Origin of the sequence: Clostridium porci, assembly GCF_009696375.1 — a bacterium.
GTDB classification, from domain to species: domain Bacteria; phylum Bacillota; class Clostridia; order Lachnospirales; family Lachnospiraceae; genus Enterocloster; species Enterocloster porci.
This window is the reverse complement of the sequence record NZ_VUMD01000003.1, coordinates 115,344-230,686: the sequence shown is the minus strand read 5'-3', so window position 1 is coordinate 230,686 and position 115,343 is coordinate 115,344. Positions and strand designations below refer to the sequence as shown.

Below are 115,343 nucleotides of genomic sequence, written 5' to 3'. Positions count from 1 at the left end.
CTGGATGGGAGCTTGTCTTACCAGACCAGGGCGGTAGATGTGTCAGCCTGGGCCAGAAGAACCGGGACGGATAATGAGGAGCTGCTGGATTTTGAGGACTGGTCCTACCGGTTTATACAGGAACTGATCAGTAACCAGATTCGGGGAATTGTAAAAAACCTTGGAGAAGATGTGGAGAAGTCTATGGCAGCTGTCTATGCCGCAGTATATATGGATTATTACGCAGGCCGGGAGATTGACGCCAAGGGGGTTAAGAGCTCGAAGGGATACCGGTTCTGGGAGCGGAACATGCCGGACAGCTACCTGTTGAGGGAGCTGGACGCCATGATAGCGGATTCAGACAGGGATCACAATTATTTTCTCCTGCCTGAGCTTACTCCATAGTAGAAAAGGAGGCTAAGAAGTGATATACTTTAGGAAGCAATCGCTTTTTAGATAAAGGAGGAAGCGGCCATGAGGATGAGAGGCTTGAAAATGACTGTAAAGCGTTTGGGAGCTCTGACGGGAGCCTTCGTGCTGGCAATATCCGTGACCTCCTACAGCGCTCCCCAGAGGTGGAGTTCAGGGATGTACTTCGCCCTGCAGGGAACGGTTTTGCCTCAAGGAGATAGACGAGCTTTCGTACCCTATTCCCAGCGTGTTCATGAACAATATGACCCGGCTGTGCTGGAGCAGGCTATGGCAGAGTTTGAGACGGCATGCCAGACAGAGGGCCAGGAGGAGGCAGTAAGCCGTCTCTATGATACTCTGATAAGTGAATACGACTGCTTATCTACAAGGGTTTATATGGCTCAAATCGCGTATGACAGGGATATATCAGAGCCGGCTGCGGCTAAGGAGCAGGCCTATACCGCGGATCTCTATATGGAAATGTCGGAAAAGGTAGTAATGTCCATTCAAAAAGGACTGGCCTCCTCCTATCATCCCCTTCTCAGCCAGAAGATGGGGGAGGAGCGGGTGACAATGGTGGAATCATATAAGCCTTATACTGAGGCGGAGCTGGAGCTTTTAAAAGAAGAGGATCAGCTTATACGCAAGTATGAACAACTGGCTGCGTCAGAAACCAGCGTGAATATAGACGGTGAGCTTTGGACCTATGACAGGCTGGAGGATGACGATTTTCTCACCTCACAAGCCTATGGGGAAATACAGGAGGCTCTGAGTAAGGAACGGAATCGGATTCTTGGAGCCTGCCTTTTGGAGCTGGCGGATGTGCGCAGAAAACAGGCGGCTTTCTATGGCTTTGACAGCTACAGCGATTATATGTACCAGCTTAGGTATGGGCGTGATTATACATTGCAGGATGTGTCACAGCTGTGTGAGATTGTAAAGAGGGAGATTGTCCCCCTTTATAATGCGCTGTGTTATGCAGATATGGATTACAGCTCATATGAAGAGCTGGATAAGCTGGAAAACCGCTCTACAAAAGAGCTGCTGGAGACAACCGGTACAGCTGTCGGCAGCCTGAGCGGAGAGCTGGGAGATATTTTCCGGTATATGCGGGAAAATGAGCTCTATGATATACAGTCAGATGAACCGGGAAAGGATCGGGTGGAGGTGGATTATACAGTGAGGCTTCCAGCTGATGGAGATGGATATATCTTTCTCAACCGGGAGAATACCTTTCGGGATTATCAGGCCCTTATCCATGAGTTCGGTCATTTTAGCGCCTATTACTATGATAAGACCCCGGAGCTTTACAGCGGCTTCGTCGTGGATGTGATGGAGATCCAGTCTATGGGGCTGGAGCTTCTGGCCACCAACTATGCCGGAGAGCTGGCTGGGGAGGGAGGCCCGGCTTATGCCTGTGAGACGGTAAATGATATGTTCTACAATATAATCAGCGCTTGTATGTTCAATGAATTAGAGGAGCTGCTATATGAGAATCCCAATGTGGAGCTGGAGGACTTAAACCGTAGATTCAAGGAAATACAGGATTCCTATGAAGGCTGGTATTATCAGGCATATGATGATGTTTGCTATGACTGGGTAGAGGTGCCTCATATCTTTTATGACCCTATGTACTATATTGGCTATGGAACCGCTTCTCTGACGGTTCTGGATTTGTGGGCCTTGTCCCAAAAGAATATGGAGGGCGCGGTGGATACCTATATGGGGATTTTAAAGGGAGGAATGGAGGTTCCTTACCGGGAAACTGCCCAACGGTGGGGGCTGCGTGATATATTTGACGAGGAGCAGGTTGCTGAGCTGGCAAATGAGATAAGGGACTATTATGGCCTTGAGACTCCGAAGAAGGTTGAGAATGAGAAGCCTTATGAGGATGAGAGAGCAGGAGCGGATGAGACGGATCTTAAGGAGCAGAATCATGTATTGATAACCCTTGGGATTATGCTTCTTGGTGGAATTGGCGCAGTGATTGTGCTGCAGCTGGCATTGGTGGGAATGGGGGGCTTCATCATCTGGTTATTGATGAAGAATAAAAACAGCAGAAACTGATGGAACAGAGGAGGGGGCCGGGCTGAGAAAAAGCAGAGGAGAGAAATGGACGGTAAAGCTTAAAGCTGATCCTTATAATAGGCCAGCATTAAATCCACCATTCGTCCATAGCTGCGAACTCCGTCTTTCTGGCGGTTGGCTCTCAGGTATTTATCGTTTAGCCGGGCGGAGGCCTCAGCCACCCGGCCTTCAAAGCCGTTCCAGAACTGGCGGTTTAAGGCCAAGTCTTGTATTGCTTCTGGTTCCAGCCGGGAGTGAAGCTCATAGTAGGCTTCCAGATCCACGCCCGCCAGAGCATTTCCTGCATAGACCCATCCTGTAAGGTAGCCGCTGTAACGGAAGTACGGCGACTGGGAACCGATGCATGCCAAATAGCCGATAAAGTTAGCCTCATCCTCTCTCATAAATCCCTTTAGGTGGGACAGCTCATGACAGATGGTGTGAGGGATGTTGTAGTAAGGCATTTCTCTGTTGTAGTTGGCTTCGATGGTAAAGGGGGAGTAGATTCCGCATAGCTGCTGCACTGATAGAAGCCTGGGGAGTATCAGAGGTTTGGGGTAGGGATAGTAGCCCTTTAGCTGAGGGAAATCCTCCCCCAATCCATTCATAGCCTTCTGGCCTGCAATTCCCATGGCCTTTAAAGCGGGTGCAGAGGGGAGAGGCATGTCCTCTGTTTGGCCCGGATAAAAAAGCTCCAGCCCGTTCTCTATGTCCTCCTCCCACTGGAGGGAGAGATTTACCTGATCTACAAGATAGCTGCATAGCTGGTACAGATCGTCTGGGGAAGATTTTTCTATATTTATTCCCGCTTCGTAAGAAAAAGGATTCCGCTCGTAGTTGATTCCGCAGTTAACAGTGTACATCAAAAGCAGGAAGGAAACGATCAAAAAGCCTCTGGAAAGAATCAGGACAGGTTTTTTAATATGGCGGCAGATGTAGAAGAGGGAAAATAGGAGCAGGCTATATACCCCTGCCTCCGAAAGAGAGAAGGGGAACAAACTGCAGAACCGCCCCAGTGTGCTTTCCAGCTTAGGATAGACCGTGAGAGCATAGGACTGAGCAAAGCCGGGGATGGTTCTGGCGCAAAAAACCAGTATCCCTGATAGGGCAGAGAATATGATTCCCAAAGTCCAGAAGAGGGAAGTATTCTTACCGGCAGAAGCCAGGGGAGGACCTGAGGCCCCAGGCTTTTGCAGGGGGGTGCTGGATAAAAGGGGGATGCAAATAGGAAGCTTCATTTGTAGTACCTGCCTTTACGTAGGAGTAAGAATACTTTTTAACAGCCGGTATTAGTTCTTTTATATATTCATATTATAGCAGACCCTTGTTGCCAGTCAAGAAATAGTTCCCAGGAAATGGAGGCTTAAGTTTGAAACAGAACGCCTTTAGAAAAAAAGACGCAGCATGGAATAAAGAACTGCCAAAAGAAGAAGCCAGCTTGTCAGGGGGCAGGCGGCGATGCAGTCTATAAAGGGATTGTGCTTTAAACACCCGGCTCCTGTGTGAAGAGTACATTCTCTGGCAAGCTTTCCGGGGGAAAAGTCCAGACATTGGTAATAAAATTCCTTTTGTTTTGCCGGCTGGAGACTGTAGTGGATCGCCGCCTTTACATCGTCTAGCTGTTCCCTGCTGTGGGCGCTGTAGGGCACCACAGGAATCTGCAGCACATCCTGAAGCAGAGTCATGTCAATGCAGATGCCTTTGCTTTCAGCCTCTTCCCAGGAGCTGACGCACAGAATCAGAGGGATACCCTGCTCCCGTACCTGTTCCAGGCTGAGCAGCTCCTTAAGCTGGTGAAGCCCCTGCTCCAGACAGAAGGCGTCACATACCAGAACAATAACCTCAGGCTGCTGATGATCTGAGAAGCGTCTGGCCTCCAGCGTTGTGAGAAGACAGTTCAAACCGCTGTATTGATAGCTTCTTTTTAATCCAATCCAAGCGATAGGAAGGGGATTGGCAAGTCTTGATAAAAGGGTACGTATTCCTGAACTGGAATTACCTGTAAGGGCGATGATATGAAGGTTGTTTTGCATTAAACCACTCCAAACAAGATATTGGCCTAAAGCCTTTATGATCAGATATGCTTAGGCTTCCGTCAGGTGCATGGCATGAACGCCAAATTACGTATATTGATCCCCTGCTTTTGATAAGTCAAGGATAGCTTGACGGCTGCGGCATAATCTACTATACTAGACCGTGGTTGGAACATGCTTTCTTCCGGCTGTGCGGCAGGCTCTGGAGAATGAATGTTTAATTATAGGTTGGCGTGAGTACGAGAAGCAGACTGGGCTGCAGAGGCTTCCTTGAGAGCCAGAAACGTAAAGATGGGATAGGAGAGTAAAAATATGGGATTTCAGGATGATTATGTAATGCGGACGATCAGCGATCTGGTACGTGCCATTGCAAGGCTGGCGCTTGGAAAAAATGATATAGACTATGAGCTGCCGGCTGACGAGGCGGCTGATACGGAACTGGATCGGGTTTACCGGAGACTGAAAAATATGGTGGATGAAGGCGATATCAATGGTGCGGAGAATTACCTTTCTGATGAGCTGGACACAGAAAATAAGGGATATTTGGAGATGGCTCTCACCTTCTATATGTATCTGAATCAGCTTTCAGACGCTGAGCTTTATGAGGCTGATTATTCCCGTGAGGAGATCGTGGAGGGGATTAACAGCATTTGTGCGGAATATGGTATTAGCGGTTTTGAACATTTTGTAGATACAACGATGGTTTAGAATACAACAGCCAGATGGTCATGGTGACATGGCCTTCTGGCTGTTTTTTGCCCTGAATCGGAAAAAAGCTTTTGCTCCGGGGTAAAAAACAAAGAAAGAGGATTTTAATGGAGATAAATAAAGAGTGCGCCCAATATTTGGGAGACTATTATAAGGGGCTGTTCTTTGGAAATGTAAATAGGAGATACCGGGCTACCACAAAGGCTGAGGCAAATAAACGCCTGGGACGTTTGACACAAGAGCGTTTAGGGAAAATTGTAAGGGCCAATGAACTTAGTGACATACATGCCATGACATCAAAGGTCTGCTCCTATTTAATGCGCCGGGAAAACTATTTAAAGCCCGGAGCCATGACAGAGGAATGGGACAGGGACTATAAGCATATGCAGGCATTCTGCTGCGCGTTAGCCAGGAAGGATTTGGAATATGTTTCCTCCCTGACGCTGGAGGAACTGAAGCAGGTAATGAAAATGCAGGGAGTCCGCCGCTATCTACTGACGAATTCCCTGGAGCGGGCCTATCAGCTTTTCTATATCCCCAAAACCATCAAGAGGGGGATTCGGGAGGCCATCCAGAAGAAGCCTGAGGACGAATATCCAGGCGCTAGGGAGATGAAGCGCAAATTTATTCTTCATGTAGGCCCAACTAACAGCGGTAAGACTCATGATGCCCTGGAGCGGTTAAAGGAATGCAGTCACGGGGCTTACTTCGGCCCCTTAAGGCTTTTGGCCCTGGAGGTTTATGACCGTTTGAACACAGAGGGATTATCCTGCTCTATGATAACCGGAGAGGAAATGCTGGAGATACCAGGAGCCTTGTGCCAGGCATGTACAGTCGAAATGCTCAATGACCATGAGTATTTTGATATTGCGGTGGTAGATGAGTGTCAGATGATAGCGGAACCCCATCGGGGGCATAATTGGACCAGAGCTGTCCTGGGGCTGAGGGCAGAGGAAATACATCTTTGCATGGCGCCTGAAGCAGAGGACATCATAACAGAAATGATTAAACGCTGCGGCGACCAGTATCGTGTGGTACGGCATAAGCGGAATACGAGGCTCACCCTTGAAAAGAAAGCCTTTGGCCTAAAGACAGATTTGAGAAAGGGAGACGCCCTTATTGTATTTTCCAAGAAATCAGTTCTGGCTTTGGCAGCTCATCTGGAGAATGAGGGAATCCGATGCAGCGTTATCTACGGAAGTCTTCCTCCTGCCACCCGGAGGGAGCAGGTGCGCCGCTTCCTGGAAGGGGAGACGGAGATAGTGGTCAGCACCGATGCCATTGGGATGGGGCTGAACCTTCCCATTCGAAGAATTGTTTTTGTGGAAACTCGGAAATTTGACGGCGTGAACAGGCGAGATCTGACGCCTGAGGAGATCAAGCAGATCGCCGGACGGGCCGGCAGATACGGACTTTACGATGAAGGCTTCGTTACTGCGGTGGATGGACTTAAGGTGATTGAGGACGGCCTGCTTCGAATGCCTATGCCCATTATGAAAGCTTATGTGGGCTTTCCAGAGCAGCTTTTGAGTCTGCCTTCAGAAATAGACAATCTGATTAAAATATGGGCGGGAATGGACGCTCCCTCCATCTACGAAAAGATGGAGGTAGACGAGCTTTTGGCGTTGTATATGAGCTTTGAGCATGTTCACAGGAAGGATTTGGGGGAATATACCAAGCAGGAGATTTACAAGCTGATTACCTGCTCTATCGATATTGGTAACAAACTTGTTATGGAGCTGTGGAAAGATTACTGCAGCCAGTACCGGGAGGTGGAGGAGCTGGAATTTCCCTACAGTCCTGGGGATGATCTGTATGCTCTGGAAAGCTATTATAAGATGCTGGATTTGTATTTTCAGTTTTCAAGAAAGGTGGGCCTGCCGGTTCAGAAGGAGAATCTGGAGGAGGAGCGGCGGCGTACGGAGGAAGTGATCAGCTGCATTTTAAAAACGGAATGTGCCAGCTACTCGCGTAAATGTGCCAGCTGCAAAAGGGAGCTTACATGGGATTATCCCTTCTCCGTCTGTCAGCGGTGCTTTAAGAGGGGAAAGGTAAACCGGGCTCACAGATATAGCCAGGGCAGGCTAAGAAACGGAACAAGCATACAACAAGAGGAGAATTAAGGAGGTAAAAGAGATGGAAAGTCAACGTATCATTCAGGTGGAGGAGAAGGTACCCTTAAAGCTTTTAGTACCGTTAAGCATTCAGCACATGTTCGCTATGTTCGGCGCATCGATTCTGGTGCCCTTTATCTTCGGGATTAATCCGGCGGTGGTGCTGTTTATGAACGGTATTGGCACCCTGCTGTTTATTCTTATTACGAAGGGAAAGGCTCCTGCCTATTTGGGCTCCAGCTTTGCGTTTCTGGCTCCGGCTGGTGTTGTCATCAGCAATTTCGGATACGCATACGCGCTGGGAGGCTTTGTGGCAGTGGGGTTTTGCGGCTGTATTCTGGCGTTGGTTGTCTACCGGTTTGGAACAGGCTGGATCGATATTGTACTGCCTCCTGCTGCCATGGGGCCCGTTGTAGCCTTAATTGGGCTGGAGCTTTCAGGGACTGCTGCAAGCAACGCGGGTCTTCTGGAAGAGGTGATTGACCCTAAGAAGCTCATTGTGTTTATGGTAACCTTGGGTACGGCTGTGTTTGGCTCTATTTTATTCAGAAAGTTTTTTTCTGTCATACCGATTCTTATAGCAGTTATGGCAGGTTATGGGGCGGCTCTCATATGCGGGATTGTGGACTTTACAGAGGTAGAGGCGGCTCCGCTGTTGGCTCTCCCTAACTTTTCTGCCCCTAAGTTCAGCCTGGAGGCCATACTGATGATTCTTCCGGTGCTTCTGGTTATAACTTCAGAGCACATTGGCCATCAGGTAGTAACCAGCAAGATTGTAGGCCGTGATCTGCTAAAGGATCCGGGGCTTCACCGCTCCCTGTTCGGAGATAATTTTTCTACCATGCTATCCGGCCTTATCGGCTCTGTACCTACAACTACCTACGGAGAGAATATAGGGGTTATGGCGATCACACGTGTATACAGTGTCCGTGTGATCGGAGGGGCAGCCATTTTGTCTATTATTTGCTCCCTTATCGGCAAGCTATCCGCCCTGATAAGCACCATTCCAGGTCCTGTCATCGGCGGAATCTCCTTCCTCCTTTACGGGATGATAGGAACCTCAGGGCTGCGCATCCTGGTAGATTCCAAGGTAGACTACGGCAGCTCCAGAAATCTGGCGCTCACCTCTGTTATTTTCGTGACAGGTCTTTCAGGAATTTCTGTAAAGATTGGGAATATTCAACTGACAGGTATGGTTCTGGCCTGCGTGGCAGGAATGATTCTAAGCCTGCTCTTTTATTTGCTGGAGCGTTTTCACCTTACCAATGATCAGACTTAATGACTCAGCCGCTGCCTGCTGTAGTGATAAACATTAAGAAGGAATGAAAGTAACCGGAAGGCAGCGGAGCAAAGGTCAGGGCTCCGCTGCCCGTACCAGAACCTCCTTTGCATTTGCGGCTCGAAGGCCGATAAGCCTGCCTCGGATCAAGTAAGCGGATATGGAATCTGTCCTTCCTTTCAGGATGCAGGTAATCGGCTCCTTGGATATAAAGCCAAGATGTTTTAAGTGCTCTGCCATGTAGGGTTCACAGATAATCCATACAACTTCAGCCGTTTCTCCAGACTTTAATTCGTTTAAGGGATATACCATAAAAACATTTCCAGGGAAGCTTTACAATAATATATGCGGCAGTTCCTTAAACGGGTGAATACCATCCAAAAGAAGTCTGCGTTTCTAATCTAACAGCACAGGTACAGGCTTGTGAAAGCTTAAGGAGCTGGGTGTTACAGAACAGTCCCAGGCAAGCACATGAACTCCGGCTCTGGCAGCAGCCCTCAGTGTCTGGCCGAAGGCCGGGTGAGTGGCATCATTGGGTTTAAAGCCGTGAATCCCCTTCATCTGGATTACAAAGAGCACATATGCCTCACATCCCTCCTGATGTGCCTTTATAAGGCTGTTGAGGTGCTTAAGGCCCCGCTCAGTGGGAGCGTCAGGAAACATTGTCATGCCCTCGTCTTCCAGGGTAACGCCCTTTACCTCCATGAACGCCTGGGTACCGGGATGATTGTCTGGTGTTCGGGACAAAGAGGCAATGCTTCCAGAAGAGGGGGATGCATTCCTGCCTTTGTTCCGGAAGAGGGTAAAGGCCAGATCAAATCTAGAATCTTCATAGTTTACCTCTCTGCGTATGGATTCTATTTTATCATAAGCTCCCAGCAGGGCCTGGGGGCTGGTCTTAAGCCATTCCCATGCAGCCTTATTAGGAGCCTGAGAATCCATGTTGATCAGCAGTCTATCCTTATATACCGCAATGATGTCGTACTGGGTCTTGCGGCCGGTAAGAGCAGCGTCCGGGTGGTATTCCAAAACGACTGTAACCCCAGGGATCAGAAGCTCCCTGCATCGTCCTGTGTTTTTTACATGGCAAACTACATGTCGTTCTTCTATTTTTACATGGGCGATAAAACGGTTAGGGCGGCTTAAAAAGGTTCCTGTTATAATATGTTCGTATTTCATAATCGAACTTCTCCTTTAAATTTTAGGCAAAGGGGCTTAAAATCCCTGCCGGGAAGCAGCTGTCCTGGCAGGGGTCATGCTCTGCCTCCTTATCCTGTACAATAGTATAGCAGAAGAAGCCCTTAGGTGAAAGCGGGGTTTATTTTTTTAGTCATTTTCCCACAGAAGTGTTTTGAGCTTTGAACCTGCACTGGAGAAAGGAACATATTTCTTTTTGTGTTTTGGTTGCGATTGTACCGGAAATATGTTAGGATTTCTATATATGTACAGATAGAAAGAAAATGTTATTGACAAAGTGAGGATCAGAATATGAGATTGACCTATCAGAGTACAAGGGGCGGTGAGTCGGGGGTTACGGCTTCTATGGCCATCTTACAGGGGCTTGCAAAGGACGGCGGTTTGTTTATGCCTGTTGAGATTCCAAAGCTGGACGTGTCCTTTGAGACGCTGTCAGGCTTGACGTATCAGGAAACTGCCTATGAAGTGATGAAGCTGTTTTTTGCCGATTTTACGGAGGAGGAGCTTAAAAGCTGTATAAGCAAAGCCTATGACAGCAAATTTGATACAGGGGAGATTGCGCCTTTGGCAAAGGTGGACGGAGCTTACTATCTGGAGCTGTATCATGGAAGCACCATTGCCTTTAAGGATATGGCTCTTTCTATTCTGCCTCATCTTATGACAGTCTCCGCTAAGAAGAATAAGGCGGACAAGGAGATTGTAATTCTCACCGCAACCTCCGGGGATACAGGAAAGGCGGCGATGGCCGGGTTTGCGGATGTACCCGGAACCAGAATCATTGTATTTTACCCAAAGGACGGAGTAAGCAGGATTCAGGAGCTGCAAATGCGCACACAGAAGGGGGACAATACCAGCGTGGTTGCGATCCGCGGCAACTTTGACGATGCCCAGACAGGTGTTAAGCGCCTCTTCGGCAATCAGGCTTTGAAGGAGGAGCTGGTCTCTAAGGGCTTTCAGCTTTCATCCGCCAACTCCATCAATATTGGAAGGCTGGTGCCCCAGGTGGTGTACTATGTATATGCCTATGCCAGGCTGCTGGCCAATCAGGAGCTTGAACAGGGAGAGGAGATTAACGTGGTGGTACCCACGGGGAATTTCGGCAATATTCTAGCTGCCTATTTTGCGAAAAAAATGGGACTTCCCATTAAGACGCTGGTGTGCGCTTCCAATGAAAATAAGGTATTGTACGATTTCTTTACCACAGGCACTTATGATAAAAGGCGGGAGTTCATCCTTACGAGCTCCCCTTCTATGGACATCCTCATCTCCAGCAACCTGGAGCGTTTAATATACCTAAGCACAGGCTGCGACGGAGCGGCCAACGCGGCATTTATGCAAGAGCTGGCGGAAAAGGGCAGCTACACCATAACCCCTGCCATGCGTGAATTTATGTCAGATTTTACCGGCGGCTTTGCCACGCAGAAGGAAAATGCGGCTGCTATCAAGAATATATTTGACAGAGCCGGCTATCTGATTGATACGCATACCGGCGTTGCGGCGGCTGTTTACAAGCATTACAGGGCATCCACCGGCGATACGGCCAAGACGGTGATTGTTTCCACTGCCAGCCCCTATAAATTCTCCGGCAGCGTGATGGAAGCCATTGCAGGCAGCGAGGAGCTTGTGGGTAGGGACGAATTCCAGATCGTGGATGATTTAAGCCGGTTTACCGGTACAGCGATTCCGGCTGCCGTGGAGGAGATTCGCAGCGCTCCTGTTCTCCACAATTTGGAATGTGATGTGGAAAAGATGGAGGAAACAGTTAAGAATCTTCTGGGGATTTAAGGCGGATTTTGAAACTTGTATAAAACGATCTTTCTTTTTAATCGTAACTGCGATATAATAAGCAAGATAGTTAAAAGCATAACAAGGTTTTAAGGAGGGTATCACATGTTAGTTTCAGCAAAAAGGATGCTTGATAAAGCAAGAGAAGGCAAGTATGCAGTAGGACAGTTTAATATCAATAATCTCGAATGGACCAAATCCATCTTACTGACAGCGCAGGAGCTTCAGTCTCCCGTGATTCTGGGTGTTTCTGAGGGAGCAGGAAAATATATGGCGGGTTACAGAACGGTATCCGCCATGGTGAAGGCTATGCTGGAGGAGCTGAATATTACGGTTCCCGTAGCTCTGCATCTGGATCACGGCTCCTATGAGGGCTGCTACCAATGCATCAAGGCAGGCTTTTCCTCCATTATGTTCGACGGTTCCCATTATTCGATTGAGGAGAATATTGAGAAAACCAGGGAGCTGGTAAAAGTTGCCCATGCTATGGGGCTGTCACTGGAGGCAGAGGTTGGCTCTATCGGCGGTGAGGAAGATGGAGTAGTTGGTCTTGGAGAATGTGCTGATCCGCAAGAATGCAAGGCCATCGCGGATTTAGGGATTGACTTTTTGGCAGCAGGTATCGGCAATATCCATGGAAAATATCCTGAGAATTGGCCAGGACTTCGTTTTGACGTGTTAGAGAGCATTAAGAAGGCGGTAGGTGATATGCCGCTGGTGCTTCACGGTGGAACAGGTATTCCTGAGGATATGATTAAGAAGGCTGTCAGCCTGGGAGTGGCTAAGATTAACGTTAACACCGAGTGTCAGCTGACCTTCGCGGCAGCTACCAGAGCGTACGTGGAGGCAGGTAAGGATCTGGAAGGCAAGGGCTTTGACCCAAGAAAGCTGCTGGCTCCAGGGGCAGAAGCTATAAAGGGAACGGTGAAAGAGAAAATGGAACTGTTCGGCAGCGTAGGAAAGGCCTGATTCTTAACATTAAGACAGCTTAATAATCATTATTAGAATAAAAATATGGTTTTCGTAAAAAAATGCTTGCATTTTGAGGGAAAATGGTTTATTTTAATAAAGAACAAGGGTGTTCTCTCTGAATGGGGGAACGCCTTTTTTATTATACCCCCGTCTGAGGTGCGGCAAAAGAATGCTAAAGCTGCGCCTTCGTTTGCGAGATGTATGCTTGAAGCTATCCTCAGTCTATGGTCTGGTTATGTAGCGCAGCACGCTGGTATGAACAAAGGGGATTTATGAATAAAGAAAAAGAGAGGATGGAAAAAGGGATGAGCGAGGTATTAAAGGTAGTTGAAATGTTCGGCAGGAATGTATTCAACGATGGGGTTATGAGGGATCGCCTGCCAAAGAACGTATATAGGAAGCTGAAAAAGACCATCGAAGACGGCGCTGAGTTGGACCCCGGCATTGCCGACGTCGTGGCTCATGCCATGAAGGATTGGGCCATTGAGAGAGGGGCTACCCACTACACCCATTGGTTTCAGCCTCTGACAGGAGTAACGGCTGAAAAGCATGATTCTTTTATTTCTGCTCCCAGTGACGGAAAGGTGATTATGGAATTTTCCGGAAAGGAACTGATTAAGGGAGAGCCGGATGCTTCTTCTTTTCCATCTGGAGGCTTAAGGGCGACCTTTGAAGCTAGAGGCTATACCGTTTGGGATTGTACCTCCCCTGCGTTTCTGAGAGAGGATGCCGTCGGCGTAACCCTTTGTATTCCTACTTCCTTCTGCTCCTACAACGGCGAGGCTCTGGATAAGAAAACCCCATTGCTGCGTTCTATGCAGGCGGTCAACGAGCAGGCATTGAGGATTCTCCGGCTCTTTGGCAACACAACTGCCAAAAGAGTGTCTCCCTCTGTAGGGGCTGAGCAGGAATATTTTCTGGTTGACCGTGAGAAATATTTGCAGCGCAAGGATCTGATTTATACAGGACGCACTCTGTTTGGAGCAATGCCTCCGAAGGGGCAGGAGCTGGAGGATCATTACTTCGGCGCTATCCGTGAACGGATCGGTTCCTACATGAATGACGTCAATAAAGAGCTGTGGAAATTAGGAGTGCCTGCCAAAACACAGCACAATGAGGTCGCTCCTGCGCAGCATGAGCTGGCGCCTATATACGAGGGAGGCAATCAGGCGGCAGACCATAACCAGATTGTAATGGAGACGCTCAAGAAGGTAGCAGGCCGTCATGGAATGGCCTGTCTTCTTCATGAAAAGCCCTTTGCGGGAGTAAATGGATCGGGTAAGCACAATAACTGGTCTCTGACCGCAGATGACGGTACTAACATGATGAATCCGGGAGATACGCCTCATGAGAATGTTCAGTTCCTTTTGGTGCTGGCCTGCATTATGAAGGCTGTGGATATTCATGCGGATCTGTTAAGGGAGTCTGCCGCTGATGTGGGAAATGATCACCGGCTGGGAGCGAATGAGGCTCCGCCTGCAATTATCTCTGTATTTCTGGGGGAGCAGCTGGAGGATGTGATCGATCAGCTTTGCAGCAGAGGCGAGGCGACCCATTCTAAGTCGGGGGGAACCCTAAAGACTGGCGTTGACATTTTGCCGGATTTGGATAAGGACGCGACAGATCGCAACAGAACCTCACCCTTTGCTTTCACTGGTAATAAGTTTGAGTTCCGTATGGTGGGTTCCTCTGATTCAATCGCTTCTTCTAATACAGTTTTGAATACCATTGTAGCGGAAGCATTTAAGGAGGCGGCGGATAAGCTTGAGAAGGCAGAAGACTTCGATATGGCGGTTCATGATTACATTAAGGAGACGCTCTCAGCTCATAGAAGAATTATCTTTAATGGTAATGGATATTCTGGCGAGTGGGTAGAGGAGGCAGAGAAGAGAGGGCTTCCTAATATCAGGTCTATGGTGGACGCGATTCCTGCCCTGACTACAGAAAAGGCAGTAAGGCTGTTTGAGGAGTTCGGGGTATTTACAAGAGCGGAGCTGGAGTCCAGGGCAGAGGTGGAATATGAGAACTACAGCAAGGCCATTAATATTGAGGCCAGAACCATGTATGATATGGCAAGCAAGTCGATTATTCCTGCTGTTATCCGGTATATTACCAAGCTGGCTGAATCTGTTTCGGCTGTAAAGACTGCCTGCCCGGAGGCAGATGTAAGTGTACAGACGGAGCTTTTGATAGAGACCTCTGATCTGCTGTCTGAGACAAAGGTTGCTTTGGCGGCTCTGGCTGATAAAACGGAGAGAGCATTTGGGTTAGAGACAGGAAAGGATCAGGCATTGTTTTTCCACAAGGAGGTATTTCCTGCAATGGCAGCTCTGAGGGCGCCTGTTGACAAGCTGGAGATGATCGTGGATAAGGATTTGTGGCCAATGCCCAGCTATGGTGATTTGATTTTTGAGGTATAGCTACAGGCAGAGGAGTTGGTTTCGGACGTACATCTTCAAAGAACAGAGGGGAGAGGGCGCCCGCTGTATCATGAGGAATAGGTATTTTGCAAGGATAGAGCAGGGTCTGCCGGATTCAGGCAGGCCCTGCCGTGTTTTTGGGCATATCCTGCCTGGAGCTGTACACCTAAAGCCTATAGCTGTGTTGAGCAGCTATGCATAACGAGTGAGTTAGGGCTTGCATTTTTTTTTTGTTATGCTATAATGTTCATATATTGCTAAAAATATAATATTTTGAACGAAACGGAAAATGAGGGAACATGACATGGATAGACTGGGGCTTGTGTGCAGAGCAATTTTGGAGCGGCCTGACATTACACAGAGGGAATTGGCAGCTTTGCTGGACGTGTCTCTGGGTACGGCTAATGGGCTGATTAAGGAGTGTATTGAAAGAGACTATATTGAAGAGAATCGCAGCCTAGATGGAAGGGATAAATGGAAACTGCGCCAGGCGGGAGAGGCGCTTTTGGAGCCGTACAGGGTGGATGGGGCCCTGATTATTGCGGCGGGCTTTGGCTCTCGGTTTGTGCCGCTGACTTTTGAGACTCCCAAGGGGCTTTTAGAGGTGTTTGGGGAGCGGATGATAGAGAGGCAGATAAAGCAGCTTCATGAGGCAGGTATAAGAAATATTACCATTGCGGTAGGGTATTTGAAGGAAAAGTTTGAGTATCTGATAGATAAGTATGATGTAGATCTTCTTTATAATCCGGAATATTCCAGTAAGAATACATTAGCTACCATTTACAGAGCAGGCAAGGCGCTGGAAGGCCGGAATATGTATATTCTGTCCTCGGATAACTGGATGAGGAAGAATATGTATCATAGCTATGAATGTGGTGCCTGGTACAGCAGTGTTCTTCAGAAGGGGGAGACCAAGGAATGGTGTCTGAGCTTTAATAAAAAGGGACGGATAACCCAGGTAAAGATTGGAGGAAGGGATCAGTGGGTGATGTACGGCCCGGCGTACTTTTCCAGGGAGTTTTCTAAACAGTTTCTGCCAGTGCTGGAGGCTTACTACAAAACTCCGGGAACAGAGCAGTTTTACTGGGAGCAGGTCTATGCGGATATGCTGGAGGGGGCAGCAAAGGATCGGCTGTGGGAGGACAAGGAGCTTCTTAAGAAGGCGGAGAAGGCTTCCGGCCTTCCGGCTTCCCGGTGGGGCGAGATAGAGATGGATGTGAACCGGCAGCCGGAGGATCAGGTATATGAGTTTGAGAATCTGGAGGAGCTTAGGCTGTTTGATACGAAGTATCAGAAAGGATCGGATAATGAAGCAATGGGGCTGGTTTCCAGGCTATTTAAGGTGCCGGAGTCGGAAATCTATGATATCCGCTGCATGAAAGCGGGGATGACCAATAAATCCTTTCTCTTCAAGGTAGGAGAGCGCCACTGCATTTGCCGGGTGCCCGGTTCTGGAACAGAGCTTCTCATTAACAGGAAGGAGGAGGCCAGGGTATATGAGGCGATAAGGCCTTTGGAGATTGCGGAGCATTTGCTCTATATAAATCCAGACACCGGATATAAGATTGCGGATTATTATGAAGGTGCGCGAAATGCTTCTGCCGCAAACTGGGAGGACATGGAACGGTGCATGGGAGTGGTAAGGCAGCTTCACCAGTCTGGGCTCAGAGTGGAGCACAGCTTTGATATCAGGGAGCGGATTGATTTTTACGAAGAGCTGTGCAGGAGACACGGAGGAATCCTTTTTGAGGACTACGTGGAGGTCAGAGGATGGATGAACTGGCTGATGGATACCCTGGATACCATGAACCGTCCCTCCTGTCTGTGCCATATTGACCCGAATGTGGACAACTTTCTTGTTTTGGAGAGCGGGGAAATAAAGCTTCTGGATTGGGAGTATGCAGGCATGTGTGATCCCATTGTGGATATTTCCATGTGCGCCATCTACTCTTATTATGGCGAGGAGGAGATGGAGAAGCTACTTTGTTTGTACCTTCAGCGGGAACCAGAAAAGGATGAGCTGTTCGCCCTCTATGCCAATGCTGCTCTTGGGGGCTTTCTGTGGAGCCTGTGGGCTGTATATAAGAGCGTTTTAGGGGACGAGTTTGGAGAGTACACCATTATCATGTACCGCTATGCAAAGAAATATTACAGGAAATTACGGAAATTATACATTCAATAAGCAAATGATTGAATACTCTCAAAGCTATCCCTTACCTAGTATGCTCAATTCCTTATAGGTCGATGCATGGTTTTTAAGATGCAGTACCCATTGCTTCATTACATTGATATATTAAAATACGCAGCGGATAAGGCATGAAAATCATGGGCTGACATTGACGGGAGTTGACGGCCTTAAGGCGCAAGAAGGGGAAGGGGATGGAGAAATTATAAAGAGAACAAGCATACAGAAGGGCTGCCGCATCGGTTATTGTACCGGTGGGGCAGCCCTGTTAAGATCTAATGTAAATTAAAAGGGCATATGGTCCGGATCTGGCGCACTGCGTTCTCCGGTTTCCAATGATGCTATGATCCTCATGTCTTCTTCATCCAGTGTGAAATCAAAGATCTGAAGGTTTTCTTCCATGCGTGAAGGAGTGACTGATTTGGGAATTGTAATAATCCCTCTCTGAATTTGCCACCGCAGTACAATCTGGGCCACGGATTTCTTGTGCCTTGCGGCAATCTCTGCCAGAGCCGGAACATGGAACATGCGTCCCTCCATAAAGGGAGAGTGAGCTGTAATCCGAATGCCCAGCTGTTGGCAGAATTGCTGGGTTTCATCCTGGGGCAGGAAGGGATGGTATTCGATTTGGTTGACAGCCGGGACAACGGGTTCTCCTTCAATCATTTCCCTGATATGGTGGGGCTTAAAGTTGCTGATACCAATAGCCCGTACTTTCTTTTGAGCATAAAGCTCCTCCAATGCCTGGTAGCATCCTCTGGAGTTAGGCTTGGGCCAGTGAATGATGTAAAGATCCAGATAATCGGTATCAAGCTGGTGAATGGTTTTTTCGAATGCGTTTAATGTTTCGTGATAACCCATATCTGTGACCCAGACTTTGCTGGTGATAAAGATATCTGAGCGGCTGACGCCGCTTTTTTTAATTCCTTTTCCGACTCCTGTTTGATTATCGTAGGCGGATGCGCAGTCCAGATGACGATATCCCAGAGAAAGGGCAGCCGCAACCGCGTGCTCCACAGCAGAGCCGTCGGGAATCTGATAGGTTCCAAAACCTATGACAGGAATTGTCGCGCCATTGTTAAGAGCAATCGTAGGTATCATAAACACTCCTCCTTAATAATTTAAAAATTAAATTTTATTAAACTATAATTTAATGATATAAAAGATTGAACAAAAAGTAAATTGTTAAAATTAAACATAAAATAATCGGTAATATTGTAAAAAATAACCTTTATAAATAAATTGACATTGGCAAACTTACGTTATATAATTTAAATAGATTTAAAAAATTCAATAAAATTTAAAAAGGAGGAAGGTAAATGAAACGTTGGTTAGCAGTATTCATGGCTGTAGGTTTGGTTTTAGCATCAATGGGGTGTGGAAGAAAGGAGGCGCAGACAGCCGATTCGGGGGAGGCCAAAACAGCAACAGAGGGAAAGACGCCGGAGGGCAGTGAAGCAGCAGGATCTACAGAGGCTGTGGCAGGGGAGGCAGCAGACAATCAGGAGGGGAAAAGAGTCATTGGTTTTTGCCCTCCTACTATGAATAATCCATTTTTTTATTGGATTGAGCAGAATGTAAGAAAAGCAGTAGAGGCTCGGGGGGACACCCTGATTACTATGGATCCTCAGCTGGATCAGCAGAAGCAGATTGAGCAGGTAGAAGACCTTTTAACGCAGGGAATTGATGCATTGCTTCTGTGCCCCTATGATTCCAACAGTATTAAGAGCGCATTGGTTTCCGCGTCGGAGAAAGGCGTTCCGATTATTATCTTCGATACACCGGTAGTTGACAGTGAATATGTAGAGACGACGGTTGCCTCGGATAACTACAAAGCAGGAGTGGTAGTGGCGGAAGATTTGAAGTCCCGCCTGCCTAAGGGCTCCAAGATTGCCTGTCTGGTTTCTCTGGCTGGCGAGACAGATCGTAAAAGATTGCAGGGCTTTACAGACACGCTGGGAGACGACTATGAGATTGTGGCTCAGCTGGATGGTAAGGGAGATACCGGTGTATCCTTACCGCTGGCAGAGGATATTCTTCAGGCTCACCCGGATTTAGGTGCATTTTTCTGTGGAAATGATCCTTCAGCGATTGGAGCGGCACAGGCAATCGGGGCAGCACAAAAGACCGGAGAAATCCTGGTGTATGGCGTGGATGGATCACCAGAGGCTAAGGCTGCGATTAAGGCAAAAGAGATGACTGGAACGGGCGCGCAGTCGCCAACTAATATTGCCAACTATGCGGTTGAGGCAGCATATGCCTGTCTCAATGGGGAGAGCTTAGAGGAAAACACGGTAGTTCCCACCTTTATTATTAACCAGGACAACATTGATACATATGGTACGGAAGGATGGCAGTAACTAAGGCTGACACACGCTCTGGGTGTGTTGTACCGGATGCAATGTAAAATCAGGAGGTCTGGATAAGCTTCAGACCTCCTGGAAAACGGGGAGAACCAGGTTATGGAGACAGAGAATTTATTAAAGATGACAGAGATTGACAAGAGGTTTCCAGGGGTTCATGCGCTGAAAAAGGTGTCATTTCAGCTAAAGACAGGAGAAGTTCATGCGCTTTTGGGTGAGAATGGGGCGGGCAAATCCACGTTGATGAATATTTTGGGCGGCGTATTTCCGGCAGATTCCGGAAGAATTGAAATAAAAGGGAAGCCTGTGAGTATTGAGAAGGTATCAGACGCTCAGAAGCATGGAGTGGCGGTAATCCACCAGGAGCTGGTGCTGGTTCCTCATATGACCATTGCGGAAAATGTGTTTATGGGGAGAGAGCCAAAGACAAGATGGGGGACGGTTGATACAGCCTTTATGGAACGAGAAGCAGAGAGAATGATTCGCCGGGTAGGGCTGGAGCTGCCCGCCTGTACCATTGTGGGAAGCCTTAGCGTTGCGCAGCAGCAGATGGTGGAAATTGCAAAGGCGCTTTCTCTAAAGGCAAACATTTTGGTAATGGATGAGCCTACCTCTTCATTAACAGAAAAAGAGGTGCAGGTATTGTTTCAAATTGTGAACAGGCTGAAGAAGGAAGGCGTAGGTATTATCTACATTTCTCATCGAATGTCAGAGCTGTTTGAAATTACAGACCGGATCACGGTGATGCGGGACGGAATGTATATAGAAACAAAGCTTACGAAAGAGACCGATACGGATGAACTGGTAGCTTTGATGGTGGGCAGGAAGCTGGAAAATTATTATACCAGAAATTATAGAAAACCAGGCAAGGTGACTCTGGAGGTTCGGAATCTTGGAGACAGGTATAAGCTGAAGAATATCAGTTTTCTTGCCAGAGAAGGAGAAATATTAGGATTTTCCGGGCTCATCGGAGCAGGAAGGTCAGAACTGATGCAGGCAATCGTGGGATTGGAGCCCTATACGGAAGGGACTGTGCTTATCAGTGGGAAGGAGCAGAAAGGTCATTCATATCAGGACACATTAAAACAGGGACTGGCCTTTGTGCCGGAGGATCGGAAAAAGCAGGGCCTGATTTTGATCAATTCAGTGGCCTTTAACCTGACCATAACTGTGTTAAAGGAATTTATTCATGGAGTGGCAGTGAGCCAAAAGAAGGAAGAGGGGATTGCGGAGAGAAGCATTGAGAATCTAAGAATCAAGGTTTCCGGGCATAATCAGATCGCAGGAAACCTTTCCGGTGGAAATCAGCAGAAGATACTGATTGGGAAATGGCTGGCGACAAATCCGAAGATATTGATTGTAGATGAGCCTACCAGAGGTGTGGATGTGGGGGCGAAGGCCGATATATACGCGATCATAGATGGATTAGCCGCAAAAGGGATTACCATCATCATGGTATCCTCTGATTTAAATGAAATTATGAATATGTGTGATCGGGTAATTGTAATGAAGAATGGGCGGATCACCGGTGAAGTCAGCCGGGAGGAGCTGAGCCAGGAAAGGATCATGCAGTATGCGACAGATGAGGGAGGGAAGACAGACCATGTTTGATGCAGTAAAAAAATTTACAGACAAGCATCAGAAAAACGGTGCAGTGAAGTATGTAAAAACAAATTTGGGAATCCTATCTGCATTTTTCATCATGTTCTTATTTTTGAGCTTAGCAACACAGAGGTTTTTGACAGCAGATAACTGGATCAACATTTTTCGGCAGGTGACAACCAATACAACGATTTCCATTGGTTTGATGATGGCGATTATTATATCTGGTATCGACCTGACGGTAGGCTCTATTATCGCGCTGTCTGGCTGCGTAACTGTAAAGGCTATCGTAGCTTTGGGAATCCCGGTTTTTTGGGCGGTAATTTTGGGCTGTTTTGTGGGAGCGCTGTCCGGGTTGATTACAGGGTGCATTATCGCGTATACAGATATGCCGCCATTTGTGGTGACGCTGGCAATGATGAACGTAGGGCGCGGAGCTGCTTATCTGGTGGCAAACGGATCGCCAATCCGGTTATCGACAGAGGAATTTGAACAAATCGGCTCCGGCTATCTTGGATTCATTCCTCTGCCGGTAGTTTATACTGGCTGCCTGCTTCTTTTAACATGGTTTATTCTGAACAGAACCAGACTGGGGCGCCACATTTATGCAGTAGGAGGAAACAGGGAAGCCGCCAGATTTTCAGGAATCAATATTAAGAGAGTACAGATTTTTGTATATACATACAGTGGATGCCTGGCGGCATTTGCAGGAATCGTGCTGGCTTCCCGTATGGCATCTGGACAGCCGGCTGTAGGAGTCGGGTATGAGACGGACGCGGTTGCCGCTTCTGTTTTGGGTGGAGCCAGTATGACCGGCGGCGTGGGTACCATAGGCGGACTGGTTATCGGCGCGCTGGTAATCGGAATCCTAAGCAACGGACTGAATCTTCTGGGAGTAAATTCGTTTTGGCAGTACATTGCAAAGGGAGTTGTCATTCTGATAGCGGTATACATTGATATGTTCCGAAAGCGCAAGCAGCGGTTCTGATGTATTCGGAACCTTGCTATAAAAGAAAAAGGAGGTTTTATTATGTTAGTGCCATTAAAAGAATTATTGGAGGATGCAGATAAGCACAGATATGCGGTGGGGTCGTTTAACACCCCGAATCTGGAGACGCTGCGGGCTGTAGTGGCGGCTGCGGAGGAGACTGGCCGCCCAGTAACCTTAAATCATGCCCAGCCCCATGAGGCGGTGATTCCCGTAGAGGAGATAGCTCCTTTGATGCTGAAATACGCCAGAGAGTCTAAGGTGCCTATGAGTGTCCACATTGATCATGGTCAGACAGAGCTTTTTGTCAATAAGGCAGTTCGTCTGGGCTTTACCTCCATTATGTACGATTGCTCTGGGCTTCCCTTTGAGGAAAATGTTAGAAGAGTAAAGGCATTTGTGGATATGGTACATCCCTTGGGGATTACAGTTGAGGCTGAGCTGGGGCAGATGCTGCTGAATACAGCAGACGGAGGCAGCGAGGATGGAAATACCAAGGCGGATTTTTATACAGATCCACAGCAGGCAGCAACGTTTTGCGAGCTCACAGGAGTAGATGCGTTGGCAATTACCTTTGGAACGGTACACGGAGTATATGATACACCTCCGACTCTGGATATCGAACGTTTGAAGGAAATCAGGGAAAAGGTAGACGGCCGTGCGGCTTTAGTTATGCACGGAGGCTCCGGGACGCCGGCAGATCAGGTAAAAGAAGCAGTGCTCAATGGAATCCGTAAGATTAATTATTTTTCGGCTATGGATGTAGCGCCTGCCCCTGAGCTGTTAAAAACGATCCAAAAGGCAGAGGGCAAGCCGGTTCATTATGCAGATCTGTCTTTTATGGTTACTCAGATTATAAGGGAAAAATGTATTGAGGCAATTAAAATGTTCGAGAGCGTCAGGCTTTAAGACATTAGAAAATTACTGATTGTTTCCTTGCCAGTGGAAAAAGAGTATGGTATATTGACCATAAGAAAGGTGGAATGGAGCATGAAAAACAAAGATATTGCAGAAATGCTGCAGATTTCTCCAGCGACCGTATCACTGGCATTGAACAATCGGGAAGGAGTTAGCGAAGAGACCCGCAGAAAGGTTTTGGAGTTGAAAAACAGCTCGGTAAGGAAGGAGCTGGCAGCGGGAGCAGGGCGCAGCGCCAAAGGCGACATTGGCCTGCTGATTTATAAGAAACATGGAAACATTATTTCAGAAACTCCGTTTTTTGTAACGTTAACAGAGAGGCTGGACCAGCAGGCAGGAAAACACCTGTACGGGGTCTACATTTCCTATTATAATTCATCGAAAGACATTCATAGTTATCTGAGAAGTCTGGAAAATTCCAATATTTTAGGGGTGATGGTCCTGGCGACCGAGATGAACCAGGAAGATGTAACACTGCTAAAGCGTGAGCTGGATATGCCCTTTGTTCTGATTGACGCTTATTTCCCGGGAGAGAAGACGGATTCCATTCTGATGGATAATTACAGCGGAATGATGCAGATTTTGAAGTATGCCGCAGAAAAAGGCCATGAAAGGATTGGCTTTGTGGGAAGTACGATTCCAACGAATAATTTTACGGAGCGGTTTGATTACTTTCGGATTGGGCTGGAAAAATACCATCTGTCCTACCATGAGGAATTTGTTTTCTGGGTTCCCCCTACTATTGACGGAGCCTGCAAAGCGATGGCAGAGCAGCTTAGAATGGGGAAAAAATTGCCAACGCTGTTAGTTGCAGCCAACGATATATTGGTATTTGGCGTGTTGAATGCGCTAAAACAGAGTCAGGTAAGGGTGCCGGAGGATGTATCGCTTATCGGCTTTGACGATATGCCTACATCCCAGTATTTAGATCCGGCCCTGACGACGGTTAAGCTGAATAATGAGATGATAGGAACGCTGGCTGTGAACCGGCTTGTGGAGATGATTGAGAAGCCGTATACCAGAAAATACACGGTACATAGCATGGTAGAGGTGGATTTGGTGGAACGGGAGAGTGTGAAAAGGATGAGATAGGAGTGACGTTGCAGACGCGGATGCCAAAAGGAGGAAGGGCCTGTGGCAGATATTGTTTGTATCGGATGCGCGCTGGCAGATATTATGGTAGAAGGACTGAAGGTTGAGAAGGAGAAGATCCGTACCGAATTTCAGAACCGGTTTCATTTTACGGACAGAATTAGGATGACACTGGGGGGAGATGCCTTAAATGAAGCGCTTGTATTGGGAAAATTAAAGAAAAAGGTTGCTTTGATCTGTGGCCTGGGGGAGGATCTCATCGGATGGATGATTGCGGATCAGGCCCAAAAAGCTGGAGTGGATATTTCGAATGTTGTCTGGGATTCAGATTCGGATAGTCAGATTAACATTCTACTGATTCAGGAGGATAAGGAAAAGTATTTTATAGAAGAGCCGGCGCCGAAGGTGATGTATTTTATTCCCTCGGAGGAGGCGCTTAAGGGGGCGAGGATCGTGACTCTGGCCAGTCTCTTTTCGCCGCCCTTTGACCGGAAGGATGTGATTTACCAGACCATTTTAAACGCGAAAAAAAATGAAGCCATTCTATGCGCAGACGTGATTCTGACGCCCTTTACCCATATTGGTCTGGAAGAACTTCAGGACTCTCTGGCGTTGATTGATTACTTTTTCCCCAATGAAGAGGAAGCCAGGATTCTGACAGGGAAACAGACGGTAGAAGAGATGGGAGAGGTTTTTTGTAATTATGGAATAAAAAATGTGATTATCAAACGGGGTGACAAGGGATGTTATGTAAGAAATAGTCAGGGAGAATGGCACATGCCTGCGTATCGCGGCAGATTGGTTGATGCTACCGGAGCGGGAGACTGCTTTTTGGCAGGTTTTACGGCGGCGTTGCTGGAAAATCAAAGTTTGGAAGAGTGCGTCCGGTTTGCCAGCGCAGCAGCGCTGCTGGCAGTGGGAAGCATAGGGGCAACCACCGGGATTTCTGGCAGAGAAAACATTGAAGAAATTCTAAACCAGCAGCAGAGCTTGCAGGGAGGTGGCAGGTAATGCGGTTTGCAACACGTATCAATTCCTTCTTGCGAGATGGACAGAGCTTGAAAGCTGCATTAAACGAAATTGGCTCTGTGACAGGATTAGATTTTGTTGATTTAAATTATCCAGAGCACATGCGAGGAATAACAGCAAGCGAGATGAAGGAAATGCTGGATGTTAGTGGGCTGAAGCTGAACGCAGTAAATCTGCGCTTTCGAGATGAATATCTGCATGGGATTTTTTCCAGTAGCAGAGCGGATGTCCGGGAGAAGGCGGTTAACCTATGTCAGGAAGCGGCAGAATGGTGCACCCTTTTGGGTGGAACCCAGATTATCGTGTGGCTGGGATTTGATGGATATGACTATTCCTTTCAATGTAATTATGAGGCTGCATGGGAGCGGCTGGCTGATTGCTTTGCAAGGGTCTGCCATAGGGCGGACTGCCGGGTCAGCATCGAATATAAGCCCTATGAAGAACGGGCATTTGCTCTTTTGGAGAGTTGGGGTTCTGCCTGGCAGATGGTTCAAGCGGTGGGCTGTTCCAATCTGGGAATTACGCTGGATTTTTGCCATATGCTGATGAAAAAGGAAAATCCTGCCTTTGCGGCGGCGCTTTTGCTGGAAAAGGGAAAGCTGTATGGGATTCACCTAAACGATGGGGAAGGATCTTGTGATGATGGACTCATGGTTGGCTCGGTGAATTTCTGGAAGCTTCTGGAGTTGTATTATTATTTGATGAAATACCGCTATGAGGGAGTAATATACTTTGATACATTTCCCAAAAGAGAGAACGCAGTCAGGGAGTGCAGAATGAATATCCAGATCTGTGCAAAGATAGAAGCTCTGATCGGGACAATCGGGCTTTCCAACATACAGAATACCATTGAGCAGAACGATGGGATAGCGGTTATGGAGATGCTGTATGGCCTGGCGTGACAGCATCAGGCAGCAGATTTCGGAATAGGAGAGCGGAATATGGACAGAAATCATATTACAGTAATAGGCAGTCTGAATTATGATATCGTGTTTATGCAGGAGCGCCTTCCTGATAAAGGAGAGACATTCACCGCAGAACAGGCAGAAGTCTGCAGCGGGGGAAAAGGGGCCAATCAGGCAGTACAGTGCGCCAAACTTGGCGTAAGCACGTATATGGCTGGAAAGGTAGGCAGAGATAGTCTCGGAATATATTTAAAGCAGGAGCTGGAGTCCTACGGAGTGAATACAGAATATATTAAAGAGAGCTGCAGCAGTACGGGCATTGCCAGCGTCCATGCGCTGAAGGAAGGCAGCGTATATTCTACCATATCAAAAGGCGCGAATTATGATGTTACAAAAGAAGATATTAAGCAGATGGAAGCGCTCATAAAAAGCAGCTCTATCCTGATTTTGCAGCTGGAAATCCCGGTGGAAGCAGTGGAGTGTGCATTGGAGATAGCGAAGCGTTATGGGGTTTATACAATTTTAAATGCAGCTCCGGCCAAACCGGTTTCTGACAGCATGCTGAAAATGGTTGACTGTTTGGTGGTAAACGAATCCGAGGCTGGATTTTATTGTGGACAGAAGATTCAGGATCTGCAAAGCGCAGAGAAAGAGGGTAAACGGTTTATTAAGAAAATTCGAGGCAGTATGGTGATTACGCTTGGTGAACAAGGCAGTATTCTGATTTCTGGAAATAACAGTATATGGATTCCGGCAGAGGTTCAGGGCCGGGTGTCAGAAACGACAGGTGCAGGCGACAGTTATGTAGGTGGATTTGCTTTCAAGAAGTTTATGGGCGGCTCCGACGAGGAGGCATGCCGGTTTGCAAGTAAGGTGGCAGGATATACGGTTACTCGGATAGGTGCGCAGCAGGCCATGCCTACCTGGAAGCAGGTGGCAGGAAGCTAAAAAGGAATGTAACGGCAAATGATGGGGCTGGGACTGCTGAAAAATAGAAATGCGATAGCAGACGGAACAAGAGCGGACTCTCTGAAACAGAGAAACACGGCTTCAAGTGCTTTTAAAGCGAGTGGAGCCGTGTTTCAATCCTAATTTTTATGTGGAACCATTTATTAGCCCTTCAATTAGGTTATTTGACTGACAAATATTTTTCAATAATAAGCTTGTAAGCCTCTATAAAGTCCAGATACTGTTCAAGCGGAAGACGTTCGTTGATTTTATGATTTAGCATTGGCATACCAGGTCCATATACTGCTAATTCCAAATCTTTATTTGCCCGTATAAACTGTGCCGCATCGGTTGTTCCTGATGTGGATATGGGAGCAAGCGGCTGCTTTTCTCCTGTAGGCAACCCAATATAATTCAGATCTTCTCCTATTACATCTCCCATAGATTTTAACAGATGCTTTACACTGAGAGATTCCATACTATTTGTTACTTCGATAATGGTTTGCACTAGGGTGGAGTTTGGGGCCGTTTCTACAGGATATTGATCTGCTGTTACCACAACATCCAAATCAAAATGCTCCTTCTGATTCAGTTCATTTACCACGGCTTTGACTTCCTTTATAACTGCTGAGTTATCAAATTCAGGTATGGTTCTTGCGTTTGCTTCAAATTCTGCATAATCAGGAATGGAATTGACCTGTATTCCCCCTGTTATTAAAGTTATGTTATTATAAGTTTTTCCTAATACGGGATTTTCATATGTTTCAGCCTTAGCGGCAATTCGTTCAGAAATCATTGTCATAGCTGCCGTCAAATGTTCGATTGCATTCGAACCAAATTCCGGCGTAGATGAATGGGCCGCTACACCTTTAGAAATAACCTTGTAGTTTAAGGAGCCTTTATGGGCGTATACAATCCCTACGTTGCAGGGCTCTCCGATTAACATGGCGTCTATACCGTCTGCGTAGCCTAAATCTGTAAGCTGTTTGGCACCTAGCTCTCCAATTTCCTCACCTACTGTAGCCAGTAATTTAATCCTGCCTTTAAAGCGCCTGCTTTCATTTAATTCTATGAAAGCAATCACTAAAGCCGCAAGTCCGGACTTCATATCGGAAGTCCCTCTTCCCCAGATCACATCCTCTTCAATATGAGCAGAAAAGGGTGGATGCGTCCATTTGCTTGTGTCACCAGCGTTAACCACATCCATATGCCCGGATAGAGCTAGTGTTTTTCCCGTTCCATTGGAAATTTCAGCCACTAAATTCGATCTTCCTGGCGAAAATTCGATAAGTTTTGATTCTATCCCATGGTTGTTTAATAACCCCTGGAAATATTTCGCAACAGATTCTTCATTACCATTTTCAGTATTGATTTTAACAATATGCTGCAATATAGCTATACGTTCTTTTTTATCCATAGCCGATACCTCCTAATTACATATTCTATCATAAAAAATAAGTTTTATCACGAATTAGAAATTAAAATTATTACGAAAATTGTAAAAAAATTGTTACCAAATACATACGTGTTTGTGCTATAATCGAAAATATGTAAGAAGCTGGGTGTTTTTGCGGTCAAAAGCAGGAATACGCTGCAGGCAGAATAGAGAGGCCATTGGATTAGGGGGCGAAGCTGCCCGTCTGGTTCAGGTGGCATGTATCATACGCAAGAGACCAAAAGAAGGCCTCTAAATACTCATAAAGGGGAGGATGACACATGGGACGCAGAAAATACTGGGCGGCGGTGGCTGCCGCTGGTATCATTGGAGCCTTGTCATGGGGGTCTGTATTTACAAGCTATGCAGAGGACGGCTGGAGTAAATCAGGGGAAAATTGGATCTATATTGATAAGGGAAAGGTACATACAGGCTGGCTGGAGACAAGTGAAGGCTGGTATTACATGGATCTTTCAAATGGGACGATGACAAAGGGCTTTAAGCAGATTGACGGCAAATGGTACTTTTTCCGGCCCAATGGACTGATGGCAACAGGCTGGATTAATCCAGAGGACGGCAAGTGGTATTACATGCTGGACGGCGTTATGGTAACTGGCTGGCTTAAGATAGGGAACGACTACTATTTCATGCGGGGGAACGGCTCCATGGCCACTGGCTGGCGTGAGATGGAGGGGGCATGGTATTATTTCCAGAGCAATGGTAAGTGTGTTGTAAATTCCTGGGCTCAGATTAAGGACAACTGGTATCTTTTTGGCAGAGACGGTAAGATGATGACAGGCTGGGCCAAGGTGGATAAGGACTACTTCTATCTGAATACCGACGGGCGGATGCTTACCGGTTGGCTTAGTGACAGCGAGGGCAACAAATACTATATGGATACCTCCAACGGAAAAATGTCCACAGGCTGGAAACAGATTGATAATTACTGGCATTATTTCAACAGCAACGGTCATATGATGACAGGCTGGATTCAGCTTGACGGTAAATATTACTATCTGAATCCGGCTAACGAAGGAAGGATGATTGCAGGAACCACATCTACCATCAACGGAACACAGTATAGTTTTGATGCCAGCGGTGTGTGTCAGAATTCCGGGGGTATATCGGCTCAGACTCCCGGAACTGTGACCAATAGTCCTTCTGGTAACAGCGGCGGCAGTATGGGCCCTGGAGCGGCCGGCTCTGCGGGCATCAGCAGTGGTGCTCCTGGCAGCAGCTCCGCCGGCAACAGCCCATCTGGAATTTACAGTCCGTCCGGCAGCAGCAGTTCTCCTGGAACCAACAGCCCAGCCGGCAGTAATAGTTCATCCGGCGGATTGGAGCCGGGACGGACCGATGGGCCGGGCTGACGGCTGTTATGTTAATGAATGGGGGTGTCACGACGTTTAAGACTGACACCTTTATTTTATAAATTTAATATTAAAAGCAAAGCGCTGTAAACACAGATGATTAAAATTATTAAGGAGCAATTATGGAGAACAAGATGTATTCTATCAGACGCTGGCGGGCTATGGCTCTGGCAGGCCTTATAGGAGCAGGAGCTGTGCTGCCGGCCGGTACGGCCCTGGCGGCAGGTCCGGGAGAGGGGCCAGGTATTACGGTATCACCGGGAGGGCCGGGAGCGGCAGCCGGTACAGCCCCAGCCGCTGCTGTGAATACCACACAGGATACAGCCCCAGCAAACCCTAATGCATGGAAAAAGGTAAACGGTACATATCAGATGCCGGACGGTACACCCATTGAGAATGTAATTGCCAGAGGCATTGACGTCTCCAGATGGCAGGGAGAGATTAACTGGAGCCAGGTGGCAGCTGATGATGTGTCCTTTGTTATGCTGGGAACCCGTTCCAAGGGGGCAGTAGATCCTTTCTTTCATAGAAATATTCAGCAGGCCAGTGCAGCGGGAATCCAGGTAGGCGTCTACATTTACTCCCTGGCAACTTCACCTGAGATGGCTGTGGAGGAGGCTGATTTTGTCCTGAATCTGATTCACGATTATCCTGTGTCTTTTCCGGTTGCCTTTGACATGGAGGACGATGTGCAGGCAGCCCTTTCCAAGGAGCAGCTGGCAGAAATTGCCAATGCTTTTGGGGAAAGGATTAAAGCAGCTGGCTATTATCCTATGATTTATGCTAATGATTATTGGCTGGCCAACCGGCTGGATATTAGCCTGATGAATTATCCTGTATGGGCAGCCAGATATTCTGCCAGACCTGTATACCAGAATCCGGTCATGTGGCAAGCTTCCAGTACAGGAAGGGTAAATGGAATCAGCGGCAATGTGGATATTAATTTCCAGTATACAGATTTCAGCCCTGTCATTCCTGCCAATACATGGAGAACCATCAACGGACAGACCTATTACTATCAAAATTATGTAAAACAAAAGAATAACTGGATTAATGATAGCGGCAGCTGGTATTATATGAACGGGGATGGACTTGCCTCCAAAGGCTGGCTGAATCACTCAGGAAAGGATTACTATCTGGATGACAGCACAGGAAAGATGGTAACTGGCTGGAAGATGGACAAGGGTCAATGGTATTACTTCGGCAGCTCAGGCGAACTCTCCAAGGGCTGGATCAATGACAAGGGAATATGGTATTATTCCAATGGTCAGGGTGTGATGCAGACAGGCTGGCTGGAGGAAAATGGCAGGCGGTATTTTCTGGAGAACTCCGGCGCTATGGCCAAGGGCTGGATCAACCAGAATGATCAGTGGTACTATCTGGATTCCAGCGGTGTTCTTTCCAAGGGCTGGATCAATGATAACGGAAGCTGGTACTACTCCAATGATCAGGGCGTGATGCAGACGGGCTGGCTGGAGGAAGGCAAAAGCCGCTATTTTCTGAAGGGTTCCGGCGTTATGGCTACCGGCTGGCGTGAGATGGACGGCGCATGGTATTATTTTGACAGCTCCGGCCGCATGTCTGTTGGTATGACTGACGTGAACGGCCTTCACTACTACATGGAGCCATCCACAGGACGTATGGCTGTAAACACGACGGTGGATATTGGAGGTATCAGTTATCAGGCAGACGGAAGCGGCGTTTTGAGTCAGATTCAGGAGGAAGGAGCCGGAGAACAGACAGTAACAGGCACACCAGACGCTTCCCAGGGTGGCTCTCCGGGGGCGTCTGGAGGGCCGGGCGCTGTGGTTATACCGGTAGGGCCTGGAGTGTAATAGCCTGATCCGTATTTGGAAGCGTTTTATAAATTGACACAGGGTTACAGATGCCTGCAGAACGTTGCGGGTTATCCGGTTTCCCTGGCAGCATCCGGCAGGATATGCCCCATATCCATCAGGATCGCTGCCTTTAGGATTAAAGCCACCGCCAGGCAGCAGCTCCCCTTTGCCGCTGCTTGGCAGTGGCTTTTCTTACCGTCATTTTACCAGGGCTTCCTGCATATACTTATCAGATAAAGTGTATGTAGGAAAGAGGGAAATGGGGCTTGAAGTTCAAAATGAGGTTAAAGCTTTTGGCGCTGGTATGTGGAATTGATGTGTGTTTGGGGATGGTGCTTGTATATATGGTCAGAGAAAGGGAAGCGGCTCATGTGGCAGCGAACTCAGGCGCCTTGCCCTGGGAGGAAGGCGGCATTTTGGACAGGGCAAAGGGATTGGAGGGAAAATGTGTGGCGCTCACCTTTGATGACGGCCCTCACAAGGATTGTACCCCAAGACTGTTAGACGGGCTGAAACAGAGGGGAGTCCACGCCACCTTTTTTCTTATGGGACAGAGCATTGAGGGCAATGAGGAGATCGTGAAACGGATGAAGGAGGAGGGCCACCTAATAGGGAATCACAGCTACAGCCATGTACAGCTAACGAAGGCAGGGGCAGGAGCCGCCTGTGATGGCGTGGACAAAACCAGCAGTCTGATTGAAAACATCACGGAAGAACGGCCTCAATACATGCGCCCTCCTTTCGGAGACTGGAATGAGGAACTGGAATGTGAGGTGGGTATGACTACTGTGCTGTGGTCGGTGGATTCCCTGGATTGGAAGCTGAGAAATAAAAACAGGATTGTAAAGAGAGTCTTGAAAGATGTTGAGGATGGGGATATTATATTAATGCACGACATCTTTCCTTCATCGGTGGAGGCAGCCCTGGAGCTTGTGGATGCCTTAACCAAAGAGGGGTATACCTTTGTAACAGTTGATGAATTGCTGATAGACTGAGGCGATAGTCCGGCAGTGCAAAACTGATAAGAATGATTGGGGTGTAAAATGGATTTATTTGATTATATGAGAGAGAATACTATGGATAAGGAAGCTCCCCTTGCTTCCAGGCTACGTCCGCGCACGCTGGACGAGGTGGTGGGACAGCGGCATATTGTGGGAAAGGATAAGCTGCTGTACAGAGCGATTCAGGCAGATAAGCTGGGCTCCATTATTTTCTATGGTCCTCCCGGAACAGGAAAGACTACGCTGGCTAGGGTCATTGCCAATACCACCAGTGCGGATTTTAAGCAGATTAACGCCACCGTAGCCGGGAAAAAGGATATGGAGGAAGTAGTCAATGAGGCAAAGGACAATATGGGGATGTATGGAAGGAGAACCATATTGTTTGTGGATGAGATTCATCGTTTTAACAAGGGACAGCAGGATTATCTCCTCCCCTTTGTGGAGGACGGCACACTGATTCTCATAGGAGCTACCACAGAAAATCCATATTTTGAGGTGAATGGGGCTTTGCTATCCAGATCCAGGATATTTGAGCTTAAGGCATTGGAGAAGGAGGATATCAAGGAGCTGATACGACGGGCTGTCTATGATAAGGAGAGGGGAATGGGCGCTTACGAGGCTGTTATTGATGAGGAAGCGGCTGATTTTTTGGCTGATATGGCTAACGGAGACGCCAGGGCGGCGCTTAATGCGATAGAGCTGGGGGTTTTGACTACAGAGCGGGGGACGGACGGAACGATACATATTGACCTGCCGGTGGCACAGGAATGTATTCAGAAGCGGGCCGTAGGCTACGATAAAAGCGGAGATAACCACTATGACACCATCTCAGCCTTTATAAAGAGCATGCGGGGCTCTGATCCGGACGCGGCCGTATATTATCTGGCGCGGATGCTCTATGCAGGGGAGGATATTAAGTTTATAGCCAGAAGAATTATCATATGCGCGTCGGAGGATGTGGGAAATGCAGATCCTCAGGCTCTGAATGTAGCTGTCAGCGCAGCTTTGGCAGCAGAGCGGGTGGGGCTTCCTGAAGCGCGGATCATATTGTCTCAGGCAGTCCTCTATGTAGCTTCTGCTCCAAAAAGCAATTCTGCCTGTATGGCGATTGACAAGGCAGAGGAAGCTGTGAGAACACAGAGGACTATGCCTGTGCCTGTTCATCTTCAGGACAAGCATTACAGGGGGGCTAAGAAGTTGGGGCGAGGGACAGGATACCAGTACGCCCACGATTTTCCGAAGCATTATGTGGAGCAGCAGTATCTGCCTGACGGCATGGAGGGAAGCATTTTTTATGAGCCCTCCGATAACGGATATGAAAGAAGAATCAAGGAGCACATGAAATGGCTGAAGGACAAAACGTAAATTGAGACAGGAAGGTGGAAAGAATTTTTTTCAATAAAAAAATAATTAAAATATACTTTACATTTTCGGATATTCATGTATATAATAAACCTATACATGGATTGTCTGGCTGCTGTCTGAATGTTGCCGGCTATCTGTTAGTTCCAAGCAATTCCGAATTCTGGAATGAACAACCCCGAAATTGAATGAACAAAATTAAAAGGGAGTAAGTACGTCCAATACCTGTCAGGTTATCAATGCCGGTATGGGTATTGAGATAGGATAAGGAGAAAAGATATGCGGGAGAAATTGCAGACACTGCCTTTGGCAGAATTGAAAGAAATGGCCAAGAACCAGGGGATTAAAGGTATCAGCGCCATGCGTAAGGCAGAAATTATTGCGCTTCTTTGCAAAGAGGCAGAGAACAATCCCCAGGTCAAGCCTGTGGAAATTAAAAACGAGGAAAAGACAGAAGGCGGAGTTCATCAGGAAACGTCTCGTTCCAGAGAGCATGAGAGCGCGGATAACCATAAGATGGACAACCGCCATGGCAATACCAGAGCCTATGACAATAAATTCAGCCAATCCAGGCCTCAGCAGTCCAGGACATATGCAAACAGCGGAGGACAGGCGGCGTCCTCAGACAGCGGGGAGCAGCGTCCGGCCAGAATAGAGCCGAAGAACGACGCTCTGGGCCTGAGCCCCCAGGACATTGCGGAGTTGGACAGCGGAATTGAGGCCAATGGAATTCTAGAGGTTATGCCTGACGGCTTTGGATTTATCCGCTGTGAAAATTTCCTCCCCGGAGATAACGATGTCTATGTAGCGCCCTCACAGATTCGCCGTTTTAATTTAAAGACAGGAGACATTATCATCGGAAACCGCAGAATTAAAACAGTAACCGAGAAGTTTGCAGCTCTTTTGTATATTAAGACAGTAAATGGCTACCCTGTGAGCGCTACGGAGAAACGGCCGAATTTTGAGGATTTGACACCGATCTTTCCAAACCAGCGTCTGCATATGGAGAATCCCCATGAGAGAACCTCAGTGGCGATGCGCGTTATGGATCTGCTTTCCCCTATCGGAAAGGGACAGCGCGGAATGATAGTATCGCCTCCGAAAGCAGGTAAAACTACACTGCTAAAGCAGGTGGCAAAGGCTATCACGACCAATCATCCGGAGATGCATTTGATGATACTTCTGATTGATGAGCGCCCTGAGGAGGTTACAGATATAAAGGAAGCCATTGTAGGGCCGAATGTGGAGGTTATATACTCTACCTTTGACGAGCTGCCTGATCGTCACAAGAGAGTTTCCGAGATGGTAATTGAGCGGGCGAAGCGTCTGGTGGAGCATGGCCGTGACGTAATTATCCTTCTGGACAGCATCACGCGCCTGGCAAGGGCGTATAACCTGACGGTAGCGCCCAGCGGGCGCACTCTGTCCGGGGGTTTGGACCCGGCAGCCCTCCATATGCCGAAGCGGTTTTTCGGGGCGGCCCGGAATATGCGTGAGCAGGGCAGCCTGACCATTCTTGCCACAGCCCTGGTGGATACGGGCAGCCGTATGGATGATGTGGTATATGAGGAATTTAAAGGAACCGGCAATATGGAGCTGGTGCTGGACAGAAAGCTGTCAGAAAAGCGTATTTTCCCTGCGATTGATATATTAAAGTCAGGAACGAGAAGGGATGACCTTCTGTTAAACCGGGAGGAGCAGGAGGCTGTGGATATTGTACGAAAGGCAACGAACTCCCTGAAGCCTGAGGACGCAGTGGAAAAGATACTGGATCTGTTCGCGCGAACCAGAAACAACCGGGAGTTTGTGGAAAATGCCAAGAAGATAAGATTCTTTTAAAAAGCCTTTAGAGCTGGCCCTGACGATCCCTTAACAGATCTCTGATTTCAGCCAGCAGCTCCTCCTGGGTAGGGCCGGCTGGTGCGGCAGCTTCCTTTGCGGTAGCTTCCTGGCTCCTGAATCGGGAATTGATCACAGCTATGGCCTTAACCATAAAAAACATACAGGCGCCAATAATCATAAAATCAAGGACATTTTGGAGAAAGCTGCCGTATAATATAGCGGCTTCCTCCGTCGTTTCGGTGGCAGGGTTAATAACGAGCTTAAGGGTGTTGAAGCTGGCTCCTCCCATTAAAGCTCCCAGTGCAGGCATCAGGATATCGTTTACCAGGGAGGTTACTATTTTACTGAAGGCGCCGCCGATGATAACGCCCACTGCCATATCGATAATGTTGCCCTTGAGTATAAATGACTTGAATTCCTTCAGCACGTTGTTTAAGTTGCTCATAGTAAGAACCTCCTAATCGTTTGTATTACGTATAGTTTACACCATGAGGGGGAATTTAGCCAGCTTAAATTTGTAATAATTTGATCGATTTTAGGGTTAATTTTATTTATCCAAAAAACTTGCATTTTCTTGCATTTCATGCTACAATGTCTAGGCTGTCTGAATTGACGGCAGTTTTACCGTCTGCGTGAGTCGGAACCTTACGGAAAGGACGGGTTTAACTTGAACAGTGCTGATATTTGTGCGTTCTGGTGACGGTGAGGATGCACCGGCTGCCAGTAATGTACAGAGGCAGATTGGCATAGAGGCCGCGGTCGGAAACCGCAAAAAATTATATTTAAGAGGTGAAAAGCATGAGAGAAGGAATCCATCCAAATTATTATCAGGCAAAGGTAGTTTGCAACTGCGGGAATGAGTTCGTAACGGGCTCTACGAAAGAAGATATTCATGTGGAGGTTTGCTCCAAATGTCATTCTTTCTATACAGGACAGCAGAAGGCTGCCGCAGCTCGTGGACGTATTGATAAGTTCAATCGTAAATATGGTGTGAAGGCTGATTAATGAATCGGATAAGATGAGGGTTGGGCTTGTATCAGGCTCAGCCCTTTCTGAGTTTTCGGGAGGGCTCCGGGATCGGCCGGGCGGACTTTTTGCTGTAATCAGACATTGAACCGTGACAGATAGAAAGGTAAAATATAGAATGAAATATTCAGGAATCGGAGGTCAGGCTGTTATTGAGGGAATTATGATGCAGAACGGCAATGACTATGCTATTGCTGTCCGCAAGCCGGACGGAGAAATCGAGGTGAAAAAGGATACCTATGAGAGCGTTACCAAAAAGGTGAAATGCCTGGGAATGCCCTTTATCAGAGGCATCTTTAGCTTTGTGGATTCAATGGTAGTCGGAATCAGAGCTTTGACCTGGTCCTGCAGCTTTTTCGAAGATGACGAGGAAGCAGAAGCGGGTAAAATTGAGAAGTGGATGGAGCGGTTGTTCGGAGAGAAGCTGGAGGGGATACTGACAACGTTTGTTATGATAGTTTCCTTCGTGATGGCTGTGGGAATTTTTATGCTGCTTCCGCTGCTGATTGCCGGCGTATGCCGCCGTTTTATCCACTCCGGCACAGGGATGGCTGTGTTGGAGGGCGTCATAAGAATTATTATTTTTATTGCTTATATCAAGCTGGTATCCAGAATGAAGGATATTAAACGAACCTTTATGTACCATGGCTCTGAGCACAAGTGCATCAACTGCATTGAACACGGCCTGGAGCTGACTGTGGAGAATGTAAGGGCTAGCTCTAAGGAGCATAAGCGGTGCGGAACCAGCTTTATTATGTTTGTAATGATCATAAGTATTTTGTTTTTTATGGTGATTCGTACGGATGTAATCTGGCTGCGTATGCTGAGCCGTATTATACTGATTCCGGTGATTGCCGGCGTATCCTATGAGCTTCTTCGGTTTGCCGGACGTCATGATTCCAGGGCAGTGAATATTTTAAGCCGTCCGGGTATGTGGATGCAGGGGCTGACTACCACAGAGCCGGATGATTCTATGATTGAGGTAGCCATTGCGGCAGTTGAGGCTGTCTTTGACTGGAGAGCCTACTTAAATGAAAACTTTCCAGGGTGGCAGGAGAATAAGGCATTAGAGGAAGAAAGAGGAACCGTAAGCCATGACCATGGAGCAGCTGTACCGGCAGGAGAGTGAACGATTAGCCCAGGCAGGGGTGAGGGATGCCCTTATAGACGGGAGGTATCTGCTGTTGGAAGCCTTCGGGCTAAATATGGCCGGCTTTCTGGCTGTGAGGCATCAGGAGCTCTGCGAGGATGAGGATACCAGGGAAAAGCGCCGAAGGTATGAAGCCCTCATAAGAAAGAGAGAGACGCGGATACCGCTTCAGCAGATTACAGGCGTCCAGGGCTTCATGGGACAGGAATTTTATGTAAATGAGCATGTGCTGATACCCAGGCAGGACACGGAGACCCTTGTGGAGCTGGTGCTCAAGGAGCAGCCCTTCCGGCAATCCTCTCTTCTGGACATCTGCACCGGATCTGGATGCATTGCCATCAGTCTCGCGCATTTGGGCGGATACAAGCAGATTACGGCACTGGACATATCCGGGGAGGCATTAAAGGTGGCAAGGAGGAATGGGGAGGCTCTTTTAGGTGATTATGAAGGCTGCCTCCAGTTTGTGGAAAGCGATATGTTTGAAAAGTTGACTCAGAGGCCGGCATTTGACATTATCACCTCCAATCCGCCCTATATCAGAAGTCAGGTGATAGAAGACCTGGAGCCGGAGGTGCGCAGGTATGAGCCGAGACTGGCTCTGGACGGAGCTGAGGACGGGCTTAAGTTTTACCGGATTTTGGCAGACAAATGCAGAAGCTACCTGAATCCGGGAGGCTGCGTCTATATGGAAATTGGCTGTGACCAGGGGCCGGAGGTGGAAGAGCTGTTCCGAGATCGGGGTTATGAAGAGATTCGAACGGTGCAGGACATGGCAGGTCTGGATCGCGTGGTAAGAGCCCGGTGGAATGAGCCGCAGCAGGAAGTATATCATGTATAGAAGCAGGAGACAGTTATGTTTGATAAGTTGGACGATATATTAATTCATTACGAAGAACTGATGCTGATGTTGGGGGACCCTGAGGTGACCCAGGACACCAAGCGTTTCACCAGACTTATGAAGGAGCAGGCGGAGCTGGCTCCTATCGTGGAGGCATATAAAAGGTACAAGCAGGCTAGGCAGGACATGGAAGACAGCCTGGGAATGCTGGAGGATGAGAGCGATGAAGAGCTTCGGGAGCTGGCAAAGGAGGAGCTGTCCGACGCTAAGAAGCGCATTGAGGAGCTGGAACATGAGCTGAAAATTCTTTTGCTTCCCAAAGACCCTAATGATGATAAGAACATCATTCTGGAGATTCGTGCAGGCGCAGGCGGTGATGAAGCGGCTCTTTTTGCCTCGGAGCTATACCGCATGTATCTGGGCTATGCAGACAGCCAGCGGTGGAAGGTGGAGATCATAAGCCTGAATGAGAACGGAATCGGCGGTTTCAAGGAAGTGGTGGCTATGGTGACAGGTAAGGGGGCTTACTCCAAGCTGAAATACGAAAGCGGCGTTCACCGGGTGCAGAGAGTGCCTGAGACAGAATCCGGCGGACGTATCCACACCTCCACGGCCACAGTGGCTGTTATGCCTGAGGCGGAGGAGGTGGATGTGCAGATTGACATGAATGACTGCCGTATTGATGTAATGCGCGCGTCCGGAAACGGTGGTCAGTGTGTGAATACGACAGATTCCGCGGTACGTTTGACCCATATGCCGACAGGGATCGTCATCTACAGCCAAACAGAAAAATCACAGCTTCAGAATAAAGAGAAGGCCTTTCGCCTGCTGCGCTCCAAGCTCTACGATATGGAGCTGGAAAAGAAGCAGAATTCCGAAGCGGAGGAGAGAAGGAGTCAGATTGGTACAGGAGACCGCTCTGAAAAGATCCGCACCTATAATTTCCCCCAAGGCCGTGTGACGGACCACAGGATCAAGCTGACCCTTTATAAGATCGATTCTATTATGAATGGGGATATACAGGAGCTTCTGGATAATCTGATTGCAGCGGACCAGGCGGCGAAGCTGGCGAAGATGAACGAGAACTAGGGAGATAGTGGTTCTACGAGGCTGAGTTCGGGAATTTGAATAGCTGAGTTGTATAGATTAGATGCTCTATATTGGCTGTTGGTGGCTGATATAGGGCATTTTTGTGCGTAGTTAAGAACATGAAATTGGGGTGGAGAGGCTATAAAGGTAGCAGAAATATCGTTGTGGAAATAATGAGGGTTCATTATAATGTATTATATAAAATTGGCGAGGTGTTTTAAATGCATATTAGCATGTTAACATGGAATGTTGATTGGCTAAGAAATGGTAGCAGAACAGGAAAAGAATGGGAATATTTTGAGTGCGATTGTTCTGATGAGGTATACTCGCAAATTGCGAAAATTGTTAAAAATTATTTTGATGTGAATTCATACGCAGTTGTTTTTCTTAATGAGTTTCCTTACAAAGTCAAGGTGGATAGAAAATGGAACGAAAATTTATATTTTCAGAAGTTGAAGGCTGATTTTCCGTTGAAAGAATATGATATATATTTTAATGATAGAGACGCACTAAGAGTAACCTTGGCTATTGCTAGAAAAGGTATCTTTAGAGAAAATAAAATATTACAGTTAATGGATAATCGGATAATTAGTATAAAAAAAGATAACTTAATATTAATTGGTGTACATATGCCTACACATTTTTCTAGAAATGATACTAATGACAATTTATGGATAAATCTAAAGAATTATATCTATGAGTGCAGTAATTCGATAGTCGTATTAGGAGATTTCAATGCTTTTGTTGGTTGTAAAGAAAAGTTAACAGAAAGTAGATATAAGGATATATTGGCCATGGCAGAAGATAAGGTTCCTGAAACAGAAAAAACATATATAGGAAATACATTAATTGATCATATTCTTGTTAAAAATGTTGCAACAAGCCCCAAAGCAAATGTTGAGAAAGAATTTGAATTTAGTGACCACAAATATATGACATATTCTTTAAAAATTTAAGTTTGATACAAATGAAAAATCATAATTTAGAAAAAATGAATAGAGGATTAATATGTCAAAAGGAGGTATGGTATATGGCAAAAGTGGAACTAGCATATAGTTTGGAAATAAATGATATAGTAGATGCTATGGAAGCGAATGAATTATGGTTAGAAGGTATTTTAAGTGATAAGAGGGCATTTGAATGCGTATATGAAAAAAAACGGGTTTGGACTGTTGCCTAGCTCGTCTTTTCTTTTCTGGGTGGGTTTGGATGCACTGTCACCCCCTATTTGAGTGGCTTGGATGTATGTATAGCCCCCTGCTGAAAAAGTATGTAAGGTTATGCTGAAATCCCAAAATCCTATAAAATTTGAATAAAAATATTGAAAATGGATATAATTATGGTATAATTAATCCATAATTAGGAGGTGTTACTTATGCCACAAATTATTCCAATTAAAGATTTAAAAAATACATCTGAGATTTCTGATATGTGTCACAAAGCAAAAGAACCTATCTACATTACGAAAAATGGTTATGGGGATATGGTTATTATGAGTATGGAAATTTATGAGTCTACCATGAGACAACTTACCATGTATAGAGATATTGAAATTTCTGAAAAGCAGATTGAAGCAGGTCAGGTAAAGGATGCCAGAACAGCACTCAGAGAAATGAAGGCAAAGTATGGGTTATAAGTTAATTATTTCAGAGTATGCGGATGAATTGCTTAATAATCTGATATATTACTTGATTTATCGTTTAAAAAATGGGCAGTCTGCAAAACATTTGTTAGATGGTATTGATAGTATCTATGATAGGTTGGAAAACAATCCTTTTCAATTTCCATTTAGTAGAGATGCTTATTTAGCAAATAAGGGATATCATGAAGCAGTTGTTCCACAGATGGATTATGTTGTTATTTTTGATGTGAGAGCAGAAGTTGTAAATGTGATTGGTGTTTTTCATCAATTGGAAAATTATCAAAGTAAGTTATAATGGGACAAATGTAATTGAAAATATCAAGCTACTTTTTGTAAGATGAAGTTCTGTTGGGTAAATTGTTTATAAATTTTACTAAGAGTTGATGGTATATGAAAAACAAAAGACAGGATTTTATAGACTACAACGGGTTATATGATGAGTTGATGGAAAAAAGTTTTTTGTATAATATTTTGGTTACGAAGAAAAATAAGTTTTCAGAAACATAGTATTTTTGTAGAGTTGCTTATGTCCACTTATCTTTCAGATAGGTGGTCTTTTTATTCATCAAGGCCCGATGAACCAGCTGGGTTTATGAAAAGGAGAAAACGAAATATGATTATTGATGATGTATGGTTTGAGTTAAAAGACGGCCGCAAAGCATTACTGCGTAGTCCAAAAGAGGAAGATGTAGAGAGCACATTGGAATATTTAATTGTTTCTGCTGGAGAAACGGATTATATTTTGCGTTATCCTGAGGAGTGTGGGGAATATACAGCAGAAGGTGAAAAGATGCTGTTTGAGAAGAAGAATGCTTCTTCAAATGAAGCTATGATTATGTGTATAGTGGATGGAAAAGTTGTCGGGAATTGTGAGATAAACTTCTTCCAAGGAATGAAAACGAGGCATAGAGCCAATATAGGAATTGCGCTGATTAGCAACTTTTGGAATCAGGGTATTGGGACAAAAATGATTCAAGAGATGATTCGTTTGGCTGAAGCTATGGAGGGGGTTATGCAAATTGAATTGGAGTTTGTGGAAGGGAACGTCAGAGCAAGACAGTTGTATGAGAAGATGGGATTTCGGATTACAGGTGTTCGTCCAAATGCTATTCGTTTAAAAGATGGTACACTTTTAAATGAGTATACAATGATTAAGGAAATTATGCGATAACTTCCAATTTGCAAGACTAAAAATTTCATGTTAACATACCACACACTTTAAGACAAAGGAGATGTGGTAAGGCATGTAATCTAGTAAGTCAGGTAAGCCATTGATTTCAAATAAGGTAATGGTCAGAATGTTTCAGAAAAAGCTGTATGAGGAACGGATGCTTAGTAATGATGAATATGCTATTGCAATAAAGCTGACAAACGAAACACATTCGACTAAAAGAAATAGGTAGTAGTAATGATGCGTATCTGTACAGCGTGTGTTGGTAGAAATACATGAGGTATTATATAATGAAATTTGAATTTTTAGGTGAGAAAATGAAAAACATTAGACAAGCAACGGCAGATGATTTATCGAGAATTGCCGAGATTGTGATATTTAATTACAGACTTAATTTTTATTCAATATTTCAGAATGATGATTTTTATTTTAATGAAATGCAAGTTTCTAATCTTGTAGATACATATAAAGAATTTGTTGATAGTATGTGGGTTTATGATGATGGTGCCGTCAAAGGTTTTATTCAAGTAGAAAACGGTGAGATTAAGAAACTGTTTGTAGAACCTGTACTTCAAGGTAAATCTATAGGCGCTTTCCTTTTGAACTATGCTATTAGCGAACACGATGCAAACAACTTGTGGGCATTAGAAAAGAATGTTCGTGCCATTCGTTTTTATGAGCGGCACGGTTTTCAAATGACGGCAGATAAGAAACTTGAAGAAGATACAACGGAATATCTGGTTCATTTAAAACGATAAATTCCACTTCCAATTTATTTGTTCCGTGCTTGTTTATGGCACAGAGGCATTTGCTCCGAGCCTATAAGTTTGGAGGTCTTTGTTCTGCACAAGGAACCAGGCTGCGAAGTTGGCGCAGATGAATGAGAACTAAGAAATGGCCTTGATGTACTGGGTTTTTCACGAAATTATTATATTTTTAAAAAGAGAATAATTATATGGCAAAAGGGAGTGTCGCAAAATCATCAAACTAGGTGATTAAGCGGCACTTCCTGCTTTTTAAGAAAAAAAATCGAGACCGTTTCAAGTTTTGTGTAAACTCAAAAAAACGATATAAGATATGTTGATAGTTATGAAAGGGGGTGTTGCAAAATGGATGAGTAATCACCTATGGAGCAACGGCTCCTTTTTATTTGATTTGCTAGAAGCTTATTTATATGAGGAAAAATTCGCCATTATGTAAGGCGTGGCTTAGGGAAACAATGAGGATATGAAAGAGGTCAAAGCGTCTGCCAGCTCTTGGTGCCCCTCTTTGGTTAAATGCATAAAATCAATGTGGTTTTGCTCTGTTACTACGGTGTTGGCATCCAGATAATGGCATCCCATAAGAGAAGCAATCTCCTGAAATTCCTTTGCCAGCCCTTCTGATTTTTCGGCACATCCAGCGCCCATGGTATGAGCCACCTCGGTCTGCTCATACCGTTTATCAATATTCTTGGGGGTAACTACAAGAATATTGGGCTGATGGCCACGCCAGGCGTCGGTGGTTGAGGCTGCCTTGGCAATCAGGCGCTTTAGGCCCAGACTGATACAGGCGGGAGAGGAACCAAAGCGCTCCTTGGTATCATTGGTTCCCAGCATAATCACCAGCAAATCTACCGGCTCATGGCTCATCAGGCAGGGATAGATATAGTCCAGCCCTGATAAACCTTCATGAATCGGATCTGGAAAACTGGTGGTTCGCCCGGACAATCCTTCTTCTATAACCAAAAAGCCATCACCCAGCTGCTTTTGCAGCAGGCAGGTCCAGCGCTCCTCCTCGCTGTAGCGGCCGTTATCCGTAGCGCGGTAGCCGTGGGTGTTGGAATCGCCGAAGCATACGATATGTTTCTTTTCCATGCTGATCCTCCTGAAAGAATATGTGTTTGAAGCTGCTACAGCCTGTCTGACGCACTGCGGCTGTCACACTTTGCCATAGTCGTTTACCGCTGTTTATAAAATATTTCGGCATAGTTGCATAATAGCATTAGAAAGATAAAAAATCAATAAAATAAAAAACATTTTTTCTTTGGTTTTATTGTTGAATTTTTTTTTTACTAATGATATAGTTGGAAAAGATAAAAACGAGAATCAATGGGAGGAGCATTGGGGATCAGAGTCAATACGGCCGCCGTAATAAGGGAGAGCCATATCCAGACCGATGGAGATAACAAAAAGGTTTATGGCCACTATTCTATTCAGTAACTATTAAGGATAGACTCCATACATGCAGGACATGGGCGAAGAGACATAGAAGCGTTTCTTTGCCCTTTTACTTCGCTGCGTAGGAGCCTACAAGGAAAGCAAGGATCATTTGGTTCATAGGACAGGAGATATTATGCAGGGAGACATCTTGGCAAATATAAGAGCAGCATATAATCAGTTTACAAAAGCGGAAAAGAAAGTGGCAGATTACATTCTGCGACGTTCGAAGGACGTAGTATTTATGTCAATTACAGATCTGGCAGAGGCATGCGAGGTGGGAGACACCAGCGTGTTCCGCTTCTGCAAAACTATGAACATGAAGGGATATCAGGAATTTAAAATGATGCTGTCTTTAAGTCTGAATGATGGTGAAGGCAGCGATATGGGAAGGCTTGGGGGAAATGTTAATCTGGAGGATTCCTTTGCTGAGCTTTCACGTAAGGTATTAAATATCAACGTAAACGCCCTTACGGAGACGTACTCTTTGTTGGATGAGAAGACGTTCTTAAAGGCGATCGAATATCTCCGTCAGGCAGAGAGGATTTGCTTTTTTGGAGTGGGAGCCAGTCTTTTGACGGCGTTAAAGGCTACCAATAAATTTTTGCGGGTAGAACCTAAGGTATACTGCATGCAGGATTCCCATATGCAGGCAATGGTAGCTTCCATGATGAAGAAGGAGGACGTGGCAGTTCTCTTTTCCTATTCCGGCGCTACGAAGGATACCATCCATGTGGCGGAGCTGGCGAAAAAGGCAGGGGCGAAGATTATTTGCATAACCAGATTTGTAAAGTCACCCTTGACCTCTTATTCTGATTTAGTGCTTTTGTGCGGGGCCAATGAAGGGCCGCTGCAGGGCGGCTCTACTTCGGCGGAAATCAGCCAGCTGTTTTTAATCGATTTAATGTATTCCGAGTATTACAGACGCTGCTATGAGGTTTGTAGTGAAAATAACGAAAAGACAGCAGCTTCCGTTTTGGAAAAATTGTACTAGCAAAGAAAAAATGCTTAAGACAAAAAGAAAAAAATATTTTTTTTTGCTAATTATTGACAAGATTATTTTTTCTATATATAATGAGGCTATCAAATACTATTAAGGAGGAGAACTTATGAAAAGAATATTATCTCTTGGTTTAGCAGCGGCATTAGCAGCTGGGGCTCTTACTGGCTGCGGCGGCAATCAGCAGGCCTCGTCTGCTGCGGATACTACCGCAGCTTCTTCGGCTGGCGATACCACAGCTGCAGCTGACAGCTCTGTAGCCGCAGGAGGGGTAACAGAGATTACCTGGTGGGCGTTTCCTACCTTCGGTGTGGATACCGGTTATGAGCAGGAGGTTGTGGACGCGTTTAACGCCGCACATCCCGATATTAAGGTTAAGGTTGAATACATAGACTTTACCTCTGGACCTGACAAGCTGACAGCAGCTATCACCTCCGGCACAGCGCCTGACATTCTGTTTGATGCTCCAGGCCGTATCATTGAGTTTGGCGAGGCTGGTTATCTGGTTCCACTGGATGATATGCTGGATGAGCTTAAGAGCGATCTTACCAGCCAGTCTCTGGTGGAGACCTGTGTAGGAGCAGACGGTACAGCCTGGATGTATCCGATTTCCTCTGCCCCGTTTTATATGGGTCTGAACAAGGAAGCTCTGGAGGCGGCAAACGCTCTTCAGTATGTAAACTTGGAAGGCGATCGCACCTGGACTACGGAGAATTTTGTTAAAATGTGCGAGGCTCTTAGGGATGCGGCTCCCACTCAGGTTCCCGGCATTGTATACTGCGGCGGCCAGGGTGGTGATCAGGGTACACGCGCTCTTGTGAATAACCTGTACAGCTCATCTATCGTAGGTGAGGATGGAAAGTGGAATATCGACGCTAACGGTGTAAAGGCCCTGAAGCTCTTAAAGGAAATGTATGACAACAAGTCTCTTGACGCTGGCTTTGATATGGCGGCTGCTGATGAGCTTCAGAAATTCCAGCAGGAGACTTGCGCTATGACATTCTGCTACGGTACATCTGCGGAGCTTACCTATGCGTCTGAGGATTATACACAGATTGCGGTGCCCTTCCCCTCAGAGGACGGAACCCCTTCTCTGGAATATTTGGTTAACGGCTTCTGCGTGTTCGATAATAAATCGGAGGAGCGTGCCAATGCAGCAAAGGAATTTGTAAAGTTTATCTGCGATGATCCTGAATGGGGACCAAAGAGCGTAGTTAAGACTAATGCATTCCCGGTTCGTACCTCATTTGGCGATCTGTATCCTGGAGATGAGCACAAGGCAATGCTGGCTTCCTGGAGTCAGTATTATGGTCCTTACTACAACACACGCGCCGGCTTTGCTGCTATGCGTCCTCTGTGGTTTAACATGCTGCAGCAGGTATTTAACGGTACTGACCCACAGGCAGCCGCTGACGAGTTCAATGCTTCAGCTAACAGCAATTAAGAGAAGAAATACGAGAGAAATACAATGATTGCTCCCTTCCTCTGCTGGGTGCGGGGGAAGGGAGTTTGTGTTCAGAGTGGGTTTTTCTGAACGAATCTACAGAGAGGAAGTAAAATACATGGAAAACACAACCCTTTCTAAGCAAAAGATCAGTATGCCTGGAAAAAAGAAAGCGCCGGCACGCAGCACGGTGCTTCAGCGCAGGGAGACAATGGTTGCTTATTTGTTCCTGCTTCCAGCCTTATTTTTCTTTGTGGGATTTGTAATTACACCGATGGCGATGGGCATTATAACCAGCTTTACCGATGCCAGCTTTAAAAATCCCAAGGGGAATTTTATTGGGGTAGCCAATTATGTCCGCCTGTTTAAGGATAAGATTTTCTTGAAATCAGCTATTAATACTGTGATTATTGTGGTAGTGGCAGTGCCTGCTGTTACTGCCTTTTCTCTGTGGGTGGGCTCTTCTATCTACAAAATGCGTTCAGGCATCCGTTCCTTCTTCCGGTGCGTCTTTTATTTGCCGGTTGTTACAGGTTCAGTGGCCGTTGTTGTGGTATGGAAATGGATGTTTGACAAGTATGACGGTCTGTTCAACTACATAATCAAAAGCCTGGGAGGTCAGCCTCTTCCCTGGACTTCCGGCGAGTCTATGGCTCTCTGGTGTATTATTCTTATTCTGTTCACTACCTCCATCGGACAGCCTATTGTTCTTTACGTAGCTGCCTTGGGCAATGTGGACGCTTCCCTAGAGGAGGCCGCTAAAGTGGACGGAGCAAATGATTTCCAGGTTTTCTGGCGTATCAAATGGCCTTCCATTATGCCTACAACCCTGTATGTAGCTGTTATCACTACAATTAACAGCTTCCAGTGCTTTGCTCTTATCCAGCTGCTGACTTCCGGCGGACCGAATTACAGCACCAGCACAGTGATGTATTTGTTGTATGATACTGCCTTCAAGACAACCAAGGAGTTTGGCTATGCTGATGCCATGGGCGTCGTTCTGGCTATTGTGATTGCGCTGTTCAGCGCCTTGCAGTTTAAGGTAATGAACGGCGGAACGACAGAATAGGAGGGTAGAATATATGTCAGATAAAAAGAAAGCAAGATCTCCTTATTATGTAATTACCTTTATTATTCTCGCGTTGCTGGCCCTTTTTTTCCTTTTTCCACTCTACTGGATCGTAACAGGTTCTGTGAAGGAAAAGAGTGATATTATCATAAAATCAGGCGAGATGGTTAAATGGATTCCCACGACTATTTCCTGGGATAACTTTATCAGGCTGTTCAAGAGCAAGACGGAGCTTTTTGGTCTCGCTATGCCCATGGCCATACGGTGGCTTTTTAACAGCGTATTTATCTCCATAGTGGCGATGATACTTACCTGTATAACCTCGTCTCTGGCAGGTTATGCTCTGGCAAAGAAGCGCTTTTGGGGTAAGGGAGTAATTTTCAGCCTTTTCGTATGTGCCATGGCTCTTCCCAAGCAGGTTATCCTGATCCCTTTGATGTCAGAGATGTCTACCCTGGGCCTGATTAATTCTGTGTGGGGTTCCATGTTTGCCGTGATTTTTCCGGTGGTAGGCTGGCCTTTTGGAGTATTTATGATGAAGCAGTTCTCAGAAAATATTCCGGTTTCTCTTTTGGAGGCTGCCCGCATAGACGGCGCGGGAGAGCTGACAACCTTTATAAACGTGGCGTTTCCGATTATCAGACCGGGATTTGGTGCGCTGGCTATCTTTACCTTTATCAATTCCTGGAATGAATATCCGCTGCAGCTGGTTATGCTGACTCAGAACGAGTCAAAAACCATTGCTTTGGGTATTGCCAGTAAGCTAAACGAAATGTCCAACGACTACGGTCTGATTATGGCGGGTGCGGCTTTAGCCGCTGTCCCTATCATTATTGTATTCCTCTGCTTTCAGAGGTATTTTACCCAGGGAATTACCATGGGAGCAGTCAAAGGCTGATCAAAGCCAGAGAGGCGGGAGCCTATATGGCTGCGGCAGCCGGAAAGGCAGGCATCTGACATTTGCAGGAGCCTGCCTTTCTTTGGCGGAAGGATTCATCAGTAAATACAGAGTATGTATATTCTGCCATCTGGAAACGAATTCTGAAGCTGAAATGCCAGGACAGAAAAATTGACTTAAAGTTTATCGAAGATCTCTGAAACGGATATTACGGGAGATGAGAAGTGCAGGGAGCCTTACATTTAAGAATTAGAATATAGAAGTGCATGGGAGGGCCGCAGAATGTGATTTCACACTGCGGCTCTTCCTTTTCTTTTAGAGGGGAAAGGTTAGCCGTATGTCATTTGGCTGAAAAAGGGGATAGTTCCTGACTGGCTTAAAAAACAGAGCACAGGCGGACGGAATATGGAGAACCATGAGGGAGTTAATTATACGCAGTGTGCCAGAAGGCAAGCTCCCTGAAAACCAGCAATTATATTAAAAGTTCTTGAATAATAACGAAATATTTTCCTGTTTATTTGAAAAACTAGGGATAGTATGGTATATTGGACAAAGATAATAAGGCCTTTTGATGCAAGGAGGAAAAAATGAAAGGGATTATACTTGCCGGAGGAAGCGGGACGCGCCTGTATCCTCTGACTAAGGTAACATCGAAGCAGCTGCTTCCAATTTATGATAAGCCAATGATATACTATCCTCTGTCAGTTCTGATGAATGCGGGAATCCGAGATATTCTGATTATCTCTACACCAGATGACACGCCAAGATTTGAAGCTCTTTTGGGGGATGGACACCAGTTCGGAATTAATTTGCGCTATGCGGTACAGCCAAGCCCTGACGGGCTTGCTCAAGCCTTCATCATCGGCGGGAACTTTATCGGTGATGATGCTGTGGCTATGGTTCTTGGGGATAATATTTTCCATGGCCAGGGGCTTACCAAGCGTCTGAAGGCTGCTGCTTCCAAGGAGAAGGGGGCGACTGTCTTCGGATACTATGTGGAGGACCCGGAGAGGTTCGGTATTGTGGAATTTGATAAGGAGGGAAAAGCCGTTTCCATTGAGGAGAAGCCTCAGAAGCCGAAGTCCAATTACTGCGTGACTGGCCTGTATTTTTACGATAACCGTGTGGTAGAGTATGCTAAAAAGCTGAAGCCTTCTGCCAGAGGGGAGCTGGAGATTACAGATTTGAACCGGATCTATCTGGAGAATGGCGAGCTGGACGTAATTCTTTTGGGACAGGGCTTTACCTGGCTGGATACTGGAACCCATGAGTCTCTGGTAGAGGCCACTAACTTTGTAAAGACAGTGGAGACCCACCAGCATCGTAAGATTGCCTGCCTGGAGGAAATTGGATATCTGAGAGGCTGGATTACCAGAGAGCAGGTGATTGAAACCTATGAGATTCTGAAAAAGAATCAGTACGGAAAGTATTTAAAGGACGTTCTGGACGGAAAATACGTTGACAAGCTTTATAATTAAAACAGCGGGAGAAAGGAATTGCACAATGAAGATGATCATCACCGGCGGGGCCGGCTTTATTGGAAGTAATTTTGTACAGCATATGGTAAATAAGTACCCGGATTACCAGGTTATCAACCTGGATTTATTGACCTATGCCGGAAATCTTGAAAATTTAAAGCCAGTGGAGGAAAAGCCGAACTACAAGTTTATAAAGGGCGATATTGCAGACAGAGGCTTTATATTTAATTTGTTTGAGAAGGAAAAGCCGGACATGGTTGTAAACTTTGCAGCGGAAAGCCATGTGGATCGTTCCATCGCAGATCCGGAATGCTTTGTGAGAACCAATGTAATGGGAACCACTACCCTTTTGGACGCATGCCGCAGCTATGGCATCAAACGCTACCATCAGGTATCTACGGATGAGGTATACGGCGATCTGCCTCTTGACCGTCCAGATCTCTTCTTTACAGAGGAGACGCCCCTTCACACATCCAGCCCCTATTCATCCTCCAAAGCCAGCGCGGACCTGTTTGTACTGGCATATCACAGAACCTATGGGCTGCCTGTTACTGTATCACGCTGCTCTAATAACTACGGGCCCTATCATTTCCCGGAAAAGCTGATCCCTCTGATTATCAGCCGTGCCCTGGCAGATGAAGAGCTTCCTGTATACGGCAAGGGTGAAAATGTGCGGGACTGGCTTCATGTAGCAGATCACTGTCAGGCCATTGACCTGATTATTCACAATGGACGTGAGGGTGAGGTTTATAATATCGGCGGACATAATGAGCGCACCAATTTGGAGGTGGTTAAGACCATACTGAAAGCTCTGGATAAGCCTGAAAGCCTAATCCGCTTTGTAACAGATCGTCCGGGACATGACATGCGCTATGCCATTGACCCTACCAAGATAGAGACAGAGCTGGGATGGAAGCCCCGGTATCATTTTGACACGGGAATAGCCCAGACCATCCAGTGGTATCTGGATCATCAGGACTGGTGGAAAAATATATTAAGCGGCGAATACAGCAATTACTTTGATAAGATGTACGCAAGCCGTCTGTAACCTGACAGGTGTGTGCTTTGCCGGAGGGCGTCTTAACAGATCGTCCTGCCGTAGGTGTGCCTCAGGTTTGAGGGAGAGTTGGCCCCGATAAAGGAGGCGCGGCAGGCTGCGCTGACTGAATTGGGGCCAATTCTCAATAAAGAGGGGCCTGGCTGGAAAAATATTGATTTAGCCGGGGCCGGCGATTGTTAAGAAAGGAAGGTTGATGAATGAAAGTATTAGTAACCGGCGCCAAAGGGCAGCTGGGACAGGATGTGATGAATGAGCTTAAAAACCGGGGGCTAAAGGGAATTGGGGTGGACATAGATGAGATGGATATTACCGACAGTAAGGCCTGTAAAGAGGTAATTACGGAGGCAGATCCAGACGCAGTTATCCATTGTGCGGCATATACTGCAGTAGATGCCGCTGAAGATAATGTGGAGCTGTGCCGGAAAGTTAATGCTGAGGGAACCCGGAATATCGTTAAGGTTTGCAGAGAGATGGACATAAAAATGATGTACATTAGTACGGACTATGTATTTAACGGCGGCGGTGAACGGCCATGGGAGCCGGATGATCCCAGAGAGCCCATTAATGTTTACGGTCTGACAAAGTATGAGGGTGAAATCAGTGTAGAGCAGAATCTGCAGAAGTATTTTATCGTCCGTATTGCCTGGGTGTTTGGCCTGGGGGGCGGGAATTTTATCAAGACCATGCTGCGTATTGGCAGAGAGAAGGAAGAACTTTCTGTAGTAAACGATCAGGTAGGCTCTCCTACCTATACCTATGATCTGGCCCGGCTTCTGGTGGATATGATTCAGACGGAGAAATACGGCCGTTATCATGCCACCAACGAGGGAGAATGCAGCTGGTATGAATTTGCAAAGGAGATATTCCGGCAGGCAGGCATGAGCAATGTAAAGGTAAGTCCCGTAAGCTCTGAGAAATTTGGATCAAGGGCAAAGCGCCCAGGCAACAGCAGAATGAGCAAGGATAAGCTGGCTGAAAATGGCTTTAGGAAGCTGCGCCCATGGCAAGAGGCTTTAGGCAGCTATCTGGCCGTATTGAGGGAAACGGGCGCTTTATAAACAACAGTGCAGGGAGGAAACAGGAAATGGGAAAATATTTTGGAACAGACGGCTTCCGCGGGGAGGCCAATGTGGATTTAACAGTGGAGCACGCCTACAGGGTAGGCCGGTTTTTGGGCTGGTATTATGGGCAGAAGACGCCGGATGAGCGATGCAGAATCGTAATCGGAAAGGATACCAGAAGAAGCAGTTACATGTTTGAGTATTCACTGGTGGCAGGTCTTACGGCGTCGGGCTCGGATGTTTATCTGCTCCACGTAACAACAACTCCCAGCGTATCCTACGTGGTGCGCACTGAGGGCTTTAGCTGCGGTATTATGATATCTGCCAGCCATAACCCATATTATGATAACGGTATTAAGGTTATTAATGAGAAGGGGGAGAAGCTGGAGGAGTCCGTTATTATGGAGATTGAGCGGTATCTGGATGGTGAGCTGGGCCAGCTTCCTTTGGCAAGGAAGGATAAAATCGGCCGTACGGTGGATTTTGCGGCGGGCAGAAACCGCTACATTGGCTATCTGATTTCCATTGCGACCCGTTCCTTTAAAAATATGAAGGTGGCCCTGGATTGTTCCAACGGCAGCGCCTCGGCCATTGCTAAGAATGTATTTGACGCTCTGGGAGCGGAAACGCATGTGATGAACAACGATCCCAACGGACTGAACATCAACACAGACTGCGGCTCCACTCATATTGAGCACCTTCAGAAATTTGTTCTGGATAGGAAATGCGATCTGGGATTTGCCTATGACGGCGATGCCGACAGGTGCATTGCAGTGGATGGAAACGGTCAGGTAGTGGACGGAGATCGGATTATGTATATCTGCGGCAAATATATGAAGGAGCAGGGAACCCTGTTTAACAACACGGTAGTCACCACCATTATGTCCAATATCGGCCTTTATAAGGCGTTTGACAGGGACGGGATTGCCTATGAAAAGACGGCGGTTGGAGATAAGTATGTGTATGAAAATATGGCGTCAACAGGCAACTGCCTGGGCGGCGAGCAGTCCGGTCATATTATTTTCAGCAAGCATGCTACCACAGGAGACGGAATCCTTACCTCCTTAAAGGTAATGGAGGTAGTGCTGGAGAAGAAGGAAACCCTGGCGAAGCTGGCCTCGGAGGTGGAAATCTATCCTCAGGTTCTAAAAAATGTCCGTGTAAAGGATAAAAAGGAGGCTCAGAACGATCCGGCAGTCCAGGCAGAGGCGGCGAAGGTGGCTGATAGTCTTGGAAGCGACGGAAGAATCCTTCTGCGCCAGTCCGGTACAGAGCCGGTAATCCGTGTTATGGTGGAAGCACCTGATATGGACGCCTGTGAGAAATATGTGGCCCAGGTAATAGAGGTGATGAAAAGACAGGGGCACTGCGTCTAGTCTGATCTGAGATTTTCGCTTTTTTCGGAGGGAGAATTACCTGTACTTAAGCCATCTGGGCATCCGTCAGGAAGAGGGAGTGGTTTTTTGGAAAAGGCGGTAACTGGTTTTGAGACATTTATAAAACTTAGGAATGGAGCCTATAACCATTCGGAATAATGAATACAATCTGTTCTCTTGTAAGAAAGGACCCTGTGTGCTATAATTAATTAACGTTGAGGCAAGCAAACACCTTAGTCCCGGCGGTTTTCCTCCGGGGCTGGGGTGTTTATTCTATAAGCGGATATGGCGTTGGCAGGCGCACAGCCTGGCTGCCTGCTTTGCAGCCTGTGCAGAATACTCTGCCTGGCAGTCAACGAAATTCAGAGTAAAGGAATGGTGTAAATGGGGCTGAATCAGTAAGTGTCATACGCTTCATTGTTCGCCGCTATGGCGTCATAGAGCGACTGCCCGTAAGGGCTTGAGAGACGCAGATGAAGAAAAGTCAAGCTTATGACAGCCAGATATGGCGGATTCAGGAAGGGATGCTTTGTGAAGCAGTCCGGGCCTGGACAATATGAACGAAATGGAGGAAAGTATCATGTTAAACTATCAAAGATATAAAAGAGTCCCTGTAGTAAATTTTCCGGAGCGCACATGGCCGGACAAGGAAATCATAAAGGCGCCGGTATGGTGCAGCGTAGACCTGAGAGACGGCAACCAGGCGCTTGTAGAGCCTATGGTAGTTGAGGAAAAGGTGGAGATGTTCAATCTTCTTGTTAAGCTGGGCTTTAAGGAGATTGAGGTGGGCTTTCCCGCCGCTTCCCAAATTGAGTATGATTTCCTTCGTACATTAGTGGAGCGGAAGCTGATACCAGATGACGTAGAGGTTCAGGTGCTGGTGCAGTGCCGTGAGCATTTGATTAAGAGGACCTTCGAGGCATTAGCCGGAATCAAGAAGGCTATTGTACATATTTATAATTCCACCTCCACTCTGCAGCGGGATGTGGTATTCCACAAGGATAGGGAGGAGATTAAGGATATTGCCATTATCGGGACCAAGCTGGTGCAGCGTTATAGCGCTGAGTGCGATACCCGGATTCGTCTGGAGTACTCACCGGAGAGCTTTACAGGAACAGAGCTGGAATTTGCCCTTGATATTTGCAGCGCGGTTCAGGAAACCTGGGGCGCAACTAAGGAGAACCCCATCATTATTAACCTCCCGTCTACAGTTGAGATGACCACGCCCAACGTATATGCGGATCAGATTGAGTGGATGCACAGCCATTTCAAGAACAGAGAGAGCATAATCTTAAGCGTTCATCCTCATAATGACAGAGGTGAAGGTATTGCTTCTACAGAGTTGGCGCTTCTTGCGGGGGCTGATCGGGTGGAGGGTACGCTGTTTGGCAATGGGGAGCGTACCGGTAATGTAGATATTCTGACTGTAGCCTATAATATGTTTTCTCAAGGGATCAATCCTGAGCTTAATATTGAGAATGTCCGTGAAATTGCGGAGGTTTATGAGCGGTGCACCAAGATGCATATTCCGCCCAGACATCCTTACGCGGGAAAGCTGGTATTTACCGCGTTTTCCGGTTCCCATCAGGATGCTATCAACAAGGGTATGCAGGCTCTTCGGGAGAGAAAGGGGCCATACTGGGAGGTGCCCTATCTTCCTATTGATCCCAGCGACATCGGCAGGGAGTACGAGCCGGTTGTCCGTATCAACAGCCAGTCCGGCAAGGGCGGAGTGGCCTTTGTGATGGATACCTTCTATGGCTTTAAACTCCCGAAGGGCATGCACAAGGAATTTGCGGATGTGATTCAGAGGATTTCCGAGCAGCAGGGTGAGGTGGCGCCTGAGCAGATTATGGAGGAGTTCAAGAAGAACTATCTGGATCGCAAGGAGCCGATGCACTTTTGCAAGTGCCGTATCACTGATACGGAGACAGGAGACGGGGAGTTTGCGACACTGGTTAAGCTTGTTTATACGGATCACGGTGTTGAGAAATACGTGGAGGGCGTTGGTAACGGGCCGATTGACGCAGTGCAAAGAGGTATGGAGGAGGCTCTGGGTATCCAGATTAAGGTTTTGGATTACACGGAGCATGCTTTGTCATCTGGTTCTGGAGCCCAGGCTGCCTCCTATATCCATTTGGTAGATCAGACGACTGGAAAGGCTACCTATGGAGTGGGAATCAGCTCGAATATTACCAGAGCTTCGATCAGAGGCATCTTCAGTGCGGTGAACAGGCTGTTTTATTAGCTGGGGGTTCAAGGGGCTGAAGGAGGGGAGGAGGTTGCGTAAATGGACAACAGCAAGGAAGTGTCAGAGGGAGGCTCCTTGTTGGAGCGAATAAAGAGGGTTATACTAAAAAAATCAGCAGGGGAGGAACCACCCTCTGAGGACTCCTCTTCTGTTCCGGAGGAGCCTTCTGTTGCGGAGAGAAAGCCGGTCAATGTTCCTGCTAACAGTCTGCTTTTTTCATTGTGGTATGAAAGCACCCACGCTGTCCGTAAGGATAATGGCATGAAGGGAGAGGGAGATGGGCTGATACCGGAATTTGAGCTGATTCTGGAGGAGACAGACCAGCTTGCGCTCCCTCTCACGCCTGAAGAGGCAGAGGCCGAAAAATACCGTGCTATCGTACATCTGATGATGAAAGCCAGAAGCCGATGGCATACGACTCGTCCTGACGTGTCGGGAAAGGAGCCGTCTGTGGATGCCGATGTGTGCATATATGTGGCGAAAAACAGACTGGTGGCCTGGGCCTTTGCGTTTCCGCCTGCCGGGGAGGGAAAGAAGCTGGAGCGTTTCCAGCTGGAAGAGGCATTGAAAGGAGCTTCTGTCTGTGAAGGGATTCAGGAGGGACAGTTGGATTATATTGTCAGGGAACAGCCCTTTTTCAGACTGGTGCCGGTTGCCTGCGGAACGCCGATGGTTCCTGGTGAGGATGGACGCCTGGAGGAAAAATATGAGCGGGAGCCAGAGCGGATGTTCGGAACCGATCAGTATGGAAACCTGGATTATCACATACAGAACAATATACAGAACATCCATGCCGGAGATGTAATCTGCAAGGTGTGTTTACCTACAAAGGGAAAGGATGGGAGGGATGTTCTGGGCAATGTGATTCCGGAAAGGGCCGGAAAGACGGTCAGAATACCCATGGGTCAGAATACCTCCCTGAATGAGGACGGAACGGAATTGAAGGCCGATGTGGACGGAAGGCTCAGATACGAAGGAGGCAAATTTTGCATCAGACCGGTCATCAGAGTATCGGGTGATGTGGACTTCCACGTGGGAAACATAGATTTTCTTGGAGACGTATATATTACAGGAAGCATATGCGAGGGCTTTTCGGTTAAGGCAGAGGGGACGATTTCGGTTGGAGGGGTTGTTGAACGTGCTTTTGTGGAGGCAGGCCGGGACGTGGTTGTATCCAGAGGCATACTGGGGAATGATAGTACGGTCGTCAAGGCTGGAGGCAGTGTGTTTGCTAAGTATTTTGAAAACTGTGTGGTGTATGCAGGTGAGGATATCCATGCCGGCGCCGTTCTTTCTTCTTATTTGTACAGCGATCGCTCTATTTTTGTACGTTCAAACCGGGGGACAGTGATTGGCGGAAAGCTGGTGGCTGCAGTTTCCATTGAGGCAGAGGTAATCGGCTGCCAGGCGGAGCGAATTACAACCCTGATTGTGGGAGAGAGACCCTATGTGCAGCAGCAAAAGGATTCTATCCTGTTGACGCTAAAGGAGCTGGAGGGAGAGCGGGAAAGGGTTGAGAAAAATCTCTGTTTTCTGGATCGCATGGATGAGGTAAGTTCGGAAAAGCTTCATAAAATTGCAAGCGGCAGGCTCCGGCATTCCAATCTTGAATCAGAGGAATCCCGTCTTAAGAAACAGCTGGAGGAATTGGGGGAAACGGCTTTGGATGTGTCTAAGTGCAGAATCAGGGCCGGAACTATCTATCCAACGGTGCGTGTCAGTATGGGAGAGTTCAGCCGCACAATCAGCGAAAGGATTTCTATGTGCGATATTCATGTAAGCGAAGATGAACTTCTGCTGAGGTAATAGAAAAGAGGGAAAGGAGCGCAAGGGGGTGTAAACGGCCTGCTTGGTTTGTATGTAAAAAAGGGGTGACAGGCATTTTTGAGTAGCAGCAGAAAATGGAAGGCTTGTTATGAAGTGGAGGCAAGAAGGAAGTTAGGTATAATGAATGGGACAGGGCAATTATTTCATGAGGCAGCAGAAAGGGCCTTATGCCGTGCCATCGGCTTTTGCCCGGAGCGGATACAAGGGGCAGGGGACTGCGGCAGGGAATGGCACACAGCATACGCTGAGTTGACAGGGAAGTATGATGCCTGGCTGGCATTTTGCATGGAGCGTAAGCTAATGGGGAGATTGGCGGATGAGATGCTGGGAGAACCTGTGGCGGATGAGGATGATATTCGGGAGTGCATGAGAGAGTGCGTGAATATTATCCTGGGAGATGTTGTATCCTCTATGTTTCGCATGACGGGTGCGTCAGCCCGTTTTCCACCTCCCCTCATTGCAGAGGGCAGGCGGCTTCCTGCTGTCTATGGAGAGAATGAAATCAATGTAACCCGATATATTGTAAATTGCCCTGACCCTCTTTATTGCTGCTTGACGACTGCTTACAGAGCGCCTATGAATGACGGGAGGAAAAAGATTGAAGAAACGGATAATGATAGTAGATGATTCTCGGGTTGTCTACCTCCAGATAAAAAAATTACTTCAGGATACGGAGTTTGAAATCGTGGAATATTGCCAGGATGGCGAAAGCGTACTTCAGGCTTATGAGAACTGCAGACCGGATTTGGTTACTATGGATATTGTAATGCCGGGGATGGATGGCCTGGATGCGGCCAGGCTTTTGATCGAGAAATGGCCTGCTGCCAGAATCCTCATGGTTTCTTCATTATTCTATGACAGTACCATTGACGAAGCGCGAAAAATCGGTGTAAAAGGATTTATTTACAAGCCTTTGGAGAAGGACTCCCTGCTTAAAGCTCTGGGGCAGGTTTCGGAATGCCCGTAGAAAAAGGAAGGCATGCCCTGTCTTGAATGAAATAAAAGGTGTTGATCGGGAATCTGCCTGAGACGGAGCAGATTCCTTTTGCTTTGGAAGGATACTGACAGAGGCAGGCTGCGGAGGCTGTCTGGAAAGATGGGAGAAACCTCTTTTCATATAAGGCATTTGCTGGTACAATAAGGGGGATATGGAAGAACTGTAAGGAGGGGAAGGTTTGCCGTGGATCAAGGAAGAAACCGCAGATATAAGGGGCTGGATGGAACTGCGTTAAAGCTTATTGCCCTGGCGTCTATGTTCATTGATCACATTGGAGCTGTGATTCTCCTATATGTAGGCGATTACTGGGGGGAAATCAGGTTCCTTGGTCCTCTGGAGGGCTATGGGTGGAGTGTGGGCCTTTACAGGCTGTACCTTGGATGCAGGATAGTGGGAAGGCTGGCCTTTCCCATCTTTTGTTTCCTGCTGACCGAAGGATTTATCCACACCCATGACAGGAGAAAATACTGTCTGAGGATGGTGGTTTTTGCCCTGATCTCGGAGCTTCCCTTTGACTTGGCTGTCAGCAATCAAGTATCATGGAGTTCTCAGAATGTCTTTTTTGAAATGGTTGCCGGGCTTTTTACCCTTCAGGGGCTTAAGAAGGCAGAGGCCTATTCTGACTCACGCAGAAGCGTGTATATAGGGCTGTCCGTAGGTGGCGGTTGTATTCTGGCTTGGTTTCTAAAGGCGGACTACAGCTATTATGGAATTATGCTTATGTCAGTTTACTATCTTCTGAAGAAGAAAAGACTGCCCAGGCTTTTAGGAGGCAGCGCTATGGCTTTCATAGAGTCTCTGTACATTACCTGGGGGGCTGCCGGGCTGTCTTTCATTCCTCTATATTTTTACAACGGCAGTCGTGGACGGCGGAGCATGAAGTATCTGTTTTACTGGTTTTATCCAGTACATCTTCTGCTGCTTTTTGGTTTGAGATGGTTGGTTTTGGGGATTCCGGTAAAGTGGTAGTTTGGTTCTGCTTGTGATATTGTATCATGGGAGGGATAGAAGCAGGACGTTTGTGAAACGAAACCTATTCAGGAGGGAGATGTCTGATTATGAGAAAATATGATTATATATTAGTAGGGAGCGGGCTTTATGCAGGAGTTTTTGCATGGTATGCAGGAAGGAGCGGGAAAACCTGCCTGGTAGTGGAAAAGAGAGAGCACCTGGGAGGAAATGTATATTGTGAGGATATAAAAGGAATTAAGGTACACAAATACGGGGCTCATATTTTTCATACCAGCAACAAGAAGGTGTGGGACTTTGTAAATTCTTTGGCTGAATTTAACCGCTATACCAACAGTCCGGTGGCAAATTATAAAGGAGAAATGTACAACCTGCCTTTTAATATGAACACCTTCAGCAAACTTTGGGGGATTTCCACCCCGGCTGAGGCCAGGGCTGTGATTGACAGTCAGAGGGCGGAGGTAACAGGGGAGCCCAGGAATTTGGAGGAGCAGGCCATAAGCCTGGTTGGAAGGGAACTGTATGAGAAGCTGATCAAGGGATATACAGAGAAGCAGTGGGGAAGAGACTGCAAGGAGCTCCCAGCCTTTATTATTAAACGGATTCCGGTTCGCTACCTTTATGATAATAATTATTTTAATGATCCATACCAGGGAATCCCTGTGGACGGATATAATGTAATGATTGAAAAGCTGTTTGGGGGCTGTGAGGTAGAGCTGGGAGTGGATTACCTGGAGCATAAGGCCCATTATGACAGTATGGGGGGGACGGTTGTTTACACGGGAACTATTGACGCCTATTTTGGATACCGGTTTGGAAAACTGGAGTACCGGAGTCTGCGGTTTGAGTCGGATATCTATGAGGAAGAGAATCACCAGGGAGTGGCAGTTGTGAACTATACAGACAGGGAGACCCCTTATACCAGGACGATTGAGCATAAGCACTTCGCTTTTGGAAATCAGCCGGTTACGGTGGTTACGAGGGAGTATCCGGTGACCTGGCAGGAGGGTATGGAGCCTTATTATCCGGTCAATGATGAGAAGAATCAGGCATTGTACCAGAAGTATGCCGGGCTGGCCAGGAAGGAGGCCAATGTAATATTCGGCGGCAGATTGGGAGAATATAAGTACTATGATATGGACAAGGTGATTGAGGCTGCCATGGAGATGGCTCAGGAGGCGCTTGGCCGGTAGAGGCGGCCGATTAGCAGAGCCTTAAGGTTCCTGTGGCCTGGCGGAAGCGTTTCTTGATTGCATATAAATTTTGACAGATGGAAGGAAGCAGGCTAAATGGAAGGAAGGGGAGGCAGGGAAGCATATCTGGATGCGGCCAAGGGAATGGGGATACTGGGCGTGGTAGCCAGTCATTGCCTGGCACAGACCAATCTGGGAGCGATTTCAGACTGGTACGTTTTTTTTATGCTGGCTGTTTTTTATGTGTATACAGGCTGGAGATACCAGCTTAAATATGAGGGGAAACCTACTGGCATATCAGCAAAAGAAATGTGCAGGAGGCGTCTTGCAAGTCTGGGGGTTCCCTATGTGTGTTACAGTATTCTGCTTATTTTGTGCAGAACCATACTGGTGTGGCCTGAGAAGTATACGGCGCTGGTGCTGCTTTCGGATATCTATTATACAGGGACATTGGTAGGTCTGGAGACGTTGTGGTTTTTGCCCAGCATTTTTATAACAGAATTGCTGCTAAATCAGGTCTATGGGCGTAGAAAGGCGATGCTTGCCGGGGCGGGAGCCGCCGGTATCATAAGTGTGCTGCTTATCCTATATATCAATGCACGCAGAGAGAATACGACACTTTGGAGGGTGGTTCATCTGCCGGTTATGGTTTATATAAAGGCAATGGCAGGTTTCCTTCTGGCAGCCGGCGGCGTGGCTGCGTGCCGGGGCTGGAAACGCTTCGTCAATTATTCGGGACAGAGGGTGAGCTTTGGGGTGGCTCTGGCTCTGACGGCGGCTGGAATTTTGGCTGCCTGGATCGTTCCGGGCTGTGATTTTAATTATCTTACCATGGCTAATCCTGTCCAGTGGATTCTTACCGCTTTATTTATCGCATCTTCCATCCTGGCCTTTTGGGAGAGGGCATACGCCTTTCAAGGAAGCTGGAAGGATGTGCTTTTGCTAAAAGGTGTATTGATTCCAGCCCTTACCTACTGCGGGAGACATTCCCTCACCATTATGTGTACCCATCTGGTTCCGGTGATCGCACTGCTTAAATTTCTTGCAGGGAAAGCCGGATATCCAGGCTTGCTTCTTAAGGCGCCCTGGGATATGGGATTGTTTGTTGTTGTGATGGTAATTGAAGCGGGCATGGTATGGCTGATAGAGAAACACCTTCCCTGGATGAACGGGGTTACGCTTAAGTCTGCTAGGAGAGATGAAAGATGATTACTGTGTTAATCGCCTCCTACAATGGAAGCAAATACATCAATCAGCAGTTGGATTCCATTTTGGCCCAGACCCGGAGGGATATACGGATTCTGGTGTCTGACGACTGTTCTTGGGATGCCACTCCCAAGGTGCTTGAGCGTTATCAGAAAACTCACAGGGAGCGTGTGCTGGTACTTTACAGAAGCTGCGCCTCCGGCGGTGCAGCAGCCCATTTTCTAAAGCTTTTAAAGCTGGTGGCAGATCACAGACCTGGCCGGGAGGAGGAGCTTGAAAAGGATCTGCGGGAATACAGGGAGTTGGGAAGGAAGAGCAGAGGCTTTCTCAAGGAGCTGGCCCTGTCAGAGTATTTTATGCTCAGCGATCAGGATGATGTGTGGCTGACTTACAAAGGAGAACGGCTATTGAAACGAATGAAGGCTTTGGAAGGGGAAACGCTGAAGCTGAAGACCTTTCCCTTTCCTATTTTGGTTCACTCTGACCTAATGGTGGTGGATGAGTGCCTTTATGTGATTGCTCCCAGCTTTTTTAAATATCAGAAGATTTCCCCGGAGCGGACGAGGCTGTCCCAGCTCCTGGTTCAGAATAATGTTACAGGGGGGGCGGTTATGATAAATCGGGGGATGCTGCCCTTTCTGGAGCGACTGCCCGAAGCCTGCCTGATGCATGATGCCTGGCTGGCTCTGATAGCAGCAGCCTTTGGAAGAATTGATTTCATAGACGAGGCTCTTTACTTCTACCGGCAGCATGACAGCAACGCTCTTGGGGCTGAACGGGGAGATAATCTGCAATCCATGAAAGCCAGAATCAAGGATGCAAGCGCAGCCAGAGAGAACTACAGGAGAATGTTCGCCCAGGCAGAGAGCTTCCTTAAGCTGTTTGGGGACAATCTGGGAGAGCGGGAAAGGAATATACTGGAGAAATTTACACAGCTTCCCGAAGGGAGCCGTCTGGGGAAGATGTATTTGATTTTGAGATACGGATTTACAAAGAATACATGGTTACGCACCTTGGGGCAGATGCTTTTTATGTCTGTGTAGCTCTGTCTGTGGGAGGCTTCTGCGTATACTGGCGGTTTGCTTTCCCTAGGGGTTAGACTAAAGGGCCTGAATTTGCCGGCTGTTCCCCAATGCTTTGTCTGTATACGTGAGAAATACCTAAAGCAACGTGGCGGGAGCTGTTGGAAGAGGGGATGGGGCAGTTCTATGCCAGGACAGAAGGAGTGAGGAGGAAGAAGCGGGGCAGAGGGAACGAGACAGGGGCGGGGCAGAGGAAATGAAGCAGAAGGAAAGGAGGCAAGGCGTTTGGAGGGCGGAGCGATAACCTCAAAGGTAATAAAAGGATTGTTTTGGAAGCTGATGGAGAACGGAGGAGCTCAGGGCATCCAGTTTCTTGTTTCCATTATATTGGCCCGGCTGCTGTCACCGGAGGAATACGGAGTAGTAGGGGTGATCCTTATCTTAGTAGCCATAGCCAATGTGTTGGTGCAAAATGGATTCAGCATTGCTTTGATACAGAAAAAAGAAGCCGATGACAGGGATTTTTCCTCTGTTTTCTACTTCAACATGGGGGTGTCCTCTGTGCTTTATGTAGTGCTGTTCCTTCTGGCTCCCTGGATAGGGGCATTCTACACAAATCCTGAGATGGCAGCTATGATCCGCCTGTTGGCAGTAGTACTTTTTCCTGGCGGGGTTATTTCTATACAGAATGCGTATGTATCGCGAAAGCTGGAATTTAAGGGACTTTTTATCTCCTCCTTTCTTGCATCCATAATATCCGGGGGAGTCAGCATCTTTATGGCCTGTACAGGTTGGGGCGTGTGGGCCTTGGTATGGCAGCAGATTACTTATTATTTCTTTTACATGGGCATTTTGTTTTTGACTGTACGCTGGAAGCCAAGGCTTTTATTCAGTCTGCTGCGCATAAAAGCTATGCTGGCCTTTGGCTGGAAGCTTTTGTGCGCTTCCCTCCTGGACACGATCTATAACAATATTTACGGCCTGGTCATCGGAAAGATTTACAGCAAAGGGATGCTGGGTAATTACAACCGGGGGGAGCAGTTTCCGAGGCTGGTGGTAAATAATCTGGCGTCAGCTATCCAGTCGGTGATGCTGCCGGTTCTTTCAGCCAGTCAGGATGAGCCGGAGAAAATGAAGGGGATGCTGAGGAGGGCTATTATGGTCAGTTCCTACCTGATTCTTCCTATGATGGCAGGAATGATAGCTGTGGCCCGGCCCATGGTGCTGCTTTTGTTGGGGGAACAGTGGCTTCCCTGTGTGCCCTTTCTTCAACTGATGTGCATTGCCTACTCCTTTTGGCCTATACACATTGCCAACCTACAGGCGCTCAACGCTATGGGACACAGTGAAATCTTTTTAAAACTGGAGCTTCTCAAAAAGGCGGTGGGAATCGGGGTTTTGATAATCGGCATCCGCTATCATGCCCTGGTTCTGGTTGCCTTAAAGGCCGGGGCAGATTTTTTGTGCACCTTTATTAATGCCTGGCCTAATAAGCAGCTTTTGAATTACAGCATATTGGAGCAGTGGAAGGACATAATTCCTGCCATGGCTGCTTCCGCTCTGATGGCAGGGGCTGTATGGGCTGTGGGACAGTACGGGGCTTTTGGCTGGCTGTGGCTGGGTATACAGATCATCTTTGGGATTGCAGTGTATGTTCTGGTTTCCTGGCTGTTGAAGCTGGAGCCGTTTTGTTTCCTGCTTGCTCTTGTGAGAGACAGGATAAGAAGGGAAGGAGTAGAATGAATCATGAAGACAGTGCTTGTTACTGCTATTGGCTCATTTGCGGCCGATATTGTAATTAAAAGGCTGAAGGCACAGGGAATCCGGGTTGCGGGCTGTGATATTTACCCTGGAGAATGGGTGGCGGACGCAGGAAATGTGGATGCCTTCTATCAGGTTCCCTGCGCCTCTGACAAGGAGCGTTATGTGGAAGCGGTGCTCTCTATCTGTAAAAAGGAGCAGGTGGAGGCTCTGATTGTGCTGCTGGATGTGGAGCTTGATGTGTGGAATGACTGCAGGGAGCTTCTTGCAGAGCAGAAGGTTATCCTCTGCGCTTCCGGTCCGGAGGCCATAAGCCTGTGCAGGGATAAACGAAAGCTGTTTCTGTATCTGGAGGATAAAATGCCGGGTTGTCTCATACCTACCTTTTCCTTAAGCGAGTGCAGTCCAGAAGCATTGTCCTATCCTGCTGTTTGCAAGCCCTATAACGGAAGGAGCAGCCAGGGATTAAAATGTGTTGGCAGTCAGGAGCAGTTAGAGCTGTTTTTGTCACACACAGATGTGAAGGATTATATTGTCCAGCCTAAGATTGAAGGACTGGTGGTGACTGTGGATGTGGTTCGCGACAAGCATGGAAGGAACTGCGCAGCGATCTGCCGCAGGGAGCTTCTCAGAACCTTAAATGGTGCGGGAACCTCCGTGGAGGTGTTTAGGAATCCAGGGCTGGAGGATGTATGCAGACAGGCAGCGGACGCCCTTGGCGTTACAGGCTGTGTGAATTTTGAGTTTATAGAGGGATCGGACGGAGTATACCATATGCTGGAATGTAATCCTAGGTTTGCAGGCGGCGTGGAGTTTTCCTGCATGGCAGGCTATGACTGTGTAATCAATCATCTGCGCTGCTTTACAGGGGAGGATATAGAGCCCTCGGACAATATAACAGGCATGTATATAGCGAGAAAGTATGAGGAATATATAACAAAGATAACAGACAGAAGCAGGACGTAACAGGGAGGTGATGGGAAACGTGGAAAAGCAGGAGATTATGGCAAGCATTAACTGTGTCACCTATAATCACGCCGGCTACATCAGAAAGGCTTTGGACAGCTTTCTCATGCAGGAGACGGATTTTCAGTTTGAGATATTGGTTCATGACGACGCCTCCACAGATGGTACCAGCGATATTATAAGAGAGTATGCCAAACGGTTTCCAGATCGGATTTTCCCTCTGATTCAGGAGGAGAACCAGTATTCCCAGGGGATTGATAACATCAGCGGGGCCTTTAATTTTCCCAGAGCCAGAGGGAAATATATTTTTATGTGTGACGGAGACGACTACTTTCTGTCCCCACACAAGCTTGAGAGGCAGGTAAATTACATGGAGGCTCACCCGGAGTGCACCCTCTGTATCCACAGCGCAAGGATAGAGCTGGTGGGAAAAGCACTGGCAGATATGCAGATGCGCCCCTACCACGGAAACCGGCTTCTTTCTCCTGAGGAGATCGTGGACAAGCCCTCCGGCTACGCTATGTCCTCCATGGCATTTCCGGCCCGTTTGGTGAAGAACCTGCCGGAGTATTATGTGGACTGTCCAGTGGGAGATACTCCGATACAGCTGATGGCTGCAGCAGAAGGATGGGGATATTATATGGATGAGCCTATGAGCGTATACAGGGTAGGCGTCAGGGGTTCCTGGACATCAGAAGGCAAGGCCGGAGACTACAAGGCAAAGCAGAGGGCCTACTATGATCGGATGAAACGGACCTACGACCAGTTTAACCAGGCAACCGAAGGACGGTTGAAGGAAGCGGCAGAGAGCGCCTGCCTGAGAACCTATTATCTTACCATGGTGAATACAAAGGTATTTAAAGAGATATTCGCAAGGAGGTACAGGCGGTACTTCAGAGAGCTTACACCCAGAACCCGCTTCCTGCTCTGGTTTGAATACCGGATGCCCTGGCTGTATCATAAGGTTAGAAACGGGTTTATGGGCGCGTAGAATTGAGAAAATAACTTTTGAACACAAACTTTTCTGGCAAACGGTAGCCATCTTCCTCCCCTATTTTGCCTGGGGAGGAAAGGTTATTTTGGCTCCGGCGCAGGATAAACGTTATTGCTGTGCAAACAATGGATCCGTTGGGTCCCAGGTCTGGGTCAGAGGAATCGGCTGCTCAATGGCAGGCCTGTCAAATAACCCAAGCTTTGGAGAATTGTATATTTCTACCGTAGTACCGATAGGACAGTGATCAAATATCCACTTCGCGTCTCCGGAAAGGAGACGTACGCATCCGGCAGACTGCGCCTGGCCTAAATAGTTGTAGGTCAATGGATCCAAAGTCATGGGATCCGGCTTGTCATAGAGAATGGAATGTATCAGGAAGCTGCCGTATATACGGGTAGCATACTGGGTATAAATTCCGTGAATCATCTCACGCCAGCGGTACTTGGCCGGTGTTTGAAAGGTGCCAATGGGAGTGTCGGGACCGGAGGAAATCAGGAACATTTTATATGGGATAATAAAGCCGTTGGCTCCGTCCTTTGCAAAGACGGTTAAATAGTTCATCTCTTTGTTAATGCTGATAAGGAAGGGGCCTTTATTGCCCATAATCGGCTCCAGATCCGTATGAAGCTTTCCGGTAGCTTCATCAAAGTAGTACTTATAGCCGTCTATATACTGCCATCCTTTCACTGGCATATTGTTTACAAAGTAGTACCGATCCCGGTCATTCCAGCCCCAGCCTGTAAAAGGCGCTCCGGTTCCGCTGCTGTATGCTGCGGCTCCGTCGATAATTTGGATTCCATCTGGCAGCGCCGATTCAACCGGCTTCTCCATATTATAGGAAGCGCCCTCAGTTGCCTTGCCCCATAAAGAGATACGCAAGCCTGTTAGGTACTTTCCGGTTCCCATCGTTCCTGCAGTGCTGCTGTTCCTGGCCCAGTTCAGCTCTGTGCCGTCATTTAAGGTGGTGCAGTAGTAGATATCGAAGGTATTTCCTACAAATCCCATAAAACGAATCTGAATAGCCTCAACCAAAGCGCCGTCCTCCCATACGGTAGTATGGCCGCCGTTGACAGCCCAATCGCTCCAGCCGTGGGAGCTGGTGTAGGTTCGGTAGAGAATGTCTCCAATAATGTTGTTTAAATAAATGCAGAGAGAACGGAAGCCTGACTCTGCCACAACCGGCGTATCTCCGATAACTGGCTCTGTCCATGTAGTGTCAGGGCGCAGAACCTGAATCTGCACATAAGGCGTATTTGCGATCACTGAGGCCTGACGTGCAGCCTCCTGAGCAGCAAAGGATTCAGCAGCGGCAGCTTCTGCGTTTCCCTGCGCTTCATCCTCCACAGACAGGGAAGCCTCAGCTTCACCAGTTTGAGGGGCGTTATTTTCTCCCTCCGTTTGTCCGCCGGCAGGGGAAGTTTCAGATACCTGATTGGCGAATGCGGGGCCATAATTAGAATCATCCTGTGCAGCCAAACTTACTCCGGCCTGTCCCAGAACCAGAAGCCCGCCCAGAAGGGCGGCGACAGTACGTTTCATTAACTTACACATTCAAACAGTCCTCCTAAATATTAGAATTGATGTGTTTATACAATACCACATATGCCCTAACTCTACCATATTTGCTGGAAAAATTCCAGATGTGATTTACTTTTTAACGGCTATATTGTAAAATTGTAAAGAAAATGACTGAGGAACGTTCTTAGAATGTAAGAAATAGGTGGCATAATATGGAATGGAATACAGAAACTGCCAATATTATATATGCATCCAATGACGGATACGCCGGACACCTGGCTGCATCCCTCTGCTCCCTTCTGGACAATAATGGTAATATCCCGTTGATGGATATTTATGTGCTGTCAGTAGGAATGAGCCGGGACTATCAGGAACGACTGGCCTGTGTTGCGGAGAAATACAACCGCCGGTTCTATGTCCTGGAGCTGGGTGATTTGAAGGAGAGATTTGACTTTGACATCGATACAAGAGGCTTTGACATCAGCGCCATGGCCCGGCTTTTTGCGCCTGAGGCGCTGCCTGCCGGGGTTAAAAGGGCTTTATATCTGGACTGTGATACTATCGTATGGGGAAGCGTCCGCTCTCTGTATGAAACGGAGCTTGAGAACAATTTGGCAGGTATGGTGATGGAGCCTACGGTTTATAAGGAGATGAAGGATTCCATTGGAATGGGACCTGACGACCCTTACTATAACTCCGGCGTCCTCCTCATGGATCTGGAGGGATGGAGAAGGGAAGATGTGCTAAGGCAGCTGCTGAATTTCTACAAAAGCTGCCGGGGAAGGTTGTTTGCCTGTGATCAGGATACCATCAATGGAACGTTGAGAGGAAGAATTTTGTCATTGCCGGTAAAATATAATTATTTTACCAATTACAGGTATTTCCGTTACTCGACCCTGGTATCCCTGTGCGCTGCCTATGGAGATGGGGGGGAGAAGGACTATCGCATGGCAGGCAGAGCTCCAGTGATTATTCATTTTCTGGGAGATGAACGGCCTTGGATTAAGGGAAACCATAACCATTTCAGACGGCTGTATGAATACTATTTGGATAAGACTCCCTGGAGGGGAACTCCGGCACAGCCTGGAAAAGAGCTTTATATGCAGCTGTGGTGGTTGTTTAACCAGCTTTCCTGGCTGTTTCCCTCCTTCCGCCTTTGGGTTAGCCGCCGCATGGGCATGAAGCTGATTGACAGCCGCAAGAAGGCGCTGGCAGCAGGACAAGGGGAAGGGAATCATTGAGGAAATAGATTCATAAAATAGATTCATATAGTAAAAGTTGGAAAAGCAATGTTGGAAAAAAACATGGACAAAATCAGCTGTATCATATTAAACTATAATGACGCGGCCACAACTTTGGCTCTGGTGGAGAAGATCCGGGAGTATCGGATTTTGGATTCCATCGTGATCGTCGACAATCACTCCACGGACGACTCCTGGGAAAGGCTGGGAGCACTAAAGGGTCTGCCGAAGCTTTATCTTATGAGGTCCCAGTCTAACGGAGGGTATGGGGCGGGAAATCAGGAGGGCGTTAATTTTGCCTGTGAGAATCTGAAGGCAGATTATTGTATCATTGCAAACCCGGATATCCATGTGACAGAGCGGTGTATCCTCCGGTTAAAAGAAGCCTTGGATCATACGGAGAAGGGGGCTGTGGCTTCCGCCAGAGTGAAAAGCCCCAAGGGAGAGGCTCTGCTATCCTACTGGACGCTTCTGCCTCTCTGGAAGGATTTGCTGGATACGGGCCTTATCACAAGACGTCTGATGAAGCCACTGCTGAACACGCCTTTTAGCCGGCTTGCGAGGGGGGGCGATGAAAATTGCCGCCTGGTAGATGCAGTGCCGGGTTCTTTTTTTATGATTAGGCTGGGAGTGCTGACGCCCAGAGAGATAAGGGAGTTTTTTGATCGGAATATTTTCCTGTATTATGAGGAAAAGGCCCTGGGACAGAAGCTAAAGGAACTGGGGTTAAAAACTCTTCTGGTCATAGACGAGAGCTATATCCACGCCCATTCCGTCAGCATTGATAAAAGCTACCGGAGGCTTGTGGATAAGCAGAGGCTGCTGCACAGAAGTAAGCTGTATTATTACAGGACGTACCTTAAAACCGGCCCCATGGGACTTAAGGCAGCCAGAGTTTTTCTTGCTGCAATTTTGGCTGAGGTGTGGTTTTTGACTGCCTTTTGCAGGTTGGACTGGCAGAGATGAGAAAGGATAATTGCATGAGCGGACAACAGGATAAAGAAGGAGAGATACTGGTTACCAGAGCCTCACTTCCCTCTTATGAGGAGTATATCGAGATGATTAAGCCCATATGGGATAGCGCATGGCTGACTAATATGGGAGATTTCCACAGGCGGCTGGAGAAAGAGCTGGCTGATTATATGGGTACGGATAAGCTGGTTCTCTTTGTTAACGGACACATGGCTCTGGAGATGGCGATTCAGGCCCTGGAGCTTACCGGGGAGGTAATAACCACCCCATTCACCTTTGCTTCCACCACCCATGCCATTGTGCGCAATCATTTGACTCCGGTATTCTGCGATATTAATCCGGTGGATTACACCATAGATGTGGACAAGCTGGAGGCCCTTATTACAGATAAGACCTCGGGGATTATTCCTGTCCATGTCTACGGAAATATCTGCGATGTGGAGCGCATTGAAGCCATTGCCAAAAAGTATGGACTTAAGGTGATTTACGATGCGGCCCACACCTTTGGAGAACGGTATATGGGAAAGTGCGTGGGGGAGTTCGGGGATGCCAGTATATTCAGCTTCCACGCAACCAAGGTATTTAACAGCATTGAGGGCGGGGCAGTGGTTTTTGGAAAGGAATGGATGAGGCACAGGCTTAACTGCCTGAAAAATTATGGAATTGTAGATCAGGAGCATGTGGTCTGGGTTGGCGGAAATGCTAAGATGAACGAGTTTCAGGCCGCTATGGGCCTGTGTAATCTGAAGCATCTGGAGGGGGAGATTGAAAAGCGCAGGAGGGTTGTGGAGCGCTATCAGGAGCGCTTAAAGGGGGTTTCCGGGTTGAAGCTGCCGTTCTATAAAGAGGGACTGACTCCAAACTATGCTTACTTCCCGGTGGTGTTTGACGGATTTGCGGCTGACAGGAATCAGGTATATCAGGTTCTGACACAGCACAATATTTATCCAAGAAAGTATTTTTATCCTCTTACCAGTGATTTCCAGTGCTTTGAAGGCAAATATTCCTCTAAGGCTACGCCGGTGGCAGCCTATATGGCAGACCGGGTGCTGACTCTGCCCTGTTATGCAGATCTGGCGCTGGAGGACGTGGAACGGATTTGCGATATAATCAGGAATATGCAGGAGCGCGTATGAATAAGGTACTGCTGGTAATCCCGGCGTTTAATGAGGAAAAAAATATTGAAAAGGTAGTGAATGAGCTGGTAGAAGGTTTTCCACAGCTGGACTATGTGGTGGTAAACGACGGCTCCAGGGACAGCACTGGGAGGATTTGCAGGGAGAAGGGGTATAATCTGTTGGATCTTCCAGTGAATCTGGGACTGGCAGGCTGCTTTCAGGCAGGGATGAAATATGCCTATCAGAAGGGCTACTCCTATGCCATCCAGTTTGACGGGGACGGGCAGCACAGGCCGGAATACATCGAAGCCATGAGAAAGAAGATGGAGGAGGGCTATGATATTGTCATCGGCTCCCGGTTTCTCACAAAAAGAAAGGACTGGTCCATGCGAATGATCGGAAGCCGCATGATCGGGGCTGCGATACGGCTGACCACTGGAGTAAAGGTAACAGATCCTACCTCTGGCATGAGGCTTTTTAGCAGCAGGATGATCGAGGAGTTTGCCCTTAATTTAAATTACGGTCCTGAACCGGATACAGTATCTTTTCTTATCAAGCAGGGAGCCAGAGTGGCGGAGGTTCCTGTCATCATCGATGAACGTCTGGAGGGAGAAAGCTATTTAAAGCCCTTTACTGCTGCCCATTACATGCTCAGAATGCTGCTGTCCATACTTCTGATCCAGAATTTCAGAAAAAGGCGGTAGAGAGGGTGATATGCGGGAGAAGGGGACGCTTCTGGGAAGGAGCATTGGGGCAGTGCATTCCGGAGTTGGAGAGAAGAAATGAAAAATGTGACAAAGGGTTTATTATATAAGGGTTCAAACATTGAGCGGCAGAACGTGGCCTGGAACATTGCGGGAAGCTTTGTCTACGCATTTGCCAGCATGGTACTGTCCTTTCTGGTCATACGGATGGCCGGTGAGGATGAGGGGGGAATCTTCTCCTTTGGGTTCTCCACCTTGGGCCAGCAGATGTTTATTGTGGCTTATTTTGGGCTGAGGCCCTTCCAGATAACCGATATTACAGGTGAGTATACCTTCGGGGATTATCTGGAGCACAGAAGGCTCACCTGTCTTGGAGCATTGGCGGCAGGGGCTGCCTTTCTTGTCTTTATGCAGGCCTTTGGACAATATACGGCAGAGAAATCCATGATTCTTCTTTTGCTTGTAATATACAAGGTAATAGATGGGTATGCTGATGTATATGAGTCAGAATTCCAGCGGCAGGGAAGCTTGTATCTGACAGGCAAGTCCAATTTTTTCCGAACCATTTTGTCGGTATGCATCTTACTGACTGTGCTGGCAGTATTCGGGCAGCTGCTGCTGGCCTGCATGGCAGCGGTGGCAGCCCAGGCCTTGGGAGTGGCGCTCTTTAATCTGGATGTGATTCACGCTCTTCCGGGCGTTAGCTGGAAGAGGGGGAAAGGGAAAAACAGAAGGCTGTTTCACAGCGCAGGCTTTCTCTTCGTATCCGTATTTCTGGACTTTTATGTATTTTCTGCAGCCAAGTATGCTATAGATGCCAGGATGAATGACGCTGCCTCCGGGTATTTTAACTTGATTTTTATGCCTACCTCTGTTATTTATATGGTAGCAAACTTTGTAATCCGTCCCTTTCTCACGAAGCTTTCAGCTCTATGGGGGGAACGCGATTTTGAATGCTTTAGGGGCCAGCTTGTACGCATTGGGGGAATGATTATGGGGCTCACGGCTCTGGCAGTAGGCGCCGCTTCCCTTTTAGGACGGTGGGCTCTGGCTGTGATGGAGCAGCTTCTGGGAAAGGATTATCTGGGGATGTTAAAGCCTCATTACATCCCCTTCCTTATGATTGTGCTGGGAGGAGGCTTCTATGCTTTGGCAAATCTTATGTATTATGCCCTTGTGATTATGCGCAGGCAGAGGGCTATATTTGCGGTGTATCTGGGAGCGGCTGTGGCAGCTGCCCTTCTGTCAGGTATACTGGTGTCAAAATTTGGAATTGATGGTGCGGCAGGCTGTTATCTGCTGCTGATGACAGGATTAGCGCTGGGGTTTGGCACATTGACGGCCAAAGCCTTCCAGCAGGAGAAAAAGGAGTATGTGGGTAATGGAGGAAGAAAAAAGCAGGGCGCCGGGGCAAAAGCATCTTAAGAGGGTGGATGTGATCATCCCCGCCTACAGGCCGGGTAAGAAGTTTTCCAGACTTTTGAAAATGCTGGAGCTTCAAACCTATCCCATCAGGCGGATCATTGTGATGAATACAGAGAAGGCATACTGGAATGATAAAGGGTTTGAGGGAATCCCAAGGCTGGAGGTTCATCATATTTCCAAGGCTGAATTTGACCACGGCGCAACCAGGAATAAAGGCGCCAAATACAGCCGGGCGGAGATCATGGTGTTTATGACCGACGACGCGGTGCCTGCGGACGAGTTTTTAATTGAGCGTTTAGCGGCTGCCTTTGAGAAACGAGGCCCCTTGGGAGAGTCGGTGATTATGGCCTATGCCCGTCAGCTGCCGGATAAGGACTGTTCCCTGACAGAGCGGTATACCAGGGCTTTTAACTATCCGGAGGGGAGCTGTATCAAGACAAAGGCGGATCTGCCCAGGCTTGGAATCAAAACCTTTTTTGCTTCCAATGTGTGCTGTGCCTACGACAGGGAAAAATTCTGGTTTCAGGGGGGCTTTATCAGCCGGACTATTTTTAATGAGGACATGATATTTGCTGGCAGGGCGGTTTTACAGGATGACTATGCTATTGCCTATGTTGGGGATGCCAGGGTGATACATTCCCATAATCTGGGCTGTATGGCCCAGTTTCACCGCAATTTTGATCTGGCTGTATCCCAGGCTGACCACCCGGAGGTATTCGGGGGGATTCATGCAGAAGGGGAGGGACTTCGCCTGGTAAGGCAGACGGCCAGGTATCTTATGAGTCAGCGAAGGCCCTGGCTGGTGCCGGGGCTCATCGTCAAAAGCGGATTTAAGTACATGGGCTACCGCCTGGGAAAATGTTACCGGGCGCTGCCAAGGCCGCTGGTTATAAAATGCAGCATGAATAAGGAATATTGGAAATAACGCAAACAAAAGAAAGCAGGACACGCTACTATGATGACACCTATATTCAGATGTATTTTGGTTATGGTTTCTTTGACGACAATGGCATTTATGATGCGGAAGATACGGCAGGCCAAGGTGCAGATAGAGGCAGCCATGTTCTGGGTGATTATGGCCCTGATACTGGTGGTTTTTTCTCTGTTCCCTTCATTGGCAGACGCCTGCGCAGGGCTGCTGGGAATATATTCTACCCCGAACTTTCTGTTCCTGTTTATGATTTTTCTTCTGATGGTAAAGGTGTTCGGCATGACGCTCCAGGTTTCAGAGCTGGAGAGCAGGCAGAAGGAGCTGGTTCAGATGCTTGCCCTTTCTGAGAAGGAGAGGGAGGAGCTGGAGGGACGGCTTTTGAGCTTGTTGAAGGAGACAGAGGTGGACGCAGATGTCAGATAGAAATGGGAAGCTAAAGGCCGGGGCAGTGGAAAGGACAGAACAGGGACGGCAGACAGGCTTTAAGGGAAAGGCAGCCCCGGTTGGCTCCCATGGAAAAAGTGGGAGCCGGCTGCGGATCTGGGTTGGTGTGGGAGCCTTGGCTCTGCTCCTTGCTGTCTGGCATCTGACGGATGTGGGGAACGGGGTCAGGGCCTCTGGAGACCGGTGGCTCTATGGCTGGTACGGCGGGCTTATGGTTTGGGCTGCGGCGATGCTGGGAGTCCTGGGGTATGGGATATTTATAAAAAGGACATGGAGTCTGGAGCTTATCTTTACAGGGGCAGTCCTTGGTCTGGGGCTTATGTATCTGGTTGTGCTGCCGCCATTGTCCGCGCCCGATGAGGTCAGTCATTATATTACCTCCTATCAGCTTGCAAACCGCATGATGGGAAAGCCCAACTATGAGGACGGCATCCGGGTATATATCCGGGAGCAGGATCGGTTCATTGAGGATTTGAAGGATGTGCTGAAACCCGACGGCAGCGGTTACAGGGATCGTGAAGAGGTTCAGCCCTCTGGGGAAAATAAAGAGCGCAAGCAGGCCGTGATTCTGGGACAGGAGCTGACAGAGGATACGTATCGTACCATACACGAACGTGGCATAAGGAGCACCGGGGAGAACGGGCGTGCAGTTTCCTATCAAATTCCTGTGAGGACAACTCCCCTGGCTTATGTGCCTCAGGCTTTGGGACTGATTGCGGGACAGCTTTTAGGGCTGGGAGGTCTGGGGCTTCTTTATATGGGACGGCTGTTTAATCTGTTGTTTTTTACAGCTGTGGGCTGCCTGACGGTTCGGCGGCTGCCTTTTGGAAAAGAGGTTTTTTGTGGGGTGGCTCTTTTGCCTATGACGCTTCATTTGGCTTCCTCCTTTTCCTATGATGTGCTTCTGATTGCGCTGTGCTCATATTTTACGGCTGTATGTCTGGATTTGGCGTATAGGAAGAAACAGGTGGGATGGCAGGATGTGCTGATTTTAGCTGTTATTATGGGTGTTATGGGGCCCTGTAAGATGGTGTACGGAATCGTGGCAGGCCTGTGCCTTTTGATTCCTGTGAAAAAATTCGGCAGCTGGAAAAGCTGGGTATTATCAGCTGCAGCTGTGCTGGGGACATTTGCGGTTGCTATGGTGCTGGTAAACGGCAGAACCGTGGCTCTTTACACCAACCCGGCAAGTGGGTATGCCGGGTATGTAGACTGGGCGGAAGCTCCGGGCTATACCTTTGGTCAGTTAATCAGAACCCCATTGCTGGTGCTGAAGCTATGCTATAATACGTTGATGTGGCAGGGGGAGCAGCTGTATTCCGGCATGATCGGCGGAGCGCTGGGAAATATGGACCACGTACTGAATACGCCCTATGTGGTTATCTTAGGGCTTACGGCTATTCTGGTTATGCTGTCTCTCAGGAAACCCGGAGAGCCTCTTTTTATAAGTATGAAGGGCCGGGGGTGGATATGGCTTTTGGGCTTTAGCTGCCTGGGAGCCCTGATGTTTTCCATGCTGCTTGCCTGGACGCCTGTGGGCTCGTCTGTGATTAACGGGGTTCAGGGGAGATATCTGCTGCCCATTCTCCCTATGCTTCTGCTGACCCTTAAAAATGACCATGTGGTGCGGACGGATTGGAATGACGGAACTCTGCTGTATGTGATGATAGGGCTGGATGTATATGTGGCTTTGAGAATTTTTAGTATAGTATGTTTGCGGGTTTCCTGAAAATGGAATGATTTCGGCTATAGACAGCAGGGAACAAATCCAGAGTAGAGAGTGGATAAGGGCTTGCCAGAGAGTGGATAAAGTGATAGAATTGCCTGATGGATGTGGATAAAAGAGGAACTGGGACTGTGGTGTAAAAGGCCCCGGAATGATAGGAGTGAAGAAAGATGGGTAAGATTAAGGTGACGCCCTGCGGCATTAAGGGGCTTTATGTGATTGAGCCGACGGTGTTTAAGGACGAGAGAGGCTATTTTGTGGAAACCTATAATCAGAAGGACTTTGAGGAAGCAGGGCTGGATATGAGCTTTGTTCAGGATAATCAGTCCATGTCAGTGAAGGGGGTTCTGAGAGGGCTTCATTTTCAGAAGCAATATCCTCAGGGAAAGCTGGTTCGGGTCATCCGCGGCTCTGTGTTTGATGTGGCTGTGGATCTGCGGGCAGATTCTGAGACCTATGGAACGTGGTTTGGGGTAGAGCTGTCCGCAGAGAACAAAAAGCAGTTTTATATTCCTGAGGGCTTCGCCCATGGCTTCTTAGTTCTGTCGGAGGAGGCAGAGTTTGCTTATAAATGCACTGATTTTTACCGTCCGGGAGATGAAGGCGGCCTTTTGTGGAGCGACCCGGATATAGGGATTCAGTGGCCAGTTGAAGCTGGGATGAAGCTGATTATTTCAGAAAAGGATACAAAGTGGGGAGGGCTTAAGGATACCTTTAAGTTCTAGCTATACCTGAAAAAGAAAAAGGAAATCGTGCTTATGAGTTATGTACTGTCTCTGTTGAAGGAGATTATAGAGAAGCGAAGGCTGATATGGGATTTGTCCAAAGCTGATTTCAGAAAGCGGTTTGTAGGCTCTTATTTTGGCGTAGTATGGATGTTTTTGCAGCCCCTGGTAACTGTAATTATCTACTGGTTTATATTCGGCGAATATGGTATGAGAACCACTCCTCCTATACCTAACGCGGATTATGTGGTGTGGCTGGTGCCAGGACTGGTTCCCTGGTTTTTCTACAGCGAGGCGCTTAACTGTATAACCGGCTGCCTGCAGGAATATAGCTATCTCGTGAAAAAGGTGGTATTCAAGGTTGAAATACTGCCTATTATCAAGCTTGTTTCCTGTGTGCTGGTTCACGGGTTTTTTATGGTAATTATGTTTTTGCTGTATCTGGTATACAGACAACCTCTATTTCTTTCCTGGGTTCAGGTGCTGTACTATTCCTTCGCCGCCGCAATGCTGGCTCTGGGGTTTGGGTATCTCACCTGCGCGGTGAATGTATTTTTTAAGGATATGACTAATATTGTGGGAATCTGTCTTCAATTTGGCATATGGATGGCCCCGATTATGTATATTGAGGATATTTTCACAGATAAATCTCCCTGGGCTGAGGTGATTCTTAAGCTGAATCCCTTTTACTATATTGTGGCGGGATACAGGGACAGTATGCTGACCGGGGATTGGTTCTGGCAGAGGCCAACCATGACGGTTTACTATTGGTGCTTTACCATTGTGGTTCTTTTGATTGGGCTTAAGACTTTTAAACGGCTGAGGCCCCATTTTTCAGATGTGCTGTAAGGCAGCTGGAAACAATGAAATGAGGATAGAATGATACAGAAGGTGGAAATAAGCTGGCGTAGGGAGGATGGGGAGGGAGCCATTCCGGTTCAGGTAGTTTATTCCCCGCGGCGAACCATGGGACTGGAGATTAAGGAAGACGGCCGTGTATTTGCCCGTGTTCCCAAGGGACTTCCGCAACAGGCTGTGATGGAATTGATTCAGGGGCGGCAGGAATGGATTGTCCAGAAATGGTTCCTGGTCAAGGAACGGAGGGAGTCTGCCGCCAAACGTCCTCAGCCCGGCTATGTAAGGAATCCTGAGCTGGAGAAGCTTTACAGGGAGAAGGCCAGAGAACAGCTTACAGAACGGACAGCTTACTTTGCCGCTCTTATGGGGGTTTCCTATAACCGGATTGCCATCCGTTCCTCAAGGACAAGGTGGGGAAGCTGCAGCGTTCGGGGAAACCTTAGCTTTCACTGGAAGCTGATTCTTATGCCTCCGCAGATTTTAGATTATGTGGTGGTTCACGAGCTGGCCCATAGGAAGGAGATGAACCATTCACGGCGGTTCTGGGATCAGGTTGAACAGGTGCTTCCAGATTATAAGCAGAGGAGAACGTGGCTGAAGGAAAAGGGGGCGTGGGTGTAAATCGAAGAAATGGCCTTATCCGCCGTGGGCAGTTTTACAAAATGGAAGAATCAAACATATAGTCCGTGCCTTCTGATAGCTCCTGAAAGCACGGACGTTTCAGATCTAGCCTGAAAGCGCAGCTATTTACTCGCAGCGGATAACAATGACATCTCCGTCACATAGCTTTTGCAGAAAGGCGGCGTTTTCGCCGTTTACCGTGATAGTTACCGGTTTGGACAGGTTCTGAAAGTCCAAGCCGGATCGTTCGAGAACGTCCATAAGCATATAGGCTGTTCCATCTGCTTTTTGGTTCAAAGTAACCGGAATATCGTTTAAGATGATATGAAGGATATTTGGAACTCCATCAGCTTTATCTGGATTTGCCTGAGAGGGGAAGACGGCAGTCTGTAGCTTTGGTACTGTTTCCTGCGCTGGTTCTGCCGCTGGTTCTGGTTCTGCCTTTTGCGTATTGCTGTTTGCTTTCCGGGCTGGGGCAGGAGAGCCTTTGGCAGTCCTGCCGCCTTCATACCCATCGGGACTTTCCACCTCTGTTCTTGATGGCATGCTTTCTTTCTCTTCGGTAAAACTCTCAGTTACGATCACATCCCCTGTATGGAGGGCGGTTCCGAAAGAGGCCTTACGTCCGTTGACTACTGCTGTTTTCAATCCAGGCTTTAGAATATCGCCAAGAACTGCCGAGGCATCCTTTCCACAGACAGCGGGCTGAAATTCAATGGCATCTCCTGCATGAATCACCTGGGTCATGGCGCAATCGCTTCCGTTAAGCTTTAGTACTGCGGGAGAGGAGGGGGCTCCAGGTATAACCGTTCTTTTTCCGTTTAGCTGTACTACGATATTCCGGCCAGAGCGGCTGACAAGATGCTTATAGCCATAGCCGTTCATCATAAGTACGTCCATAATTGTAAAAACACCGCTTTTAAACAGCTTGGCAGGCTTTCCGTTCAGGGTTACCCGATAGCTGTCGTTGATAAGGTTTAGTCCTGCCGATACGGCGATACCCAAGGGCGTGGCGTATTCCGGATTATTTAAATCATATTCATCGGAAAATGCGCTCAGCGCGAAGTTGTTTCCCACAATGGCTACTCGTTTGCTGTCCATTCCCAGATATTCCGTGATACATTCCTTAAGCCCAGCCATTTTACTTCCGCCCCCGGCTAAAAAGACTGCGGAGGGAGCTCCGTGATTCAGCTCTATGATTTGCTCTGCTATCTCCTTACATATGGACTGGAGGGGTTCTCGGATACATTCCAGCGCCTCCTGGGCTTTTATCTTCTGTTCAAAGCCGAGAATATCATGGAAGGTCAGCTCATCCTGATTAGAGAGGCCGAACTTAAGCTTCTCTGCTGTGTTAAAATCAATCAGATAGTGCTTCATCAAGGCTTCCGTAATTTCATCTCCTGCCAGGGTAGCCATGGTGTAGCCGGTAATTCCGCCGTCCCGGCATGCCGCAATATCGGATGTACCGGCTCCGATATCTACCATAACCAGATTCAAAAGGCGATGCTCCCGGGGAATGGAAGCGTTAATAGCCGCAATTGGTTCCAGCGTCAGACTGACTACCTCTAAGTCAATTTTATTCATAGCAGAGTAGAGGCTTTCCACCACCTCGCTGGGCAGAAAGGTAGCGATGATTTCCGCTTTCAAACGCCTGCCCTTGTGCTCTAAAATTGTGGAAAAGGTATAATTGTCCAGGGTGTAGGTAAGAACAGAGTAGCCTACCAGGAAGAAACGCCGTTCTGCAACGGCTTCCTCACTGGAGGAAAATGCCTCCTCCGCCTGGCTGATGGCTCCGGCCTCCAGACGGCTGATGATTTCCGGCCCTATTTTGGTGGCCTCAGGAAATTCTAGCTCATAAGAACCGCGCTGGGTCAGAAGGGCTCTTCCTGCTGCTGCGATGCACACCCTGGTGAGAGGAAAACCAAGCTTGCTCTCCAAACGCTTCTTCACTGCCAGAGCAAGCCTTGCAACCTGCTCAATATCCTCGATCTGTCCGTCGATCATGGCCCGTTTGGTATGCTCCTCCCGCTCAATGGCAATCACCTTTAAGCGTTCGTTTTCTACAATTCCTACAATGCCAATTATGCTTCGGGTTCCGATATCCAAAGCAAAAATGCTTTGCTCTTCAAGTTTGGATTTACTTTTTGCTGCCATAAGCACCCCCTTAAACAAGATGGACGATTTGGAATATAATTCCGTACCCAATATAAACAAGGGCTTCCTTATGATTTTACTACAGGTTTTGTCCGGTGTAAAGGGAAGCGTCACGGTTTCATAGGCTGTCCCGGTGGGGAAGTCCGGCTGCGTTCAATCAGCGGGTGCGGAACAAATAATAATGAAAGTGGTTCACAGGTTTAGGTTTTCATGTTACAATATTCTCCATCATAGCATCCCTGCATCAGTTCTTGTTACCGGGATGTGTATTAACACAGAATAAATGGGATCAATACGAATCGTTCCAAAATCCAGAGACAGGGGGGTGCCGCTCCAAATATAGGTATATTCTAAGCGGTAGGTATGACAGGGAGGTCAAGGGGGCAAAGAAGATATTGGCAAAAGGATAAAGGAAGATAGAATAAAGCAATGAATATAGGGCAGGAGCTGCCCGGAGAAACATCTGTAGAATGAATAACAATCATTTTGTAGGAAGGTGGTAGTATTTCTATGGTTATACGGCATAATCTGCCTGCCATGACGGTTGGGCGCTGCCTGTTCCTGGTTTCCAGTCAGGAGTCTAAGCTTCTGGAGAAGCTTTCATCCGGCTATCGGATCAACCGGGCGGCGGACGATGCAGCCGGCTTGGCTATCAGCGAGACGATGCGCTATCAGATTCGAGGGCTTGCCCGTGCCAGAGACAATGCACAGGACGGCATCTGTCTTCTGACAACGGCTGAGGGCGCCCTGCAGGAGGTTCAGGATATGCTTAACCGCATGGCTACCCTGGCTGTGCAGGCCTCCAACGGTATCTATGATGATGACATTGACCGCGCCAACCTGCAAAAGGAGGTGGCTGCCCTGAAAGATGAGATCAACCGCATAGCTGGAAGCACAAGCTTTAACGGTGTCCGTCTGCTGGACGGATCGATTTCCAGAAAGGGAACAAAAGCGGCGGCCGGAGCCGGTGCAAGTACGCCCCATATTATTTTTTATGATGAAGTTGTCCATGAGGTTGTGACAACACAGAAGCCTCAGCATCCGCCAGATCCAGACCTCCAGAAAGCAGAGTGGAATACACTTAAAACGGTGCTAAAAGAACAGATTGTTCCCCAGGCAGTAACAGTTCTTTTAGAGACGTTTCCCGAAACATTTGGGTATTTAAAGGATTCAAGCATTGGAATCGGGTTATCGGTATACGAAAATGATTCTTCTTCTACGGTGGCTTCCGTGATGATGAGAAGCGCCCATATCAGCGGTACGCCGGCAATTGTCGATCTAGCCTATTCTCTTCGGGTCAATACATCATTTCTGTCCCTGGATGACGCGGATCATTATAACTTAACACCAGTCAGCAGGGTGAATCTGGAAAGTACAATTGTCCATGAAATGATGCATGCCCTCATGGATGAAGCCTTGACCGGCGGCATGGCGGGCGTAGATCAAAATATGAAATTTACAGAGGCATTTCCCAGCTGGTTTATTGAGGGAACCGCTCAGGCTGCAGGCGGAGGCGCCGACGATGTAGGGTCCTGGCTCCGAATTGGCGGAAGTACGTCTGAGAAGGATATTCAAGCCCTATTGGATGGAAAAAATAAGCTGGGTTCAGGTACTACGGCGTCTCAGTATGCCACAGGTTATCTGGCAGCCATGTATCTGGGGTATCTGGCTGCTGGCGGTAATTCTGTGGGAGCATCGGATGTAGCCTCAGGGCTGGATCGGATTTTAAATGATGTCAGAGGCGGTAAGAGCCTGAATCAGTCGATTGCAGATAATACCAACAATACCTATTCTGGTATTGATGATTTTGAAGGCAGGTTCGCCCAGGATGGAGCCTCTTTTGTAAGAAAATTTATAGGAGAAGCCGGGGTGGGTAGAGGGGCCCTGGTAACAGGAAATTATCGGGAGAATAATTTATTAGAGGATGTTAATTTAAATCAGCCTTTGTTTAAATTAAATACGGACTATACGGAGGTTTGGAATGAATACCCAGATGGCTATACGGTCATATCTGGAGGACAGGCGAATCAGGCTGGCGTAGCTGGCCCTGACCATCCCAATGCAGCCCCCGGTTCTGCAACCCCCGGAGGAAATACAGGCGCTGGAGCCGGAGGGACTGCGCCCGGCGGGGGAAAGAGTCCTGGCAATGGGATAACTCCCGGCGGAGGTCTTCAACTGCAAATCGGTTCTGACCCTACAGAAACCTTGACTGTACACATTGCGGCCATGGACTCATCTGGTTTAGGGATCGCTGCTATGAATGTGGGAACACAACAGGATGCTGTGGACGCTATTGATATTCTGAAGGATGCCATTCATAAGGTTTCCATGCAGAGAGCTGAGTTGGGGGGCATGCAAAACCGGCTGGAGCATACAATCAACAGCCTGAATAATACCATTGAAAATATCCAGTTTTCGGAGAGCCATATACGGGATACGGACATGGCAGAAGGAATGTCATATCTGGTCCGGCAGATGATAATCCGCCAGGCGGGACAGGCTATGCTGGCCCAGGCGAACCTGTTCGGTCAGGATGTTCTGGCCATGGTGGTGTAAGAAGAATGTATTTTTTTGAAGCATTTCAAGGAGGGAAGATATGGGGATACTGTATGAGGCAGCTTGCCCGGCATGTGATTATAAGACAAGCTTTTGCCTTGGGAGCGGCTTGAGCGGCAGGGATCTTGCCCGAAGTATCCGTGGGCTGGAGGCTGAACAACAGGAGCAGATCCGACAGATGGAGGAAAGGAAGGAGATCTTTGACTTTTCGGCAGAGAATCGGCTGGTTCGATGCAGCCATTGCCCCTCCTCCCAGGGATTGATGGAAAAAACAATCGTTACGATTACGGACATGAACCGGCGACAGCACGTGTTTGGCGATCGCTGCAGATTCTGTGGGAATGTCTTGGAAATTTATGAAGAACAGGTGGCTGAGAAAGGGGATGAAATTGTATGCCCAAAATGCGGAAAGGAATTTCTGATTTTTAGCAGAGCGGGGTTTTGGGATTAAAACGTGTGCGGGTGTTAATTTTACCGGGCCTGCCCTGAATCTTCTTTCATAATTGCTGCAAATAAAATAAGTGGAAGGCTTATTTATCAGGCCTTCCACTCGTCGTTATCTAAGATTCCTATCTTCCCCAGCTGTTTCATGGTATCTTTGACAGTATCCTTCTGCCGGTCCCGCCTGTAGCAGCAGGGATAATATTGGTATCATGTAAGCTGGCTTTTATTTTAATTTGTTAATTGTATTCTCCATCTCAGCGGGAGATACTACGCCGATGCTTTTATCTAAAACCTGGCCCTTTTTCAGATAAATAAGGGTGGGAACGCTCATCACACGGAACCGCTCAGCAAGCTCCGGCTCCTCATCAATGTCTACCTTATAAAAATGTACATCCTTGTAGGTTTCGGCCATGCGCTCTACCACAGGAGAGAGCATCTTACAGGGGCCGCACCAGGTTGCAAAGAAATCAACCACGACCAAATCCTCGCCTGCATTTACTGCCTGATCGAACTCACTTGTCTTTAAATGTGTTATAGCCATGATATAAACCTCCTGAATCTGTATTCTATGTTCTTTCTTTCTGATTATTAGGATACCACATTTTGACGTTATGTTATGTGACAAAAGTCACCGAAGATTATTTCGAAGATTTAATATATAACGGAACAATGGTAAGCCCTCCTAATAAATAGACTACTTCCTTAACTTTTTTTGAAAAATAGATTATAAGGTATAAAAATCTTTCATTCTATGCTATACTTATGCCTAAAGTGGAGAAATATGCTTGAGTGTTTTTGGAAATGGAGAGTGTTATGTCAGTAAAAAAAAGAGACAGTGAATATGCCATAGATGTCAAAGATGTGACGAAGGTGTATCGGTTATATGAGAAGCCCATTGACCGTCTGAAGGAATCCATGAGTATTTCCCATAAAAATTACCACAGGGACTTTTACGCCTTGAATCAGCTTTCCTTTCAGGTGAAAAAAGGAGAGACAGTAGGGATTATCGGTACCAATGGATCAGGCAAGTCCACTATTCTGAAAATTATCACAGGCGTGCTTACCCCCACTGCCGGAGAAGTACAGGTAAACGGCAAGGTATCTGCCCTGCTGGAGCTTGGGGCAGGCTTTAATATGGATTATACAGGAATTGAAAATATATATATGAACGGCACTATGATGGGTTACACGAAAAAGGAAATGGAGGCCAAGCTTCAGGATATTCTGGATTTTGCGGAAATCGGAGATTTTGTATACCAGCCGGTAAAGACCTACTCCAGCGGTATGTTTGTACGGCTGGCTTTTGCGTTAGCTATCAATGTGGAGCCGGAGATTCTGATCGTGGATGAGGCATTGTCAGTGGGGGACGTATTTTTTCAGGCAAAATGCTACAGGCGCATGGAGGAAATCCGCAAGAAGGGAACAACCATTCTGATGGTAACCCATGATATGGGCAGCATCATCAAGTATTGTGATAAGGTGGTTCTCTTAAACAGAGGAGAGTTTGTAGCCCAGGGAGAGCCGGGGCGTATGGTTGATTTATATAAGAAGATATTGGCCGGACAGATGGATGCTTTGATGGAGGAGCTGAAAGAGGAGCAGGGAGAACAAAGCAGGATAAAAGCACCGGAGGCTTCAGGCAGATTAGAGGTGGATAAGGCTCCTGTAAAAGCCGGAGGAGCACTTATGAAGGATAAGCTTACTATCAACTTTGACCGGACGGAGTATGGGGATGGAAGGGCGGAGATTGTTGATTTAGGACTGTTTGATGAGAAGGGGAGCATCACGAACCTTTTGCTAAAGGGCGAAGCCTTTACCATCAAAGAGCGGATTCGCTTTCATGTGGATATACAGGCCCCGATTTTTACCTATACTATTAAGGATAAAAAGGGTACGGAGCTTACAGGCACCAACACCATGTTTGAGGGGGCGGACATTCAACCTGTGAAGGCCGGAGACGAGTATCTGGTAGAGTTTTCCCAGAGGATGACTTTGCAGGGAGGAGAATATCTTCTCAGCATAAGCTGTACCGGCTTTGAGCAGGGAGAGCATGTGGTGTATCACAGGCTCTACGACGTGACCAATCTGACGGTTATCTCTAATAAAAACACGGTAGGGGTTTACGACATGGAGTCACAGGTGAAGGCGGAATTAATATCCTGCAGGTAGGACGCCGGATGAAGGAAGCCTGAAAGAACCCAAAATGGAGAGAGGAATTCCATGAAAGATATAAGTTATGAGCTATTAGATCTGTTTAAAAAATACGGAAGGGACAGGGAAGGCATCGGGCAGATTCTGGCCAGTGAAAGCAGGCCGGAGGTTCTCTATGCCTTATCCCCTATGCGGGGTGATCTTCTGGAATGGCTGGAATGCACCGGGCAGGAGACGGTTCTGGAAATCGGCTCCAGGTACGGCTCTTTTACGGGTGTTCTGGCGGAGAAATGCGCCCATGTAACAGTGATGGATGACAGGGAAGAAAACCTGGCTGTAAACCGGGAGCGTAACAAAGACCATGAAAATGTCGTCTACGGCGATCCGGCAGAGGGAGAAACCTTTGATCTGGCTGTGCTTTTAGGGCTTGATAAGAATAAGAAGCTGAAAGAGGCTCTTAGCTTTGCCAGGCAGAGGCTAAAGCCCCAGGGCCGGCTGGTGTTTGCCTGTGAAAACACCTTGGGTCTGCGCTTTCTGGCAGGGGGGGAGCCGGATGAGGAGGAAGCCTCCTTTACCCAGGAGCAGGTTAAGAAAGCCTTTGGGGAGGCAGGTTTTGAATATACGCAGGTTTACTATCCTATGCCGGATTACAGAATCCCTCTGTCTATTTACTCTGATCGTTATCTTCCTGGAAGGGGAGATTCTGTAAATACCTCCTGGGTCTTTGACAAACCCAGATACGCCTGCTTTGATGAGGAGGCTGTGTCAGGAATGTTGATGGAGGAAGGGGATTTTGGACGGTTTGCCAACAGTTTTCTCTTTATTGGCACGGTAAAGGGACAGAAGGAGAGAACGATTTTTACCAAGTATAACAGAGCAAGAAAGCCTGAGTTTCAGATCCGTACACGTATTTTGGAGGAAGATGGGGAGCGGTATGTGGAGAAGGAAGCTCTGGATGGGGCAGGCAGCTGGCATATCCTCTCCTTTCGCAAAAAGTTTGGCCAGCTCCAGCACTTGAACCCTTTAGTCCGGGCACTTCGTCCTTCTGTGTCTGAGGATGGGAGAAGGGTGCGCTTTCCCTTCCTAAAGGGCATGACCCTGGCAGAAAAGCTGGGAGCGGAGCTTGCGGCAGGAAAGCCTCCGGTGGAAACCCTTAAAGCTGCTATGGCAGCTGTATTTGCTATTGCGGATGAGATGGTGTGTCCCTTTGTGGTAACGCCGGAGTTTACGGAGGTGTTCGGGGAGATACCGCCCATCCAGGATACTGCTTACCGGATCAGCAACATTGACGGACTGTTTGAAAATCTGATGGAAGTGGAGGAGGATGGTGAGAGCCACCTCTATTGCTTGGACTATGAGTGGGTGTTTGACGTTCCGGTTCCTTCCCATTATGTACAGTACCGGAACCTGGCTTATTTTTATAAGCAGTATGGGAAATGGATGGATTTTGATTCCCTGGAAGGGTTTTTGAAGGAATTTGGAGTCAGCAGCCATATGGCCGCTGTGTATGCTTCCATGGAGGAAGCATTCCAGGCCTATGTCCATGATGGAAGCAACAGGGGTTATCTGGATCACTACCAGCAGAAGGTTACAACCCTTGACAAGCTTAAGAGCCTGGATCAGGAGCTTGTAATAGCCAGGGAACGTATCAGCCAGCTTCAGACAGAGGTGGAGGAGAAGAATTTCCAGATCCGCAAGGAGCAGGAGGTTCAGCGCCTTACCAACAACCATGTGGCAAATCTGGAGCTCACGATCAAAAACCTGCGCCATGAGACAGAGGAGCTGGGCAAGCTGGCTGCCTATCTAAACGGTCATGAGGCCTTGGTGTATAAGGCCAGAAGGAAGTTGGGAAATCAGGTGAATCAGATATTTCCCAAGGGAACCAGGAAACGGAAGCTGCTAAATTACGCAGTTCAGTCGGCGCGGCATCCGCTCCGGTACGGAGCGCTTTATATGACGAAGGAAGGACGCAACCAGATTGAGGGTGATTTTAAGATAGGGGAGGACTATTTAAAGCACGGAAGGCTGGTATTTCCAAAAGTGGAGGGCGTGGGAAAGGAGGGGGTGAAGGGATGGGATGGCCCTATGGTCTCCATTGTGATTCCCTGCTACAATCAGGTTCATTATACCTACGCCTGCCTTCAGTCCATTCTGGAGTTTACTGCAGATGTGACCTACGAGGTGATTATCGCGGATGATGTGTCCACAGACGCTACCGCGGAGCTGGAACGCTATACGGAAGGTCTGGTAATATGCCGCAATCAGACGAATCAGGGCTTTCTGCGCAACTGCAATCAGGCAGCGAAGGCTGCCAGGGGCAAGTACATTATGTTCCTGAATAATGACACCAGGGTAACGGAAGGCTGGCTGTCCTCCCTTGTAAATCTTATTGAAGCCGATTCGACCATCGGTATGGTGGGCTCCAAACTGGTGTATCCTGACGGGCGGCTCCAGGAGGCGGGAGGCATCATCTGGAGCGACGGCTCCGGCTGGAATTACGGGCGGCTGGACAATCCTGATAAGGCGGAATACAATTATGTAAAGGATGTAGACTATATATCAGGCGCCGCTATTTTGCTGCCCAGCCGGCTGTGGAGTCAGATAGGGGGCTTTGATGAGCGGTATGCCCCTGCCTATTGTGAGGACTCGGATCTGGCCTTTGAGGTTAGAAAGGCAGGCTACCGTGTCGTTTACCAGCCTCTCTCCAAGGTAATCCATTTTGAGGGAGTCTCTAACGGAACGGACGTAAACGGAACCGGGCTTAAGCGGTATCAGGTGGAAAACAGCAGGAAACTTAAGGAAAAGTGGGCGGAGGAGTTGAAGGGGCAGAGCGTAAATACAGGTAATCCCAATCCCTTCCGCGCCAGGGAGCGCAGTCAGGGAAAGCAGATTATCCTAGTGGTGGATCATTATGTGCCTACCTTTGACAAGGACGCGGGCTCCAAGACCACCTATCAGTATTTGAAAATGTTCTTGAAGAATGGATTCGTGGTGAAGTTCCTTGGAGATAACTTTCTTCATGAGGAGCCTTATACCACCGCCCTTACCCAGATGGGGATTGAGGTTCTCTATGGAGAGGAGTATGGAGCAGGCATCTGGGACTGGCTTAAGAAGAATGGGGATGAAATATCCGTTGCATACCTGAACCGTCCTCATATTGCCTCTAAGTATGTGGACTATATTAAGGATTACACCAGCATCAAGGTGATTTACTATGGGCATGATCTCCATTTCCTGCGGCTGGGACGGGAGTATAAAATGAATGGAGATATCAATATTAAAAGGGAGGCGGATTATTGGAAATCTGTTGAACTAATGATGATGCAGAAGGCGGCGATTTCTTATTACCCCTCTGAGGTGGAGGTAAAAGCGATCCGGGAATTGGACGGAAGCATTCCGGTAAAGGCAATTACCGCTTATGTTTACGATCAGTTCCTGGATAATATTCAGGATGACTTTGCCAGAAGGGAGGGACTGCTCTTTGTAGGCGGTTTTGCCCATCTGCCTAATGTGGACGCGGTTCTGTGGTTTGCAAGAGATGTCTTCCCTCACATCCGGCAGCGCCTTCCTGAGATTGTGTTTTATGTGGTGGGCTCTAAGGCTACAGATGAGATTAAGGCGCTGGAGCAGCCTGGAAATGGGATTGTAGTAAAAGGCTTTGTCAGCGAGGAAGAGCTGGCGCGGCTTTATCAAACCCGCAAAGTAGCAGTGGTTCCGCTGCGGTATGGAGCAGGGGTCAAGGGAAAGGTGGTGGAGGCCGTCTATAATGGGATTCCAGTCGTAACCACCTCTACAGGAGCCGAAGGAATACCCTTAGCAGGCACAGTAATGGAAATTGAAGACCAGCCAAGAGACTTTGCGGACAAAGTGGTAAGGCTGTATTGTGATAATCAGCGCTGTCAAAGCATGTGCCGCAGGACGCAGGAATATATTAAGCACAATTACAGCATGGACGGCGCATGGCGGATCATTGAGGAAGATTTCCGTCAAGTCTGATGAGCGGCGGCAGAGCTCAGAAGCAAGAGGGCAGGGGGAGCCGCAGCCTTCTTGCTAATGGCAGGAGCTTGGAGGAAAAATAGAATGAAACTTGAAAGGAGGCTTCAGATATGCAGGCAGTACTTTTGGCCGGAGGCCTGGGCACCCGCCTCCGCAGCGTAGTATGTGATCGGCCAAAGCCCATGGCGCTAATTGAGGGAAGGCCCTTTATGGAGTATGTAACGGATGAACTGGTCCGCCACGGCATAACAGACATTATTTTTGCAGTGGGCTACAAAGGCTCTATGGTGGAGGCGCATTTTAAGGATGGCGGGGCCTTTGGCTTTCAGGCTCTTTACGCCTACGAGGAAACGCCTCTGGGTACAGGGGGTGCTGTTAAGAATGCAGGGCGCTTTCTTACAGAGGAGCGGTTTTACGTGTTGAATGCAGATACCTTCTACCAGATTGATTATACCCGTCTGGTCTCACAGATGGACAGCCAGTCCCTGGATATGGCTTTGGTTCTCAGGGAGGTGCCGGATGTGTCCAGATACGGTCAGGCCATTCTGGACAGCCGGGGCATTCTTACAGGCTTTAATGAGAAAACCAATCAAGCCGGATCAGGAACCATCAATGGAGGAATTTACCTGCTCAAACGCAGTCTCCTGGAGGAGATACCAGAGGGAAAGGTCTCTTTGGAAAACGAAATGATTCCAGGATGGCTGGCAGAAGGGAAGCGCCTTGGGGGGTTCGTCAATGACGGATACTTTATGGATATTGGTATCCCGGAGGCTTACTTCCAGTTCCAGGAGGACGTAAGAGCTGGAAGGATATAACCCTTAAACAGGACAAAGGCTGCCTGAGATGGGTTCGGTATAAGGAGAGGAAAATCACATGGTAATAAGAGGAAGGGCCCCGTTACGGGTCAGCTTTGGGGGAGGCGGCACAGATGTAGCTCCCTTTTGTGAGAAGCAGGGCGGAGCTATCATTGGAAGCACCATCAATAAATATGCTTATTGCTCCATTGTACCAAGAAAGGACGATCAGATTATCGTTCATTCTCTGGATTTTGATATGACAGTCAAATATAACACCAGTGAAAACTACGTATACGACGGCAGGCTGGATTTGGTGACGGCGGCTCTTAAGGCTATGGATATTAAGGAGGGCTGCGAGGTATATCTCCAGTGCGACGCGCCTCCGGGCTCCGGCCTTGGAACCTCATCCACTGTGATGGTGGCAATGCTTACAGCTATGGCTCGCTGGAGGGGAATCATGATGGACTCCTATGCAATGGCGGATCTGGCCTATCAGGTAGAACGGCAGGACTTAAGAATTGAGGGCGGCTATCAGGATCAATATGCCGCTTCCTTCGGCGGCTTTAACTTCATTGAATTTCACGGTCGTGATGATGTGGTGGTGAATCCGTTGCGCATTAAGAAGGATATTATCCACGAACTTCAATACAACCTGCTGCTTTGCTATACAGGAAAGATTCATGTATCTGCAAATATTATCAAGGATCAGGTGCAGAATTATGAGAAAAAGGATGCTTTTGAAGCCATGTGCGAGGTAAAGGCTCTAGCCTATGCCCTGAAGGACGAGCTTTTAAAGGGGAATCTGCACAGCTTCGGCAAGCTTTTGGATTATGGCTGGCAGAGCAAAAAGCGCATGAGCGCCAAAATTACAAGCCCTCAGATCGATATGCTCTATGAGGAGGCCATAAAGGCCGGTGCATTGGGAGGAAAGCTGCTGGGCGCAGGGGGCGGAGGCTATCTGCTCATGTATTGTCCCTATAACGTGCGCCATAAGGTGGCTGCCCGTATGGAGCAGGCAGGGGGACAGCTGACTGATTGGAATTTTGAGCTGAGGGGAGCTCAGAGCTGGGTAGCGGATGATGAGCGGTGGCAGTATCGCCAGGTTAAGGTTTATATGCCGGAAGGGGCGTACAAGTTTGAGATATAGGACGGATTGAGCATATGGAGCGGATTGTATTTCTGGACAGGGACGGCACCATTAATGAAGAGGTTCATTACCTCTACAGGCCGGAGGATTTGCATATTCTTCCAGGAGTGCCCCAGGCGCTGGCCCTCTTAAAAGAGGCGGGCTACCGTCTGGTGGTAGTGACCAATCAGGCAGGAGTAGCCAGAGGCTATTATACGGAGGAGGATGTAAAGAGGCTTCACACCTATATGAACGGTATTCTCAGGGAATCGGGAGCAGACATTGACCGATTTTATTACTGTCCCCACCATCCGTCTCATGGTATCGGTGTTTATAAAAAGAGCTGCAGCTGCCGCAAGCCTGCAACCGGCATGTTTCAGCTGGCTGAAAGGGAGTTTGGGGTAGACAAAGCTCATTCCTTTATGATAGGGGACAAGCTGTTGGATATAAGGGCCGGGAAGAATTATGGCCTCACTTCCATTCTGGTTGGTACTGGCTATGGAAGAGAGCTGCATGAGGAGGATATGAAAACAGGGGCAGAGCAGATATATGACTGTTATGCGGATGACCTTCTGGAAGCGGCAAAGTGGATCGTAACCCTTTCCCGTCATGAGTGATAATGAAGAAAGGACTGGAAGATAAGCTATGAAAGAGATGGAGTATCTTAAGGAGCTGACCGGGCGGTATCCGGTACTGGAAGCGGTTAAAGAGAATATCCTTGCCGCCTATAAGATTCTAAGGGACTGCTATGAGGGAGGGAACAAGGCGCTCATTGCAGGCAATGGAGGAAGCTGTGCGGACAGTGAGCATATAGTGGGAGAGCTGATGAAGGGCTTTGTAAAGCGGCGTCCGGTGCCGGAGGCTTTTGCCAGAGCCTTAAAGGAAGTGAACGGGGAAAGGGGAGAAGCCCTGGCAGCCAGTCTTCAGCGGGGGTTGCCTGCTATTGCGCTGACAGGGCACTCCGCCCTTACCACTGCGTTTTTAAATGATGTAAACGGGGAGATGAGCGTAGCCCAGCAGCTTTATGGCTATGGAGTCAGGGGGGATGTGTTTTTAGGTATTTCCACCTCTGGAAATGCCAGGAACATCATGTACGGGGTGACAGTTGCCAAGGCGGCAGGAATTAAAACCATCGGTCTGACAGGAAAGGACGGAGGAGCGATAGGAAAGGCCTGTGATGTGGCGATTGTGGTGCCGGAAAGGGAGACCTATAAGATTCAGGAGCTTCATCTTCCTGTGTACCACACCCTCTGCCTGATGCTGGAGGAGCATTTTTATGAAGTATAAGCATGTGTTTTCCATCTGTGCCTACAAGGATTCTCCTTATCTGGAGCGATGCATCCGTTCTCTGAAAGGGCAGACCTGGTCCTCCCACATTATCATCTGTACCTCCACCCCCAGCCGGTATATTGATGAACTGGCATGGAGGTATGGGATTAAGGTATTTGTACGCCATGGTGAAAGCAGTATAAAGGATGACTGGAATTTCGCATACGCTGCTGCAGACGGGGAATTGGTGACCATTGCACATCAGGATGACATGTATCATAAGGATTACGTAAAGGAGCTGATGGCTGCTTACAGAAGGTATCCTGATATGACGGTTTTCACAACGGACTATGGAATTGTGAAGAATGGAAGGCTTCTTATAGGGAATAAAATGCTTTGGGTTAAGAGGCTTCTCCGTATGCCTCTAAGGATTCCGGCCCTGAATAACCGAACCTGGGTGAAGAAGTCCGTATTCATGCTGGGCAATCCCATTTGTTGTCCTGCCACCTCTTACCAGAAGCTGAAGCTGGGAGAGCCTCTGATTCAGTGTGATTACAGCTTTGCTCTGGACTGGGATAATATGCTCCGTCTGGCAGGAGAGCCAGGGCGCTTTATCTGTGTGGAGCGTCCTCTGCTGTTCTACCGGGTACATGATGAGGCTACCACCAAGGCCTGCATTAGGGATAACCGCCGGGCGTTGGAGGAGGAGGCCATGTTTCGCAGGCTGTGGCCAGCTTTTATGGCCCGATGGCTGATGAGGTTTTATAGGGCAGCCTACCATGCTTATGATTGAGAAAAAGCAGCGGAGAAGGAGAGAGCCTTAAACGCTGCTATGAGATTAGGACGAAGGATTGGAACTATGATATATGAAAGACAGAGGCAGGCTTAAGAAAATGCTTCCGGCGGGGTTCGGGGCGATGGCAGCGGCTATACTGGCCATATCCTGTTATAGGGTTATGATAGCGGGGCCTTTGGCTCCTGTTCTTAAGGAGCGGCATACGATATATATGCTGGCGGAGGTGTCTGTTGTATTCCTGTGGAATGTTCTGTGGCTTTCCGGAACGGGAAGGAGAAGGCTCCAGGCTGCCGGTGTGCTGACGGGGCTCTTTGTATTTACGTGGTGTCACCAGATATTTTTGCCTGTTGTTGTATCAGGGCTTTATATGATTTTGCTGACAGCTATAGGCAGATGGGCCCTTAGCCTGTTTCTTGGAGACATTTACCTTCCTCCTGCGGGGGAGTTTTCCATGGGGCTGGTATTGGGAAGCGCCCTTTGGATGGTTGTAGTCTGCCTGGTATCCATGACCGGCCACGGAGGGCTGAAGCTATGGCGGCTGATTGCCGCAGGACTTGCCCTGCTTGCCGGAGCCGGGCAGCTTCTTAGGAAGAAGGAAGCGACTTTTAGATTTACATTTCAGAATATATGGCTTCCCAGAAAAAAGCATGAGGCCTGGCTTCTGGCCTTTATTATTACAATGGTGCTGCTTCAGGCAGGCCGTATGAATACAGAGCTGGATTATGATTCTCTTCATTACGGCCTGCGCTCCGCCTTTGTGCTGGATAACGGCAAGGGCATCTATGAAAATCTGGGAATGATCAATCTGGTATATACCTACAGCAAGGGGCTGGAGGTACTGCTTCTGCCATTAAGCGGAACGCCTACCTACGGCTTTGTGCTGGCTTTCTCTTTATGGGCCTCAGTTGGAGTTCTCCTTCTGATTTACCATATGGTGAGCGCCTTTGAGGGACGAGAGAGAGGACTTTTAGCAGCGGCATTGGGGGCGGCTGTTCCGGGAATTATGAATATGGCGGCTACGGCTAAAAATGATATGGTTACTCTGCTTCACCAGCTGATGATTTACTATTTTTTATCTCAGGCCTTGACCCAGGATAAGAAGAAGGACAGAATCCCATGGCTTTTGATGGCAGTGTCCGCATATCTTTTGACCATGGTATACAAGCCTACGGCTCTGGTTTTTTCTACCGCTTTGGGAGCAGCGGCTGTGCTCTGCCTAGTTTTAACCCGCAGGTTTACCTTGGGAAGTCCCAGAGGCTGGCTTTTGCTGGTGCTTCCGGCGGGAGCAGTGACAGGTCTTTGGTACCGCACCTATCAGATGACTGGAGTGCCTGTGACCTCCATCTTTGCCGGATTTTTTGAACGGCTTGGGTTTACAGTAACCTATCCCTTTGCCTTCACTCATGTAATCGGAGACCCGAGGGCTCTGAATACAGGGGAGAAGCTGGCCCGCCTGGCTTCCCGCATTGGGGAAATGCTTCTGGCTCCGGTTTCAGAGGATATGGATCATGTGATTATCGCCTGGGGAAGCGGCCTCATTACCTTTTTGCTGTTTGTGTGGATCGTTGGCGCCTGGAGGAATAAGGGAAGGGAAGCTGTGAAGGCGCTGGATTTTTTTGACCGCATGCTGATTCCGTCTCTGGGCCTTGTATGTGTAACAAGTATCTTTACTCTGTCTCAAGTAGATGGTAATTATTTTATTCTGTTTTATGCTCTGCTGATTGTTAGTTCCCTGCGTATGCTGGATACAGGGAGTGAGGGCGGAGAAGGGGAAGCCGGTTTAAGAAGCAGGGGCAGGGTTTTCGGATTGAAAAGGAAGCTGTATCTAATTCTGCTGCCCTTTCTTATATGCAGCGTTCCTCTCACCTGTGCTACAGGCTGGGCAGGAAATCCTGGCTTTACCCAGCCAAGGCTGAAGCACAAGGGGTATTTTGATCACAGGGCGGCTGCGGAAAAGAGGAGAGCCTTAAGGGGTTATTCCCAGCTGGCTCTTTGCTTTACACCTCGTACCAGGGTTCTTGCTTTCGGGAAGCATCCGGAAGTGCTGGAACTGCCCTGCTGTGTTCAGAGCTATTATGATGTGACAGGCAGCGGAGGAAATGTGTACCTGGTAAAAAAACTAGCTTATTTTGAGGACTTTCTCCAATATGCGGGTACGGAGTATTTTTTTGTGGAGTCTGGCTATCTGGCAGACCAGCCAAGAGCCTTGCAGATGATTGAGGATATGATTGCGGAGGGAAGCTTACGGGATCTCCGGTATGAATGGGGGAATATGGTGGCCAGGGTCACCCTGGGCGGGCCTGCCCCAAAGGAGCCGCAGCAGGCAGTGGCCCAGTTTCACGAGAATTACAGTATGCAGGGGTATCGTTGAAGCACATGTAAGCTGGGCGGCCTCCTTTGGATGGGTTCAGGTGATATAGCGCCATTACGGAGCATAGAGGCGGGGGAGAAGGCATAGCGATTAGTAAATGATAAAAAGAAGGACTTTGGGCCGGTACAGAGCCCGAAGAAAGCAGGCGTGCTCTTTGAAAGGGACAGGGAAAAGGAGGCGTATTGAGTGGAAGCAAAAGACAGACCAAGAGCCGGAATCGGATGCTCCAGAATGGAAAACCGGTATGAGTGGAAGGATCGTGTGATTTTTTTAGGCATTTTGACGGCCTTTGCCCTATGGGTGAACAGAGGGATAACCATTAAGGGACTTTATATGGACGATTTGTACTTCTGGTCCTGCTATGGGGAGCAGAGCTTTTTTCAGTATGTATTTCCGGTAGGAAGCACCCGGTTCCGGTTCCTCTATTATCTGGCAGCCTGGCTGGAAATGGCAGTTGTGGGAAATCATGTAGGCTGGTTTGTGCCTGTGAATATCCTCCTGAATGCCGGTTTATCCTGGACCATTTATTTTATCGGACGGCGCCTTTCCGGCTCCAAGGGGGTAGGGCTACTCTGTGGTATTTTGTTCCTGTCCAGCCGCATGGCCTATTATCAAATCGGCCAGGTGCTGGGGCTTATGGAAACCATGGGGCTGTGGATGGGGCTGTGGATTTTTTGGAACCTGTACCGTTATCTCAATGAAGTCAAAAAGGAGAGGCGAAGTCTCTTTATCTATTGGGCATGTATCTTGTATACTGGAGTCTGTTTTGTTCATGAGAGGTATATGGCTCTGTTTCCGGCAGTGCTTCTGGTTCTGCTGGCAAAGAAGAGCAGAAAGGTTTTTGAATGGGCGGCTGCGGCAGTCTCCTTTCTGTTGGTTCAGGTGATTCGAGCTGTGACTATCGGAAGCGTTCTTCCGGCTGGAACGGGAGGAACCCAGGTGGCCGATACCTTTCGTGTAAAAGAGGCTCTGGGATATGCTCTGAGCCAGATTGCCTATGTTTTTGGCATGAATATGGGGCCGGAGCATCTAAATGGCCTTCCCTGGGCGGAGAGTCCTGCATTTATAAAGCTTCTGGTTCTTTTGGCAGATGGCTTTATCCTTGTACTGGTGGTAGGCTTTCTGTGGAAGTTGGTTAAGGAAAAGGACAAGGCTCACAGAGCGGCTGTTATCTGGAATTCCCTTTTGTTTATCCTGTTTATTGCCTTGTGTATTGCCTCCTCCAGCGTTACCATTCGTGTGGAAATGCGGTGGATTTACGTTTCATACGCATTGGCCCTTCTTTTTCTGGCTTATATGTATGGGGAGCTGACAAGGGGCGTGAAGGAAGAACTGTATCTGAAACGGCTGTGGCCCTGGGGGGCGGCATTTGCCTGCTATGTGGTTCTCATGCTTCCCGTAGAGCTGTTCTATCGGGGATATTATCCCCGGCTCTATCTGTGGCCCAGCCAGATGCGTTATAACTCGCTGGCAGAAGAAACCTATGAGAAATACGGGGATGAGCTGTTTGGAAAGACCATCTATATCATCGGCAACAGCTATGAGATGAGCGACTTTACTGCCAGAACCTTTTTTAAGGTATTTGACAAGGAGAGGAAGGCAGAGGGAACCAGCGTTGTATGGATAGACAGTATCCGCGATATTGGACTGGTGGACGATTCTATGCTGGTGCTGCGGGAGGCTCCGGACTATAATGGGTTCCAGGATGTGACGGATTTTGTCAGGGAGTTAAAGCTTCAGGTTGAGTATGGCTATTATGATGACGGGTGGATGGATGAACACGCGGCTCTGACTGTGATGGCAGGAAAGGAGGGCTTTATTGATCTGGAGATCCGTTTCCCCGGCGTGATGGAAGGGGGAGAAGGCGTTGAGCTTACAGTAGACGGCGGAAGTGTTCGGAAAATCCCTGTGCGCTCAAGTGTTGTTGAGACATCCATTGAGGCGGAACCATGGCAGATGGTGCGTCTGGAATTTTCCTATAATTTCTATATGCAGGACGCCCAGGAGCAGCGGGGAGATGAACGGCTGGCAGCCATTGTGCAAATGAAGGTTCGTTAAATGAGGCTCATTGCTGACAAAGAGGGATGTTTAGACTGGGATTAAGGAGAGGGGATCATGAACACAGAACGTAAACGAACAATGCTATACTGGGCTATTCCCCTTCTTGGGGCGGCCTTTTGTCTCTGGTACGTGAAAAATGCCACCTGTGATGTGGTATACTCTGATTATATCCGTCTGGTAAATAGTTATCTGCCCGATATATACAATCCGAAGAAATTCTTCGTACCCGACATACTGACCAGAATTCCCATCAACTATCTGTGCAGAATCGTCAATGTGGAGCTTTTTGGCTTTTCCGTAACTTTGGAACGGGTGCTGGGGGTTGTAAGCCTGGGGTTGGCAGGCTGGGTATTTGGAAGCTACTGCATATGCCGCAGGGTGGGCCTGGGCTGGTTTGCACTTCTCATGGCTGTAATGTTCAGCCTGAACAAATGGGAAATGCTGACCAACGGCAGCGGTTGGTCCCACTTTTTTGCGTTCGCCTGCTTTTATTATCATGAGCTGGTTTTAGACAGAGTATGGGCGGGAGTAGAAAAAAAAGGCGATCGGGTAAGGCTTATGGCTCTTCCCTGGCTTATTATACTTGGGACGTCGGGACCCTACTGCGCTATTTATGCAGTGACGCTGCTGCTATCTTACGGCTTCTGCTTTCTGCGCGGTTATCAGCGCAGAAGGGGAAGCGGTCCGGCTTCTAAAGCCTGGGATATACGTTACCTTGCCTATATGGCATGTACTCTGATTCCTCTTCTTCTCTATATATGGAGCAATTCCATGGCAGTAGAGGAGCACGCCGGAGCTACAGGGCGTTCTCTGGGCGTTATTCTGGCTGAAAATCCCACATTTTTAGTGCGATTTCTCCTTAAATCCTTCGCCGGAATGCTGATAGGAGGCGAGGAGTTGAAACAATGGATGGAGGCCGGAGCCTTAAGTAATTCCATGTGCTGCTTAATCGGCCTTTTTGTGGTCTGTGGCTATCTGCTTGCTCTGTGGCTCAACCTGCGCTGCCGCCTTTACGAGACAACTCTGATGCCCATGATGCTTTTAGTTGGAGGCGGGTTAAACCATGTGCTTATCTTTGCGTCCCGTTATATATTTGAGCAGGACAACTACGCCTTAAGCTCCCGCTATGCGCTCCAGTTCCAGGTGGGAATCCTGGGAATCCTTCTCACCTTCGCCCTCACATGGAAGCTGGAAGGCCGGGGCAGGCCTCTGGTACGAAGCCTTATGGCTGTATTCTGCCTTGCAATCCTTCTTGGAAATGGTTATACTACTTATCGTGAGTTGAAGAAAGCTCCTAGCCGGGAAGCCCGTTTTGAAGAAAAAGCGGCTCTTGCTCTGGAAATCCCCTATATGACGAAGGAGGAGCTGGAGGCCAGGGCGGATGAGTTGGAATGTATATACGAGTATCGAAAAGGTGTGGATCAGATACAAAAGGCATTCCGTATATTACTAGATAACCACTTGAATATTTTCAGGCAATAATTAGGCAATCAAACGCAGCATACCCGTAATACAATGGAGGAAAATCAATGAAAGTCGTAATTTTAGCAGGAGGACTTGGAACCAGAATCAGCGAGGAAAGCCACTTAAAGCCAAAGCCCATGATCGAAATTGGCGGCAGGCCCATCCTGTGGCACATTATGAAATATTATTCTCAGTTTGGGTTCCACGACTTTATAATCTGCCTTGGATATAAGCAGTATGTAGTGAAGGAATTTTTCGCAGATTACTTCCTTCACACCTCCGATGTAACCTTTGATCTTGCCAACAACAAAATGGAGGTTCATAACAATTACTCGGAGCCGTGGAAGGTAACGCTGGTAGATACAGGGCTTCGCACAATGACAGGAGGCCGAGTAAAGAGGATACAGTCCTTTATCGGAAGTGAGCCCTTTATGCTGACCTATGGTGATGGCGTTTCCAACGTAGATTTAAGGGCATTGCTTCAATTTCACCAGTCTCATGGAAGAACAGCTACCATCACTACTGTAAACATTGGCCAGATGAAAGGGGTTCTGGATATTGACGGCAATAACACAATCCTGTCCTTCCGTGAGAAGGAGGACGATGACGGCGCTCTGATTAACGGCGGCTTTATGGTACTAAATCCTGAGATATTTAACTATTTAAAGGATGATACTACTGTATTTGAAAAAACGCCCATGCAGCGTCTGGCAGCAGAAGGACAGCTTAAGTCCTTTTATCACAGCGGTTTCTGGCAGTGCATGGATACCCAGAGAGAGATGAATAAGCTGGAGGCTCTGTGGCAGTCCGGAAAGGCTCCATGGAAGATTTGGGAGGATTCATAAGTGATGACAATGAAAGAGCTGGAGCATTTTTACAGGGGAAAAAGGGTGCTGGTAACAGGACACACGGGCTTTAAGGGCTCCTGGCTTTGCCGTATTCTGATTCTTGCAGGAGCCAGGGTCACAGGCTATTCCTTAAGGCCCCCCACAGATCCAAGCCTCTTTGAGATAGTGGGGCTGGAGGACGGCATGGATAGCGTTACCGGCGATATACGTGACAGAACACATTTACAGGAGGTATTTAAAAGGGTGAGGCCGGAGATCGTATTCCACCTGGCGGCTCAGCCCATTGTCCGGGACTCCTACAAAGACCCTGTCTATACCTACGAGACAAACGTAATGGGGACTGTGAATGTTTTAGAGTGCGCGCGTCTGACAGACAGCCTCCGCTCTCTTCTGAACGTGACGACGGATAAGGTGTACGAAAACAGGGAGTGGGAATACGGCTACCGGGAGTGCGATCCGCTGGACGGTTATGATCCCTATTCCAACAGCAAGTCCTGTTCCGAGCTGGTGACCCATAGCTACCAGAGGTCCTTTTTTCAGGAGAGGAACTGTGCTATATCCACTTCCCGGGCGGGAAATGTAATCGGAGGCGGAGATTTTGCCAATGACCGGATTATTCCGGACTGCGTCAGGGCCGCAGCCTTTGGCCGGGATATTATTGTACGAAATCCTCATTCCGTACGGCCATATCAGCTGGTTCTGGAGCCTTTGGCAGCATATCTCACCATAGCGATGAAGCAGTATGAGGACAGGGCGCTACAGGGATACTATAACGTAGGGCCGGAGGATAAGGACTGCGTTACCACCGGAGAGCTGGTAAATGAGTTCTGCCAAATATGGGGACAGGGCTGCAGCTGGGTGAATCAATATGATGGGGGGCCTCATGAGGCTAATTTTTTGAAGCTGGACTGCTCCAGGATAAAGGCGGTCTTTGGCTGGAAGCCCAGGTATGGGGTCAAGGAGGCCATTCAGAGGACGGTGGAGTGGTCCAGGGCATATCTGGAGGGAGAGGATATGCTGGAAGTGACAGATGGTCAGATTCTGGAATTTTTCAACGGATATGATAATCAGAATGGTAGAAGAGGGAATGAGCCATCTGAGGCTTCCATAACTTAAAATGAAGATTGAAAAGAGGAGAACGACATGAAGTTTGAGCATAAAACAGAAGCAGAGGCAAGAAAGGAAATTCTGGAGCTGGTGGCAGAGTATTGCGATACCTACCATAACCAGAAGAAAGCGTTTAGGGAGGGGGACAGAATTTCCTACGCTTCCCGCGTATATGATCATGAGGAGATGGTGAATCTGGTGGACAGCTCTCTGGAATTTTGGCTTACCTCCGGCAGGTACACAAGCTCCTTTGAGGGGAAGCTGGCAGATTATCTGGGCGTGCGCTACTGCAGCCTGGTAAATTCCGGCTCCTCCGCGAACCTGACTGCTTTTATGACATTGACGTCTCCCCTTCTTGGAGAACGCCGTGTTAAGAGGGGAGATGAGGTTATTACGGTCGCCTGCGGCTTCCCTACTACGGTGGCCCCTGTGATTCAATATGGAGCAGTACCTGTGTTTGTAGATGTGACCATTCCTCAGTACAATATTGATGTGGACAAACTGGAGGCCGCTCTGTCTGAAAAGACAAAGGCAGTGATGATTGCCCATACGCTGGGAAATCCCTTCGATTTAAAGGCAGTGAAGGCCTTCTGCCACAAGCATGGACTGTGGCTGGTAGAGGATAACTGCGATGCTCTAGGAAGCCAGTATGCCATTGAGGAGGATGGAGAGCTGGTGAACAAATTCACCGGAACCATAGGCGATATTGGCACCTCCAGCTTCTATCCGCCCCATCACATGACCATGGGGGAGGGAGGCGCCGTTTACACAAACAACGGGCTGTTAAACAAGATTATCCGCTCCATCCGTGACTGGGGACGTGACTGTGCGTGTCCTTCCGGCCGGGATAATCTCTGCGGACACCGGTTTGACAAGCAATACGGAGAGCTTCCCCTGGGATACGACCATAAGTATGTTTACTCCCATTTTGGGTATAACCTAAAGGTAACGGATATGCAAGCTGCCATCGGCTGCGCCCAGCTTAAGAAAATCCCGTCCTTTGTGGAACGCCGCCGCCATAATTTTGATCGCCTAAGAGCCGGTCTTAAGGAAGCACAGGATAAGCTGATTCTCCCTGAGCCCTGCCCTAATTCCCGCCCCAGCTGGTTCGGATTTCTCATTACCTGCAAGGAGGGGGTAAGCCGGAACCAGGTGGTTCAGTATGTGGAAAGCAAAGGTGTTCAGACCCGTATGCTGTTTGCCGGCAACCTGACTAAGCACCCATGCTTTGATGAAATGCGGGCAGCAAAAACCGGCTTCCGGATCGTAGGACAGCTTGCCAATACAGACCGGATTATGAGAGATACCTTCTGGGTAGGCTTATATCCTGGCATGACAGACGAGATGATAGACTATATGGCTAAGGTTATCAGAGAAGCAGTCGCAGTTCAGACAGAACATAATGACAGATAAATAATAGCCGGAATTTCCAGAGGAGTTATAAGGGAGGTTCGGCGGTCATAAGGAGCGGGGAAAATGGCAGTATCATATGATATGAGCAGGGTTCATGAGGCTAATCTTAAGCTATTAAAGGAAGTGGATCGCATCTGCCGCAAGTATAAGATCAGATATGCCCTGGATGCAGGGACTCTCATAGGGGCAGTACGCCATAAGGGCTTTATTCCATGGGACGACGATGCGGACGTGGCATTTACAAGAACAAATTTTGACGCATTTATGAAGGTAGTGAAAAGGGAACTGCCGGATACTATGGAGCTTGCAGAGCCAGACAGCTACCGGGAAGGGAGGGCGTTTTACGACTTTACCCCCAGGCTCCTCTATAAGAACAGCCGGTGCCATGCAGACAGTGGGTTTATGGAATTTTACGACGGGAAGCTGAACCACCTGTGGGTAGATCTGTTTGTCATTGATAAGCTGCCTTCATCCAGGGCAGGGGCAGAGCTGACCCGCTTTCTTCATAAGACAGTGTATGGTCTGGCGATGGGGCACAGATATAACCTGGATTTTAAAAAGTACAGTCCTCTTCATAAGCTATTTGTAAGCGGACTTGCCTCTGTGGGCCGTTTGCTTCCTATGAAAATGCTCTTTGCCGTTCAAAAGGCTCTGGCAGTCAAGGACAGAAAGAGCCGCGGAAACAAGCGCTATTACAGTAATTATCAGCCGGATTTCCTTTATGTGACTTTGGATAGCCAGTGGTGCGAGGAGGTGGAGGATGTCCCCTTTGAGGATACAGTCCTCATGATTCCCAAGGGCTGGCATCAGATTCTGACTGAGGTATACGGGGATTATAAGAAACTGCCTCCTGAGGAGGAGCGTGTGCCTTCCCATTCTAGTCAGGAGATTGAGGTTTTGGATTCGCTTTAAATGCGGCCTGGGAAAGAAAGAGACAGACCGGAAAAAGAAAGGACTGCATACAGAGTTCATGGAAAAATTGTTATCAGTTGTGGTATCGGTTTATAACGAAGAAAAAGCATTGGAGGAATTTTACAGAGAGACTACAGGTGTGCTGGACACAACCTCCTGGGATTATGAGCTTATATTTGTAAATGACGGCAGCACAGACGGTAGTCTGAAGGTGCTGGCCCATCTGGCAGAATCAGACTTCAGGGCAAAGATTGTCAGCTTTTCAAGAAACTTCGGCCATGAGGCAGCTATGATTGCAGGTCTGGATTACAGCAGGGGTGACGCAATTATCTGCATGGACGCGGATCTTCAACACCCTCCGGAATGTATTCCGGGTATTCTGAAGCTGTTTGAGGAGGGCTATGAGGTAATTAACATGGTCCGCACCAGGAATAAGACGGCGGGCCTTATAAAAAATATTACCTCCTCTGGTTTTTACTGGCTGATCAATCACATTTCAGACGTGCATTTTGAGGCTAATGCTTCAGACTTCTTTGCTGTAAGCCGTCCTGTAGCCCAGGTGTTAAAGAATAATTACAGGGAGAAGGTACGGTTTCTCAGGGGATATGTCCAGAATGTAGGGTTTAAAAAGACAACCATGGAATATGAGGCTAGGGCCAGAGTGGCGGGAGAGAGTAAATACAGCATGAAGAAGCTTTTTGTTTTTTCCCTTAATACCATTTTGTGCTTTTCAAATATGCCCTTAAAGCTTGGGATTTATGCAGGAATTTTCTCCGCCCTTCTGGGACTGGCGGTGATGGCCTACACTCTGCTGACCCGCAGGGGAGCGCCCAGCGGTTACGCCACTATCGTAGTGCTAATCTGCTTTATGTTTGCCATGATGTTTGTGCTTATCGGCATTATTGGCGAGTATATCGCCATACTGTTCAGTGAATTAAAGGACCGTCCGGTGTATATCGTGGAGCGGACAGAAAATATAGACAGATAAAAGAGATGGAGACGTTTGACCAATCATTGGCATAACGCTCAAGAGGGCTGTCCTGAAGATGTAATGAAAGGACAGCCTCTTTCTTGTTTATGGAAATTTAATGGTTCCTTTCTTGACAATTACATCCAAAGGTGTTTATAATTGGATTCATGACAAATTGTCATAATGACACTGTGTCATTTATTAGGCTTGAAAAATAAGTCTGCAAGTAAGCGATCATATACCAAAGATAACAAGGAGGCAGCTGCTTTATGCCTACACAACGTTTTTTAAAACTGAAGGATGAAAAAAAGCGGGTTATACTGGAGGCCGCGGTTCATGAGTTTTCCAGGGTTCCTTATTCGGCTGCATCTATCAATCAGATTATAAAGGAGGCCGGTATCTCCAGAGGAAGCTTTTATACATATTTTGCGGATAAGGACGATCTGATGCAGTATATGCTCCGGGGATTCAGGGACAGCTTTCAGGATAAGGTAATAGAAGCTCTTAAGAAGGAAGAGGGGAATCCCTTTGCTGTACCTGTCAATCTGCTGAAGGCTGTGATGAAAAAAGGGGAAAACGGTCTGGGCTATAAGATGTATAAAAATATGCTGTCCGATCTGAATATGGTGAATCAGAATTATCTATTTGGCATCCGGGGAGTATGGCTGCAGGATGAGGACTATCAGGAATTTTGCCGGAGGTTCTATGGAGGCATCGATAAGAATACTTATGCCATCCAGGAGGAGCTCCTTCCCTATTTTGTGGATATGGCTATGGTAATCAGCATGAAGGCGTTGGCCCTATACTATAAAAATGTTGTGGAGAGAGAGAGGCTTTTGAAGGTTGTGGAAAAGGAAATGCTTGTATTGGAAAAGGGTGTTTGTAAGTAACCTAATCACATACTGATTTCATACAAAAAGGAGAAATATTATGAAAGTTAGCAGAATCAGGAAATACGGAAACCAGGGGACGGCGATTCTGGCGGCTACGGCCATTGCAGCTATGACGCCGATGACTGCCTGGGCTACACTGGCTACTAAGCCTGAGGATAACTTTGCGGTAGCAGAGCCTGTGGCTCCTGATATCAGTAAAAATTTAAGCCCGGAATTTGCTTATTCCCAGGATAAATGGGCTTCCCTAAGGGACAATGTACTGGAGTATAATGAGATTGCAGACCTGATCCATGAGTATAACCCTACGGTACGAAGCAACCGTTTCAGCTATAATGATCAGAAGAACAAGGATTTAACGGATATTTGGAAGGAATTAATGGATGACGCCATGGATCTTTGGGATCAGGCCGACGCCGCGTATTCGGATGATGCCATGAGCAGAGTGTCCTCCGCTATGTCTGAGTACGCCGGCAACAACTTGGCAAAGATGGCGGATAATAACTATATGGATGCAGATATGTACAAGGTGGCCTATGACAAAACTGAGGCTAACTTGGTGTATCAGGCTCAGCAGCTGATGGCATCCTATGAGGTTTCTGCTTATAGTTTGGAGAATTTAAATGCCAACAGAGCGCTGGCTCAGGCTTCCTACGAAGCAGCGGCTGCCAATCAGGCTGTAGGCAATGCCACACAGCTGGATGTTCTCACTGCTCAAAAAAACGTACAGGATATCGATGCCAGTATATTGGCTGCCAAGAAGGCTGCCGGCAATGTTCACCGGAATCTGTGTCTGATGCTTGGCTGGGCTGTAGACGGGCAGCCGGAAATCCGCAAGGTGCCGGAGCCTGATTTAGCCCGGATAGCCGCAATGAATCCTGAGGCAGACAAAGAGGGAGCGATTGCCAGCAACTATGATATCAAGAGCAACGAGTTAAAGCTTAAAAATGTGTCGACCAACGATTTAAGGGCAGCCGCCCAGGCTGATATTGACGCGGGAAAGGACACAGTATACAACAATTTAAAAAACCAGTACAACGCAGTTTTGGATGCCAGGGATGAGCTGGAGGCGGCCAATACCAGACTCCAGCTTGAGACTGTGAATATGAGCAGCGCCAATGCCAATGCGGCAGCAGGTAATATCAGCAATCTGGCCCTGATTCAGCAGCAGACTGCCTTCACCACAGCCCAGAACGAAGTGGAGACAGCCAAGCTGCAGCTTTTCCTTGCGATGGAACAGTATGACTGGATAAAAAAGGGTCTTACGTTCTAAGAATGTTAGCGGCAGAAGCACATACTTACAGGAAAGGAATGATGACATCCATGATGAAACGGTATAGAAATCCGGTCAGGCTGGCGGCTGTGTCTTTGGCGTTTGCTTTGACAGGCAGCCTTACAGCCCTGGCTCTGCCGGAGGAAGGGCCAAATACGGAGTATGAGGCGGCCTTAGCACGGCTTCAGGATAATCAGCTGGAGTACGATGAGCTGGAGGAGCTTGTTAAGAATTATTATGGTCCCATAAAGTCTGCTTACGATATGCTGACTGACACTGGAGATATGGAGCTGGTAGCGGAGCTTATGTACAACGCTGCTGATGATTTAAAGGATCAGGCTGATGATTTGGAGGACGCGATTAAGGCTGGCCAGGTTGCCGGAGGCGATATGGAAGATGCGGTTATTGGCATTATGACAAACAAGATGACGGCTAAGGCTTACCGCAAAAGCGCAGACAGCATGAGCCGCAATATCGATCTGTCTACAAGGCCTTCAAGATTGAAATCAGCTCAGCGGGGGGTTAACAAGATCGTCTATAGTCTACAGTCCGCTATGAACGGCTACGAGCAGATCATGGCTAACCGTGCAGTGGCAGCCAAGGGAGTGGAAATCGCAGAAACAGCCAGAAGCATCCAGCAGACCATGCAGGCCCAGGGTCTGGCTGTGGACGCGGGAGTCTTAAGCGCCGCCTCCACCCTGTCCTCATCCAAAGCCCAGCTGGCAGCCCTTGACACACAGGCAGAAAGCATCAAAAAGAGCCTTTGCAGCATGACCGGCTGGGGCGCAGAAGGGAATCCGGTCATAGGACCGGTGCCGTCAGCGGATGTGGCGGCTATTGCTGAGATTGATGTGAATGCAGACAAGGAAAGGGCTGTAAATAACAATTATGACCTTATATCCTTAAGAACCAGCAAGGGCGGCGGTATGGATCAGATCGAACAGGCTACAACTAAGTCTACCACACAGATAAAGAATAAAATACAAAACGTGGCATACAGCGAGGAGATGGTCCGTTCCGATATTCAAAGGCTCTATGATGATATTGTGGAAAAGAAGGCTTCCTATGATGCCTCCTCCACCGAGCTCCAGAACGCTCAGATGATCTGGGATGCAGCCCAGATACGCAAACAAAACGGATCGATCAGCCAGATTGAATATCTCCAGCAGGAGCTGGCCTACCTCCAGGCACAGGCTTCCCTGCGCTGTGCAGACCTGAATCTGAGACAGTCTATGGAGAACTATAATTGGGCTGTAAAAGGCCTGAGTATCTAAGGCTTTTGCTTTCTGCCTCTTGCATATTCTCAAGAAACGTGTTATTCTGTCTATAAGAAAGGTATGTAAATGAGTCGAGGGAAGGTGGAACAGGTAGTCGGTTTTGTTTTTGAATTGAGGTGATTCTATGTTAACCAGACAAGTTGACAGCAGGGAGAAGGTCTTAAGGCCTATTCCTATTTCTTACTTGATTCAGACAGCGAATCAGTTTGACTGCGACATCTATGTAACCAGTGAAGAGACCACAGCCAATGTTAAGAGCTATGATGAGGTAATGAATCTCTGCCTTAACGGATATCTGACATTTTGCTTTAAGGGAAGTGACGAGTCAGAAGCAAAAGACAGGATTCAGAGTATACTCTGGAAGTGTTGATAAGGAGCGCATGCAACTATGTTGCGCAATTATTAAGATACCGCTGCAATATAAAAATCAGATAGGATTGAGCAAGATCAGCCTCGAAGCAACTAAAGAACACGGCTCCAGATAGCTTTTTACAGCGATTGGAACCGTGTTTTTTGTGCAGCATCTTCGTGAAAAGCAGTTTAGAAGCAGTCCATTTGATTTATCCGTGGTTTGATTCTATTTCTTCATGATCCAGGTAATGCCTGGCATCCTTAAAGAAGCTCCATACAATCAGGAAAATAATGAATCCAATAGGAAATGCCGCGATAATGGACACTGTCTGGAGATTTGTCATGGAGTTTTCAGAGAAAATCAGGGCAATAGGGAGCAGCATCAGCATAACGGCCCAGAACAGCTTGACTCCTTTATCAGGCTCCCTGTCAGCCTCTAGGGCCTTATAGGAGTAAGAGCTGGCAACTATGGTGAGGGCATCAAAGGATGTGGCGTAAAATGCAATCATGGTAACTGCCAGCAGAGCCAGTCCAGCCTTAGCCAGAGGCATAGTCTCGAAAACCGCAAGAATCGTCTGATATAAATTTCCGGTCTGCGAATAAAAACCTAAAAGATCCAGCTTTCCGTGTGCTTGAAGTCCCAGTCCATAGTTTCCTAATATGATGAAGGAAGTAAAAGTACCTGCCAGTCCGAAAAAGTATCCTCCCAGAACGGTCTGGCGGATGGTCCTTCCCTTACTGATCGTTCCGATAAAGAATGGAGTTGCCACACACCATACCATCCAGTACGCCCAATAGAAGATAGTCCAGTTCTGAGGAAAGGAGGAGGAGCGCAGGGAGTCGGTCCAGGTGGACATGCTAATAAAATTCTGAGCCAGATTTCCAATGGAGGTAATTCCTGTTTCAATTATGAAGCGTTTTTCTCCGCCCCAAAAGAAGAAATAGGCCAAAAGCGCAAAGAACAGATACACACAGGAGGCAGCCAGTTTGGCAACGCCCTCCATTCCGAAGTAAACGGCCAGAGTGTAAACGACACATATAACGACCAGAATTGCGATGGTTAACAGATTGCTCTCTGCTATGCCCAATACCCGGCTCAGAGCAGAGGAAAGCAGGGGCGTGGCCAGAGAAAAGGTAGTGGCAGTTCCGGCCAACAGGGCAAATACGGCTGTCAGATCAATAAGCTTGCCCCAGATTCCGTCTACACGCTTTCCCAGGAGGGCACGGCAGGCTTCAGAGTATTTCTGCTTGCTGCGCTTGCGCACATGGATCATAAAGCCGAAGCATACAGCCAGAATCATGTAAAAGCTCCAGGGTATGGGCCCCCAGTGAAAGAGGGGATAGGTGGCAGCCCAATCCTGCATAGCGCCCATATCTGCAATACGGGGTTCTTCTGCATAGAGTATCCATTCGCATAGTGAATAGAACAGTATGTCCGCGGCGAGGCCGGCTGTAAACATCATGGAGCCCCACTGGAAGGATGTGTACTGAGGCTTCTCGTTCCTTCCCAGCCTAATTTTTCCGTATTTGGAAAATGCCATATAGAGAGAGCATAGGAAGGCCCCCAGCCCCATAATCAGATAATAGCTTCCAAGCTGGTCGCCCAGAAAGAAACGGATGGCTTCCAGAATTGAAGTGGAGTCATCAGGGAATACCATAAACAGGAAGCACAGGCTTACAATGGCACAAAAGGGTATCAGCGTAGTAATCCAGTCCAGACGCTTTTCCAAGCGCAGTTCACCAGATGCAGGTTTACATGTTCTCATAAAGAACCTCCTATTTGTTCAAAAATTTATAAATACAAATTATATTGAACATATTAGCACCAGCTTACGGAAAAATCAAGTCCCTTTTGTAAAAACTTCAATAATATTGTAAGAAAAAAAAACTGTTAAAAAGGGACAAACTTCGTTATAATAGTACCGTTGATAAAAAGGAGGGTTTTTTAGAATGAAATATCTGAAAAAGCGATCATTGATTATACTGGCTTTTGCAGCAATATTGAGCGGATGCACTCAAAGTAATATTGTATCCCCGTCTTCAGGCTTGGTTGAGGGGGATGGACAGCCGGACCTGGAGGTTACCAAGGATATTCCCATTGACTGGGTGGAAGTAACCAACGATGTAAGGGAGGTATATATGGAACCCTACGGCCCCTTTGCCAGCTACGTGATGGATATGGCTATTTCCTATGATTCAGACAGCAAAACAGTAAAGGTACTCCTTCCGGTGACTCACAAAACTACGCCGGAGATTGCCGCTCGCTACGGAGAAGCGATTTTAAAAACGGCAGGAGCCTCCATAGCAACCCAGAATTTCTACTATGAAGCGCCGGATGAGGCCAGCGACGAAGTATATTATGGAAGCTATTTCGATGAGAATAATGTTCTGGTTCAGGTATTTTTCTATGACGAAGAGGGAAATGAGGACTCTTACCTTGTTAATGACACTATGAAGGCCGGAGAACAGAGAGCCCTGGTGCCACGGGCTTAATAAGGAGAATATGAGGATGAGAATTGACAGATACTGGAAACAAACTGCGGCAGGACTTCTGACAGCTATGATACTGATGCTTACCGGGGGAGTGCCGGAAAGCTTTGCGATGCCCCGTTCACAGCCCTTTACAGCCCAGGAAAATACTCTGTTTTCGCCGGACAAAATTATTATCAGCGAGGAACAAAAGAGCAGCCAGGCAGCAGAGGGAACAACCGCGGATGTCCCAGCGGCTCAGTCCGGGGCTGAGCTTGCGGCTTTCGGAGCTGTTTCTACGCCGGTTATCGATTCCAGCTCTATGTTTGGTTCTGGCCGTCTTACAATGCTGGCGAACCATGCAACTGAAGCGCAGCAGCTGTCAGTAATTATCGAGACAGGGGAGGGCGGACTGATTGTGGTGGATGGAGGCTGGACAACCAGCGCCGATTATCTTCTGGATCAGATTAAGCAGAAGGGTGGACACGTTCAGGCATGGCTTCTGACCCATCCCGATTCCGATCACGTAGGAGCGCTGGCAGACATTTTGTACAAGCATAGCGGTGAGATAACCATAGACGGTGTATATTACTCCTTTGCGCCAGACAGCTGGTATGAGGAGAAAGATCCGGAAGTGGCGAAGATGCTGGCCTATCTGAAGGGCGCTCTTGGGCTTCTGCCGCCAGAGAAGCTTCATGGCGATATCGTATCTGGACAGGTTATAAATGCAGGGCCTGCCAGGATTCAGGTTCTAAACCAGGCTTATCAGTGCTCCAGTGATTTTGTGAACAACAGCAGCGTTGCTTATATGGTGTCTCTGAATGGAACTAATACGGTGTTTTTGGGAGACCTGGCAAGGGCTGGAGGCGAAAAGCTGATGACGGAGCATGATCTGTCCGCCTTAAAGTGTGATATAGTGCAGCTGGCTCATCACGGGCAAAACGGGGTGGATTATGAGGTGTACAAGGCTCTTAGGCCTAGGGTGGCTTTGTGGCCCACTCCGCAGTGGCTTTGGGATAATAATAATGGCGGCGGAGCGGGAAGCGGCCCATGGCTGACCCAGCAGACTAAAAACTGGATGGTGCGTCTGGGTGTTAAGTCTAACTTTTGTATAAAGGACGGAGATCAGGTAATTGAATAAATATCCTGTATAGATAAAAGAACAGCGGATTCACGGGGGCTTACCAGTGGGTCCGCTGTTTGTTTCTGCTGCCGGATGCTTCCGTCACGTTCTGCCTTAGCTGTCCTGACAGGGAAGGCCGCTGTGATAGGAATAGTTCCCAAGCTCTGCCAGCAGCAGCTCCAGAGCTGACATCCTCAAAGGCTGGCCTGTATCCAGCATAGTATTAATCATATAAAAGACCGTGTTTAACTTTCCAAGGCACTGGCGGAACAAATCCGGAAAGGACGCCTTGGATGCAAGGTTCCTGTCCCAGGGATTGCACCAGGTTTCATGGTGTAGGTTTAAGCTCCAGCGGGGGTCCTCAACCGTATCTGTTACCAACTTGCTGGAGGCTACGGGATTCTTAAAAAACAAGGATTCAAAAAATTCAACTCGATCCTTTTTGCGGCTGTTGGGATCAGACAGAGTACGGCAGCCAAACCGCATAGCCAGAATGGAACGGTGAACCATAGGCGCTGTAACCTGGTAGCGGTTTTTATAGCTTAGTGGATAAAAGGCTTCATTGATGCAGGAGGAGAGAAACCGGGAGATAAATTGGGTTTCCATACCATTTAAGCAGATAGTAGCCGCCTGATTGAATTGGGAGGGCTTTTTCTTTTTATACTTTTTAAGGAGCAGTGCGTCAATATCGTTTTCCAGTTTTGCGTGAAGGCCATGATAATAGGAACCAGGATTCTGTATATCATATTCAATGCGGCCATATACATAGGGGTGACAGATAGAATCACCTACATAGTGGCACAAAAAACCGCACATGTAGGCCAGGCCCTCTTCCCTCTGCTGTCTGGAAGCAATCCTGGAAAGCTGCAGGAAGCAGCAGCGGAAGAAATCGTTGACATGATGCTCATGCATGTAAGAGCCTACATTGCGGTGATCCCGGTGGCGGAGGATGGGCAGGTTGTAAAAGAACATATCCGGCCCTTGAAGACCCAGCTGATAAAGCCATCGGTACTTGGCAATGATAAACTTCAGATTGTTCTGGGGCATATCATTGTATGCTTTCGTGCCTAGAATATAATGGGTTGTAAAACCTGGCATCGGCATACCTCTTTTCTTTTTCGTTGTTAAGAAGCTGTTATATATTTTAACATAAACAAGGAATAAAAGCGAGGTGAAAACAAAAGAAAAATATGTAAATTGTCATAGGGGCCGAACCTGTGGAATAAGACAGTTAATAATTAGGGATTGCTACAGAGGGTATTTAAACATATGAATTTACTGGAGCAGGTTCATTGCATGGTATGGGGGCCGTGGACATTGGTTCTCTTTCTTGGCGTAGGAATATTTTTTACATTAAAATGTAAGCTTTTCCAGATAAAAGGCTTTCCATACTGGTGGCGTCATACAGCAGGACGGATTCTGTCAGGAGATGCAGCGGTGAAAGGAGAGGGGGGGAAGGGGATCAGCCAGTTTCAGTCTGTGTGTACGGCTCTGGCAGCCACCGTTGGCACGGGAAATATTGCAGGTGTTGCCACGGCCCTTACAGCCGGTGGTCCGGGCGCATTGTTCTGGATGTGGATTTCTGCTGTGATCGGCATGATAACAGCCTATGCAGAAACCATGCTGGGCATACGCTACCGGTATAAGGATAAGAACGGTCATTATCTATGCGGCCCCTTTATCTATATGGAGAGGGGGCTGGGGATGAAGGGG

At 47.8% G+C, this 115,343-nt stretch carries 99 protein-coding genes (2 of these 99 cut by a window edge); 86 read left to right on the top strand and 13 right to left on the bottom strand.

Annotation, left to right across the window (positions count from 1 at the left end; translation table 11 throughout):
- Positions 1 to 384, top strand: partial view of a metallophosphoesterase gene (locus FYJ39_RS04805; protein ID WP_154471315.1) — the 3' end only. The gene continues 1,164 nt to the left of window position 1, outside the view; only the last 384 of its 1,548 coding nucleotides appear in the window; its start codon lies beyond the left edge, outside the window; it ends in the stop codon at positions 382 to 384.
- A 69-nt stretch (positions 385 to 453) separates the two neighbouring features.
- The gene (locus tag FYJ39_RS04800) at positions 454 to 2,457 is read left to right on the top strand and encodes a M3 family metallopeptidase (RefSeq protein WP_154471314.1); all 2,004 of its coding nucleotides are present in this window, start codon (positions 454 to 456) and stop codon (positions 2,455 to 2,457) included.
- A 59-nt stretch (positions 2,458 to 2,516) separates the two neighbouring features.
- Here the strand turns inward: FYJ39_RS04800 and FYJ39_RS04795 are convergent, their stop codons facing one another.
- Positions 2,517 to 3,695 carry a DUF3810 domain-containing protein gene (locus FYJ39_RS04795; RefSeq protein WP_154471313.1) on the bottom strand — a complete coding sequence of 393 codons (1,179 nt, stop codon included), beginning with the start codon at positions 3,693 to 3,695 and terminating at the stop codon, positions 2,517 to 2,519.
- A gap of 147 nt (positions 3,696 to 3,842) precedes the next feature.
- The gene (locus FYJ39_RS04790) at positions 3,843 to 4,490 is read right to left on the bottom strand and encodes a FeoB small GTPase domain-containing protein (protein ID WP_154471312.1); all 648 of its coding nucleotides are present in this window, start codon (positions 4,488 to 4,490) and stop codon (positions 3,843 to 3,845) included.
- 312 nt (positions 4,491 to 4,802) lie between these two features.
- Here FYJ39_RS04790 and FYJ39_RS04785 point away from each other — a divergent pair, with 312 nt between their 5' ends.
- The 3 genes from FYJ39_RS04785 (at position 4,803) to uraA (ending at position 8,591) form a co-directional block, all read left to right on the top strand.
- Entirely contained in the window at positions 4,803 to 5,198 is a 396-nt protein-coding gene (locus FYJ39_RS04785) for a DUF6483 family protein (protein ID WP_154471311.1), read from the top strand.
- Between the two features lie 107 nt (positions 5,199 to 5,305).
- On the top strand, positions 5,306 to 7,321 hold the full coding sequence (locus tag FYJ39_RS04780; protein ID WP_154471310.1) for a helicase-related protein: 2,016 nt from the start codon (positions 5,306 to 5,308) through the stop codon (positions 7,319 to 7,321).
- Between the two features lie 13 nt (positions 7,322 to 7,334).
- Positions 7,335 to 8,591: a uracil permease gene (gene uraA, locus FYJ39_RS04775; RefSeq protein WP_154471309.1), complete on the top strand. Its 1,257-nt coding sequence runs from the start codon at positions 7,335 to 7,337 to the stop codon at positions 8,589 to 8,591.
- A gap of 75 nt (positions 8,592 to 8,666) precedes the next feature.
- Here the strand turns inward: uraA and FYJ39_RS04770 are convergent, their stop codons facing one another.
- Both FYJ39_RS04770 and FYJ39_RS04765 read right to left on the bottom strand, forming a co-directional pair.
- Positions 8,667 to 8,903, bottom strand: coding sequence for a FeoA family protein (locus FYJ39_RS04770; protein WP_154471308.1), 237 nt, complete (start codon positions 8,901 to 8,903; stop codon positions 8,667 to 8,669).
- A gap of 84 nt (positions 8,904 to 8,987) precedes the next feature.
- A complete protein-coding gene (locus tag FYJ39_RS04765) occupies positions 8,988 to 9,770 on the bottom strand; it encodes a DNA/RNA nuclease SfsA (RefSeq protein WP_154471307.1) in 783 nt (260 codons plus the stop codon).
- 309 nt (positions 9,771 to 10,079) lie between these two features.
- On the opposite strand from FYJ39_RS04765, the gene thrC reads away from it, so the two are divergent.
- The 4 genes from thrC (at position 10,080) to FYJ39_RS04745 (ending at position 17,147) form a co-directional block, all read left to right on the top strand.
- Positions 10,080 to 11,573, top strand: a complete 1,494-nt coding sequence (thrC, locus tag FYJ39_RS04760; protein ID WP_154471306.1) for a threonine synthase — start codon at positions 10,080 to 10,082, stop codon at positions 11,571 to 11,573.
- Positions 11,574 to 11,678: 105 nt separating this feature from the next.
- Entirely contained in the window at positions 11,679 to 12,542 is an 864-nt protein-coding gene (fba, locus tag FYJ39_RS04755; protein WP_154471305.1) for a class II fructose-1,6-bisphosphate aldolase, read from the top strand.
- A 308-nt stretch (positions 12,543 to 12,850) separates the two neighbouring features.
- The gene (locus FYJ39_RS04750) at positions 12,851 to 14,965 is read left to right on the top strand and encodes a glutamine synthetase III family protein (RefSeq protein WP_154471395.1); all 2,115 of its coding nucleotides are present in this window, start codon (positions 12,851 to 12,853) and stop codon (positions 14,963 to 14,965) included.
- A gap of 304 nt (positions 14,966 to 15,269) precedes the next feature.
- Entirely contained in the window at positions 15,270 to 17,147 is a 1,878-nt protein-coding gene (locus FYJ39_RS04745; protein WP_154471304.1) for a sugar phosphate nucleotidyltransferase, read from the top strand.
- A 288-nt stretch (positions 17,148 to 17,435) separates the two neighbouring features.
- On the opposite strand, the gene FYJ39_RS04740 is transcribed toward FYJ39_RS04745, so the two are convergent.
- On the bottom strand, positions 17,436 to 18,251 hold the full coding sequence (locus FYJ39_RS04740) for an aldo/keto reductase (RefSeq protein ID WP_154471303.1): 816 nt from the start codon (positions 18,249 to 18,251) through the stop codon (positions 17,436 to 17,438).
- A 218-nt stretch (positions 18,252 to 18,469) separates the two neighbouring features.
- Here FYJ39_RS04740 and FYJ39_RS04735 point away from each other — a divergent pair, with 218 nt between their 5' ends.
- The 8 genes from FYJ39_RS04735 to FYJ39_RS04700 all read left to right on the top strand — a co-directional run bounded on the left by FYJ39_RS04735 (position 18,470) and on the right by FYJ39_RS04700 (position 26,995).
- On the top strand, positions 18,470 to 19,510 hold the full coding sequence (locus tag FYJ39_RS04735) for a sugar ABC transporter substrate-binding protein (RefSeq protein WP_207708691.1): 1,041 nt from the start codon (positions 18,470 to 18,472) through the stop codon (positions 19,508 to 19,510).
- A gap of 102 nt (positions 19,511 to 19,612) precedes the next feature.
- Positions 19,613 to 21,124, top strand: coding sequence for a sugar ABC transporter ATP-binding protein (locus tag FYJ39_RS04730; RefSeq protein ID WP_154471302.1), 1,512 nt, complete (start codon positions 19,613 to 19,615; stop codon positions 21,122 to 21,124).
- On the top strand, positions 21,117 to 22,103 hold the full coding sequence (locus tag FYJ39_RS04725) for an ABC transporter permease (protein ID WP_154471391.1): 987 nt from the start codon (positions 21,117 to 21,119) through the stop codon (positions 22,101 to 22,103). The genes FYJ39_RS04730 and FYJ39_RS04725 overlap by 8 nt, the downstream gene beginning before the upstream one ends.
- A 42-nt stretch (positions 22,104 to 22,145) precedes the next feature.
- The gene (locus tag FYJ39_RS04720) at positions 22,146 to 23,012 is read left to right on the top strand and encodes a class II fructose-bisphosphate aldolase (RefSeq protein ID WP_154471301.1); all 867 of its coding nucleotides are present in this window, start codon (positions 22,146 to 22,148) and stop codon (positions 23,010 to 23,012) included.
- 81 nt (positions 23,013 to 23,093) lie between these two features.
- Entirely contained in the window at positions 23,094 to 24,113 is a 1,020-nt protein-coding gene (locus FYJ39_RS04715; protein ID WP_154471300.1) for a LacI family DNA-binding transcriptional regulator, read from the top strand.
- A 42-nt stretch (positions 24,114 to 24,155) separates the two neighbouring features.
- Complete coding sequence (locus FYJ39_RS04710; RefSeq protein ID WP_154471299.1) at positions 24,156 to 25,124, top strand: carbohydrate kinase family protein; 969 nt, start codon at positions 24,156 to 24,158, stop codon at positions 25,122 to 25,124.
- Positions 25,124 to 26,044, top strand: a complete 921-nt coding sequence (locus FYJ39_RS04705; protein WP_154471298.1) for a sugar phosphate isomerase/epimerase family protein — start codon at positions 25,124 to 25,126, stop codon at positions 26,042 to 26,044. Before FYJ39_RS04710 ends, FYJ39_RS04705 begins: the two co-directional genes overlap by 1 nt.
- A 39-nt stretch (positions 26,045 to 26,083) precedes the next feature.
- Complete coding sequence (locus FYJ39_RS04700; RefSeq protein WP_154471297.1) at positions 26,084 to 26,995, top strand: ribokinase; 912 nt, start codon at positions 26,084 to 26,086, stop codon at positions 26,993 to 26,995.
- Between the two features lie 181 nt (positions 26,996 to 27,176).
- On the opposite strand, the gene FYJ39_RS04695 is transcribed toward FYJ39_RS04700, so the two are convergent.
- Positions 27,177 to 28,412, bottom strand: a complete 1,236-nt coding sequence (locus tag FYJ39_RS04695; protein ID WP_154471296.1) for an ArgE/DapE family deacylase — start codon at positions 28,410 to 28,412, stop codon at positions 27,177 to 27,179.
- Between the two features lie 299 nt (positions 28,413 to 28,711).
- On the opposite strand from FYJ39_RS04695, the gene FYJ39_RS04690 reads away from it, so the two are divergent.
- The 5 genes from FYJ39_RS04690 (at position 28,712) to rho (ending at position 35,840) form a co-directional block, all read left to right on the top strand.
- Positions 28,712 to 29,800 carry a cell wall-binding protein gene (locus FYJ39_RS04690; protein WP_154471295.1) on the top strand — a complete coding sequence of 363 codons (1,089 nt, stop codon included), beginning with the start codon at positions 28,712 to 28,714 and terminating at the stop codon, positions 29,798 to 29,800.
- 122 nt (positions 29,801 to 29,922) lie between these two features.
- Positions 29,923 to 31,635 (top strand): GH25 family lysozyme, encoded by a 1,713-nt coding sequence (locus FYJ39_RS04685; protein WP_154471294.1) that lies wholly within the window; start codon positions 29,923 to 29,925, stop codon positions 31,633 to 31,635.
- 269 nt (positions 31,636 to 31,904) lie between these two features.
- The gene (locus tag FYJ39_RS04680) at positions 31,905 to 32,633 is read left to right on the top strand and encodes a polysaccharide deacetylase family protein (protein ID WP_154471293.1); all 729 of its coding nucleotides are present in this window, start codon (positions 31,905 to 31,907) and stop codon (positions 32,631 to 32,633) included.
- 48 nt (positions 32,634 to 32,681) lie between these two features.
- Complete coding sequence (locus FYJ39_RS04675; protein WP_154471292.1) at positions 32,682 to 34,004, top strand: replication-associated recombination protein A; 1,323 nt, start codon at positions 32,682 to 32,684, stop codon at positions 34,002 to 34,004.
- A 276-nt stretch (positions 34,005 to 34,280) separates the two neighbouring features.
- Positions 34,281 to 35,840, top strand: a complete 1,560-nt coding sequence (rho, locus tag FYJ39_RS04670) for a transcription termination factor Rho (protein ID WP_154471291.1) — start codon at positions 34,281 to 34,283, stop codon at positions 35,838 to 35,840.
- Between the two features lie 7 nt (positions 35,841 to 35,847).
- On the opposite strand, the gene mscL is transcribed toward rho, so the two are convergent.
- On the bottom strand, positions 35,848 to 36,288 hold the full coding sequence (gene mscL / locus FYJ39_RS04665; RefSeq protein ID WP_154471290.1) for a large-conductance mechanosensitive channel protein MscL: 441 nt from the start codon (positions 36,286 to 36,288) through the stop codon (positions 35,848 to 35,850).
- 353 nt (positions 36,289 to 36,641) lie between these two features.
- On the opposite strand from mscL, the gene rpmE reads away from it, so the two are divergent.
- The 10 genes from rpmE (at position 36,642) to FYJ39_RS04615 (ending at position 43,517) form a co-directional block, all read left to right on the top strand.
- Complete coding sequence (gene rpmE, locus FYJ39_RS04660; RefSeq protein WP_154471289.1) at positions 36,642 to 36,848, top strand: 50S ribosomal protein L31; 207 nt, start codon at positions 36,642 to 36,644, stop codon at positions 36,846 to 36,848.
- Positions 36,849 to 36,987: 139 nt separating this feature from the next.
- Positions 36,988 to 37,998, top strand: coding sequence for a DUF1385 domain-containing protein (locus FYJ39_RS04655; RefSeq protein WP_154471288.1), 1,011 nt, complete (start codon positions 36,988 to 36,990; stop codon positions 37,996 to 37,998).
- Positions 37,964 to 38,857 (top strand): peptide chain release factor N(5)-glutamine methyltransferase, encoded by an 894-nt coding sequence (gene prmC / locus FYJ39_RS04650; protein ID WP_154471287.1) that lies wholly within the window; start codon positions 37,964 to 37,966, stop codon positions 38,855 to 38,857. The genes FYJ39_RS04655 and prmC overlap by 35 nt, the downstream gene beginning before the upstream one ends.
- A gap of 15 nt (positions 38,858 to 38,872) precedes the next feature.
- Entirely contained in the window at positions 38,873 to 39,946 is a 1,074-nt protein-coding gene (gene prfA / locus FYJ39_RS04645; RefSeq protein ID WP_154471286.1) for a peptide chain release factor 1, read from the top strand.
- A gap of 221 nt (positions 39,947 to 40,167) precedes the next feature.
- Complete coding sequence (locus tag FYJ39_RS04640; RefSeq protein ID WP_154471285.1) at positions 40,168 to 40,902, top strand: exonuclease/endonuclease/phosphatase family protein; 735 nt, start codon at positions 40,168 to 40,170, stop codon at positions 40,900 to 40,902.
- Positions 40,903 to 40,976: 74 nt separating this feature from the next.
- Positions 40,977 to 41,126, top strand: coding sequence for a hypothetical protein (locus tag FYJ39_RS04635; RefSeq protein ID WP_154471284.1), 150 nt, complete (start codon positions 40,977 to 40,979; stop codon positions 41,124 to 41,126).
- A 195-nt stretch (positions 41,127 to 41,321) separates the two neighbouring features.
- Positions 41,322 to 41,582, top strand: a complete 261-nt coding sequence (locus tag FYJ39_RS04630; RefSeq protein WP_154471283.1) for a type II toxin-antitoxin system Phd/YefM family antitoxin — start codon at positions 41,322 to 41,324, stop codon at positions 41,580 to 41,582.
- The gene (locus FYJ39_RS04625; protein ID WP_154471282.1) at positions 41,572 to 41,883 is read left to right on the top strand and encodes a type II toxin-antitoxin system RelE/ParE family toxin; all 312 of its coding nucleotides are present in this window, start codon (positions 41,572 to 41,574) and stop codon (positions 41,881 to 41,883) included. Before FYJ39_RS04630 ends, FYJ39_RS04625 begins: the two co-directional genes overlap by 11 nt.
- Positions 41,884 to 42,201: 318 nt before the next feature.
- On the top strand, positions 42,202 to 42,759 hold the full coding sequence (locus tag FYJ39_RS04620; RefSeq protein WP_154471281.1) for a GNAT family N-acetyltransferase: 558 nt from the start codon (positions 42,202 to 42,204) through the stop codon (positions 42,757 to 42,759).
- A 290-nt stretch (positions 42,760 to 43,049) separates the two neighbouring features.
- The gene (locus tag FYJ39_RS04615) at positions 43,050 to 43,517 is read left to right on the top strand and encodes a GNAT family N-acetyltransferase (RefSeq protein ID WP_353847275.1); all 468 of its coding nucleotides are present in this window, start codon (positions 43,050 to 43,052) and stop codon (positions 43,515 to 43,517) included.
- Positions 43,518 to 43,967: 450 nt separating this feature from the next.
- On the opposite strand, the gene FYJ39_RS04610 is transcribed toward FYJ39_RS04615, so the two are convergent.
- On the bottom strand, positions 43,968 to 44,615 hold the full coding sequence (locus FYJ39_RS04610) for a GDSL-type esterase/lipase family protein (RefSeq protein ID WP_154471280.1): 648 nt from the start codon (positions 44,613 to 44,615) through the stop codon (positions 43,968 to 43,970).
- Between the two features lie 478 nt (positions 44,616 to 45,093).
- On the opposite strand from FYJ39_RS04610, the gene FYJ39_RS04605 reads away from it, so the two are divergent.
- From FYJ39_RS04605 to FYJ39_RS04515, 19 genes are all read left to right on the top strand, one after another.
- Complete coding sequence (locus FYJ39_RS04605; RefSeq protein ID WP_154471279.1) at positions 45,094 to 45,951, top strand: MurR/RpiR family transcriptional regulator; 858 nt, start codon at positions 45,094 to 45,096, stop codon at positions 45,949 to 45,951.
- Positions 45,952 to 46,066: 115 nt separating this feature from the next.
- The gene (locus FYJ39_RS04600) at positions 46,067 to 47,401 is read left to right on the top strand and encodes an ABC transporter substrate-binding protein (protein WP_154471278.1); all 1,335 of its coding nucleotides are present in this window, start codon (positions 46,067 to 46,069) and stop codon (positions 47,399 to 47,401) included.
- A gap of 118 nt (positions 47,402 to 47,519) precedes the next feature.
- Complete coding sequence (locus FYJ39_RS04595) at positions 47,520 to 48,470, top strand: carbohydrate ABC transporter permease (protein WP_154471277.1); 951 nt, start codon at positions 47,520 to 47,522, stop codon at positions 48,468 to 48,470.
- Positions 48,471 to 48,483: 13 nt separating this feature from the next.
- Positions 48,484 to 49,368, top strand: coding sequence for a carbohydrate ABC transporter permease (locus FYJ39_RS04590; protein ID WP_154471276.1), 885 nt, complete (start codon positions 48,484 to 48,486; stop codon positions 49,366 to 49,368).
- A gap of 587 nt (positions 49,369 to 49,955) precedes the next feature.
- Entirely contained in the window at positions 49,956 to 50,846 is an 891-nt protein-coding gene (gene rfbA / locus FYJ39_RS04585; protein WP_154471275.1) for a glucose-1-phosphate thymidylyltransferase RfbA, read from the top strand.
- 25 nt (positions 50,847 to 50,871) lie between these two features.
- Positions 50,872 to 51,894, top strand: a complete 1,023-nt coding sequence (gene rfbB, locus FYJ39_RS04580; protein WP_154471274.1) for a dTDP-glucose 4,6-dehydratase — start codon at positions 50,872 to 50,874, stop codon at positions 51,892 to 51,894.
- Between the two features lie 209 nt (positions 51,895 to 52,103).
- On the top strand, positions 52,104 to 52,964 hold the full coding sequence (gene rfbD, locus FYJ39_RS04575) for a dTDP-4-dehydrorhamnose reductase (RefSeq protein WP_154471273.1): 861 nt from the start codon (positions 52,104 to 52,106) through the stop codon (positions 52,962 to 52,964).
- Positions 52,965 to 52,990: 26 nt separating this feature from the next.
- Positions 52,991 to 54,343: a phosphoglucosamine mutase gene (gene glmM / locus FYJ39_RS04570; protein WP_154471272.1), complete on the top strand. Its 1,353-nt coding sequence runs from the start codon at positions 52,991 to 52,993 to the stop codon at positions 54,341 to 54,343.
- A 580-nt stretch (positions 54,344 to 54,923) separates the two neighbouring features.
- Positions 54,924 to 56,591 carry a 2-isopropylmalate synthase gene (leuA, locus tag FYJ39_RS04565; protein ID WP_154471271.1) on the top strand — a complete coding sequence of 556 codons (1,668 nt, stop codon included), beginning with the start codon at positions 54,924 to 54,926 and terminating at the stop codon, positions 56,589 to 56,591.
- A gap of 42 nt (positions 56,592 to 56,633) precedes the next feature.
- Positions 56,634 to 58,400 (top strand): DUF342 domain-containing protein, encoded by a 1,767-nt coding sequence (locus FYJ39_RS04560; RefSeq protein WP_154471270.1) that lies wholly within the window; start codon positions 56,634 to 56,636, stop codon positions 58,398 to 58,400.
- Positions 58,401 to 58,541: 141 nt separating this feature from the next.
- Positions 58,542 to 59,048: a chemotaxis protein CheX gene (locus FYJ39_RS04555; RefSeq protein ID WP_154471269.1), complete on the top strand. Its 507-nt coding sequence runs from the start codon at positions 58,542 to 58,544 to the stop codon at positions 59,046 to 59,048.
- Positions 59,020 to 59,388 (top strand): response regulator, encoded by a 369-nt coding sequence (locus FYJ39_RS04550; RefSeq protein WP_154471268.1) that lies wholly within the window; start codon positions 59,020 to 59,022, stop codon positions 59,386 to 59,388. The genes FYJ39_RS04555 and FYJ39_RS04550 overlap by 29 nt, the downstream gene beginning before the upstream one ends.
- A 213-nt stretch (positions 59,389 to 59,601) precedes the next feature.
- Positions 59,602 to 60,387, top strand: a complete 786-nt coding sequence (locus FYJ39_RS04545; protein ID WP_287847328.1) for a TraX family protein — start codon at positions 59,602 to 59,604, stop codon at positions 60,385 to 60,387.
- Positions 60,388 to 60,476: 89 nt separating this feature from the next.
- Entirely contained in the window at positions 60,477 to 61,580 is a 1,104-nt protein-coding gene (gene glf, locus FYJ39_RS04540; RefSeq protein WP_154471267.1) for a UDP-galactopyranose mutase, read from the top strand.
- 96 nt (positions 61,581 to 61,676) lie between these two features.
- The gene (locus tag FYJ39_RS04535) at positions 61,677 to 62,789 is read left to right on the top strand and encodes an acyltransferase family protein (protein ID WP_154471266.1); all 1,113 of its coding nucleotides are present in this window, start codon (positions 61,677 to 61,679) and stop codon (positions 62,787 to 62,789) included.
- A complete protein-coding gene (locus FYJ39_RS04530) occupies positions 62,786 to 63,829 on the top strand; it encodes a glycosyltransferase family 2 protein (protein ID WP_154471265.1) in 1,044 nt (347 codons plus the stop codon). The genes FYJ39_RS04535 and FYJ39_RS04530 overlap by 4 nt, the downstream gene beginning before the upstream one ends.
- Positions 63,830 to 64,093: 264 nt before the next feature.
- Entirely contained in the window at positions 64,094 to 65,551 is a 1,458-nt protein-coding gene (locus FYJ39_RS04525) for a lipopolysaccharide biosynthesis protein (RefSeq protein ID WP_268890648.1), read from the top strand.
- Positions 65,552 to 65,554: 3 nt separating this feature from the next.
- Positions 65,555 to 66,535, top strand: coding sequence for an ATP-grasp domain-containing protein (locus FYJ39_RS04520; RefSeq protein ID WP_154471264.1), 981 nt, complete (start codon positions 65,555 to 65,557; stop codon positions 66,533 to 66,535).
- Positions 66,536 to 66,545: 10 nt separating this feature from the next.
- Complete coding sequence (locus FYJ39_RS04515) at positions 66,546 to 67,526, top strand: glycosyltransferase (protein ID WP_154471263.1); 981 nt, start codon at positions 66,546 to 66,548, stop codon at positions 67,524 to 67,526.
- A 111-nt stretch (positions 67,527 to 67,637) separates the two neighbouring features.
- Here FYJ39_RS04515 and FYJ39_RS04510 read toward each other — a convergent pair whose 3' ends face one another.
- Entirely contained in the window at positions 67,638 to 69,080 is a 1,443-nt protein-coding gene (locus FYJ39_RS04510) for a L,D-transpeptidase (protein ID WP_154471262.1), read from the bottom strand.
- Between the two features lie 179 nt (positions 69,081 to 69,259).
- Between FYJ39_RS04510 and FYJ39_RS04505 the strand changes: the two genes are divergently transcribed.
- The 11 genes from FYJ39_RS04505 to FYJ39_RS04455 all read left to right on the top strand — a co-directional run bounded on the left by FYJ39_RS04505 (position 69,260) and on the right by FYJ39_RS04455 (position 79,812).
- Positions 69,260 to 70,288, top strand: coding sequence for a glycosyltransferase family 8 protein (locus tag FYJ39_RS04505; RefSeq protein ID WP_154471261.1), 1,029 nt, complete (start codon positions 69,260 to 69,262; stop codon positions 70,286 to 70,288).
- Between the two features lie 63 nt (positions 70,289 to 70,351).
- The gene (locus FYJ39_RS04500; RefSeq protein WP_154471260.1) at positions 70,352 to 71,254 is read left to right on the top strand and encodes a glycosyltransferase family 2 protein; all 903 of its coding nucleotides are present in this window, start codon (positions 70,352 to 70,354) and stop codon (positions 71,252 to 71,254) included.
- 14 nt (positions 71,255 to 71,268) lie between these two features.
- Complete coding sequence (locus tag FYJ39_RS04495; protein ID WP_154471259.1) at positions 71,269 to 72,396, top strand: DegT/DnrJ/EryC1/StrS family aminotransferase; 1,128 nt, start codon at positions 71,269 to 71,271, stop codon at positions 72,394 to 72,396.
- Positions 72,393 to 73,082: a glycosyltransferase family 2 protein gene (locus FYJ39_RS04490; RefSeq protein ID WP_154471258.1), complete on the top strand. Its 690-nt coding sequence runs from the start codon at positions 72,393 to 72,395 to the stop codon at positions 73,080 to 73,082. The genes FYJ39_RS04495 and FYJ39_RS04490 overlap by 4 nt, the downstream gene beginning before the upstream one ends.
- A gap of 78 nt (positions 73,083 to 73,160) precedes the next feature.
- On the top strand, positions 73,161 to 74,507 hold the full coding sequence (locus tag FYJ39_RS04485) for a lipopolysaccharide biosynthesis protein (protein ID WP_154471257.1): 1,347 nt from the start codon (positions 73,161 to 73,163) through the stop codon (positions 74,505 to 74,507).
- Entirely contained in the window at positions 74,464 to 75,432 is a 969-nt protein-coding gene (locus FYJ39_RS04480) for a glycosyltransferase family 2 protein (protein ID WP_235919735.1), read from the top strand. Before FYJ39_RS04485 ends, FYJ39_RS04480 begins: the two co-directional genes overlap by 44 nt.
- 30 nt (positions 75,433 to 75,462) lie before the next feature.
- Positions 75,463 to 75,861 carry a DUF2304 domain-containing protein gene (locus FYJ39_RS04475; protein ID WP_154471255.1) on the top strand — a complete coding sequence of 133 codons (399 nt, stop codon included), beginning with the start codon at positions 75,463 to 75,465 and terminating at the stop codon, positions 75,859 to 75,861.
- Entirely contained in the window at positions 75,851 to 77,611 is a 1,761-nt protein-coding gene (locus tag FYJ39_RS04470) for a DUF2142 domain-containing protein (RefSeq protein ID WP_154471254.1), read from the top strand. Before FYJ39_RS04475 ends, FYJ39_RS04470 begins: the two co-directional genes overlap by 11 nt.
- Positions 77,612 to 77,778: 167 nt before the next feature.
- Positions 77,779 to 78,333 (top strand): dTDP-4-dehydrorhamnose 3,5-epimerase, encoded by a 555-nt coding sequence (rfbC, locus tag FYJ39_RS04465; RefSeq protein WP_154471253.1) that lies wholly within the window; start codon positions 77,779 to 77,781, stop codon positions 78,331 to 78,333.
- A gap of 33 nt (positions 78,334 to 78,366) precedes the next feature.
- A complete protein-coding gene (locus tag FYJ39_RS04460; protein WP_154471252.1) occupies positions 78,367 to 79,182 on the top strand; it encodes an ABC transporter permease in 816 nt (271 codons plus the stop codon).
- A 30-nt stretch (positions 79,183 to 79,212) separates the two neighbouring features.
- Positions 79,213 to 79,812, top strand: coding sequence for a M48 family metallopeptidase (locus tag FYJ39_RS04455; RefSeq protein ID WP_154471251.1), 600 nt, complete (start codon positions 79,213 to 79,215; stop codon positions 79,810 to 79,812).
- Positions 79,813 to 79,938: 126 nt separating this feature from the next.
- Here the strand turns inward: FYJ39_RS04455 and FYJ39_RS04450 are convergent, their stop codons facing one another.
- A complete protein-coding gene (locus FYJ39_RS04450) occupies positions 79,939 to 81,966 on the bottom strand; it encodes a cell division protein FtsA (protein WP_154471250.1) in 2,028 nt (675 codons plus the stop codon).
- Between the two features lie 510 nt (positions 81,967 to 82,476).
- On the opposite strand from FYJ39_RS04450, the gene FYJ39_RS21460 reads away from it, so the two are divergent.
- Together FYJ39_RS21460 and FYJ39_RS04440 are read left to right on the top strand one after the other, a co-directional pair.
- Positions 82,477 to 84,522 (top strand): flagellin N-terminal helical domain-containing protein, encoded by a 2,046-nt coding sequence (locus FYJ39_RS21460; RefSeq protein ID WP_154471249.1) that lies wholly within the window; start codon positions 82,477 to 82,479, stop codon positions 84,520 to 84,522.
- Positions 84,523 to 84,562: 40 nt separating this feature from the next.
- Positions 84,563 to 84,973, top strand: a complete 411-nt coding sequence (locus tag FYJ39_RS04440; RefSeq protein ID WP_154471248.1) for a hypothetical protein — start codon at positions 84,563 to 84,565, stop codon at positions 84,971 to 84,973.
- A gap of 216 nt (positions 84,974 to 85,189) precedes the next feature.
- On the opposite strand, the gene trxA is transcribed toward FYJ39_RS04440, so the two are convergent.
- Positions 85,190 to 85,507: a thioredoxin gene (gene trxA, locus FYJ39_RS04435; protein WP_154471247.1), complete on the bottom strand. Its 318-nt coding sequence runs from the start codon at positions 85,505 to 85,507 to the stop codon at positions 85,190 to 85,192.
- 272 nt (positions 85,508 to 85,779) lie between these two features.
- On the opposite strand from trxA, the gene FYJ39_RS04430 reads away from it, so the two are divergent.
- The 19 genes from FYJ39_RS04430 to FYJ39_RS04340 all read left to right on the top strand — a co-directional run bounded on the left by FYJ39_RS04430 (position 85,780) and on the right by FYJ39_RS04340 (position 110,057).
- Complete coding sequence (locus tag FYJ39_RS04430; protein WP_154471246.1) at positions 85,780 to 87,135, top strand: ABC transporter ATP-binding protein; 1,356 nt, start codon at positions 85,780 to 85,782, stop codon at positions 87,133 to 87,135.
- Between the two features lie 51 nt (positions 87,136 to 87,186).
- The gene (locus tag FYJ39_RS04425; protein ID WP_154471245.1) at positions 87,187 to 91,113 is read left to right on the top strand and encodes a glycosyltransferase; all 3,927 of its coding nucleotides are present in this window, start codon (positions 87,187 to 87,189) and stop codon (positions 91,111 to 91,113) included.
- A 110-nt stretch (positions 91,114 to 91,223) separates the two neighbouring features.
- The gene (locus FYJ39_RS04420) at positions 91,224 to 91,928 is read left to right on the top strand and encodes a nucleotidyltransferase family protein (protein ID WP_154471244.1); all 705 of its coding nucleotides are present in this window, start codon (positions 91,224 to 91,226) and stop codon (positions 91,926 to 91,928) included.
- Between the two features lie 58 nt (positions 91,929 to 91,986).
- On the top strand, positions 91,987 to 93,057 hold the full coding sequence (locus FYJ39_RS04415) for a GHMP family kinase ATP-binding protein (RefSeq protein ID WP_154471243.1): 1,071 nt from the start codon (positions 91,987 to 91,989) through the stop codon (positions 93,055 to 93,057).
- A 14-nt stretch (positions 93,058 to 93,071) separates the two neighbouring features.
- Positions 93,072 to 93,653, top strand: a complete 582-nt coding sequence (gmhB, locus tag FYJ39_RS04410; RefSeq protein WP_154471242.1) for a D-glycero-beta-D-manno-heptose 1,7-bisphosphate 7-phosphatase — start codon at positions 93,072 to 93,074, stop codon at positions 93,651 to 93,653.
- Between the two features lie 37 nt (positions 93,654 to 93,690).
- Positions 93,691 to 94,323 (top strand): D-sedoheptulose-7-phosphate isomerase, encoded by a 633-nt coding sequence (locus tag FYJ39_RS04405; RefSeq protein WP_407923828.1) that lies wholly within the window; start codon positions 93,691 to 93,693, stop codon positions 94,321 to 94,323.
- On the top strand, positions 94,313 to 95,098 hold the full coding sequence (locus tag FYJ39_RS04400; protein WP_154471240.1) for a glycosyltransferase family A protein: 786 nt from the start codon (positions 94,313 to 94,315) through the stop codon (positions 95,096 to 95,098). The genes FYJ39_RS04405 and FYJ39_RS04400 overlap by 11 nt, the downstream gene beginning before the upstream one ends.
- 73 nt (positions 95,099 to 95,171) lie before the next feature.
- Positions 95,172 to 97,472 carry a glycosyltransferase family 39 protein gene (locus tag FYJ39_RS04395; RefSeq protein ID WP_154471239.1) on the top strand — a complete coding sequence of 767 codons (2,301 nt, stop codon included), beginning with the start codon at positions 95,172 to 95,174 and terminating at the stop codon, positions 97,470 to 97,472.
- Between the two features lie 186 nt (positions 97,473 to 97,658).
- A complete protein-coding gene (locus tag FYJ39_RS04390; RefSeq protein WP_328597515.1) occupies positions 97,659 to 99,530 on the top strand; it encodes a glycosyltransferase family protein in 1,872 nt (623 codons plus the stop codon).
- Positions 99,531 to 99,587: 57 nt separating this feature from the next.
- Positions 99,588 to 101,015 (top strand): hypothetical protein, encoded by a 1,428-nt coding sequence (locus tag FYJ39_RS04385; protein WP_154471238.1) that lies wholly within the window; start codon positions 99,588 to 99,590, stop codon positions 101,013 to 101,015.
- Positions 101,016 to 101,062: 47 nt separating this feature from the next.
- Complete coding sequence (gene rfbF / locus FYJ39_RS04380; protein WP_154471237.1) at positions 101,063 to 101,842, top strand: glucose-1-phosphate cytidylyltransferase; 780 nt, start codon at positions 101,063 to 101,065, stop codon at positions 101,840 to 101,842.
- 3 nt (positions 101,843 to 101,845) lie between these two features.
- Complete coding sequence (gene rfbG, locus FYJ39_RS04375; protein ID WP_154471381.1) at positions 101,846 to 102,961, top strand: CDP-glucose 4,6-dehydratase; 1,116 nt, start codon at positions 101,846 to 101,848, stop codon at positions 102,959 to 102,961.
- Between the two features lie 27 nt (positions 102,962 to 102,988).
- Positions 102,989 to 104,365, top strand: a complete 1,377-nt coding sequence (gene rfbH, locus FYJ39_RS04370; protein ID WP_154471236.1) for a lipopolysaccharide biosynthesis protein RfbH — start codon at positions 102,989 to 102,991, stop codon at positions 104,363 to 104,365.
- Between the two features lie 63 nt (positions 104,366 to 104,428).
- Complete coding sequence (locus FYJ39_RS04365; protein WP_154471235.1) at positions 104,429 to 105,277, top strand: LicD family protein; 849 nt, start codon at positions 104,429 to 104,431, stop codon at positions 105,275 to 105,277.
- A complete protein-coding gene (locus FYJ39_RS04360) occupies positions 105,255 to 106,265 on the top strand; it encodes a glycosyltransferase family 2 protein (protein WP_407923826.1) in 1,011 nt (336 codons plus the stop codon). Before FYJ39_RS04365 ends, FYJ39_RS04360 begins: the two co-directional genes overlap by 23 nt.
- Positions 106,266 to 106,516: 251 nt before the next feature.
- Positions 106,517 to 107,137 carry a TetR/AcrR family transcriptional regulator gene (locus FYJ39_RS04355; protein ID WP_154471233.1) on the top strand — a complete coding sequence of 207 codons (621 nt, stop codon included), beginning with the start codon at positions 106,517 to 106,519 and terminating at the stop codon, positions 107,135 to 107,137.
- A 40-nt stretch (positions 107,138 to 107,177) separates the two neighbouring features.
- Complete coding sequence (locus FYJ39_RS04350; RefSeq protein WP_154471232.1) at positions 107,178 to 108,410, top strand: TolC family protein; 1,233 nt, start codon at positions 107,178 to 107,180, stop codon at positions 108,408 to 108,410.
- 50 nt (positions 108,411 to 108,460) lie between these two features.
- A complete protein-coding gene (locus FYJ39_RS04345; protein WP_154471231.1) occupies positions 108,461 to 109,684 on the top strand; it encodes a TolC family protein in 1,224 nt (407 codons plus the stop codon).
- A 127-nt stretch (positions 109,685 to 109,811) separates the two neighbouring features.
- Positions 109,812 to 110,057 (top strand): HPr family phosphocarrier protein, encoded by a 246-nt coding sequence (locus FYJ39_RS04340; RefSeq protein WP_154471230.1) that lies wholly within the window; start codon positions 109,812 to 109,814, stop codon positions 110,055 to 110,057.
- A 190-nt stretch (positions 110,058 to 110,247) separates the two neighbouring features.
- On the opposite strand, the gene FYJ39_RS04335 is transcribed toward FYJ39_RS04340, so the two are convergent.
- Positions 110,248 to 111,804 carry a BCCT family transporter gene (locus FYJ39_RS04335; protein ID WP_154471229.1) on the bottom strand — a complete coding sequence of 519 codons (1,557 nt, stop codon included), beginning with the start codon at positions 111,802 to 111,804 and terminating at the stop codon, positions 110,248 to 110,250.
- A 184-nt stretch (positions 111,805 to 111,988) separates the two neighbouring features.
- Here FYJ39_RS04335 and FYJ39_RS04330 point away from each other — a divergent pair, with 184 nt between their 5' ends.
- Both FYJ39_RS04330 and FYJ39_RS04325 read left to right on the top strand, forming a co-directional pair.
- The gene (locus FYJ39_RS04330) at positions 111,989 to 112,531 is read left to right on the top strand and encodes a hypothetical protein (protein ID WP_154471228.1); all 543 of its coding nucleotides are present in this window, start codon (positions 111,989 to 111,991) and stop codon (positions 112,529 to 112,531) included.
- A 16-nt stretch (positions 112,532 to 112,547) separates the two neighbouring features.
- Positions 112,548 to 113,648 carry a ComEC/Rec2 family competence protein gene (locus tag FYJ39_RS04325; protein WP_154471227.1) on the top strand — a complete coding sequence of 367 codons (1,101 nt, stop codon included), beginning with the start codon at positions 112,548 to 112,550 and terminating at the stop codon, positions 113,646 to 113,648.
- Between the two features lie 96 nt (positions 113,649 to 113,744).
- On the opposite strand, the gene FYJ39_RS04320 is transcribed toward FYJ39_RS04325, so the two are convergent.
- Positions 113,745 to 114,728: a zinc dependent phospholipase C family protein gene (locus tag FYJ39_RS04320; protein ID WP_154471226.1), complete on the bottom strand. Its 984-nt coding sequence runs from the start codon at positions 114,726 to 114,728 to the stop codon at positions 113,745 to 113,747.
- 171 nt (positions 114,729 to 114,899) lie between these two features.
- On the opposite strand from FYJ39_RS04320, the gene FYJ39_RS04315 reads away from it, so the two are divergent.
- A protein-coding gene (locus FYJ39_RS04315; RefSeq protein ID WP_154471225.1) for an alanine/glycine:cation symporter family protein crosses the window boundary here: on the top strand, positions 114,900 to 115,343 show its 5' portion. It continues 945 nt past the right edge of the window; the window shows 444 of its 1,389 coding nt (coding positions 1–444); it begins with the start codon at positions 114,900 to 114,902; its stop codon lies off the right edge, out of view.

Coding starts and splice junctions, on each gene's coding strand:
- rpmE (WP_154471289.1), top strand. CDS start 36,642: ATGAGAGAAGGAATCCATCCAAATTATTATCAGGCAAAGGTAGTTTGC.
- FYJ39_RS04590 (WP_154471276.1), top strand. CDS start 48,484: ATGTCAGATAAAAAGAAAGCAAGATCTCCTTATTATGTAATTACCTTT.
- FYJ39_RS04685 (WP_154471294.1), top strand. CDS start 29,923: ATGGAGAACAAGATGTATTCTATCAGACGCTGGCGGGCTATGGCTCTG.
- FYJ39_RS04640 (WP_154471285.1), top strand. CDS start 40,168: ATGCATATTAGCATGTTAACATGGAATGTTGATTGGCTAAGAAATGGT.
- FYJ39_RS04460 (WP_154471252.1), top strand. CDS start 78,367: ATGAGTTATGTACTGTCTCTGTTGAAGGAGATTATAGAGAAGCGAAGG.
- FYJ39_RS04745 (WP_154471304.1), top strand. CDS start 15,270: ATGGATAGACTGGGGCTTGTGTGCAGAGCAATTTTGGAGCGGCCTGAC.
- FYJ39_RS04320 (WP_154471226.1), bottom strand. CDS start 114,728: ATGCCAGGTTTTACAACCCATTATATTCTAGGCACGAAAGCATACAAT.
- trxA (WP_154471247.1), bottom strand. CDS start 85,507: ATGGCTATAACACATTTAAAGACAAGTGAGTTCGATCAGGCAGTAAAT.
- FYJ39_RS04420 (WP_154471244.1), top strand. CDS start 91,224: ATGCAGGCAGTACTTTTGGCCGGAGGCCTGGGCACCCGCCTCCGCAGC.
- glf (WP_154471267.1), top strand. CDS start 60,477: ATGAGAAAATATGATTATATATTAGTAGGGAGCGGGCTTTATGCAGGA.
- FYJ39_RS04330 (WP_154471228.1), top strand. CDS start 111,989: ATGAAATATCTGAAAAAGCGATCATTGATTATACTGGCTTTTGCAGCA.
- rho (WP_154471291.1), top strand. CDS start 34,281: ATGCGGGAGAAATTGCAGACACTGCCTTTGGCAGAATTGAAAGAAATG.
- FYJ39_RS04730 (WP_154471302.1), top strand. CDS start 19,613: ATGGAGACAGAGAATTTATTAAAGATGACAGAGATTGACAAGAGGTTT.
- FYJ39_RS04555 (WP_154471269.1), top strand. CDS start 58,542: ATGAATGGGACAGGGCAATTATTTCATGAGGCAGCAGAAAGGGCCTTA.
- FYJ39_RS04535 (WP_154471266.1), top strand. CDS start 61,677: ATGGAAGGAAGGGGAGGCAGGGAAGCATATCTGGATGCGGCCAAGGGA.
- FYJ39_RS04495 (WP_154471259.1), top strand. CDS start 71,269: ATGAGCGGACAACAGGATAAAGAAGGAGAGATACTGGTTACCAGAGCC.
- uraA (WP_154471309.1), top strand. CDS start 7,335: ATGGAAAGTCAACGTATCATTCAGGTGGAGGAGAAGGTACCCTTAAAG.
- FYJ39_RS04720 (WP_154471301.1), top strand. CDS start 22,146: ATGTTAGTGCCATTAAAAGAATTATTGGAGGATGCAGATAAGCACAGA.
- fba (WP_154471305.1), top strand. CDS start 11,679: ATGTTAGTTTCAGCAAAAAGGATGCTTGATAAAGCAAGAGAAGGCAAG.
- FYJ39_RS04440 (WP_154471248.1), top strand. CDS start 84,563: ATGGGGATACTGTATGAGGCAGCTTGCCCGGCATGTGATTATAAGACA.
- FYJ39_RS04630 (WP_154471283.1), top strand. CDS start 41,322: ATGCCACAAATTATTCCAATTAAAGATTTAAAAAATACATCTGAGATT.
- FYJ39_RS04350 (WP_154471232.1), top strand. CDS start 107,178: ATGAAAGTTAGCAGAATCAGGAAATACGGAAACCAGGGGACGGCGATT.
- FYJ39_RS04675 (WP_154471292.1), top strand. CDS start 32,682: ATGGATTTATTTGATTATATGAGAGAGAATACTATGGATAAGGAAGCT.
- FYJ39_RS04750 (WP_154471395.1), top strand. CDS start 12,851: ATGAGCGAGGTATTAAAGGTAGTTGAAATGTTCGGCAGGAATGTATTC.
- prmC (WP_154471287.1), top strand. CDS start 37,964: ATGACCATGGAGCAGCTGTACCGGCAGGAGAGTGAACGATTAGCCCAG.
- FYJ39_RS04705 (WP_154471298.1), top strand. CDS start 25,124: ATGCGGTTTGCAACACGTATCAATTCCTTCTTGCGAGATGGACAGAGC.
- rfbH (WP_154471236.1), top strand. CDS start 102,989: ATGAAGTTTGAGCATAAAACAGAAGCAGAGGCAAGAAAGGAAATTCTG.
- FYJ39_RS04800 (WP_154471314.1), top strand. CDS start 454: ATGAGGATGAGAGGCTTGAAAATGACTGTAAAGCGTTTGGGAGCTCTG.
- FYJ39_RS04425 (WP_154471245.1), top strand. CDS start 87,187: ATGAAAGATATAAGTTATGAGCTATTAGATCTGTTTAAAAAATACGGA.
- FYJ39_RS04510 (WP_154471262.1), bottom strand. CDS start 69,080: ATGTGTAAGTTAATGAAACGTACTGTCGCCGCCCTTCTGGGCGGGCTT.
- FYJ39_RS04610 (WP_154471280.1), bottom strand. CDS start 44,615: ATGGAAAAGAAACATATCGTATGCTTCGGCGATTCCAACACCCACGGC.
- FYJ39_RS21460 (WP_154471249.1), top strand. CDS start 82,477: ATGGTTATACGGCATAATCTGCCTGCCATGACGGTTGGGCGCTGCCTG.
- FYJ39_RS04485 (WP_154471257.1), top strand. CDS start 73,161: ATGAAAAATGTGACAAAGGGTTTATTATATAAGGGTTCAAACATTGAG.
- FYJ39_RS04740 (WP_154471303.1), bottom strand. CDS start 18,251: ATGATACCTACGATTGCTCTTAACAATGGCGCGACAATTCCTGTCATA.
- FYJ39_RS04385 (WP_154471238.1), top strand. CDS start 99,588: ATGAACACAGAACGTAAACGAACAATGCTATACTGGGCTATTCCCCTT.
- FYJ39_RS04790 (WP_154471312.1), bottom strand. CDS start 4,490: ATGCAAAACAACCTTCATATCATCGCCCTTACAGGTAATTCCAGTTCA.
- FYJ39_RS04430 (WP_154471246.1), top strand. CDS start 85,780: ATGTCAGTAAAAAAAAGAGACAGTGAATATGCCATAGATGTCAAAGAT.
- rfbA (WP_154471275.1), top strand. CDS start 49,956: ATGAAAGGGATTATACTTGCCGGAGGAAGCGGGACGCGCCTGTATCCT.
- FYJ39_RS04520 (WP_154471264.1), top strand. CDS start 65,555: ATGAAGACAGTGCTTGTTACTGCTATTGGCTCATTTGCGGCCGATATT.
- FYJ39_RS04560 (WP_154471270.1), top strand. CDS start 56,634: ATGGACAACAGCAAGGAAGTGTCAGAGGGAGGCTCCTTGTTGGAGCGA.
- FYJ39_RS04505 (WP_154471261.1), top strand. CDS start 69,260: ATGGAATGGAATACAGAAACTGCCAATATTATATATGCATCCAATGAC.
- thrC (WP_154471306.1), top strand. CDS start 10,080: ATGAGATTGACCTATCAGAGTACAAGGGGCGGTGAGTCGGGGGTTACG.
- FYJ39_RS04600 (WP_154471278.1), top strand. CDS start 46,067: ATGAAAAGAATATTATCTCTTGGTTTAGCAGCGGCATTAGCAGCTGGG.
- FYJ39_RS04785 (WP_154471311.1), top strand. CDS start 4,803: ATGGGATTTCAGGATGATTATGTAATGCGGACGATCAGCGATCTGGTA.
- FYJ39_RS04635 (WP_154471284.1), top strand. CDS start 40,977: ATGGCAAAAGTGGAACTAGCATATAGTTTGGAAATAAATGATATAGTA.
- FYJ39_RS04725 (WP_154471391.1), top strand. CDS start 21,117: ATGTTTGATGCAGTAAAAAAATTTACAGACAAGCATCAGAAAAACGGT.
- FYJ39_RS04450 (WP_154471250.1), bottom strand. CDS start 81,966: ATGGCAGCAAAAAGTAAATCCAAACTTGAAGAGCAAAGCATTTTTGCT.
- rfbC (WP_154471253.1), top strand. CDS start 77,779: ATGGGTAAGATTAAGGTGACGCCCTGCGGCATTAAGGGGCTTTATGTG.
- FYJ39_RS04340 (WP_154471230.1), top strand. CDS start 109,812: ATGTTAACCAGACAAGTTGACAGCAGGGAGAAGGTCTTAAGGCCTATT.
- FYJ39_RS04480 (WP_235919735.1), top strand. CDS start 74,464: ATGGAGGAAGAAAAAAGCAGGGCGCCGGGGCAAAAGCATCTTAAGAGG.
- FYJ39_RS04405 (WP_407923828.1), top strand. CDS start 93,691: ATGGAGTATCTTAAGGAGCTGACCGGGCGGTATCCGGTACTGGAAGCG.
- FYJ39_RS04335 (WP_154471229.1), bottom strand. CDS start 111,804: ATGAGAACATGTAAACCTGCATCTGGTGAACTGCGCTTGGAAAAGCGT.
- FYJ39_RS04595 (WP_154471277.1), top strand. CDS start 47,520: ATGGAAAACACAACCCTTTCTAAGCAAAAGATCAGTATGCCTGGAAAA.
- FYJ39_RS04625 (WP_154471282.1), top strand. CDS start 41,572: ATGGGTTATAAGTTAATTATTTCAGAGTATGCGGATGAATTGCTTAAT.
- FYJ39_RS04620 (WP_154471281.1), top strand. CDS start 42,202: ATGATTATTGATGATGTATGGTTTGAGTTAAAAGACGGCCGCAAAGCA.
- FYJ39_RS04415 (WP_154471243.1), top strand. CDS start 91,987: ATGGTAATAAGAGGAAGGGCCCCGTTACGGGTCAGCTTTGGGGGAGGC.
- FYJ39_RS04735 (WP_207708691.1), top strand. CDS start 18,470: ATGAAACGTTGGTTAGCAGTATTCATGGCTGTAGGTTTGGTTTTAGCA.
- FYJ39_RS04715 (WP_154471300.1), top strand. CDS start 23,094: ATGAAAAACAAAGATATTGCAGAAATGCTGCAGATTTCTCCAGCGACC.
- FYJ39_RS04455 (WP_154471251.1), top strand. CDS start 79,213: ATGATACAGAAGGTGGAAATAAGCTGGCGTAGGGAGGATGGGGAGGGA.
- FYJ39_RS04395 (WP_154471239.1), top strand. CDS start 95,172: ATGAAAGACAGAGGCAGGCTTAAGAAAATGCTTCCGGCGGGGTTCGGG.
- FYJ39_RS04400 (WP_154471240.1), top strand. CDS start 94,313: ATGAAGTATAAGCATGTGTTTTCCATCTGTGCCTACAAGGATTCTCCT.
- FYJ39_RS04765 (WP_154471307.1), bottom strand. CDS start 9,770: ATGAAATACGAACATATTATAACAGGAACCTTTTTAAGCCGCCCTAAC.
- FYJ39_RS04530 (WP_154471265.1), top strand. CDS start 62,786: ATGATTACTGTGTTAATCGCCTCCTACAATGGAAGCAAATACATCAAT.
- FYJ39_RS04365 (WP_154471235.1), top strand. CDS start 104,429: ATGGCAGTATCATATGATATGAGCAGGGTTCATGAGGCTAATCTTAAG.
- FYJ39_RS04780 (WP_154471310.1), top strand. CDS start 5,306: ATGGAGATAAATAAAGAGTGCGCCCAATATTTGGGAGACTATTATAAG.
- FYJ39_RS04770 (WP_154471308.1), bottom strand. CDS start 8,903: ATGGTATATCCCTTAAACGAATTAAAGTCTGGAGAAACGGCTGAAGTT.
- FYJ39_RS04325 (WP_154471227.1), top strand. CDS start 112,548: ATGAGAATTGACAGATACTGGAAACAAACTGCGGCAGGACTTCTGACA.
- FYJ39_RS04605 (WP_154471279.1), top strand. CDS start 45,094: ATGCAGGGAGACATCTTGGCAAATATAAGAGCAGCATATAATCAGTTT.
- prfA (WP_154471286.1), top strand. CDS start 38,873: ATGTTTGATAAGTTGGACGATATATTAATTCATTACGAAGAACTGATG.
- FYJ39_RS04795 (WP_154471313.1), bottom strand. CDS start 3,695: ATGAAGCTTCCTATTTGCATCCCCCTTTTATCCAGCACCCCCCTGCAA.
- FYJ39_RS04695 (WP_154471296.1), bottom strand. CDS start 28,412: ATGGATAAAAAAGAACGTATAGCTATATTGCAGCATATTGTTAAAATC.
- rfbD (WP_154471273.1), top strand. CDS start 52,104: ATGAAAGTATTAGTAACCGGCGCCAAAGGGCAGCTGGGACAGGATGTG.
- glmM (WP_154471272.1), top strand. CDS start 52,991: ATGGGAAAATATTTTGGAACAGACGGCTTCCGCGGGGAGGCCAATGTG.
- FYJ39_RS04700 (WP_154471297.1), top strand. CDS start 26,084: ATGGACAGAAATCATATTACAGTAATAGGCAGTCTGAATTATGATATC.
- FYJ39_RS04615 (WP_353847275.1), top strand. CDS start 43,050: ATGAAATTTGAATTTTTAGGTGAGAAAATGAAAAACATTAGACAAGCA.
- rfbF (WP_154471237.1), top strand. CDS start 101,063: ATGAAAGTCGTAATTTTAGCAGGAGGACTTGGAACCAGAATCAGCGAG.
- FYJ39_RS04655 (WP_154471288.1), top strand. CDS start 36,988: ATGAAATATTCAGGAATCGGAGGTCAGGCTGTTATTGAGGGAATTATG.
- FYJ39_RS04500 (WP_154471260.1), top strand. CDS start 70,352: ATGGACAAAATCAGCTGTATCATATTAAACTATAATGACGCGGCCACA.
- FYJ39_RS04475 (WP_154471255.1), top strand. CDS start 75,463: ATGATGACACCTATATTCAGATGTATTTTGGTTATGGTTTCTTTGACG.
- FYJ39_RS04690 (WP_154471295.1), top strand. CDS start 28,712: ATGGGACGCAGAAAATACTGGGCGGCGGTGGCTGCCGCTGGTATCATT.
- FYJ39_RS04345 (WP_154471231.1), top strand. CDS start 108,461: ATGATGAAACGGTATAGAAATCCGGTCAGGCTGGCGGCTGTGTCTTTG.
- mscL (WP_154471290.1), bottom strand. CDS start 36,288: ATGAGCAACTTAAACAACGTGCTGAAGGAATTCAAGTCATTTATACTC.
- rfbG (WP_154471381.1), top strand. CDS start 101,846: ATGACAATGAAAGAGCTGGAGCATTTTTACAGGGGAAAAAGGGTGCTG.
- gmhB (WP_154471242.1), top strand. CDS start 93,072: ATGGAGCGGATTGTATTTCTGGACAGGGACGGCACCATTAATGAAGAG.
- leuA (WP_154471271.1), top strand. CDS start 54,924: ATGTTAAACTATCAAAGATATAAAAGAGTCCCTGTAGTAAATTTTCCG.
- rfbB (WP_154471274.1), top strand. CDS start 50,872: ATGAAGATGATCATCACCGGCGGGGCCGGCTTTATTGGAAGTAATTTT.
- FYJ39_RS04490 (WP_154471258.1), top strand. CDS start 72,393: ATGAATAAGGTACTGCTGGTAATCCCGGCGTTTAATGAGGAAAAAAAT.
- FYJ39_RS04470 (WP_154471254.1), top strand. CDS start 75,851: ATGTCAGATAGAAATGGGAAGCTAAAGGCCGGGGCAGTGGAAAGGACA.
- FYJ39_RS04355 (WP_154471233.1), top strand. CDS start 106,517: ATGCCTACACAACGTTTTTTAAAACTGAAGGATGAAAAAAAGCGGGTT.
- FYJ39_RS04515 (WP_154471263.1), top strand. CDS start 66,546: ATGGGAAACGTGGAAAAGCAGGAGATTATGGCAAGCATTAACTGTGTC.